Below are 115343 nucleotides of genomic sequence, written 5' to 3'. Positions count from 1 at the left end.
AGCGATCATCCACGTATTCTTAATGGCCTTGGAATTGCAATCGTTTCAACTTCTCACGGAGTGATGACAGGAAAGCAGGCTCAAAGAGAAAATGTTGGTGGCGAAGTATTGTGTTACGTTTACTAATTTTAAAGATTTAAGAAATGTCAAGAATAGGAAAAAACCCAGTAGCGATTCCAGAAGGAGTGAGCTTAGATATAACGGATAACCTTATTACGGTTAAAGGTAAACTAGGGGAGCTAACTCAAGAATTCTCTGCTATAAGTATTAAAATAGAAGAAGGACATGTTATTTTAGAACGTTCTTCTGAACATAAAGATCACAAAGCAAAACATGGTCTTTACAGAGCTTTAATTTTTAACATGATCCAAGGTGTTACTACTGGATGGTCAAAAGAATTAGAACTCGTAGGAGTTGGATATAGAGCATCTAATCAAGGAAATAAACTTGATTTAGCTTTAGGATTTTCTCATAATATTGTTTTGAACATCGCTCCTGAAGTAAAAGTAGAGACAGTTTCAGACAAAGGGAAAAACCCAATTATCAAATTAACGTCACACGACAAACAACTTGTTGGACAAGTTGCTGCTAAAATCCGTGGTTTCAGAGCGCCTGAGCCATACAAAGGAAAAGGAATTAAGTTCGTAGGCGAAGTATTAAGAAGAAAAGCAGGTAAATCAGCTTAATAAGTTAGTTATGGCATTATCAAAAAACGATAGAAGACAAAGAATTAAAAACAGAATACGTAAAATTGTAAATGGGACAGCGTCTCAACCTCGATTGGCTGTTTTTAGAAGTAATAAAGAAATTTATGCTCAATTAGTAGACGACGTCACTGGTGTAACCATTAGTGCGGCTTCTTCAAGAGATAAAGATATCAGCACTTCAAAAGGATCTAAAATTGAAATCGCAACATTAGTTGGGAAGTCAGTAGCAGCAAAAGCAATAAAGGCAGGTGTTGAAAGCATCACTTTTGATAGAGGTGGTTATTTATATCACGGTAGAGTAAAATCATTAGCGGAAGGCGCTAGAGAAGCAGGACTTAAATTCTAAAGAAATTATGTATCAAAAATACAAAAGTGCAGAACTAGTAAAACCAAGTGGGTTGGATTTAAAAGACCGTTTGGTAGGTGTGCAAAGAGTTACAAAAGTAACAAAAGGTGGTAGAGCATTCGGATTTTCAGCGATTGTAGTAGTCGGTGACGAAGCTGGTGTTGTAGGACACGGTTTAGGTAAATCTAAAGATGTAGCCAGTGCAATTGCGAAAGGAATTGAAGATGCTAAGAAAAACTTAGTTAGAATTCCTTTAATCAAAGGGACACTGCCTCACGAACAAAAAGGTAAATTTGGCGGAGCAAGAGTAAACATCATCCCTGCAGCACCTGGTACAGGGGTTATTGCTGGTGGAGCTGTAAGAACTGTTCTTGAAGCCGTTGGAGTACATGATGTTTTATCAAAATCCCAAGGATCTTCAAACGCTCACAATGTTGTAAAAGCTACTTTTGATGCTTTACTTCAATTAAGAGATGCGAAGTCAATAGCACGTGAGAGAGGAATTTCTCTTACACAAGTTTTTAACGGTTAATTTACGACAAGATGGCTAAGATAAAAGTAACAAAACAAAAAAGTGCGATCAATCGTACACAAAGACAAAAGCTAACATTATTAGCGCTTGGTCTTAAAAAGATTGGTCAAACGATAGAACATGAGGCGACACCTAACATTTTAGGAATGGTCAATAAAGTAAAACATTTAGTTTCTGTACAAGAAGCTTAAAATATACTGAAAAATGAATTTAAGTAATTTACGACCTGCTGCAGGTTCAGTTAAAAGTCAAGGTAAAAGAGTCGGTAGAGGACAAGGTTCTGGTAAAGGTGGTACGGCAACTCGTGGTCACAATGGTGCTAAATCTCGTTCTGGTTACTCTAGAAAAGTAGGTTTTGAAGGTGGTCAAATGCCATTACAAAGACGTGTGCCTAAGTTTGGTTTCACAAACATTAACCGTAAAGACTATCAAGGAATTAATCTTGATACCCTTCAACTGTTAGTTGACGAAAAGAAAATTAAATCTGAATTAGATTTTGAAACAATCGTTGAATTGCGTTTAGGACGTAAGCATGAATTGATTAAAATTTTAGGAAGAGGTGAGTTGAAAGCTAAGTTAAAAGTTTCAGCACATAAATTCACAGCAACAGCAAAAGCGGCTATTGAAGCTGCTGGAGGTGAAGTTGTAACCCTATAACACCCCAACAAATGAAATTTATAGAGACATTAAAAAACGTTTGGAAAATTACAGAACTTAAAGATAGAATTCTTCTAACTTTAGGTCTGTTGCTAGTATATCGTTTTGGAGCACAAGTTGTGCTTCCCGGAATTGACGCTTCACAGTTAGGATCTTTAGCATCCAAAACGGACTCAGGACTTCTTGGACTCTTAAATGCATTTACAGGTGGTGCCTTCGCAAAAGCTTCGGTTTTTGCATTAGGGATTATGCCTTACATTTCGGCTTCTATTGTCGTTCAGTTGATGGGAATTGCGATTCCTTATCTTCAGAAACTTCAGAAAGAAGGTGCTAGTGGTCAAAAGAAAATTACACAAATCACCCGTTGGTTAACAATTGGGATCTGTTTAGTACAGGCACCAGCCTACTTAACAAGTCTTCCTGCGCTTATGGGCGGTACACAAGCTTTCACTTTAGGTCAAGGTGGAGTGTTTTATTTCTCTTCTATAGTAATACTAGTAACCGGTTGTGTTTTTGCAATGTGGTTAGGAGAAAAGATTACGGACAAAGGTATTGGTAATGGAATCTCACTTTTGATTATGGTAGGTATTATTGCAAACATGCCATTATCATTCGCACAAGAATTTGACTCTGCTGTGAATCAATCTCAAGGAGGATTAATCAAAATTTTAATTGAACTTGTCATATGGTTTGTTATTATCTTAGCGTCGATCATGTTAGTCATGGCCGTAAGAAAAATAGCAGTTCAGTATGCAAGACGTACCGCTTCTGGTGGCTACGAAAAAAACATCATGGGGTCAAGACAATACATTCCTCTAAAGCTTAATGCTTCTGGAGTAATGCCAATAATCTTTGCACAAGCAATTATGTTTGTACCAGGTTTATTAGGAGGTCTTGATATCTTAAAAGATTCAACCGTCGGTCAATGGTTGGTTGCTAATTTTGCTGGAAATAGTATGTTTGGTTTATGGTACAACATTGCGTTTGCACTCTTAATCATTGTCTTTACTTATTTCTATACAGCAATTACAGTGCCTACCAATAAGATGGCTGATGATTTAAAACGAAGTGGAGGATTTATTCCTGGAATTCGACCTGGCTCGGAAACCTCAGAATACCTTGATAAAATAATGTCACAAATCACCCTACCGGGTTCTATGTTTCTAGCACTTATTGCTGTGTTTCCAGCAATCATTGTTCGCTTGATGGATATCCAACAAGGATGGGCATTATTCTTTGGAGGAACTTCATTATTAATTATGGTGGGAGTTGCAATCGACACCATGCAGCAAGTAAATTCATACTTGTTGAACAAACACTACGATGGCTTGATGAAAACAGGTAAAAATAGAAAAGCAGTTCAATAGGCTCAATATAACTACATGGCAAAACAAGCAGCAATAGAACAAGACGGAAGCATCATCGAAGCATTATCAAATGCGATGTTCCGAGTAGAATTAGAAAATGGTCACGTTGTGACCGCCCATATCTCTGGTAAGATGCGTATGCATTACATTAAATTACTACCAGGTGATAAAGTAAAACTGGAAATGAGTCCTTACGATTTATCTAAGGCAAGAATAACTTATAGATACTAACAAGAAGTAAAAAGATGAAAGTAAGAGCATCCATTAAAAAGAGAAGCGTAGATTGTAAGATCGTACGTAGAAAAGGAAGACTTTACGTTATAAACAAAAAGAATCCTAGGTTCAAACAAAGACAAGGTTAATTATGGCTAGAATTGCAGGGGTAGACATCCCAAAACAAAAAAGAGGAGTAATCTCTTTAACTTATATCTATGGAATAGGTAGAAGTAGAGCTAAAGAAATTTTAGCGGAAGCAAAAGTTGATGAAAGTACTAAAGTATCCGATTGGACCGATGAAGAAATCGGAAGACTTCGTGATGCTGTTGGAACTTTTAAAATTGAAGGAGAACTTCGTTCTGAGATTCAATTAAACATTAAACGTTTAATGGATATCGGTTGTTACAGAGGAATTCGCCATAGAGCGGGTCTTCCTTTACGTGGACAACGTACGAAGAACAATTCAAGAACTAGAAAAGGTAGAAGAAAAACAGTTGCGAACAAGAAAAAAGTAACTAAATAATAATTAGTAATATGGCAAAGTCAAGTACTAAAAAACGTAAAGTTATCGTAGAATCTACGGGGGAAGCACACGTAACAGCTTCTTTTAATAACATTATCATATCATTAACCAATAAAAAAGGCGACGTGATCTCATGGTCATCAGCTGGAAAAATGGGTTTTAGAGGTTCTAAAAAGAATACGCCTTACGCTGCACAATTAGCAGCAGAGGACGCTTCTGGCCCTGCAAAAGAAGCAGGTCTTAAGAAAGTGAAAGTATACGTTAAGGGCCCTGGAAATGGTAGAGAGTCAGCAATACGTTCTTTACACAACAGCGGAATTGAAGTTACTGAAATCATTGACGTAACTCCTACTCCTCACAACGGATGTAGACCTCCAAAGCGAAGAAGAGTTTAATTTATTTTAATAGTATAAACGAGAGATCAACGACTGTCGAAGGATAAGCTTAAGACCTTAATTCACAATCACTCTCAAAAACAAAACGAAATGGCAAGATATACTGGTCCTAAAACAAAAATCGCCCGTAAGTTTGGCGTAGCAATCTTCGGAGAAGATAAATCTTTTGAAAAAAGAAACTACCCTCCAGGACAACACGGAAATAACAGACGTCGTGGTAAAAAGTCTGAATATGCAATCCAGTTAATGGAGAAGCAAAAAGCTAAGTACACCTACGGTGTATTAGAAAAGCAATTTAGAAACATGTTTAAGAAAGCAACCGCTTCACGTGGTATTACTGGTGAGGTGCTTTTACAACTATGTGAATCTAGATTAGATAATGTTGTTTTCAGAATGGGATTATCTCGTTCTAGAAGTGGAGCTAGACAATTAGTATCGCACAGACACATTACAGTAAATGGCGGAATCGTAAACATTCCTTCTTACTCTTTGAAAGCTGGCGATATCGTTGCTGTCAGAGAAAAATCTAAATCATTAGAAACTATCGAATCTGCTTTATCAAACTCTTCAGTAGTTTATGAGTGGATTACTTGGAACAATGACACGAAATCTGGAACATATGTTTCTATTCCTGAGCGAATTCAAATACCAGAACAAATCAACGAGCAATTTATCGTTGAACTTTACTCTAAATAATAAATTAATTATATTGGTATTTAGCCAAAGGATTTATTAGTGGTCTTCAAACTTATAAATCGCGCAACTAATTAACAATTAAAACGAAGACAATTATGGCAATATTAAATTTTCAGAAGCCCGACAAAGTAATTATGATCGACTCTACTGATTTCGAAGGTAAATTCGAATTCAGACCTTTAGAGCCAGGATACGGATTAACAGTTGGAAATGCTTTACGTAGAGTGTTACTATCTTCATTAGAAGGTTTTGCAATTACTTCAGTTAAAATGGACAGTGTAGAACATGAGTTCTCTACCATACCTGGTGTTGTAGAAGACGTTACTGAAATTATTCTTAACTTGAAACAAGTACGTTTCAAGCGACAAATTGATGAAGTAGACAACGAGTCTGTTTCAATATCAATTTCTGGTCAAGATAAAATTACTGCTGGTGATTTTCAGAAATTTATTTCTGGATTCCAAGTTTTAAATTCAGATTTAGTAATCTGTAATTTAGATCCTAAAGTTACCATTAACATGGAACTGACTTTAGAAAAAGGACGTGGATATGTACCTGCTGAAGAAAATAAAAAAGCAGCTGCCTCTGTAGGAACAATCTTTACAGACTCTATTTATACACCAATCAAAAATGTTAAATACAGCGTTGAGAACTTTCGTGTAGAACAAAAAACAGATTACGAAAAATTAGTTTTCGAAATCCAGACAGACGGTTCTATTAGTCCTCAAGATGCATTAACACAAGCAGCTAAAATCTTAATTCACCACTTTATGTTATTCTCCGATGAGCGTATCACTTTAGAAGCGGATGAGATTGCACAAACTGAAACGTATGATGAAGAATCACTACACATGCGTCAGTTGCTTAAAACTAAATTAATTGACATGGACCTTTCAGTTCGTGCTCTTAACTGTTTAAAAGCTGCAGAAGTTGATACTCTAGGTGACCTAGTATCTTTCAACAAAAACGATTTAATGAAGTTTAGAAACTTTGGTAAAAAATCATTAACTGAACTCGAAGAGTTAGTCAATGTAAAAGGCCTTAGCTTTGGAATGGACTTAAGTAAATACAAATTAGATAAAGATTAATTACTTTATAATTTGCGCCTCTTAAACGAGTTGATGCAAGATAAGGTTTAAATAAAATGTCATGAGACACGGAAAAAAAATAAATCATTTAGGTAGAAAGACAGCGCACAGAAAGTCAATGTTAGCAAACATGGCGTGTTCTTTAATCGAACACAAGCGTATCAATACAACGGTTGCTAAAGCAAAAGCTTTAAAGCAATTTGTTGAGCCTTTAATTACAAAGTCTAAAACCGATACTACGCACAACAGACGTATTGTATTTAGCAGACTAAGACAAAAAGAAACGATCACTGAATTATTTGGTGGTGTTGCAACTAAAATAGGAGACCGTCCAGGTGGTTATACTCGAATTATCAAACTAGGAAATCGTCTTGGTGATAATGCGGATATGGCAATGATCGAATTGGTAGATTTCAATGAAATTTACAATGCCGACAAACAACCTAAGAAAAAGACGACTCGTAGAAGCCGTAGAGGAGGCGCTGCTAAACCAGTAGCTGCTGTTGAAACGACTACAACTTCAGAAGAGGAAGAGTAAACGTTAAGTTTGTGTTAAATTCATAAGGGTGAGCTTTTTAGTTCACCCTTTTTTCGTTACAATTGTATAACCCAAATTTTAACATTATGAATTTTTCTAAACTCCTTCTACTTTGTTTATTCACTACACTGTCTTATGCGCAGTATGATGTCACTACAGTTGGTAATGACCCTACGTCCCTTTATACCACTGGAATGTGGGTAATTGACAAAGGGACTTCTAATACAATTGAAGGCTCTTATTATTTATCGACTAACTGGTATTCCAAAGGCTATTTAACTGATAATGATGGAAAAGTTATTCCTGTGTCAGGATTGAATTATGACACCAAAGCCGACGCCTTTGTCGTTAAAGTTGAAATAGATTCAATTTTCATGTTCAACGATCTTGGAATAAAAGAAGTCCATTTAAATAATAAAAAATTCAAAAAATTCAAAAACATCAAAGATATCAAGCATTCATATTTTGAAGTTCTTGCGTATTCAAACGATATTAAAATTTTGAAACATCATGGAAAACAACTTATAAAGGGAATTAAGAATCCTATGACTCAGATAACTGCTCCTGATAAACTCGTTGATGTCAAGAGATTTTTTTTCATAAACGGCGATAAGATAACTGAAACAAAACTAACTAAAAATCAGTTTTGTAAATTTTTCGATTCCAAATCCAAACTTATTAGAGCTTATATTTCTGAAAATAACATCTCTTTAAAAGATGAAAAATATCTTCAAAAGATTTTAAATTACCATAATACACTATAATGTTAATAAGCATTTAAAATTTTAAGGATAAACTTTTTTAGTTTATCCTTTTTTTTGTGCAATTTTGCAAAACCTTACAAGACTTCAAAAAATAATGAAATACACAACACGAAAAAAAGCCGTCTTACTTCTTGCAGATGGAACCATTTTTTATGGAAAAGCGATAGGCAAAGAAGGAACTGCTTTTGGAGAAGTTTGCTTTAATACCGGAATGACAGGCTATCAAGAGATTTTTACCGATCCATCTTATTTTGGACAACTGATGGTGACAACCAACCCTCACATCGGAAATTACGGAGTTAATGAAACAGAAATGGAATCTGATTCCATTAAAATTGCGGGACTCATTTGTAAAAACTTTAGCTATAACTATTCTCGTGTCGATGCGAGTGGTTCGCTAGTAGACTTTTTAGACTCAAATAATTTATTCGCAATTTCAGATGTAGATACTAGAGCACTCGTCAGCTATATTCGCGAAAATGGTGCTATGAATGCTGTCATTTCTACCGTAGTGGATAACATAGAGGGTCTTAAAAAACAGCTAGCTGAAATTCCACAAATGGAAGGACTAGAGTTAGCCTCTAAAGTATCAACCAAACAACCTTACTTTTTTGGAGATGAAAACGCAACCTACAAAATCGCTACCCTCGATATTGGAGTTAAGAAAAATATTCTACGGAATTTTGCAAAACGCGATGTCTATATAAAAGTATTTCCATACAACTCAACCTTTGAAGAATTGAGTTCGTGGAACCCAGATGGCTATTTCTTATCAAATGGACCTGGAGATCCAGAACCTTTGGTGGAAGCACAAGCTTTAGCAAAAACCATCATCGATAAAAACTTACCCTTATTCGGAATTTGTTTAGGACACCAAGTGATTGCCTTGGCAAATGGCGTTTCTACCTATAAAATGCACAACGGACACAGAGGGATCAACCACCCTGTTAAAAACCTTGTGACAGGCAAAGGAGAAATTACCTCTCAAAACCATGGTTTTGCAGTCAATAGAGAAGAAGCTGAAGCGCACAGCGATTTAGAAGTGACGCATCTGCATTTAAATGACGACACCGTTGCAGGAATTGCAATGAAGTCTAAAAACTGTTTCTCTGTACAATACCATCCAGAAGCCAGTCCAGGACCTCACGATTCTTCTTATTTGTTTGACCAGTTCATTCAAAATCTAAAATAAAAAACGTTTCAAAAGGCATCTAATATTAAATTAGATGCCTTTTTTCAGCTACTACAACGTTTTAGCTAATAAATCGTATAAATCTACTCGAGAATAATTCTAAAAAAATTCATTTTCGTAAATTTGCAAACTATAAATAACTTAAATACAAGACTATGAGTATCATAATTAACATTCATGCACGTCAAATTTTAGACTCAAGGGGAAATCCTACAGTAGAAGTTGACGTTACCACAGAAAACGGATTTATTGGAAGAGCAGCAGTTCCCTCTGGTGCATCTACTGGAGAACATGAAGCGGTTGAATTACGCGATGGCGGATCTGCTTACATGGGTAAAGGCGTTTTGAAAGCGGTTGAAAATGTGAATGCGATTATTGCTCAAGAATTGTTGGGTGTTTCTGTATTTGAACAAAACCTAATCGATCAAATTATGATTGACTTGGACGGAACTCCAAACAAATCAAAGTTAGGTGCCAACGCAATTCTAGGGGTGTCTCTAGCAGCTTCAAAAGCGGCTGCGGCTGAACTCGGAATGCCATTATACCGTTACGTAGGTGGCGTGAGTGCAAACACATTGCCAGTCCCAATGATGAACATCATCAACGGAGGATCGCACAGTGACGCACCGATTGCATTTCAAGAATTTATGGTGATGCCAGTAAAAGCTAAAAACTTCACCCACGCTATGCAAATGGGAACAGAAATTTTCCATAACCTTAAAAAAGTATTACACGACAGAGGTCTAAGTACCGCTGTTGGTGATGAAGGTGGTTTTGCTCCAAACTTAGAAGGTGGAACAGAAGATGCTTTAGAAACGATTGCAATAGCAGTTAAGAATGCAGGATATACTTTAGGAGATGATGTTATGATCGCTTTGGATTGTGCTGCCGCAGAATTTTATGTAGATGGTCATTACGACTATACAAAATTTGAAGGTGAAAAAGGAAAAATACGTACAAGCCAACAACAAGCAGATTACTTAGCGGAATTAGCGGCAAACTACCCAATCATCTCTATTGAAGATGGAATGGATGAAAATGACTGGGAAGGATGGAAATACCTTACCGACAAAATAGGCGACAAAGTTCAACTTGTTGGAGATGATTTATTTGTAACCAATGTAGAACGTCTTTCTAGAGGAATTGAAAATAACATAGCCAATTCAATCTTGATTAAAGTGAATCAAATTGGAACACTAACCGAAACCATTGCAGCCGTGAATATGGCACACAATGCAGGCTTCACGTCTGTAATGTCGCACCGTTCAGGAGAAACTGAAGACAATACCATTGCCGATCTTGCAGTGGCTTTAAATACAGGTCAAATCAAAACAGGGTCTGCGTCACGAAGTGACCGTATGGCAAAATACAACCAACTCCTTCGTATTGAGGAAGAATTAGGTGAAACTGCTTATTTCCCACAAGAAAAAGCATTTAAAATAAAGTAAACAACTTACTTGTAGATAAATAAATAGGCTGCCCGAAAAGGCAGTCTTTTTTTGTGATATTTTTTAAAGTCCCAAACACAACAATAATTGCAGTAAAACACATTATTTTTAAAAACAGAACACCACTCAGATTTTTTCCCTCTTAGGCTTCTTCGATAAAACATTTTTTTTTTGTAAATTCGCTACTCATTATTCAAGCACAAATAATACATCTCAAAAAATGTCAAATAAAGCAATTTTAGAAATCAACGGTGAAAAACATGAGCTCCCCACATTTACGGGCTCTGAAAATGAAGTCGCTATTGATATCAGCTCCTTGAGAGCAGTCACCAAAGGAGTTACAACCATCGATCCAGGTTTTAAAAACACGGGTTCTTGTGTGAGTGAAATCACATTTTTGGATGGTGAAAAAGGAATCCTTAGATACAGAGGCTATTCCATTGAAGAATTAGCTGAAAAAGCTGATTTTTTAGAAGTTGCCTATTTATTGATTTTTGGCGAATTACCGACCAAAGAAGCCTTAGATAAATTTCATGCAGACATTAAATCGGAATCCATTGTAGATGACGATATCAGAAAAATAATAGATGCATTTCCAAAATCTGCACACCCAATGGGAGTCTTGTCGTCATTAACAAGTGCACTGACAGCTTTTAATCCTTCATCCGTCAATGTAGATTCTGAAAAGGACATGTACAATTCTGTGGTACGTATCTTAGGGAAGTTTCCTGTTTTAGTGGCTTGGGCCATGCGTAAAAAACAAGGGCTGCCATTAGATTACGGAGACAACTCTTTAGGCTATGTAGAAAACGTCCTGAAAATGATGTTCAAGCAACCGAATGAAGAATACGTCCAAAACGAAGTCTTGGTCAATGCCTTAAATAAACTACTCATCCTTCATGCCGATCATGAGCAAAACTGTTCGACCTCTACCGTTCGAATCGTTGGATCTTCGCATGCAGGTTTATTTGCCTCTATCTCAGCAGGAATTTCGGCGCTTTGGGGCCCTCTTCACGGAGGTGCTAATCAAGCCGTCTTAGAAATGTTGGAAGCCATTAAAGAAGATGGTGGAGATACTAAAAAATACATGGCAAAGGCCAAAGACAAAAGTGATCCTTTTAGATTGATGGGCTTTGGACATAGAGTCTATAAAAATTTCGATCCACGAGCTAAAATCATCAAAGTCACTGCCGACGAAGTCTTAAACGATTTAGGAGTCGAAGACCCTATTTTGGACATCGCCAAAGGACTGGAGCAAGAAGCATTAACTGATGCGTACTTTATTGATAGAAAATTATATCCAAACGTCGATTTTTACTCTGGAATCATCTATCGTGCGATGGGTATTCCCGTAGAAATGTTTACCGTGATGTTTGCCTTAGGACGCCTCCCAGGTTGGATTGGGCAATGGCGCGAAATGCGTTTGCGTAAAGAACCAATTGGTCGTCCACGTCAAATTTATACAGGTAGTACACTACGCCCGTTTAAGTCTGTAGCCAAAAAATAGACCTTACTAAAGGATCATAAACAATGCTGAAACTTCATGTAAATAACGAGTATGCACGTTTGAAAGCGGTTCTTTTTGGAACGGCACAAAACAATGGCTCTACACCCTCTGCTGAAAGTTGTTACGATCCCAACAGCTTATCACACGTCTTAGCAGGAACCTATCCAACTGAAGTAGATATGCAAAATGAAATGTCGGCCGTACTAGCCGTATTTCAAAAATATGATGTTGAAGTTTTTCGCCCAAACACCATCGAAAATTGCAATCAAATATTTGCGCGTGATATTGCCTTTGTCATCGATACGAAATTTATTAAATCCAATATACTTCCCGATCGTGCCGAAGAGTACAAAGCATTAGAAACGCTTTTAGAAAAAATCAATCCAGAGGATATCATAGAACTTCCAGAAGACTGCCATGTTGAAGGTGGTGATGTTATTATATCAAATGATTATATTTTTATTGGAGTCTATTCTGGACTCGATTATCCAGACCATATTACAGCCCGAACCAACCTTCAGGCAGCGGAAGCAATTCAAAAATTATTCCCACTAAAAACGGTTAAAACGTTTGAGCTTCGCAAATCAAATTCAAACCCGCTTGAAAACGCACTCCATTTAGATTGTTGTTTTCAGCCTTTAGGACACGGAAAAGCACTGATTCATGATCAAGGGTTTTTAAATAAAACAGACTACGAGTGGCTCCTTAATTTTTTCGGAAAAGACAATGTTTTTGTAGCAACTCAAGAGGAAATGTCTCAAATGAATTGCAACGTATTTTCTATATCCGAGGATGTTGTGATATCCGAACAAAATTTCACACGCTTAAATACTTGGCTTGTTGCTCAAGGATTTACAGTTGAAGAAGTGCCTTATGCCGAAATATCAAAACAAGGAGGTTTACTCCGTTGTTCAACCCTTCCTTTAAACAGAAACTAAAATGTCACAAATTACCAATACAGTTCTAATGATTCGCCCTGTCCAATTTCGTATGAACGAACAAACAGCCGTGAACAATTTCTATCAAAAATCCTTAGGAAACACCCTTCCTGAAACAGTCAACACAAAGGCTGCGAAAGAGTTTGATAGCATGGTTAAAAAACTTAAAAAAGCAGGTATCAATGTGATTGTTGTTGACGACACTAAAGACTTTGACACGCCCGATTCAATTTTTCCAAACAACTGGATTTCATTTCACGAAAATGGCACCATCGGATTGTATCCTATGTTTGCCGAAAACCGACGTCTGGAACGTAAGGACTCGATTTTAGAAGCTGTAGAAACTGAAGGTTTCAAGATTGAAACGGTTGTGGATTACACAGAAGCAGAAGCGGATGGTTTTTATTTAGAAGGCACCGGCAGTATTCTGTTGGATCGTGTGAATAGCAAAGCCTATTGTGCAATCTCAGCAAGAGCGGATGAAGAATTGTTTATCGAGTTTTGTGAAGATTTTGAATACACTCCCGTAGTATTTTCAGCCTATCAAACGGTCAATGACAAACGCGAACTCATCTACCATACCAACGTGATGATGTGTTTAGGAAACACCTTTGCAGTGGTTTGTTTGGCAAGTATTGATGATAAAAAAGAACGTAAGAACCTTCTTAAACACCTTCATGAAGATGGAAAGAAAGTCATTGAAATATCTGAGGACCAAGTCAATAATTTTGCAGGGAACATGCTGCAGCTCAAGGATGCCGATGACGCTAGCTATTTGGTAATGAGTCAGTCAGCTTTTGATTCGTTACGACCCGCTCAAGTTCAGTTGTTAGAAGCCCATGCAACCATTATATCAAGTTCTTTAGAGACGATAGAAGCTTGTGGTGGTGGCAGCGCACGTTGCATGATGGCTGAAGTGTTTTTGCCTAAAACAGCGTCAAATTAGGATTAAAAAAAATGTATCTTTGTGACTGAAATCAGATAGACAATGACACTTCAGGAATCCTTATCACAACATATAAAGCAAGCGTTTGTAACGCTCTACAATACCTCATTAGAAACGGTTGAATTTCAGGCAACTCGTAAAGATTTTGAGGGCGATATGACCGTCGTTACCTTTTCTATGCTTCGGACCATAAAAATGAACCCTGCCGAATTGGGAGAAAATTTAGGGACGTATCTGTGTGAACATGTCGATGAAGTGGTACGTTATAATGTGGTCAAAGGATTTTTAAATCTAGTACTTTCGGATGCCTATTTTATGTCGTTCTTTCAAACCGTACATGCGAATCCTACCTTTGGTTTTGTAACCCCTTCAACAGATCAGGCAATGATGGTTGAATATTCATCTCCAAACACCAATAAGCCCCTCCATTTAGGACACGTTAGAAACAATCTTTTAGGGTATAGTGTAGCCGAAATTTTGAAAGCGTCAGGCAAAAAGGTATATAAAACTCAAATCATCAACGACCGTGGTATTCATATTTGTAAAAGTATGGTGGCATGGCAGCGGTATGGCAATAATGAAACTCCAGAATCTACAGGATTGAAAGGGGACAAACTAGTCGGAAATTACTATGTAAAATTTGATCAAGTTTATAAAGAAGAAATTAAAGATTTAGAAGTAAAAGGACTTTCTGTTGACGACGCAAAAGCACAAGCCCCTATCTTATTAGAAGCAAAAGAAATGCTTTTAAAGTGGGAAGCCGGCGATACCGCTGTCGTATCACTTTGGGAACAAATGAATGCATGGGTCTATGCTGGATTTGAAGTCACTTATAAATCACTAGGTGTCAATTTTGATAGCTATTATTACGAGAGTCAAACCTATTTATTAGGAAAATCATTTATAAAGGGAGGACTTCAAAATGGTGTCTTTATTAAAAAAGAAGACGGTTCTGTTTGGTGTGATTTAACACCCGACGGATTGGACGAAAAAATAGTTTTAAGAGCCGATGGAACTGCGGTCTATATGACCCAAGATATCGGAACAGCAATCCAACGATTGAAAGATTTCCCGGATGTTGGAGGAATGGTTTACACTGTAGGGAATGAACAAGATTATCATTTTAAAGTCTTGTTTTTAATCTTAAAAAAATTAGGATTTGACTGGGCTAAAAACCTCACACATCTAAGCTATGGCATGGTTGATTTGCCAAGCGGTAAGATGAAAAGTCGTGAAGGTACTGTAGTGGATGCAGACGATCTAATCGTTGAAATGGCTTCTACCGCCAAAGATATTTCGCAAGAATTAGGAAAACTAGAAGGCTATTCAGACAGTGAAAAAGCCGAAACCTATGGAACGATTGGCTTGGGTGCGCTGAAGTATTTTATTTTGAAAGTTGATCCAAAAAAACGCATTTTATTCGACCCCCAAGCCTCGGTAGATTTTCAAGGGAATACAGGGCCGTTTATACAATATACCTATGCGCGAATTCAAGCCATTCTAAGAAAATCACCTGTAGAAACAGAGGGCGCGACTTCTTTAGAGTATGCGTTGCATGATAAAGAAAAATCACTTCTCAAGCAATTACAACTTTTTCCAGAAGTGATCCAGCAAGCAGCTGCTAATTACAGTCCTGCTTTAGTGGCGAATTACGCTTATGATTTGGTAAAAGAATTCAATTCTTTTTATCAAAATGTATCTATTTTGGGTGCCGAGAGTACTGCTGAAATTAGATTTAGAGTACAGCTTTCACAAGCCGTTGCTACGACCATCAAAAATGCGTTTAGTTTGTTGGGAATTCAAGTTCCGGAGCGTATGTAATTTTTAGGTTTTATGGTTCACGTTTTACAAAATTTTATTCCACAGGCTGCTTTTGACCAAGTAACACAGTTGTTGTCACACGATAACTTAGTGGTTAAAATTAAGCAAGAGCGCAAAACCCGTCATGGGGACTACCGACGTTTGCCCAATGGGAAACATCAAATCACCATCAATTCCAATTTGAATACCTATCGGTTTTTAATAACATTGATTCATGAAATCGCTCATTTTGAAGCGTACAAATCTTATGGTAAAATGATCAAGCCACATGGGCTCGAATGGAAATCGGTATTTCAACATTTAATGTTGCCTTTTTTAAGACCTGAGATTTTTCCAATGGATGTGTTACCGTTATTAGCAAGACATTTCAAAAACCCAAAAGCAAGTAGCGACTCGGATACTGTTTTAGCCTTGAAGCTCAAGCAATACGATGCCCCTAACGGAAAAACATTTATCTTTGAGGTGCCAGAAGGAACCACCTTTCGATTGTATAATGGTAAATTGTTCCAGAAAGGCCCTAAAAGAAGAACCCGTTTTGAATGTACAGAATTGGCCTCTGGTCGGTTGTATGTTTTTAACCCCAATGCAGAAGTTGAATTAGTAAATGAATAAATGAAGATGAATAAAAATTATTATGCAATTATAATGGCCGGCGGTGTTGGCTCTCGATTTTGGCCAGTGAGTAAGGAGTCGTTTCCAAAACAATTCCACGACATGCTTGGAACAGGTCAGACACTTTTACAGAAGACAGCCTCCCGTTTAGAAGGTTTGATTCCAAAAGAAAACATCCTTATTTTAACCAATGAACGCTATTGCGATTTGGTGCTTGAGCAATTGCCTCAAATTAATAAAAACCAAATAATTGCGGAGCCTGCCATGCGGAACACGGCTCCTTGTATTTTAATGGCATCGCTAAAAATTCACAAACAAAATCCAGAGGCTGTCATGGTTGTCGCACCGAGTGATCACTGGATTGAGGATGAATCGGCGTTTATTTCGAACCTTCAAAGTGCGTTTGATTTTTCTGAAAAATCAGATGTGTTGATGACTTTAGGAATCCAACCAACCTTTGCAAATACCGGTTATGGGTATATTGAATACGATAAATCAAACAACAACGCTGAAAAGAAAGTGCTTCAATTTCGAGAAAAACCAAATTACGAAACAGCCAAAGGCTTTTTGGAGCAAGGTAATTTTCTTTGGAATGGCGGAATTTTCATTTGGTCCACCGCCAGTGTGTTAAAAGCGTTTGAAACACATCAACCAAAATTATACACTCTTTTTGCAGATGGATTAAACGATTATAATACCGACTCCGAAGCCGCTTTTGTGTTGGAGAATTATAAGAATGCAGAAAACATTTCCGTGGATTATGCGATCATGGAACCCAGCGAAAATGTATATGTCATTCCTGCCACTTTTGATTGGAATGATTTAGGAACTTGGGGGAGTTTGTATGACAAGATATCTGAGACTCCAACCGAAAATGCGGTGGTCAATGCACGTTTATTGGCTGAGAATTCTTCAGGGAATATGGTTAAAACAGACACAAATAAAATAGTCGTGCTTGAAGGCTTAGATGATTTTATAGTAGTGGAAGAAAAAGAAATTTTACTTATCTTTCCGAAGAGTAAAGAACAAGACATTAAGCAATTACGCGAACGCGTGAAGCAAAAATTTGGAGACCAACACATTTAATTATGGACAACAATCTAAATCAAGAGTTAGAAGACGCTAAAACCGAGCAATCGAAAAAAGCGGTTAAAGAGGATGCCAAAGGACTTTGGGCATCGTTGAAAATATTCATTATTGAACTCTTAGATTTTAGACATGACACAGATCGTGAGGCCACAGTAGCGGCGATTAAAGCTGATATTCCTTTTAAAGGAGCAACAGCTTGGATTCTGATTTGTTCCATCTTTGTGGCGTCCGTTGGGTTGAATGCAAATTCGACCGCCGTGGTGATTGGAGCGATGTTAATTTCTCCCCTTATGGGCCCCATTCTTGGAATTGGAATGTCCATTGCCATTCATGATATAGACACCCTCAGAAAATCCTTGATTAATTTTGCGACCATGGTCGTTTTGAGTTTGTTAACCGCCTTTTTATTCTTTTACCTTTTTCCTTTAAGTCAAGATAATTCTGAATTATTGGGGCGTGTCAAACCCGACATTAGAGATGTGCTTATTGCATTTTTTGGTGGGCTTGCGCTCATCATTGCAAGAACCAAAAAGGGGACAGTTGCCTCTGTAATTTTTGGTGTGGCAATTGCCACCGCCCTAATGCCGCCTCTGTGTACAGCGGGGTATGGCTTGTCTCAAGGAAATTTTGATTACTTTTTTGGAGCCATGTATTTGTTTGCAATCAATACGATTTTCATTGCCCTAGCCACATTTATTGTTTTAAAAATTCTACGCTTTCCGATGTTGAGATATGTCAACTCTCAACGTCGAAAAAACATTGTTCGGATCACATCTATTCTTGCCTTAGCAGCGATGCTTCCTGCAGGTTGGACGTTTGTTGAGGTTCTAAGAGAAACACGCTATCAAGCGGATTATACATCCTATTTAGAAACTGAAATCACTTCGAATAACAACCTTTGGCTTCAACGCGAGAAAATAGATATGGATGAAAAAATAATCACGCTGAATTTTAATGGTGAAATTACAGAGGCTACTAAATCAGATTTGATAAATGAGTTGAAAGGTTATGAGTATCTTCAAGATTTTAGTTTGACCATCAACGGTAACAAAAATAGAAGTGTAGATAAAATTTTGGAGCTCTACGACAGGGCGATTGATAAAATCGAAAAACGAGACAGTATCATTGCTGCGCGTGAACTCCACATTGACAGTCTGAAACTCGTACTCAGTTCTCATAAAAGTGAAATGGATTCGAATGTGTTTTTAAACCTTTCTAAAGATGCGAAGATTCAGTTTTCTGATTTAGAATCTTTTGGCTATGCAAAAATGTTGGCGTCCTCAAACTTTAGGAATACAGATACGATTACGCTGGTAAAAACACAATGGAATTCTGTCTTATCAGACAGTCTAGTGATGCTCAGAAAACAAGCTTTAAAAACGTGGATTGAACAAGAGCTTAATGTTGAAGATGTTGAGGTAATTAGTAACTAAGAACTAGTGATCTTCTAAGTACATTTTACGGACTTTTTTGAATAAGTTAGAAGAGTACACAAAATCTGTTACAACCTCGTTATCCGTCTTAAAAATGGTGTCTTTACTGCCTTCCCAAGATTTAAGTCCGTCTTTTAAAAATAGAATGTTTTGACCAATTTCCATGACCGAATTCATGTCATGCGTATTGATTACTGTTACAATATTATTTTCGTGTGTAATTTCTTGAATCAGATTGTCAATGACAATGGCTGTCTTAGGGTCTAAGCCAGAGTTTGGCTCGTCACAAAACAAATATCTAGGATTGTTTACAATGGCTCTTGCGATTGCCACCCGTTTTTGCATTCCACCAGAAGCTTCACTGGGCATTTTGGTGTGTGCATCGTCCAAGTTTACGCGTTTCAAAGCAGAATTTACACGGTCTTCCATCTCGCTTCGCGATTGTTTTGTAAACATTCTCAAAGGAAACATAACGTTCTCAGCAATTGTTAGCGAGTCAAACAATGCTCCACCTTGAAAGACCATACCTATTTGTGAACGCAGTGTTCTTTTTTCATTATCGGAAAGACTTAAAAATAATTTTTCATCATATGCAATACTGCCTTTTTCATAATCAAAAAGCCCAAGCAAACACTTTAATAAAACCGTTTTTCCAGAACCACTTTGTCCAATGATGAGATTGGTTTTTCCTGATTCAAAGATGGTAGAAATCCCTTTTAAGACTTTAGTGTCTCCAAATGATTTATGTAGATTTTTGACTTCAATCATTAGCTTAGTAACATTTGAGTTAAAATATAATTTAAGAGTATGATGGACACGCTTGTCCAAACAAAAGCCGTGGTACTTGCTTTGCCTACCTCAAGTGCGCCACCTTTCATATAATAGCCATGAAATGATGGGATGGTAGCGAGTAAAAAGGCAAATACAAATGTTTTGATAAAAGCATACGCCATATGAAAAGGAATGAAATCCATTTGAACTCCAGTCACATAATCTTCAAAACTTGAGAACCCGCCATAAACGCAGGCAGCCATTCCGCCAATAATTCCTAAAAACATAGCGATCGAAATCACAAAAGGATAGAGTAGTAGCGCAATAACTTTTGGAAAGACTAAGTAATTCACAGAGTTGATTCCCATCACTTCTAAGGCATCGATTTGTTCGGTAACACGCATGGTTCCGATGCTAGAAGTGATAAAGGAGCCCATTTTCCCCGCCATAATAACAGAGATAAAGGTGGGAGCAAATTCTAAAATAACAGATTGTCGTGTTGCAAAACCGACAAGGTATTTTGGAATCAATGGGTTGTCAATGTTAAGTGCCGTTTGTATGGTGACAACTCCGCCAACAAAAAACGATATAAAGGCCACAATACCAATAGAGCCGACAATTAAATCTTCGACATCCTTAAGGATCAATTGTTTCATAACAGACCATTTGGTCGGCTTGCGAAACATTTCGCCAATCATTAAAAAATAAGACCCAATATTGTGGAGGTAGTTCATGAAATTATAATTGCTGCTAAAGTAAAAAAATCTAACCATTAATTTATCCTTATTAAAATGGAATCATTAAAAAAATGTATTTTTGATGCTTAATAAACCTTATTATGAAGTTTTCAAAATTTATTTTCCTGTTATTGTTTTTAGGTGTCTTTTCTTGTAAAAATAATTCTGATAATTCAATATCCAGTAATTCTGGTGAAATAGCATCGCAGCCAAAATTGGTGGTGGGTGTTGTGGTCGATCAAATGCGTTTTGATTATTTAAACCGTTTCAAAAATAAATATACCTCCAATGGGTTTTTAAGATTGATCAATCAAGGGTATAGTTGTAATAACCATCATTTCAATTTCATTCCAACTTATACAGGCCCAGGCCATGCTTCCATTTTTACAGGGGCCACTCCAAGTGTGCATGGAATCATTGGAAATAGTTGGTACGATAAAGAGAAAAATGCGACCGTCTATTGTACAACCGATCTAGATTATGTGCCTGTTGGTGCTACTACCAAATACGGGCAAGTGTCTCCCCGTAATATGAAAGTAACAACCCTTGCCGATCAGAATAGGTTGTTCACTCAAATGAAAGGAAAAACAATCGGCGTCTCTATCAAAGACCGTGGAGCTGTATTTCCTTCAGGACATACTGCCAATGGAGCCTATTGGTTTGAAGGTTTAAATGAAGGCAAGTGGATGACAAGCACCTATTATATGGATGCACTTCCACAGTGGGTTATAGACTTTAATGCACCTTCTAAAATAGCCAACTATGTAAAGACATGGAATACGCTTTATGACATTAATCTTTATGGAGAAAGTGGTCCCGATGCTTCAGATTATGAGCAAGGCTTTAAAGGGAAATTAACTCCTGAGTTTCCGTATGATTTAAATGCATTGATGGAATACAATGGCGGCTTTGATATTATTAAAAGCACCCCTTTTGGAAACACAATGATTACCGATTTTGCAATGTCTGCTATTGAAGCGGAAAACTTAGGAACTGACGATTATACTGATTTTTTAACGGTAAGTTATTCCTCTACAGATTATATTGGACATAATTTTGGAGTCAATTCGGTAGAGCTTCAAGACACCTATTTGCGTTTAGATTTAGAACTTGAACGTTTGCTCAACTATTTAGATGCTAAGGTTGGGGCTGGAAACTATACTGTATTTTTAACCTCCGATCACGGGGCTGCAGACGTGCCTTCTTTTCTGACCGATATACATATTCCTAGTGGCTATGTGCCTCAAAATAGTTTTGCGTCCTTATACACGAATCTTCAAAAGAAATATGGCGTTTCCGACCTAGTTAAGAAAATCAGTAACAATCAAGTGTTTTTAAATCAGGAACGCATTACTGCACTGAAACTCGATTTAGAAGCTGTGCAAAAATTTGTTGTCAATGAAATTATCGGTTACCCACATATTAAGAAGGCTTATACCGCCACTATGATGCAAACGCGTTATTTTAAAGAGGGTGTCGAAAAGATGCTTCAGAATGGCTATAACCAAAAACTTTCTGGAGATGTCCTATATACTCTTGAATCGGGGGTAATTTCTTATGGACCAAAAGGAACGACACACGGGTCTGGATTTAACTATGACACCCATGTACCCTTATTGTTTTATGGCAACGGAATTCAGCCCGGCAAAACCTATGAACGTACGAGTGTGACCGATATTTCTCCAACGATCTCGGCGCTTTTAGGAATAGCTTTTCCAAGCGGTGCTACAGGAGCTGTTATTGAAAAGGCAATCTATCCGTAGAATTATTGAGGTCTTCGTTAATCGTGTTGATGTAGTTTAACAGCGCATCTTTTCCAGCGTAATTTGTGGAAGAGGTGATGAAGTAATTAGGGAGCTCTTCCCAAGTTTCTAAAAGAATGTTTTTATAAGTGTCAATGTGGTCTTCAATCGCTTTAGGGCGTAGTTTGTCCGCTTTCGTAAATACAATTGAAAATGGGACGCTGTGTTCTCCTAGCCACTGCATAAATGCTAAATCTACGGGTTGAGGTTTGTGGCGTATGTCAACCAAAACAAATGCTGAAATCAGTTGTTTACGGTCTCTAAAATAAGCCGTAATAAATTTTTGAAATGTTTTTTTAGCAGACTTCGAAACACGTGCATACCCATACCCAGGTAAATCTACCAAAAACCATTCTTTATTAATTATGAAATGATTAATCAGTTGTGTTTTTCCAGGGCGTCCAGAGGTTTTTGCTAAGTTTTTTTGATTGGTAAGCATGTTTATAAGCGATGACTTGCCAACGTTACTGCGTCCAATAAAAGCGTATTCTGGGAGGTTGTTTGTGGGGCATTTCTCAACCATTTGGTTGCTTATCACAAACTCAGCAGTTTTAATTTGCATAATTATTTAATTTTAGATCCCTCTTTTGGTGAGCCATGCAAACACGATCTCATTAAATCGGTCGGGGTGTTCCATCATAGAAGCATGTCCACATTTATCGATCCAAAACAAATCTGAATCAGGAAGTAATTTATCAAACTCTTCAGCAACATTTGGAGGAGTTACAATATCATTTTTACCCCATACTATACACGTTGGAGTTGTGATTTTAGGTAGATCTTTAGCCATGTTGTGGCGTATGGCACTCTTAGCAATTGCTAGTATTTTGATGAGTTTGCTACGGTCATTTACAGTTTCATAAACTTCATCAACGATTGTTTTGGTGGCCACTGCAGGATCATAAAACACTTCTTGTGCTTTCGCTTTCATGACTTCGTAGTCGCTACGTTTTGTGTATCCACCACCCATAGCGCTTTCGTAGAGTCCAGAGCTTCCCGTGATTATAAGTGCTTTTACTTCTGTAGGATATAGTTTTGTGTAATACAATCCTACATGACCTCCCAACGAATTTCCAATTAGGATGACATCTTTATAGCCTTTAAACTCGATAAAGTCATTCAGGTAGTTTGAAAAACTTTTAACATTCGTTTTAAGTAAAGACAAAGAGTATAAAGGGAGTTCAGGCAGTACAACCATGTAGCCGTTTTTACTGAAAAATTCAGCAACGCCGTCAAAATTACTCAAGCCACCCATCAATCCGTGAAGAATTATAATTGGCCGTCCTTCACCGATTTCAACATAGTTGAACTTCCCCTCTTGTTTTAAACTATAATTCATATTGATACAAAAAATTGGTCTCTGGCAAATCTACACAATTTAATTTAAAATATTTTGAATATTTAAAGGGATCTATCAATTGATTTTAGCGTTTTTAAGACCGCTTTAAAACCCAATTTGATGCTAATAAAAGTAATGAACAGCCTATTGTTAATAGCGCTTCCCACTTTGTAAGTAATTGGTCTCCTTCGTTCTATAGTAAAATAAGCTGCAGTTTGTCGGTTTAATGTGCCGTTTATAGAAATTTATTAACATTGTGGTAAAATGTGGTAAAATGTGGTAAATATTTTTTAGCTTTGAATTCAAGAATTTATTAAATCATAACACTACAATTGAACACATTAATTGGAACATACGAATGTAAGGTAGATGCAAAAGGAAGGCTTATGCTGCCTGTTGCGTTTAAAAAGCAGCTTGCTTCCGTCACGGAAAAAGGGTTTGTGTTAAAGCGTGCTGTTTTTCAGCCGTGTTTGGAGTTGTATCCAATGCAGGAGTGGGAGTCCATGATGCAAAACGTTAATAAACTCAATCGATTCAAAAAGAAAAACAATGATTTCATCAGACGGTTCACGGCTGGAGTGAAATCAATAGATTTAGATGTGTCGGGACGATTATTAATCCCAAAAGACCTTGTAGGTTTTGCGGGGATCACTAAAGAAATCGTCGTGACTTCGGCAGTGAATATTATAGAAATTTGGGATAAAGATAAATACGAAAAAGCCATTGATGATGCTGCAGATGATTTTGCAGATTTAGCTGAAGATGTAATGGGACAAGACGATGCAGATGGAGTATCATAACCCCGTATTACTCAGCGAAACCGTTGAGGGTTTAAATATTAAAGAAGACGGTGTCTATGTAGATGTGACATTTGGAGGTGGAGGTCACAGCAGAAAAATACTCGAATCTTTAGGTTCTAAAGGAAGGCTCATCGCCTTCGATCAGGACAAAGACGCTCTTTTAAATACCATTGATGATTCTCGATTTTTATTAGTCAATGAGAATTTCAGATATGTGAAACGCTTTTTGAGATTTCACGGCATTAAATCGGTTGATGGAATTTTAGCTGATTTTGGAGTTTCCTCACATCAATTTGATGAGGCCGACAGAGGATTTTCAATCCGATTTGACGCTCAATTAGATATGCGGATGAATCAACAAGATGTGCTTTCGGCCTATTCGTTGGTGAATACCTACGAGGAAGAAGATTTAAAACGTGTGTTTTGGCAGTACGGAGAATTAAGAACGTCACCGGCCTTGGCAAAAACCATTGTTGCAGCAAGAACAGAAAAAGCAATTGAAACCACTTTTGAGTTGAAAGCTGTTTTAAGTAAACACTTGCCTCACGGAAGAGAAAATAAAATTTTAGCACAGATATACCAAGCGATTCGGATTGAAGTGAACCAGGAGATTGAGGTTCTAAAAGAGTTTTTATTGCAAACACCTGAGTTGTTGAATGATGGTGGACGGTTGAGTGTTATCTCTTATCATTCGTTAGAAGACCGTTTGGTAAAACGATTTATAAGAAGTGGTTTGTTTGAAGGAGAACCTGAAAAAGATGTTTTTGGAAATTTTGAAGTCCCCCTTAAAAAAGTAGGCGGTTTGATTGTTCCAGATGCCAAAGAAATAAAACTAAATAACAGAGCACGCAGTGCTAAATTAAGAATCGCTGAAAAGTTAAATTCAAAACAAGACTGATGAAAAACAGGATGTATAATATTTTAAAAGGAACCTTTCTCGTAAGTGATGGCGCTTTTAAAAATTGGCGTCTGATTTTCTTTTTTTTAGCCCTTGCACTTATAATGATTGCAAGTTCTCATAACGCAGACAGCAAAGTTTACAAAATAGCAAGACTCAATGAACAGGTGAAAGCCTACCGTTCTACGTATGTGGAAACCCGTGCGCAATTGATGGAGCTTAAAATGGAATCGGTGATACGAAAACGCTTGTCAGATCAAGGAATCAAGCCGTCGTCCAATCCTCCTTTTAAAATTATCATTAAATCTAAAACGAACTAATTCAATGCAATCAACTGAAAAGTCTATAATGAACAAACTGTACTTCACTAGTGGAGCTATGTTCATTTTTGCGCTTTTAGTAGTGTATAAATTAGTCACCATTCAGTTTGTGGAAGGGGAGCGGTACCGCAGTCTTGCGGATGACCGAACCATTAAAGATGTGACCATTCCTGCAAATCGTGGAAATGTATATTCTGTAGGAGGAAGCTTGTTGGCGACGTCCGTGCCTAAGTATGATATTCGTATTGATTTGGTAGCGCCAACCAATAAAAATTACGAAGCGTTTATAGAACCCTTATGTGATTCGTTGGCAAATTTCAATAATACATCGTCAGCGGAATATAAGCGTAAATTGCGTTTAGCACGCGAAAATAAAAACCGTTATTTTCTGTTAGCGAGAAACTTAGATTACTCTCAGTATTTACAATTCAGAGATTTCCCACTGTTGAATTTAGGTGCTTTCAAAGGCGGACTTATTGTGGAGCAAACCACTAAGCGCGATTATCCATTGGGAGCCATTGCACAACGATTGATCGGATATGAGCGTTTTGATGACCAAGGCAATGTGACACGTGTTGGGATTGATGGTGCATTTGGCGAAAAATATTTAAGAGGAGAAGACGGTCAGAGGCGCAAACAAAAAATTGGCAAAGGGCAGTGGAAACCCATTGAAGATTACAATCAGGTGGAACCACAAGATGGGTACGATATCTATACAACCATTGATGTCAACATTCAAGATATAGCCCACCATGCACTTTTGGAGCAATTGGAAAAATACAAAGCCGATCATGGAACTGTGGTGGTGATGGAAACGAAAACAGGCGAGATACGTGCCATTTCTAATTTGGGTCGAAATAAAGAAGGTCTCTATTATGAGCGTCTCAACTATGCAGTGGGTGAATCGCATGAGCCGGGCTCAACGTTTAAACTCATGGCCTTGGCAGTCGCTTTAGAAGACAAAGTGATTGATACCACGACTATGGTGGATACTAAAAAAGGCGTATTGACTTTTTATGGTAAAAAAGTAAAAGACTCTAAAAAAGGAGGGTATGGAAACATCTCCGTCGCCAAAGCTTTTGAGGTGTCTTCTAATACAGGAATCGTTAAAATGATTCACAACGCGTACAAGAAAAATCCCGAAAAATTTGTGGATGGATTGTACAGAATGAATCTGCAAGATTCTTTAGGGCTTCCGCTTACGGGAGAAGGCAAATCAATCATTCCAGATCCAAGAATTAAAAATGGTCGTTGGAGTGGTATTGCGCTGCAATGGATGGCGTATGGCTACGGCGTCTCTTTTACCCCGCTTCAAACCTTAACGTTTTACAATGCCATTGCAAATGATGGTGTCATGGTGCGTCCAAAATTTTTACGTGAAATTAAAGAGATTGAGACTTCAATAGAAACTTTCAACACCGAGGTTATCAATCCTCGAATTTGTTCAGAAGAAACCGTTTTAAAGCTACAGCAGCTGCTTAAAAATGTGGTAGAAAAAGAGCATGGGACAGGGCACGGCTTGTACTCAGACAAATTTTCGATGGCGGGCAAAACAGGCACCTGTCAAAAGGATTATGCAAACAAAGATCAATTAAACTATATTTCATCTTTTTCAGGATATTTCCCTGCAGATGATCCAAAATACTCTTGCATTGTTGTGATTCATGAACCCGATAAAAGTGTGGGCTATTATGGAGCCGATGTGTCGGGGCCCGTATTCAAAAAAATCGCACAAAAAATATTCACAGATGCCCCTGTGATTGATGAGGTGGAGGATGTCAATCAAAAGTCAGAGACGGTTGAAACCAATTATGACACCTATTATGCCGTAGCGCAAAAGTATAAAACGATCATGCCTAATTTAAAAGGGATGGCGGCTATGGATGCGATTGCTATTTTAGAAAACATGGGTCTTAAGGTGCAAACGGTAGGCAACGGGACTGTTTCAAAGCAATCGATAAAAAGTGGTCAAAAAATTAAACCCCAATCTACAATAACCCTCGTTTTATCATGAAAACTCTAAAAAACATATTAAAGAAAGTGGTTACTGAGTCGGTCGTTGGATCTATGAGCCGATCTGTTTCTAGCATACAATACGATTCTCGAAAAGTTGAGCAAGACAGTGTTTTTGTGGCAATTAAAGGCGGTGTCTTTGATGGTCATGAGTTTATTATTAAGGCAATTGATAAAGGTGCAGAGGTCATTGTTTGTGAGGATTTACCCGAACTATTAGAGACCGATATTACCTATATAAAAGTGAAGAGTACGGCGAGAGCCTTGACACTTATGGCTTCTAATTATTATGAAAATCCTTCTAAGGATATTAAGCTGATTGGAATTACAGGAACCAATGGCAAGACCACGGTTGCAACGCTTCTTTATGAATTGTTTAAACTAGCGGGTTATAAAGTGGGGCTCATCTCTACCGTAAAAATCATGGTAGATCGCGAGGAATTTCCAACAAGTCATACGACTCCCGATTCTTTAGTCATCAATTCGTATTTAAGTCAAATGAATGCCCAAGGGGTTGAGTTTTGTTTTATGGAAGTCAGTTCGCATGGAATTCATCAATATAGAACCGAAGGGTTGTTGTTTGATGGAGGTGTGTTTACCAATCTTTCGCATGATCATTTAGACTATCATGCTTCATTTGCGGAGTATAGAGATGTAAAAAAATCGTTCTTTGATCAATTGCCAGCAACGGCATTTGCCCTTGTGAACGCCGATGATAAAAACGGTTCGGTTATGGTTCAAAACACCAAATCCAAACAATCTACTTATGCTTTAAAAAGTTATGCAGATTTCCGTGTTCAAATCTTAGAAAATCAATTTAGCGGGCTGCTGTTGAAAATAAACGATCAAGAAGTAATGACTCGATTGATAGGGAGTTTTAATGCCTATAATTTAGTTGCTATTTACGGGGTTGCTGAACTTTTAGGGATGGAAAAATCCGAAATACTTCGGCATTTGAGTTTAGTCACCAATGTCAGTGGGCGATTTCAGCACTACACAACAACTTTCGAAATCACAGTGATCATTGATTATGCGCATACGCCAGACGCTTTGAAAAATGTGCTTGAAACCATCAATACGATTCGAACCAAAAAACAGACACTCATTACGGTGGTTGGATGCGGGGGCGATCGCGATAAAACTAAACGTCCAAAAATGGGGCACATCGCATCGGCATTGAGTTCAAAAGTGTTTTTCACAAGTGACAATCCGAGGTCTGAAAAACCACAGCAAATTATTTCTGAAATGGAAGCTGGGGTCAAGCCTGAGAATTTAGATAAAATTATATCCATTAAAGATCGAAAAGAAGCCATCACAGCCGCCTGTAAGCTTGCACGGCCTCATGATATTATTCTGATTGCAGGCAAAGGACATGAGGCGTACCAAGAAGTTAGAGGGGTCAGACATAAGTTTAATGACAACAAGCTATCTCAAACAATTTTAATAGGACTAGAACTATAATATGTTATACTATTTATTCAAATATTTAGAAGAATCCCACCAATTCCCTGGTGCCTCTCTTTTTGGGTTTCTAACCTTTAGAGCGGCAGTAGCGATTATTTTATCATTACTAATTTCAACGATTTTTGGAAAACGCATCATTCGTTTTCTCCAAAAACAACAGGTCGGAGAAACCATACGTGATTTAGGTTTAGAAGGACAAAAGGAAAAGGCAGGAACGCCAACAATGGGAGGGGTGATTATTATTTTAGCCACTCTAATCCCCGTTTTATTACTGGCCAAATTAGATAATATTTATATTATTTTATTGCTCATCACCACCATATGGATGGGAGTCATTGGGTTTATTGATGACTATATCAAAAAATTTAAAAATGATAAAGAAGGTTTAAAAGGACGGTTTAAGGTTTTGGGTCAAATAGGCTTGGGAATCATCGTCGGAACCACTTTGTTTTTTCACAGCGATGTGACTATTAAAGAAAAAATTCCAGCAAACTTACAGGTTGAAACGGTGGCGGGTCAGCAGTCGTCCATTCAGTTTTACCCTGAAGCAAAGTCGACCAAAACAACCATTCCTTTTGTAAAATCAAATGAATTTGACTATGCCGATTTGATCACTTGGATCCATCCTGGTTTAGAAAAATATGCATGGATTGTGTTTGTCTTAGTTGTTATTTTTATCATCACAGCCGTTTCTAATGGTGCTAATCTAACAGATGGAATAGATGGTTTGGCAGCAGGAACCTCCGCAATTATTGTATTGACCTTGGGTATTTTTGCTTGGGTGTCGGGTAACATTATTTTCTCTGATTATTTAAATATCATGTACATCCCTAGAGTGGAAGAAATCACTATTTATATCGCCGCGTTTGTGGGGGCATTGATTGGTTTTCTTTGGTACAACACCTATCCAGCGCAAGTGTTTATGGGCGATACAGGGAGTTTGACCATCGGTGGAATTATTGCAGTCATCGCCATTGCAGTGCGTAAAGAATGGTTGATTCCTGTATTGTGTGGAATCTTCTTAGCAGAAAATTTATCAGTGGTATTGCAAGTAGGTTACTTTAAATATACCCGAAAAAAATATGGCGAAGGCCGACGCATTTTTAAAATGTCGCCTTTGCATCATCATTATCAAAAATCAGGATATCACGAAAGCAAAATCGTAACACGCTTTTGGATTGTGGGAATTCTGTTGGCCATTTTAACTATCGTCACTTTGAAAATTCGATAGATGAAGCGATTGGTGATTCTTGGCGGGGGTGAAAGTGGTGTAGGTGCCGCGCTGTTGGGAAAAGAAAAAGAGTACAACGTATTTCTTTCTGATGCTGGAAAGATTGCAAAAAAATATAAAGACGTTCTTAGACATAATGAGATTGAATGGGAAGAAGAAGGGCATACCGAATCCAAAATTTTAAATGCGGATGTAGTGGTTAAAAGTCCTGGGATTCCAGATGGTGTTCCACTGATTCAAAAATTACACAAAGCCACTATTTCTGTGATTTCAGAAATTGAATTTGCAGCAGCATTTACCACGGCGAATATCATTGGAATTACGGGGAGTAACGGTAAAACCACGACCACTCTGATGGTTCATCAGATATTGAAGCAGGCAGGATTGGACGTAGCGATTGGAGGGAATATTGGTGAGAGCTTTGCCAAGCAAGTCCTAAATAGCAATGCCAACTACGTTTTGGAGTTGAGTAGTTTTCAGTTAGATGGGATTGAGAAATTCAGACCGCACATTGCGATTATTACCAACATCACACCGGATCATTTGGACCGCTACGATTATAAATTTGTAAACTATATCGCTTCAAAATTTAGAATCGCCATGAACCAAACATCGGATGATTATTTAATATATGATGCAGATGATGAGGTCATCGTATCCTATATAAATACCCATCCAATTCAATCGACATTAGTGCCTTTTTCGCTTCGCAGAAAAGTCACAAACGGAACCTATTTAGAACAAAATAATATAATAATAGAATTTAACAATAGAGACATAATTATGCCAACAACAAACTTAGCTTTAGAAGGAAAGCACAACATTAAAAATGCGATGGCTGCATCGACTGTTGCACATCTATTGAAAATTAGAAAAGCAACCATCCGAGAAAGTCTCGAAGGATTTCAGGGTGCAGAGCACCGCTTGGAACAAGTTTTGACAATCAACAAAGTTCAGTACATAAACGATTCCAAGGCCACCAATGTGAACGCAACTTATTATGCTTTAGAAAGCATGAATACGCCGACCGTTTGGATTGTAGGTGGGGTTGATAAAGGAAATGATTACAAAGCATTGTTTCCATTTATTAATGAAAAAGTCAAAGCAATTATTTGCTTAGGAAAAGACAACGAAGCATTGTTTGATGCTTTTGGAAATATGGTGGAAAACATCATAGAAACGCAGTATATGAGTGAGGCTGTGAAAATCGCTTATAAAATTGCCACTGCTGGGGAGTCAGTATTGTTATCTCCTGCTTGTGCAAGTTTTGATTTATTTGAAAATTATGAAGACCGTGGTCATCAATTTAAAGCCGCTGTAAGACAGTTATAATGAAGACAGTATTTGATAACATAAAAGGAGATCGTATCATTTGGGCCATAGCTGCTTTGTTGGCAGTATTCTCATTTCTACCGGTGTACAGTGCGGCCAGTAATTTAGCCTACATTGGAAACGGCAGCAATACCTTTAGTTATTTTATCAAACACTTTGTGCATCTATTTTTGGGGTTCTCAATTATATATGGCGTTCATAAAATTCCATACCGTTATTTTAGGGGGCTTTCCTTGGTGATGATTCCTGTGGTTTTAATATTATTGGTAGTCACCATGCTGCAAGGTTCAACCATAGGAGGGGCCAATGCAAGTCGATGGATTCGGGTTCCAATTGTTGGATTTACATTCCAACCATCTACCTTGGCTGCTTTGGTTTTAATGGTATATGTGGCGCGCTATTTATCAAAAATAAAAGATCAAGTCCTCTCTTTTAAAGACTCGATTCTTCCATTATGGATTCCTGTTTTTGTCGTATTAGCACTGATTCTTCCTGCCAATTTTTCAACGGCAGCACTTATTTTTTCAATGGTAATTTTACTAACTTTTTTAGGAGGCTACCCGTTAAAATATTTATCTGTTATTATAGGCTCAGGCGTTGTAGTGTTGATGCTATTTGTGTTAACTGCCAAAGCATTTCCAGATTTGATGCCAAATAGAGTGGATACATGGACGAGTCGTATTACAAGTTTTATGGATGCAGATGTCACTGTCGAAGATTATCAAATTGAGAAAGCCAAAATAGCCATTGCAACTGGAGGTATTCAAGGGCTAGGACCAGGGAAAAGTATTCAAAAAAACTTTTTGCCACAGTCCTCTTCTGATTTTATTTTTGCCATTATTATTGAAGAATACGGACTCATAGGCGGCATGTGTTTACTGTTTCTGTATCTGTGGTTATTATTTAGGATTGTGATTGTCGCCCAAAAATCAGAAACCATTTTCGGAAAATTATTAAGTATAGGCGTTGGAATTCCAATCATATTTCAAGCCTTAGTGAATATGGGCGTTGCTGTAGAATTATTTCCAGTAACGGGACAAACATTACCGCTCATAAGTAGCGGAGGAACCTCTATTTGGGTGACTTGCTTGGCACTGGGAATTGTGTTGAGTGTAAGCGCCAAACGAGATGCTGAAAAAGCACAAGAAAACGAAGAACAACACCCTTTAGAAATATTAAGCGAAGCACTATAATGAAAGCATATAAAATCATATTATCAGGTGGAGGAACAGGAGGTCATATCTACCCTGCGATTGCCGTTGCCAACGAATTAAAAGCACGGTTTCCAAAATCGGAGTTTTTATTTGTGGGTGCAAAGGATAAAATGGAAATGCAAAAAGTGCCGCAAGCCGGATATGCGATTAAAGGGTTGTGGATTTCGGGAATTCAAAGACGATTGACCTTAAAAAATCTATTATTCCCCCTGAAATTAGTAGTGAGTTTATTGAAGTCGATGGACATTGTCAATGCCTTTAAACCCGATGTTGTGATTGGAACCGGTGGTTTTGCCAGTGGTCCTTTATTGCTGGTCGCTGCAATGAAAGGCGTGCCTACATTGATACAAGAACAAAATTCGTTCCCAGGAATTACCAATAAATTATTATCCAAAAAAGTAAATAAAGTTTGTGTGGCCTATGAAGGTTTAGAACGCTTTTTTCCAAAAGATAAATTGATTTTAACAGGCAACCCTGTACGTCAAGACTTACTGGATTTAGATCAGAAATCAGCGGAAGCGCAAGCGTATTTCAATTTAGATCCCAACAAAAAAACACTGTTGGTGTTAGGGGGGAGTTTGGGATCGCGACGCATGAATGAACTTATAGAATCCAAATTGGATTTTTTAGATGGTTTAGAGGTTCAGACGATATGGCAATGTGGGGATTTATACTCCAAGGATTACCAACATTTTAGCATCTTTGAGGGAGTGCAAGTACATACGTTCTTGAATCGAATGGATTTGGCCTATGCCGCAGCGGATATTGTAATATCTAGAGCGGGTGCCAGTTCTGTATCGGAACTTTGTTTGGTTGGAAAACCCGTAATTTTCATTCCGTCGCCGAATGTATCAGATGACCACCAAACCAAAAATGCCTTGGCAGTTTCAGAAAAAAAGGCAGCAATACTCATAAGTGAAAAAGATTTAGAATCAAATTTTGAAATACAGTTTTCGGACCTCATGGCGTCTGACTCACAACAAATAGAATTGTCAACAAACATTAAAAAATTAGCCTTAAAACAAGCGACCCAAACCATCGCTGATGAAATTGAAAAGCTATTAAACAAATGAATTTAAAAACCATCCATAACATATATTTTATTGGCATCGGTGGTGTTGGTATGAGTGCACTTGCTAAATACTTTGTGGCGGATGGTAAAGTGGTTGGGGGTTATGATAAAACACCCACTTTGATCACGCAGTCTCTTGTAGATTTAGGGGTTGGTGTTCAATTTGAAACGCATACGAATCAGATTGATGAACGGTTTTTAAATCCAAAAGATACACTTATTGTGTTTACACCGGCAGTTTCTGAATCAAATGCGATTTTACAGTATTTTAAAACAAACGATTTTCAGGTTTTAAAACGTTCCGAAGTTTTAGGACTTGTGACAGAGCATACTCAATGTTTGGCAGTCGCAGGAACGCACGGCAAAACAACCACCAGCAGTATTTTAGGGCATTTGATGTATGCTTGTGATGAAAAAATCACCGCATTTATTGGGGGGATTTCAGAAAATTACCAATCCAATTTAATTCAAAACGGGACTGATATATCGGTCGTTGAAGCCGATGAATTTGACCGCTCGTTTTTAACGCTCAGTCCAGACTTTGCTTGCATTACTTCCATGGATGCAGATCATTTAGATATTTATAATTCTGAAGCCGATTTGGTGGAGACATTCAAGCAGTTTGCACAAAAAATTAAACCTTCAGGAAAATTATTTATTCGAAAAGGATTGCCTTTAGAGGGAATTACTTATGGTGTGAATGAGGATGCGGATTACAGTGCGATCAACGTCCGAATTGAAAATGGATCGTATCGGTTTGATCTTCAAACGTTGAATGGATTGATTCAAAATATAACCTATCATTTACCGGGAACGCACAACCTGTCCAATGCCGTTGCAGCACTAGCGATGGCACTTGAATTTGGTTGTGATGCGGAAGCTTTGAAAACCGCTTTAAATTTATATAAGGGCGTCAAAAGACGTTTTACGTATCAAATAAAAACAGATGATTTTGTGTTTATAGATGACTATGCACACCATCCAGTCGAAATAAATGCCGTGCATCAAGCTGTTCGTGAAATGTATCCAAACAAAAAACTAGCCGTAGTCTTTCAACCGCATCTGTTTAGCAGAACCAAAGATTTTGTAGATGAATTTGCCGCGAGCTTGTCTCAGTTTGATGCCGCTTTTTTATTAGAGATTTATCCCGCAAGAGAGCTTCCTATATCGGGAGTTACTTCAAGCTGGTTGTTAGAGAAAATTACGAGTCCGATTAAAAAATTAATATCGAAATCAGACATCGAAAGTGAAATTAAAAATTTAGGTTACCCTGTATTTATCACCCTTGGGGCAGGCGATATAGGTGTTGAAGTGTCAGAATTAAAAGAAAAATTAAGCTATGCGTATTAACTGGAATCTCATCAAAGGCGTGTTGTTGCTAGGATTAGTGGTGTTCCTGTATGCCTTTTCTTCCTTCACAAACAACAACCGTCCGGTGACGAAAGTGGACGTCCAATTTACCGGAAAAGAGAACGTTTATATTACCACAGAGATGGTTAATAAATTGTTAATACAAAATCAAGAACAACTGTATATTTTACCGAAAGATAATTTAGATTTGAAGGAAATGGAGTTTTTACTCGAGTCTGATGATATGATAAAATCGGCTCAAGTGTATCTTACTGTAAACGGAGAAGTTAGAACAAAAATCGAACAAAAACGACCGATTGCAAGAGTGTATTCTAAAGCAACATTTTACATTGATGAAGATGGTTTGTGGATGCCGTTGTCCCCGCAACACAGTGCGCGTGTGCCTTTGGTAACGGGCGATGTGGAAAAAGAAGATTTAGAAGTCGTTTACACGATGGCGTTAAAAGTCTATTCGGATTCGTTTTTAAAAACCTACGTGACCGAGATTCATCAAGGAGAAAATAAAGAAATAAGTTTAAAAATGAGACTCTTAAATTTTGAGGTTTTAGTAGGAAGCCTTGAGAATTTAGATGAAAAAATGAAGAATTTAAAAGCATTTTATCAAAAAGCAAAAAAAGATAAGGTGTTAGATTTATATAAAAGCGTGAATTTGCAATTTGATAATCAAGTTGTTTGCACAAAAAAATAAGTGTATGGAAGCTCAAAACATTTCAGTAGGATTAGATATTGGTACCACAAAAATTGTGGCGATGATTGGTCGTAAAAATGAGTATGACAAATTAGAGATACTCGGCATTGGAAAGTCCAAAAGTCTGGGTGTGCATAGAGGCGTTGTGAATAATATTACGCAAACGATTCAGTCCATCCAACAAGCTGTCTTGGAATCAGAAACCAATTCTGGTCTTAAGATTGGAGAGGTCACTGTAGGGATTGCTGGACAGCACATTCGCAGTCTTCAGCACAGTGATTATATTACTCGTGAGAATTCTGAATTGGTCATCAATGAAGAAGATATTGACCGTCTTATCAATCAAGTTCACAAGTTGGTCATGCTTCCGGGTGAAGAAATTATTCACGTGTTACCACAAGATTATAAAGTGGATGGTCAGGCAGAAGTTAAAGAACCCATCGGGATGTATGGCGAACGTCTTGAAGCGAATTTCCACGTCGTAGTAGGGCAGGTATCTTCCATTCGAAACATTGGACGTTGTGTTCAAACGGCAGGTTTGAATTTAGACGGGATCACTTTAGAGCCTTTAGCATCCGCCAATGCAGTGCTCAGTCAAGAAGAAAAAGAAGCGGGCGTTGCCCTGATTGATATAGGAGGTGGAACGACCGATTTAGCCGTTTTTAAAGATGGTATTATCAGACATACAGCGGTGATTCCCTTTGGAGGAAATGTGATTACTGAAGACATTAAAGAGGGCTGCTCGATTATAGAAAAGCAAGCCGAATTATTAAAAATAAAATTTGGATCTGCCTGGCCAGGCGAAAACAAGGAAAATGAAATCGTATCGATTCCCGGTTTGAGAGGACGCGATCCAAAAGAAATTACGCTTAAAAACTTGTCTAAAATAATTCATGCCAGAGTGGTGGAAATTATCGAACAAGTCTATGTAGAAATTAAAAATTACGGACACGAAGAGCAAAAGAAAAAACTCATCGCGGGTATTGTGTTAACAGGTGGTGGAAGCCAACTGAAGCACTTGAAACAATTGGTAGAATACATCACAGGAATGGATACCAGAGTTGGCTATCCAAACGAGCATTTGGCAGGGGACAGCGATAGCGATATTACAAGTCCAATGTATGCCACGGCGGTCGGACTCGTGATGGACAGTTTGATGCGACAAGAAAAACGAATTATTGAAACTCCAGAAGTAGAAGTTGAGGACGAAGATGCGCCAATAGTTCCGACGCCCATTGAATCGCCTCGCGACAACCGCAGCTTTTTGGATAAATTAACCGAAAGAGTAAAGGACTTTTTGGACAACGCAGAATAAAAATTATAACCAGTAAAATTAAGTATATGAGCAGCAATAATAATTTTGGAATCACATTCGATCTCCCAAAAAACCAATCGAACATCATCAAGGTGATAGGCGTTGGAGGGGGCGGAAGCAATGCGATTAACCACATGTTTAAACAAGGAATTAAAGGGGTCGATTTTGTGATCTGTAATACCGATTCACAAGCATTGAACAACAGTGGTGTTCCCAACAAAATTCAACTCGGAGTGCATTTAACCGAAGGTTTAGGTGCAGGTGCCAACCCAGAAATTGGGGAGCAATCTGCAGTTGAAAGTCTGGATGATATTCGTACCATGTTATCGTCAAATACCAAGATGGTATTTATCACGGCTGGTATGGGTGGTGGAACTGGAACAGGTGCTGCGCCCATCATTGCTAAGATGGCTAAAGAGATGGACATCCTTACTGTGGGAATTGTCACCATGCCCTTTGAGTTTGAAGGTAAAATAAGAAATGCGCAAGCCCACCAAGGGATTGAGAAATTTCGAAAAACCGTGGACTCTTTAGTGATTATAAACAACAACAAGTTAAGAGATGTATATGGTAATTTAGGGTTTAAAGCTGGTTTCTCTAAAGCCGACGAAGTACTTTCCACGGCTGCTCGTGGCATTGCTGAAGTCATCACACACCACTACTTACAAAATATTGATTTACGAGATGCTAAAACAGTGTTGAGTAATAGCGGAACTGCCATTATGGGGTCTTCGACTTCTTCTGGTCAAAACAGAGCCCAAGAAGCAATTACATCTGCTTTGGACTCTCCACTGCTTAATGATAATAAAATTACAGGTGCTAAAAACGTATTGTTGCTCATCGTTTCTGGAACACAAGAAATTACCATTGATGAAATAGGAGAAATAAATGATCATATTCAAGCCGAGGCTGGTTACGGTGCCAATATCATCATGGGAGTGGGGGAAGATGAAGGGTTAGGAGAATCTATTTCTGTCACCATTATTGCCACAGGATTTGATGTCGATCAACAAAATGACATCACCAATACAGAGGTTAAAAAGGTAGTTCATGCGTTGGAAGACGAACAAACTATGCAGCATGATTTAATGCCCTTAGATCCTTTAAATACGCCATCAGCATCCGTTGAGGTTGTTAGTGAAGAGGCTGTGGTTTATAATTTGGAAGAAGTGGATACAGACGAGCTTGCGGACATTTCTAGTGAATCTGATTTAATTCCAACTTCAGAATCGATTAAAAATATTGAAGTTGTTTTTGAAGAAGTGAATGTAGAGACCGGTGAGATTGAAGAGGAGGACTTTATTATCAATGAAGTCACCAGCATGCCATCCGAAGATAGCTTTGAAGCCATTCAAGAAGAAGATCAAACGATGCTCACTTTCGATCTTCCAATTTCGAATAAACAATCCCTGTCAGAATCTGAAGAAGTGGAAGTATTTACTTTAGAAGATACGGCTGTAAATAATATTGAAGTCAATGACTATATAGAATTAATTCCTGTAACGGAGGCGAATGAAGAAGGGGAGACGCGTTATGTATTGGACGATCATATTGTTTTAGAACAAACCGATCAAAAATATGAAGGTGCAAAACCAACGGTAGAAGTGGAAGTTGATGAAGAAATGACTTTTACTAAAGTGACGGTCAAAGAACGCTCGGTCACATCGGAAACAGAAGAAACCTCAGATCCTTATGACAGTCCTATTTCAATCACACTCAGAGAGAGAGCGGATGAAAGGCGTCAAAAAATGAAGGCTTTTAATTATAAATTTAACACCTCTAAAATTGAGGAAATTGAAAAAGAGCCTGCTTATAAACGTCAGGGCGTCAATTTGAAAGATGTGGAACATTCATCAGATGAACAGTCTTCCAGAACCACCATAGGTCTTGATGACAATGATGAGGTACAGTTGCGATCTAATAATTCGTATTTACACGATAACGTCGATTAATACCAATCGATATTAAAATTTAAATCCTGAGAGATGAATTCATTTCTCAGGTTTTTTTATTTTTTAAGAATAAGAATCGTTGTTTTTGTTATATTCGCATTCTAATTAAATGTCCATCTTATGAGCTTACAAGATTCAGTTATGACCGCGCTTAAGGCCGCTATGAAATCCAAGGATACCGTAGCCCTTACGGCATTAAGATCCATTAAATCCGCTATTTTATTAGCCCGTACGAGTGGTGCTGATGCGGAGATGAATGAAGAAGACGAGTTTAAATTATTACAAAAATTAGTCAAACAACGTAAGGACAGTGCGGCGATATTTACAGAGCAAAATCGTTTAGATTTGGCAGAACCTGAATTGGCAGAAGTCGAAGTCATCAGTCAATTTTTACCGCAAATGTTAGACGAATCTGAAGTTGAAAAAGTAGTGGTAGATACCATTGCATCTTTAGGCGCTTCTGGAATGAAAGACATGGGACGTGTGATGGGTGTGGTGAGTAAAACCCTCGCAGGTAAAACCGATGGCAAAACAATATCAACTTTAGTGAAAGCTAAGTTGTCTTAAATACAATGGCCCAGTAGTTCAACTGGATAGAATATCAGATTTCGGCTCTGACGGTTGGGGGTTCGAATCCCTTCTGGGTCACGAATAAATAGTACAATAAGAAAAAACGCCAAGCTTGCTTGAGCGTTTTTTTGTTTGTACTATTTTCAAAGCGGAGCTTTGTGGGATCAGCGCAGCTACTCCTTTTTAATTCGCTAATTAGTTGAAACAAAGAAGTTCTAAAAAAGCTTGCTTGAGCGTTTTTTTGTTTGTACTATTTTCAAAGCGGAGCTTTGTGGGATCAGCGCAGCTACTCCTTTTTAATTCGCTAATTAGTTGAAACAAAGAAGTTCTAAAAAAGCTTGCTTGAGCGTTTTTTTGTTTGTACTATTTTCAAAGCGGAGCTTTGTGGGATCAGCGCAGCTAATCCCCTCTAGATCACACTTTATTCTTGGTGTTTTTTTTGAGCTTATATCATTCAATCCATATAAAAAGTCCGAACTATCGAATGCCTGAGTCAAAAAACCTTACTAGAATCAGTAATGTTTTTAGGACAAGTAAGCTCTTTCCGATCGATTTCATACTTTATAAACAATTCACTAAATTTGCATTAACCAATTTAACAATGCGTCATTTTATTTTAGCTTTTTTGCTGATTAGTCTATCGGGATTCAGTCAAACCATTTCCATACAAGTTGTTGGCCCAGCTGGAGCAGCTACTTTTGAAAGGGGCTTGTCAACATCCTTATGTGAAGGATCCTCAGGAAATCAACTAGTTAACCCCTCTTTTGAAGTGCCTTCAGTAACTAATATTGGAAATAATTTCCTAACATGGCCAATAAATGGTTGGAATGGAGTTGGATCAGCTCCAAATTTTGTAAAAGTTAATGGCGTTGCAGGTCAAGGTGGTCCAATAAGTGCACAAGAGGGCGTTCAATATTTAGATATTGTTGCTGGGTCAGCAGATTTTTATCAAGAATTTGACTTTCAGTGCAATACACAAGTATTCTTTTCTGGTTATTTTTCCGTTCGTGATGGGCTGACTTCTACAGGGAGAATTGATATATTACGCGTTAATAGCGATAATACCACCGATATTGTTGCTAGTTCAAACCAGTTAAATATGCCATCTACTGCTAATATATGGTATTTAGCTTCAGGGGATGCTGTATTACCGGCAGGTAACTATAGATTTAATATTAGTATGGGAAACCACTCTAATTTTGACAGTGCTTGTTTTTCTTTTGACAATCCAAATACTGATACGGGTTCGTACGGTCCATTATGCGAAAGTAGTAGTATTACACTTACAGGAACCCCAACTGATAGTTTTGGTAGTTGGACTGGTAGTGGTATAGTTGATAATGGTGACGGAACAGCAAGTTTTAATCCGTCAGGATTAGGTGGAACTGCTGTCACTGTTACTTATTCTCATTTCGATGCTTCAGGTTTCGGTTGTTCTCAAAGCACTAATATTGAGGTGAATCCAAATATAACACCAACGTTCACGCAAGTTCCAGCGATTTGTTCTGGAGACACTTTAAGTGATTTACTAACCACATCGAACAATGGGATTACTGGAACTTGGTCACCGTCTTTGGATACTACAGCCACCACCACTTATGCTTTCACTCCAGATGCAGGCCAATGTGCTACGGCGGTAAATATGACTATTACCGTGAATCCAAATGTAACACCAACGTTCACGCAAGTTCCAGCGATTTGTTTTGGAGACACTTTAAGTGATTTACTAACCACATCGAACAATGGGATTACTGGAACTTGGTCACCGTCTTTGGATACTACAGCCACCACCAGTTATGCTTTCACTCCAGATGCAGGCCAATGTGCTGCGACTGTAAATATGACAATTGCCGTGAATCCAAATGTAACGCCAACGTTCACGCAAGTTCCAGCGATTTGTTCCGGAGACGCTTTAAGTGAACTGCTAACCACATCGAATAATGGCATTACTGGAACTTGGTCACCGTCTTTGGATACTACAGCCACCACCACTTATGCTTTCACTCCAGATGCAGGCCAATGTGCTGCGACTGTAAATATGACAATTGCCGTGAATCCAAATGTAATACCAACGTTCACGCAAGTAGCTGCTATTTTTAATGGGGAAACCTTAGGAGCATTGCCGACTACATCGAACAACGGAGTAACAGGAATCTGGTCTCCAGCAATCAACAATACGGAAACAACTACCTATACTTTTACACCAGATGATTCAGAGGCCTGTGCAATCAATCAAACCATGACGATCTCGGTGAATACGATTCCGTTTAGCGTTGCTGTAAATAGTGAAATTATATGCTCTAGTGGAATAGCGACACTAGTTGCAACACCATCACCTGCGGGTTTCTATTCTTATACTTGGATTGTTCCAGAAGGTGTAAGTAATCCTGGTAATGTTCAGAGTTTTTCTACATCTATTGAAGGGGATTATAGCGTATCTATCAGTAAGGATAATTACTTGTGTAATACGGATTTTGAAGAGAATCAATTAGGTATACTTGGAAGTTATAGTATTGTACATCAAGACACTGTTCCTTGTTGGGAAACTACCGCCAGTGATTCTCAAATTGAAGTTTGGGGTGATGAAATGAATGGAATTGCCGCCTATTCAGGAAATCAATTTATAGAATTAAATGCCAATATGCAATCTACATTATTTCAAAATTTTGAAATAATTCCAGGTTCTTCAGTAATACTTTCTTTTGCTCATAGAGGAAGAAATTCTAGCGCAGACGACATAATGGAGGTTGAAATTGGTCCCATTGGTGGTCCTTACACAAACTTAGGTGCGTTTTCAGATGGTATAGATTCTTGGGGGTATTACAGCTTAGAGTATGTTTTACCTGATGATTTAGGAATAAACTATACCATTCGTTTTAAGTCTATCCAACCAGCAGGGTCATTAGGTAATTTTTTAGATGACATAAGTGTCGTTTTTCCTTCCGATGTTTCAAGTGAAATAGCTACGGGTAATGTGAGTATAATTACTGAAATCACACCAACCTTCACTCAAATTCCAGAGATTTGTTCTGGAGACGCTTTAAGTGCATTGCTAACCACATCGAATAATGGGATTACTGGAGCTTGGTCTCCATCTTTGGATACTACGACCACCACTACGTATAGTTTTACTCCAGATGCTGACCAATGTGCTACGGTCGTAAATATGACAATTGCGGTGAATCCAAATATAACACCAACCTTCACTCAAATTCTAGAGATTTGTGATGGCGACGCTTTAAGTGAACTGCTAACCACATCGAATAATGGAATTACTGGAACTTGGTCTCCGGCTACGACCACCAATACGTATACTTTTACTCCGGATGTAGGCCAATGTGCTACGGTCGTAAATATGACAATTGCGGTGAATCCAAATGTAACACCAACCTTCACTCAAATTCCAGAGATTTGTTCCGGAGGCGCTTTAAGTGAACTGCTAACCACATCGAATAATGGGATTACTGGAACTTGGTCTCCGTCTTTGGATACTACAGCCACCACCACTTATGCTTTCACTCCAGATGCAGGCCAATGTGCTACGGCGGTAAATATGACTATTACCGTGAATACAAATGTAACACCAACGTTCACGCAAGTTCCAGCGATTTGTTTTGGAGACACTTTAAGTGATTTACTAACCACATCGAACAATGGGATTACTGGAACTTGGTCACCGTCTTTGGATACTACGACCACCACTACGTATAGTTTTACTCCAGATGCAGACCAATGTGCTACGGTCGTAAATATGACAATTGCGGTGAATCCAAATATAACACCAACGTTCACGCAAGTTCCAGCGATTTGTTCCGGAGACGCTTTAAGTGAACTGCTAACCACATCGAACAATGGGATTACTGGAACTTGGTCACCGTCTTTGGATACTACAGCCACCACCACTTATGCTTTCACTCCGGATGTAGGCCAATGTGCTACGGTCGTAAATATGACAATTGCGGTGAATCCAAATGTAACACCAACCTTCACTCAAATTCCAGAGATTTGTTCCGGAGGCGCTTTAAGTGAACTGCTAACCACATCGAATAATGGCATTACTGGAACTTGGTCACCGTCTTTGGATACTACAGCCACCACCACTTATGCTTTCACTCCAGATGCAGGCCAATGTGCTGCGACTGTAAATATGACAATTGCCGTGAATCCAAATGTAACACCAACCTTCACTCAAATTCCAGAGATTTGTTTTGGCGACGCTTTAGCGGTACTGCCAACCACCTCTAACAATGGTATTACAGGGACTTGGACACCAGCGCTTGACACTACAACAACGACGACTTATACGTTTACACCTACTGCAAGACTCTGTGCCAATCCAGCAACGCTCATCATTGTAGTGAACCCAATAGTGGATCCTGTTTTCGATGCAGTTGACGCTATTTGTGTCGGCGACGCTTTAGCGGTACTGCCAACCACCTCTAACGATGGTATTACAGGGGCTTGGACACCAGCGCTTGACACTACAACAACGACCACTTATACGTTTACACCTGATTTAGGGGAATGCGCCAATCCAGCAACGCTCACTATTGTAGTGAACCCAATAGTGGATCCTGTTTTCGATGCAGTTGACGCTATTTGTGACGGCGACTTTTTAGCAGCTCTACCAACCACTTCTAACAATGGAGTTTCAGGAACTTGGAGTCCGGCGCTTGACACTACAACAACGACCACTTATACGTTTACGCCTGATTTAGGGGAATGCGCCAATCCAGCAACGCTCACTATTGTAGTGAACCCAATAGTGGATCCTGTTTTCGATGCAGTTGACGCTATTTGTGATGGCGACTTTTTAGCAGCTCTACCAACCACTTCTAACAATGGAGTATCAGGGACTTGGACACCAGCGCTTGACACTACAACAACGACCACTTATACGTTTACACCTACTGCAAGACTCTGTGCCAATCCAGCAACGCTCATCATTGTAGTGAACCCAATAGTGGATCCTGTTTTCGATGCAGTTAACGCTATTTGTGTCGGCGACGCTTTAGCGGTACTGCCAACCACTTCTAACGGTGGTATTACAGGGACTTGGACACCAGCCCTTGACAATACAACAACGACGACTTATACGTTTACACCTGATTTAGGGGAATGCGCCAATCCAGCAACGCTCATCATTGTAGTGAACCCAATAGTGGATACTGTTTTCGGTGCTGTTGACGCTATTTGTGATGGCGACTTTTTAGCAGCTCTACCAACCACTTCTAACAATGGAGTATCAGGAACTTGGAGTCCGGCGCTTGACAATACAATAACGACGACTTATACGTTTACACCTGATTTAGGGGAATGCGCCAATCCAGCCACGCTCATCATTGTAGTGAACCCATTAGTGAATCCTGTTTTTGATGCAGTTGACGCTATTTGTGATGGCGACGCTTTAGCGGTACTGCCAACCACTTCTAACAATGGAGTATCGGGAACTTGGAGTCCAGTGCTTGACACAACAACAACGACCACTTATACGTTTACCCCTACTGCAAGACTCTGTGCCAATCCAGCAACGCTCACTATTGTAGTGAACCCAAAAGTGAATCCACTATTTACAGCTGTTGATGCTATTTGTGATGGCGACGCTTTAGCGGTACTGCCAACCACCTCTAACGATGGTATTACAGGGGCTTGGACACCAGCGCTTGACAATACAACAACGACGACTTATACGTTTACACCCAATGCAGACGAATGTGCAGACCCAACCATAATGACGGTGGTGGTCATCCCTGTGAATGTTTTAACGATTAGTGCTATTAACTTATCAGAAGAATTTGATACAAATCAAGTTATTTCAGTCACAGTATCTGGCGGAAGCGGTTCTTATGAATATAAGCTCGATAACGGACTTTGGCAGTTCAGCTCTGTTTTCGAATATGTGACTGGATGTGGTGAGCATACAGTGGTGGTAAGGGACGCTATAGATACGTGTAACACAGAGCCAGAAACAACGGTTTCGATTATGGAATATCCAAAATTCTTTACACCAAATGGCGATGGCTTTAATGATACTTGGAACATCAAATGTTTAAAGGATAATCTTTTAGCTAGGATCCGTATTTACGATCGTTATGGTAAATTATTATTGGATTTTAGGCCGAGTCAAAATGCATGGAATGGAACATTTAATGGACAGCGATTACCGGGAACTGATTATTGGTTCGTTGCAAACTATCTAAACAGTAACGGCTTAGAAGCTCAGCTTAAATCTCATTTCTCGCTACGTTATTAAATTCAGCTTAAAAGATAATTTATTATTTTATTTAAAAAACTTGTGTTTGTAGCAATCTTAGCTTTAGTAACACAGACTATTAATTCTCAGGAAGAATTGCCAATGTACTCGGACTAATTAACCGATAACTACTATGTTTTACACCCCTCTCTATGGCTGGTGTTTCTAATTGTAATAAATTAAGAACAACAGGGCGTCAACAATGGTTTGGAGATGAAGATGCTCCTAGTTTACAAACGGTTAGTATTAATGGTTGAATAGGAGAAACATCATATGGAATTGAACCAAAAATCACATGCACTCTTGGATATAAGCTTGGAGATTTGAGTTGTTATAGCCCAGACCAAAATGGAATGCTAAATTTTGAAGTTTTTGTTTTTATTTTATAGTCTCATTGGATTGGAAATAGATAAGCAAAAAAAAAGCTCCTAAATACAGGAGCTTTTCTAATTTTTAATTCAAATAATTAATTCACTATTATTTTCTTCGTGACTTTTTGTGAACCATCAGAAATTTGAAGTAAATAGACACCCGATTGTGCGTTATTTAAGTTAATGACTTCTTCAAATCGATTGACGCTGTTGTATGTGTTTGTATACATCAGTCTTCCTCTAATGTCATAAACCTGTACAGATATGTTTTGTCCAGACTTTGGATCAAACCCAACAGTGAATGAGCCATTATTCGGGTTTGGAAAAACACGTAAATCACTCAGTTTATTTTCTTCTATTGATAAAGGTGAAGATGAACAAATTTCTAAAGTATAATCGTTTAAGATTCCGGGATCTCCACTGTAATAGTCTAAAACAGCAATGTACCAGACTCCAGCAGTGTCTTTCCCATTAAAATTAGATAAAGAATTTAAATTTGACTTATAAGTGCCAATTGTAGGATTTGCACATGCTATTGCTGTTGATGCCTCATCATCAAAAGTAATATCTAAATCTATTTCGCTTCCACAATTTCTATTGTACACAACTGCCTGTGTTCCATCTGGATGTTGTACAACTATAACAAGATCGTCTAAGTAATCGTGTGAAATGTCAATATTAAAGTTTACATCTGAAATTGTAGCAACTTCAGTAACATTTACACCCACAACAAGAGGTTCGCCAGGAGCATTAGCAGCTATGCCATCTGGTATGGCTAAGTTTAAAGAGGTCTCAGAAGCGTAGGTATTACAGCTTTCTTGTAGGCCAATAGTGATGTTTTGCGTGTTGATGTTAAAGAAAATATTATCAGATGCTGCTACCATTATGCGGCAGCTATCTGAAGCCACATTTGGAACAGTAATGTTATGACTTCCATCGTTTGGGACATTAGCCGCCAAAACGGTATCGTAGTTGAGTCCGTCTGTAGATAATAAAATATCCACATTGGCTTCATTTACTCCATTTGCTGTAGTGCCAGCTACACTCCATGTGATTGTTTCTGTTGCACCAGCGACCAAAGATTGACCATTGACATTTTGAGAGGTCACCACAAATGGGCCAGCAGCTGAGACTACCGTAGCGGTCATCTGGGCTGTTGCTGTCTGCCCTCCACTGATGTCATTATCTCTGACGGTGAGTTTAAAATTTAGGTCACGATTTACAGAAGCCAATTTTTCCCACTCAGTAGATACGCCTCCATTTGCAAGGATGTCTGACATTCTTGGAATGTATCTGCTTGTGTCGTTTGTCCCTTCATATGAGCGAACCAGTGGTCCAGAGGTGTTTGATTCTACAGGCAAACCAGAAGGACCTAAGTCGTATTGTTCCCAAGTGTAGGTGTGTGTTGTAATTCCGTCCGTATCCGTCGAAGTACCCGTTAATTTGTAAGGAGTAGAGGCAGGAATGTTGTAATCGTTACCAGCATTAGACGTTGGTGCAGCATTTCCTGTAGCCGTTTGTGTCGCACAGTTGCTATTTCCAGTAGAGATATTATCCCACATCATTTGCAAACTTTTTTGATGAAAATAAGCATCGCTATTGGATTGAATATTTTGCGGTGCGCAAATCCCAGCATAAGCCATAATTGTTGATCCACTTCCTGGTTCATAAGCATTAGAAGCTGTTCTGTTTCCTGCACAGTTACCAGAATTTCCATTGAATGTGTGCGGCGCACCAAATTGATGTCCAATTTCATGAGCGACATAATCCACATCATAAGGATCTCCAACAGGGTTCGGAGATCCAGTAATTCCTCTTGCTTTGGATCCAGTACAAGGAGAGTTCAGAGAGGCCAGACCACCACCACCTGTAGAAAAGGTGTGGCCAATGTCATAGTTAGCAGAACCTATGTTAGCATCAATTACGGTTTGACTTTCACTTATTAATGCACCAGCACTGCTATTTGAAAAATTATCTGAATCAATGAAAATAACACTTTCGTTATTGGCAACAATGGTCATGGTGACTGATAAATCTCTTTCGTAAATAAAATTATTTCTGTTAATGGTAACTACCATAGCCGCCAGTACGGCCGCTTTTTTGTTAGCTTCAGTGTCTGATGCCAATAATCCGGCAGCAGTCCATTGAAATTGAGCGTATTCAACAGTACAGGCCAATGCCAATCTAAAATCACGCATCATCCCATCATTCGCATTGAAGTAACTCATATTAGCTGCATTTCGCTGTTGTGTATTTGTTGCTGTATCATCATCAAATTCACAAATCCATGGTTCATCCAAAACAGGTAAATCTTTTTTAGAATAAACAATATATGCCTCTGAATCTTTGGTGTATGGGTCAATAAACTCCGTGCCAGAACCCGCTTTGAAAGACATACTATGAAGCCCTTGTGCTGTGATACTGAACCGAATGGTATTCGAAGGGTTTGAAATACTTTTTCCGACATAAGTTTTTATGTTGGGGTATTTATCTTGTAGCGGCTTCTCTAAAACAGAAGCTTCCATAACACTAAAAGTTTCGAAAGAATCATTTGCAGTTGGAAAGTCCACAAGCTTTTCGGAGGTATTTTCCGTGCTATTTCTTTGTGGAGCATCTGTTAAATGGTTCTTTAATGCATCAATATTTAAATTGAAATACTGTGCTTTTTCAGGATTGGTTTTTCGGAGTTTAAGTTCCTTTTTAGAAGTGTTTTCTTTTGAAGTCTGAATCCAAAATGAACGATCTTTTTGCGCAAATGAATTTAATGAAAAGATAAAAAATAAAAGGATCGACAAACGAGTTGTGTAATTTGTTTTCATAAAAGTTAATTAATTGGTTCTTACAAAAATATCACTATATTTCCAGATTACAATTATAGTTTATGCTTAAAATGCTTTATTCACATAAAAAGTTGATGTTTGTTCTTTTATTATTAGTTGGTTGTAAATCAACAAATAAGCCCACTGACACATCAAACTCCTCGGTTCAATTTTTTAATAATTGTCCAGAAAACGGGGACTGTTCTTTAGAAATTTTAGACAATAAAAGTGCAAAAATTGAACACGATAAATTCAATAATTCATATATCACTTTGGAAGAAAGCAAATCAAGCTTATTAATGTTTAAGTATGAGCGCGACGAAATTCAAGGAACTGCAGATAGTGGTTATTATGAGGTGATTTATTTAAACATAGGTGAACTGGATCAAAACATGGTTTTAAAAGATGAATCTCTAGCAGAGGTGGATGCTATATTTGGTCGAATATGTTTCTGTTCAAGAGAAAGCACGGGCTATTTCCCAATTAGAAAAGGCGTTTTAAAGTTAAAAAAAATTAAAAAAAATCGTTTTAAAGTTGATTTTTATTTCACAGTTGAAGACGTCCCACAGTTTGTGAAATCAATAAGCGAAACGTTTGGTATCATTAATTAAGTTTTGAATATTCGAAGTTTTGGTCACAATTTACTCCCAAGATAATTAGTAATAATGTAACACTATTTCAGGACGTCACAATTTTCAAAGCGGAGTTTTGTGGGATCCCAACCTAATCCTACCATGCTGGATGTTCCTGTGCAGAACTTGTTTCAGTATTTCAGTGTCAACTTGACAAGAAAAAGACTTTTCAGATCGTCTCTTTTTTTTGCTCTACTCACAGGTTGCGATATGATTCATAAATAGTTCACTATATTTGTAGCATTAACCAATTTAACATATGCGCTATTTTATTTTAGCTTTTTTGCTGATCAGTCTATCGGCGTTCAATGAGAACACTTCCAAAGTTGTTTTAGCAAACCCCCATACGTATAGTTTTAATACCACTGATAGCCCTGCCGATGGTGGTTATTCTGTTACTGCAGCGAATACGGATCTAATTTCTGATTCAGAACTTGAAAATACTATTGATAGGTATGACAATCATAATGACTTTATTTCTACTTGGGAACTTACAAGTTCTGATTTAACATTTGAACTGCCTTTAAAAGATTACGACGATATTACTATTGATTGGGGAGATGGTACATCTACAACCCATACGGATGGTACCATGCAAAGCCATACTTACTCAGCCGCAGGTACTAAAACCATAACAGTTATGGTAAATGATCCTTTAACAAAAGATATTGGAGAAATGTATCTAAATGCTCATGCTTCTAGTACTTTAATTAGAACTATAGCAAACTGGGGAGAAGGAAAATGGGAGTCTTTTCATTACGCTTTTAAGGGAGCTACTCATTTAACTATTCCAGCGACTGATGAGCCAGATCTTTCTTTAGTAACTTCAATGTCTCATGCTTTTAATGAATGTCCAAGTTTAGTGGGCTTAACTTTAAACGATTGGAACACATCTGTAGTGACTTCTTTAGATGCTACGTTTCATGATGCTTCTCTTTTTAATGGAGACATATCTTCTTGGAATACAAGTAATGTGACTACTATGAGAAATATGTTCAAAAACACTGTTTTTAATCGAAACATTAATACTAGTGGTTCTTCTTGGAATACCGGTGCTGTGACTACCATGTCTGGGATGTTTATGAGCGCAGGAACATTCAATCAAGAAATTGGAGGTTGGGATACATCTAAAGTAACAAATATGTATTATATGTTTGGTTATAGTTCTGATTTTAATGGAGACATATCTTCGTGGAATACCACAACAGTGACTAATATGGAGGCTATGTTTTTTGATGCTGATGATTTTAATCAAGATTTAACTGGATGGTGTGTTTCTAATATTTCTTCAGAACCCAATTATTTTAGCAACTCGTCAGGTTTATTGAATACGAACAAGCCTGCATGGGGAACTTGTTCATATTTTATTTCTACTTGGGAACTTACAAGTTCTGATTTAACATTTGAATTGCCTTTAAAAGAGTACGCTAATATTACTATTGACTGGGGAGATGATAATACTGACTCCAATGTGACAGGAGGTGGTTTCCCAACACACACCTATGCCTCTGATGGAATCAAAACAATTACCGTACAGGTAAATGATTCGGCAAAAGACATTGGAAAAATATACATGAATGGTAATCATGCTTCTAGAACTCTTATTAGAACCATCACAAACTGGGGAGAGGGAAAATGGGAAACTTTTAATAGTGCTTTTAAGGGAGCTACGAATTTAACTATTCCGGCAACTGATGAGCCAGATCTTTCATTAACAACTAATATGAGCTCGGCATTTCGAGATTGTACAAGTTTAGTGGGAACTACTTTAAACGATTGGAATACTTCTACTGTTACTAATATGGAAGGTACGTTTATGGGTGCTTCTGCTTTTAACGGAACTATAGGTTCTTGGAATACTGCTGCTGTTACCAATATGAGAGAAATGTTTAGAAGTGCTACTGCTTTTAATGGAAATATAACGGGGTGGAATACTGTTGCAGTGACTTTTATGCCTGAAATGTTTCGTGAGGCTTCTGCTTTTAATCAAGATATCAACACTAGTGGAAATAGTTGGAATGTGAGTAATGTGACTGATATGAATGGTTTATTTAGAAGTGCTTCTGCTTTTAATGGAAATATATCTTCTTGGGATACATCTGCAGTTACCAAGATGACTTATATGTTTTTAAGTGCTACTGTTTTTAATCAAGATATAACCTTATGGAATACCGCTAATGTAACTAATATGACAAGTCTGTTTCATGATGCCTCTTCTTTTAATCAAGCAATTAATACAAGTGGAGACTCATGGAACACCGCTGCTGTTACCAATATGAGAGAAATGTTTAGTGGTGCTACTTCTTTTAACGGAACTATATCCTCTTGGAATACTGGCGCAGTGAATAATATGTACGGTATGTTTAATAATGCCCGAGTTTTTGATCAAGATATAACCTCATGGAATACCACTGCAGTTACCAATATGGGTTATATGTTTTGGCAAGCTCAAGCTTTTAATCAAGCAATTAATACTAGTGGTTCTTCTTGGAATACCGCTGCAGTAACTAATATGGCTGCTATGTTTGAAGGTTCAACTGCTTTTAATCAAAATATAGGTTCATGGAATACTGCTGCAGTGACTAATATGGTAAGTATGTTTAGGGCAGCTTATGCTTTTAATCAAAATATAGGTTCATGGAATACTGCTGCAGTGACTAATATGCAAGATATGTTTCAGCTGGCGAGTGCTTTTAATCAAAATATAGGTTCATGGAACACCGCTGTAGTGGCTAATATGCGAGGCATGTTTCATGCTGCTTCTGCTTTTAATCAACCGCTTGCCCACAATGGGAATTCTTGGAATCTAGCGAATGTGATTAATATGATAGATATGTTTTCCAATGCGGGATTATCTACAGAAAATTATGATGTTTTCCTTTACAGTCAAGCCAACAACAGTGCTATTAATTCAGATATTACGATTACTGTTTCTAGTAGATACATTGATGCTACCTCAAAAACGTATCTCACAGAAACAAAAAACTGGAATATTACAGATCTTGGTCAAGTGCCCACTATTGAAATAGCAAGTAATATTAGTGGAGTCGCTGATGGATTTTCCACAAACGATGCTACTATAACTTTAACTTTTACTGCGGGATTATCAACTTCTAATTTTGAGGAAAGCGATATTACTGTGACTAATGGCACTTTAAGCTCCTTTGTTGGAAGTGGAACAACTTACACAGTTATATTCACACCAACTGAACAGGGCGTTTGTACTATAAATGTTGCCGCAGGCACTTTTAGCGACAGTTCTAATAACAACAATAATATTGCTGCGAGTCAATTTAACTGGACGTTTGACAGTGTAGCTCCCACGGTAACTAATGTAACCTCTACCAAGACAGATGGTTCTTACACAATTGATGAGGTCATTCCAGTAGCCGTTACTTTTAGTGAAGTAGTCAACGTAATAGAAACTCCAACATTAACTTTAGAGACCGGAAGCAATGATGTGGTGGTCAACTATAGCTCTGGAACAGGTAGTAACACCTTAATTTTTAATTATACAGTAGCAGTTGGTCACAACTCTATTGATTTAGATTATGTAGATACGAGCGCACTTGCATTAAACTCAGGCACTATTAAAGATGCAGCTACAAATAATGCGACTTTAACCTTAGTGAGTCCTGGGAACGCCAATTCTCTTGGCGCAAACAAAGCGCTGGTTATAGATACAGCAGCTCCAACAATCAATTTGGTAGGAAATCCTACAGTGACGATAGAAGTAGGAGCAACATATACGGATCAAGGCGCTACAGCGACCGACAACTACGACCCCGCACTCACAGTTGTTGTAGGAGGTGATACAGTAGATACGTCTATAGTAGGGACTTACACAGTCACTTACAATGTATCAGATTCTAATAGCAATGCCGCCGTACAAGTTACAAGAATTGTCAGTGTTGTGGACACCACTGTTCCATTGATTACTTTAACAGGAGAACCTACAGTGACGACAGAAGTAGGAGCAACATATACGGATCAAGGCGCTACAGCGACCGACAACTACGACCCCGCACTCACAGTTGTTGTAGGAGGAGATACAGTAGATACGTCTATAGTAGGGACTTACACAGTCACTTATAATGTATCAGATTCTAATAGCAATGCCGCCGTACAAGTTACAAGAATTGTCAGTGTTGTGGACACCACTGTTCCAGTGATTACCTTAACAGGGGAGCCTACAGTGACGATAGAAGTAGGAGCAACATATACGGAGCAAGGCGCTACAGCGACCGACAACTACGACTCCGCACTCACGGTTGTTGTAGGAGGAGATGCAGTAAATACAGCTATAGTAGACACTTACACAGTCACTTACAATGTATCAGATTCTAATGGCAATGCCGCCGTACAAGTTACAATAACCGTGAGTGTTGTGGATACCACTGTTCCAGTGATTACTTTAACAGGGGAACCTACAGTGACGATAGAAGTAGGAGCAACATATACGGAGCAAGGCGCTACAGCGACCGACAACTACGACCCCGCACTCACGGTTGTTGTAGGAGGAGATACGGTAGATACTACAACTTTAGGCACATATACAGTCACTTATAATGTTAGCGATGCCTCTGGCAATGCAGCAGTTGAAGTAACACGTACGGTAACTGTCACAGAAGTTTTAGGATTAGATTCTACAGAAATTAACAGTGTGAGTATATATCCAAACCCAACAACTTCTAAGTGGACTGTTGAGTCTTCAAGGGTCATTAATACGCTCACACTTTTTAACTTATTAGGTCAAAAAGTATTAGAGCAAACGGTCAATGATAAGAAAGTAAACATTGACGCCAGCAACTTGAAAACAGGCGTTTATATGCTAAAAGTGAATAAAACGACACTAAAAAGAGTGATTAAAAGATAAGGATAAAAAAAAACTTGTTTAATTATTCTTGTAACGTCCTAAAATAAAGCGCAATTAATTGGGTTTTGTTTGTGCTATTTTCAAAGCGGCGCTTTTTGGGGTCCTGCAATAATCCTTCCTGGGTCACAAAGAGGTTGTCTAAAAACTGGAAAATCTTTTATTTTTAATTAATTTCAGGTTGACAAAGCAAAGTTTTTTATCTTTTTAATATGGTTTTTCAGACTATTTTTCACCCCTAAATAGTTTGATGACTTCGGATTTATGGTTCCAAACATCTGCTCTGAAACGTTTGTTTTTCACAAATAACTTCACACCTTCTAGACAGGTGATGAGCCCAATATTGACCTTCACAAGTCCTGTATAAATCCGTCGTACAATCCCGTTTTTGTTTAGGTGTTTATAAAAGTTTTTAACCACAGAACTATTTATGTTTTTGGAACCTTCTGCGAGTGGTTCAAAATAGGAATCTCTCAAAGTATAAAAAACACGATGGTATTTTGAAGTCGTGTGATTGTCTTTAGATGGGTTTATTTGCTGCTCTAAAACCAAACTGTCATAGCAAGATTTGAAATTTGTTGATTTTAACAAATAGCCAAAATCGTTGACCATATCGTTTAAAATAAGGATGTCTAAATTTGCATCAGCATTAGGAACATAAATCTGGTTGATGATAATTCTATCGTTCAGAATTTCTTCTGAGTTTAAGACTTTTGGGATGTTTTTTCTTAATAATTTAGAGTGAATTTCTACTGCTCCCAACATATCAGGATGCACCAGTCTTGGGAGGTGTCTGTGTCTTTTGTGTTTTCCAAATAGAGTCGGCTTCGCAGAAACATATTCTAGGTTTAAAAGCAATTGTTCGGCTTTGTATAGATTGGTGGGCTCAACCAACAAATCAATATCTCCGATCAAGCGTTCGCCAAAATCCTTAAAATATCCAGATGCCAATAGCGCACAGCCTTTTGTAAACACATGGTTAATTCCATGTGCATTAAAAAGCGCACTCAGTTCCTTGACCTGATTGAGTAAGGTTTGATTTCTATTTCGATTTATTTTTGTAATTCCACTCAAATAAGCATTCAAATCTTCAGAGACCAGATCAAGAAGTCCTTTTTGTTCCAAGCGACAATAGGCAGTTGTCATCACACCCAGTTGGCTACTTGCTTTTACAAACCACTCCCAATCCATGTTTTTGTGACCTAACTGCGTTCTTAACTCAGATTCATTCGGCTCAAAACTTAGGATGTTCGCGATACTCGCTTTGGATTTTTTCATCCTTGCGAATTAAAAAGTTTTGAAAACACTTCTAAGGCTTCAGGAGTGTCGGAGTAAGTCAATTCATAAAAGGACAAGCCCTCAATCCAGTCCATAAATTCTTTAGCATCGACTTCTTTGGGCGAGATCCATGAATCCGGCACAAAAATTTCCATGGCTTCAGAAAATGGAATTTCTTTAAGCTCCGTTTTTGATTCAGGCTTATAGTGAATACTCACCATTTTTTGACAGGGATAACTTTGTTGAGGTTTTGTGTTTTTATTTTGAAAGGGTACTACAAATTTTACCGAACCTTTTTCTTCACCTTTAAAAATAAGCGGCAATTCGTCAAAACCGGGGATCATTTTTGAAAGCGATTCAAAGGCGCCAGATTTGATAGAAATAGCAGCTGGGTATGTATAAACCTGTTTGTTTTTGGCTAAAATAGGCGAAAAGTCATCTGCCACTAAATTCATCCCTGCGGCCATCGCATGGGCTGTAAAGGTGCTTTTTCCCCTTCCAGATTTTCCAATCACTAAAATGGCTTCTTTGTCATTGGTAACCGTAGAGGCGTGGATGGTTCCTAACCAGTCATCTTCAGTTTTTCCATGAAGGACGCATAACAATTGCATGCAAAAATTACCTTGAAGGACATGATAATTCTTCGCCTCATAGGAATCAATTAAAACCGTGTTTTTATAAAAATACAATGTGTTGTTTGCATAGAAAATATCAAAAATAGTTTGAGGAACGTTGTTAGATTTTTCTGAAACTAAATGTGCTATTTGAGGGTGTAAAATTTCTTTAACACGCTTGTGGCTATAGTTTACTTGTAGGGCTGCGCCATTCACAATATAAGTTTCAGAATAGGCTCTAAAAGAGGCGTCAAAAGGAAGGTCTTTGCTTGTGTTTTTATTCTCAAAAGTATTGGTTGAAAAAAGTTGATTAATTTCATCATAAAAAATCTCAGACTGAGAATCGGTCACCCCAATGGTTTTAGAAGCAGCGCTGATGAAACTGGATTTTTCAGTATTTGTAACAAACAAATTTATAAGTTCGTTAATGTGCTCATCTACAATAACATAACTGTTAGAGGAACTGAACCACAGTAACTGTTGTTCTTTCATTTGTTTGCTAAGAGATGGGGCTTTTAACATGTGTTGTAATTTAGTGCAAAGATATATTTTTTTAATTTAGGAATTCATTATCACGAAATTTTCACTTTAGAATTATTTTTTTTAAGAAGGTAATTTCATTTTTTTTGATATTTCAAGTAAAAAATTTGTGTGATTTTAAAATAAGTTTTATAAATTGCACAACAATTCAACACTAAGTGTTTTTAACCAATGACACTTTTTGAGATATTAATTATGTGAAGCTTAAAGCAACTGAATGCTTTTTTCTTTATGATTAATATATGCTCGAAAATAAAAACAATTGGTTCGTTTTGGTGACAAAGCCAAGAAACGAAAAAAAAGTAGAATCCAGATTAAATGAGATCGGAATTGAAGCATACTGCCCTGTACGGACAGAGTTGCGTCAGTGGAGTGACCGTAAAAAGAAAATTAAAACCCCTCTTTTGCCATCCATGTTGCTTGTTAAAATTTCTAATAATTTAAGAGATATTGTGTTTGACATCCCTCACGTCCGACGGTATTTGTTCTGGAAAGGACAACCCGCAATAGTGAGAGAAGATGAAGTAGCCGTTTTGCGAAAAGTAGCCGATCAAGAATTTTCATCCGTCACGCTTCAAAAATTTGCCCCAGGCACTAAAATAGATTTAAAACCCTTTGGTATTTCGGAATCTACAGGGACTGTAAAGTACACTTCAGGGAACCAATGCTGTGTGGTTATAGACTCATTAGGCTATATGCTTAAATTCCAATTATCATAATTTTTAACCTGATAATATCAAAATATTAATATTTTATTTTGAAATAAAAAAATAATCAAGTAAATTTATTGCTTGAAATTAATAACTGAGACCCCATCTCTATTTAGTATCTATTTTGTTACAAATTCTATGGGAGTCACAGCGGCGAAGCCGTGCTAATCAATGACAATCTGGTCATTTCACCCCACTATTAGTCCCTTTTTTCAAACGTGTTAAAATCACTTATTACATCTCGTACCAGACTTCGCATGTTGGTGAAGTTTTTTATAAATGCAGCGAACAGCGGTTATTTAAATGGGCTTGCTGTTGAGTTTGGTGAATCGACAAATGCCATCCGTAGGGAATTAAATAATTTGTCCGATGCGGGCTATTTGATTCAATGGAAAAATAAAACAAAATCTTTTATTCTGCGAATACCGACCACACGCTTTTTAAAGTCCTTCAAAAAGTCATTCATAAGCACCTCGGCCTTGAACAAATTGTTGAATCAGTTCTAACCCAAATGGGCGATGTCAGTAAAATTATTTTGATTGGCGATTATGCCTTGGGTCACGATACGGGAACCATTGAAATAATTCTAATTGGAGATAAAATTGACACTGTTTATTTAAAAAAATTGCAACGAAAATTAAAAGACATTATAGAACGAACCGTATTGTTTTATATAAATTCTCCAGTTCAGGGCGATGGAATCGAGTTATACGACAAAAATAATTCTGAATCGTCCCCAAACCATTAGAATTCTAAATCACCCACAATTTAACCTATGAATTCCCCTAAAAAAATAGCAGTCATTGGACTGGGCTATGTCGGCCTCCCACTTGCTATCGAATTTGCTAAAAAGTATCCAACCGTTGGTTTTGATATTACCATGAGGCGCATCAAAGAATTAAAAAACGCGATTGATACTACTTTAGAGGTTGATGCTGAGGTATTGTCTTCGGTTTTAGTGCCAAATTTAATGGCTTTGCAAAAGCGTTCATTTGGGTTTTTACCCTCTTTGGATCGCATGGATATTTCGGATGCGAATGTTTATATTATTACAGTTCCAACGCCAACCGACAAAAATAACCGCCCCGTTTTAACGCCTTTACTAAAGGCATCTGAAACAGTGGGTAATGTGCTTAAAAAAGGCGATATAGTGATTTATGAAAGCACCGTCTATCCGGGTGTTACTGAAGATGAATGTGTACCTGTCTTAGAAAAAACAAGTGGTTTGAAATTTAATTCAGACTTTTTTGTAGGCTATTCCCCAGAACGAATCAACCCTGGGGATAAAAAGAGAACTGTTACCAAAATTTTAAAAGTAACTTCAGGTTCAACGCCAGAATCTGCAATAGTGATTGATGAGTTATACCAATCAATTATAACCGCAGGAACGCACATGGCACCCTGTATAAAAGTAGCCGAAGCGGCCAAAGTGATTGAAAACGCACAGCGTGATATCAACATCGCATTTGTTAATGAACTGGCAAAAATATTCAACCTTTTAGATATTGATACCGAGGCAGTTCTAAAAGCAGCTGGTACCAAATGGAATTTTTTGCCTTTCAAACCCGGTTTGGTTGGCGGGCATTGTATTGGCGTTGACCCGTATTATTTAGCGCAAAAAGCACAGGAAGTCGGGTACCATCCCGAAATTATTTTGGCAGGCCGTCGCTTAAACGACTCTATGGGCGAACATGTTGCCACACAGATTTTAAAATTATTAGTAAAAAAAGACATTAAAATTAAAGGATCAAAAGTGCTTATTTTAGGGATTACGTTCAAAGAAAATTGTCCTGATGTCAGAAATACAAAAGTGGTGGATGTGATTTCTCATCTCCATAATTATGGAATGAATGTCACCATTTACGATCCTTGGGCGACTCCATCAGAAGTTCAAGAGGTTTATCAACTTGACTCAACTCAACAAATACCTAAAGAACCGTTTGATGCCATTGTACTTGCGGTATCTCATAAAGAATTTATTCAATTGGATCTGAAACCTTTACTGAAAAAGAAATCAGTGGTGTATGACGTAAAAGGAGTATTAGGGCATAAAGCAGACGCAAAATTATAATGATGTTTAAAAATTTAAAAAATAAAACGGTTTTAGTCACTGGCGGCGCTGGGTTTATAGGATCAAACTTATGTGAAGCCTTATTGAAACTCGATGTAAAAGTTCGCTGTTTGGATAATTTAGCGACGGGTTTTATGCACAATATCCAACCCTTTTTAAACCACAAGAACTTTCAGTTTATAGAAGCAGATATTAGAAATTTAGAAGCCTGTCAAAAAGCCTGTCATCAAGTTGATTGTGTGCTCCATCAAGCAGCGTTGGGTTCTGTGCCACGTTCCATCAAAGATCCAATAACAACGAATGCCGTCAATGTTGATGGATTCCTAAATATGCTCATCGCCTCCAGAGATCAACAAGTGAAACGTTTTGTATATGCCGCTAGTAGTTCTACTTATGGGGATTCTATCAAACTTCCCAAAAAAGAAGATGAAATCGGCGCACCCTTATCGCCCTATGCCATTACGAAGTATGTCAACGAATTATATGCAACCATCTTTAAAAGTAGTTTTAATTTAGACACTATCGGATTGCGGTATTTTAATGTTTTTGGAAGAAAACAAGATCCAAATGGAGCCTATGCGGCGGTCATTCCAAAATTTGTTATTCAATTGATGAATCACGAAGCACCTGTCATCAATGGAGATGGTTCAAATTCTCGGGATTTTACTTATATTGACAACGTTATAAGAATGAATCTTTTAGCGTTAACAACCAAAACAGAGTCGGCATTAAATCAAATATACAACACTGCTGTGGGCGATCGGACGACTTTAGTCCAACTTGTGCATAGTTTAAAAAAATATTTATCTAAATTTGACCCAGCGATTGCAAACGTTAAAGAGATTCATGGTCCAAACCGGTTAGGAGACATTCCTCACTCTCAGGCCTCCATTGACAAAGCAGTCAAATTATTAAATTACAAACCAACCCATAACTTCGAAAGCGGACTTAAAAACGCTGTAGAATGGTATTGGGAACAGTTTAAAAGTTAACCAAAAATGAGTATAAGTACAATTTGTTGTATTGGAGCAGGCTATGTAGGTGGGCCAACAATGTCGGTCATTGCCCAAAAAAATCCTTCTATAAAAGTGATTGTAGTGGATATGAATCAAGCGCGTATTGATGCTTGGAATTCAGAAGATTTAGACAAACTTCCTATTTTTGAACCTGGACTAGACGCCGTAGTTGCAGAAGCGCGTGGTCGAAATTTGTTTTTCTCGACAGATGTTGAAGGGGCGATTCACGAAGCAGATATGATTTTTATATCGGTCAATACCCCCACAAAAACTTATGGTGCAGGAAAAGGTATGGCAGCAGATTTACAATATGTAGAGCTCTGTGCGCGTCAAATCGCTAAAATAGCAACCTCTGATAAAATTGTTGTTGAAAAATCGACCTTACCTGTAAAAACAGCCGAGGCGATTAAAGACATCTTAGAAAATACAGGAACGGGGGTTAATTTTGAAATACTCTCCAACCCAGAGTTTTTAGCGGAAGGCACCGCAGTTCAAGATTTGGAAGCACCGGACCGTGTTTTGATCGGAGGCGACCAAACGGAAAGTGGACTCAAAGCCATTGAGGCCTTGGTAAATATTTATGCGACTTGGGTTCCAAAAAATCAAATTATCACTACAAATCTATGGTCCTCAGAGTTGTCAAAATTGACGGCAAATGCATTTTTAGCACAGCGTGTCTCTTCTATTAATGCTTTGACGGAACTTTGTGAATCGACTGGCGCTAATATTGACGATGTTGCCAAAGCGATTGGAACGGATTCACGGATCGGTCCGAAATTCTTAAAAGCTTCTGTAGGATTTGGAGGCTCTTGTTTTCAAAAAGACATTTTAAATTTAGTATATATATGTAAATCCTTAGGGTTGGACGAAGCTGCTAATTATTGGGAGCAAGTCATCATCATGAACAACCATCAACGCAGTCGGTTTGCACAGCAAATAGTCACCTCTTTATACGGGACTGTTGCAGGGAAAAAAATCGGGTTTTTAGGATGGGCTTTTAAGAAAGACACCAATGATACCAGAGAATCTGCAGCGATTTATATTGCCGATAAGCTGATTGAAGAGCAAGCACACATACAAGTCTATGACCCGAAAGTAACTGCAGTTCAAATGCATTCTGATTTGAATGGATTAAACAGCAGAACAGAAACAGAAAACAGTCAGTTTTTAGATATTCATAACAATCCATATACAGCCTTAGAAGGTGCGCATGCACTGGCGGTGATTACAGAATGGGATGAATTTAAAACCTATGATTGGCAAAAAATTTACGATGGTATGCTCAAACCAGCTTTTATTTTTGATGGTCGTAATATTTTAGACCAAGCAGCGCTTGAAACAATTGGATTCACTTACAAAGCAATTGGAAGATAATATGAGTTCACAAACAATCTTAGTTACTGGTGCGGCGGGTTTTATTGGATTTCACCTCTGTGAACGCCTTCTGAAGCAAGGACACCGTGTGGTTGGATTGGATAATATAAATGATTATTACAACGTCGAACTGAAATATGGTCGACTCAAAGAATTGGGAATCCATCGGTCAGATGCTGAGCATTTTGACACCGTTGTTTCAAGCGCTGTTTATGGAGATCAATTTCAATTCATTCGTTTAAACCTTGAAGACCGAAAGGCTTTACCCAAGCTATTTAAAACCTATCAATTTGAGAGTGTTTGTAACTTGGCAGCTCAAGCAGGTGTGCGTTATTCGATTGAAAATCCAGAAGCCTATATTGACAGTAATGTATCTGGATTTCTTAATATTTTAGAATGTTGTCGACATCATAAAGTGCCTCGCTTAGTGTATGCGAGCAGCTCAAGTGTGTATGGAAATAGTGAGGCGGTTCCTTTTGAAGAAACTGCTGTGGTAGATCAGCCAATTAGTTTGTATGCGGCCACCAAAAAATCCAATGAGTTGATGGCACATACCTACAGCCATCTTTACAACATTGAAACGATTGGATTGCGATTTTTCACAGTCTATGGTCCTTGGGGACGTCCAGATATGGCCTTGTTCCTGTTCACAGAAGCCATTTTAAATAACCAACCGATTAAGGTTTTTAATGAGGGTAACCTCTCTCGAGATTTCACATACATCGATGATATTATTGAAGGGGTTGAAAATACACTTTTAAAGAGCTTTAAAGAAAAGGAGTTATACAAATTATATAATATTGGTAACAGTCAGCCCGTGCAGCTTTTAGATTTTATTGAAGCGATTGAAAAAAGCACAGGCAAAACAACGGAACGTATAATGATGCCAATGCAAGCGGGGGATGTAAATCAGACCTGGGCAAATGTAGAGCATCTAAAAACCGACTATGACTACCAACCTTCCACACCCTTAGAAACTGGCGTAGAAGCTTTCGTTGAGTGGTATAAGACTTATTATAATAAATGAAAAAGATATTAATCACAGGTGGTGCAGGATTTATAGGCTCTCATGTCGTAAGACAATTTGTGACCGCCTATCCGAATTACCATGTTTTTAATTTAGATGCATTAACCTACGCAGGGAATTTAGAAAACCTTGCAGATATTGAAGCCCAAAACAATTACACTTTTTTAAAAGGCGATATTTGTGATGAAGATTTCATTAATACGCTTTTTGAAACCCATCAATTTCAAGGAGTGATTCATTTGGCAGCAGAATCGCATGTAGACCGGTCTATAAAAGATCCGTTGGCATTTGCCAAAACAAATATTTTAGGAACGATGATTTTATTAAATGCGTTCAAAAATTTATGGCAATCCAACTGGGAAGGAAAGCGATTTTATCACATCAGTACCGATGAGGTTTATGGCAGCTTAGGAGCGACTGGCTTGTTTGAAGAGTCAACGGCTTACGATCCCAACTCCCCTTATTCGGCATCTAAAGCGAGCTCCGATCATTTTGTGAGAGCTTATGGCGAAACATACGGATTGCCGTATGTGATTTCCAATTGTTCTAACAATTATGGAGCGTATCAATTTCCAGAAAAATTGATTCCTTTATTTATAAATAATATCATTCAAAATCAAGCCTTGCCTGTGTATGGCGATGGGAATTATACCCGCGATTGGCTGTATGTCATCGATCATGCCTTGGCCATTGATTTGGTATTTCATAAAGGTAATAATCATGAAACTTACAATATTGGAGGGTTCAATGAATGGAAAAATATTGATTTAGTAAAACTCCTTTGTCAGCAAATGGATGTAAAACTAAATAGAACCAAAGGGAGTAGTGAAGCACTCATCTCTTATGTAAAAGACCGTCCCGGACATGATTTACGCTATGCGATTGATGCGACTAAAATTCAAAAAGAATTGGGATGGAATCCTTCGGTTACTTTTGAAGAAGGACTGTCTAAAACCATTGATTGGTATTTAGAAAATACGAAATGGCTCGATCATATTACTTCGGGAGATTATATAAATTATTACAAACAACAATACAGCTAAGATGAAGGGAATTATACTTGCAGGAGGCTCAGGAACACGTTTACATCCATTAACGTTAAGTGTTAGTAAACAATTGTTGCCTGTGTATGACAAGCCAATGATTTACTATCCGTTGTCTGTATTAATGATTGCAGGGATTAAGGAGATTCTGATTATTTCTACCCCACACGATTTACCTAATTTTAAGCAATTGCTTGGCGATGGTTCTAATTTTGGAATTTCACTTTCTTATGAAGAACAACCGTCCCCCGATGGATTGGCACAAGCCTTTATCATTGGTGAAAAATTTATTGGCACCGACGCTGTGTGTATGGTGTTAGGAGATAATATTTTTTACGGAGCTGGACTTCAAAACCTTTTAAATTCTGCAGTAGAAACCGTTAAAAAAGATCAAAAAGCAGTGGTGTTTGGAAGTTATGTCAAAGATCCAGAACGTTATGGTGTTGCTGAATTTGATGCCGACAATAATGTGGTGAGTATTGAAGAAAAGCCTTTAGAACCAAAATCCAATTATGCAGTAGTAGGATTGTATTTTTATCCGAATTCTGTGATTCAAATTGCCAAAAAAATTGAACCGTCCAAAAGAGGTGAGTTAGAAATTACCTCGGTGAATGAAGCTTATTTACAGCAAGAGAATTTAAAAATGGAGATTCTGAGCCGTGGTTTTGCATGGCTTGACACTGGTACACACGAAGCCTTGGCAGAAGCGACCGAGTTTGTAAAAACCATAGAAAAACGAACGGGTCAAAAAATAGCCTGCCCCGAAGAAATTGCCTTAAATAACGATTGGATCTCAAAGCCCGATTTATCCCAACGCATAGCCAATCTGAAAGGCGATTATTATGCGTATTTGAAGGGGTTTATTTAAACACTTTCATACTTAGGTTTAAATTTAATAATACAATATTTTTTTTCAATTGATTAAACTATTGTTTCAATCACATATAAATTGCTTTCACAAAGGATGAAAATAGTTTTTTCATCGAGTGTGGCATGGTATGTTTTTAATTTCAGATTAGAGCTACTTAAATCGTTGCAAAGCGATGGACATGAAATCTATACAGTTGCTACTTCTGATAATTATGCTCAAAAGCTTGTAGCATCAGGGGTTATGTTTGTTCCTTTAAAAGTTAATAATAATAAAACAAACCCACTCCAAGATATTTTATTGATTTTTAGGTATTATAAAATTTATAAATCAATCAAACCAGATTTAATCTGTCATAACACGATTAAACCTAATATTTATGGAACCTTAGCTGCTAAGATGCTCAGTATCCCAGTTGTAAATAATATATCAGGTTTAGGCACACTTTTTATCAAAAGGTCCTTTTTAACCACTATTGCAATTCAGTTGTATAAATTTTCTCAAAAATTCGCGAAAATAATTTTTTTTCAAAACAAACACGATCAAAAATTATTTATCGATCAGCAAATCGTTTCTGCTGATAAAGCTCGAATCATAAATGGTTGTGGAGTTGATATCTCTAAATTTAAAAATAGTCATAAATATCGCTCAAAAAATTTCACATTCCTCTTTGTAGGACGCCTTCTAAAGGACAAAGGGATTCTTGAATTTGTTGAAGCTGCAAAACTTATAAAACTAAAGCACCCTAAGGTAAGGTTTCAGGTATTGGGGGCTTTTTGCCCACAAAACACGTCGGCGATTCAAAAGGATGAAATGAATGGCTGGGTTGCTGATGAAATTATCAACTATTTAGGGTTTACAGATCAAGTGAAAACTGTCATGGAAAATTCTGATTGTTTGGTGCTTCCTTCTTACAGAGAAGGACTGTCTAAAGCACTTATTGAAGGTTCGAGTATGTCCTTGCCAATTATTACCACGGATACTCCAGGGTGCAAAGATGTTATCGTAGATGATGAAACCGGTTTTTTATGTCAGGTGAAGGATTCTAATGATTTGTTTCTGAAAATGGAAAAAATGTTAAGCTTAAGCCCTGAACAACGGATTAAAATGGGGGAGTCTGGTAGAAGAAGGGCCGAATCACTTTTTGATATTAAAGATATTATTAGCGCATATAAGAATGCTATAACGTCTATTTAAAATACCGAATCCACATTAATCAATTTTAAATTTCTTACCCAAATGAAACATGTTTTGATCGTTTTTGGCACCCGCCCAGAAGCCATAAAAATGGCACCCCTAGTTAAAGAGTTTTACAAATACCCTAGGTTTTTCAATACCAAAGTTTGTGTGACCGCTCAACATCGTGAAATGTTGGATCAAGTATTGAATTTTTTTAACATCACACCGGATTATGACCTTGACCTCATGAAAAAAGGTCAAAACTTATATGGTTTAACTGCGGACATCATTACAAATATGAAAGCTGTTCTGGATGATTTTAAACCTGATTATGTGTTTGTTCATGGAGATACCACGACGACTATGGCAGGGAGTCTCGCTTCGTTTTATAGTGGAGCCAAAGTTTGTCATGTGGAAGCTGGCCTTAGAACGCACAATAAATATGCTCCTTTCCCAGAAGAAATGAATCGGCAAATTACGGGACGTATATGTGATTATCATTTTGCACCTACTCCGACTTCTAAGTTAAATTTGTTGGCTGAAAATATACAAGAAAAAACAATTTTAGTGACAGGAAATACTGTGATTGATGCGTTATTGGAAAGTGTAGAGCGTGTTAAAGAAAATCCGAGTGCTTTGATTCAAAAACTATCAAAAACGATTGGACAAAAGGAACTGATTTTAGTAACCTGTCATAGAAGAGAGAATCATGGTGATGGATTTGTTAGAATTTGTGAAGCTTTAAAAGCAATTGCTAAAGATGATTCTGATAGAGTTATTGTTTACCCCGTTCACTTAAATCCAAATGTTCAAGAGCCTGTAAAACGAATTTTATCCCATGTTGATAATATTCTACTTATAGATCCACTCGCTTATGAAGATTTTATTTGGATGATGAATCGTTCTAAATTAATAATTACAGATAGTGGAGGAATACAAGAAGAAGCCCCCAGTCTTGGTAAGCCAGTGTTAGTGCTGCGAGATACAACTGAGCGTCCTGAAGCTGTTGAACAGGGTACGGTATGTTTGGTAGGAACAAATAAAAACCTTATAGTTAAAGAAACATTAGACCTTTTAAATAATATTACACGTTTTGAATCCATGAGCCGACTGCACAATCCTTATGGCGATGGAAAAACTAGTGAGCGAATTGTGAAATTTATTACGCAGTTACCAAATTAATTAATAAAACAATCCCTAAAGACAAATGAATAACCCAGAAGTTGTTATGATTGGATTAGGCTATATTGGCTTACCTACAGCAGCCTTAATAGCCTCAAACTCGGTATATGTGTACGGAGTAGATGTCAATCCAAAAGTAGTTGAAACCATTAACCAAGGAAAGGTCCATATTGTTGAACCAGAATTAGATTATGCCGTCGCCAAAGCTGTTGAAGGCGGTTATCTTAATGCATCTGAAACTCCAGTAGAAGCGTGCACTTATATTATTGTTGTGCCCACTCCTTTTAAAGCCAAAAATGAGCCAGACACTTCTTATGTTGAAGCAGCGACTAGAGGGTTAATACAATTATTCAAAGAAGGTGATTTGTATATTATTGAATCTACTTCACCTGTTGGGACTACCGAAAAAATGATGTCGCTTATTTATAGAGAACGTCCAGAATTAAAAGATAAATTGCACATTGCCTATTGCCCAGAGCGAGTGTTGCCAGGAAATGTAATGTATGAGTTGGTACACAATGATAGAGTAATCGGTGGTGTCAATGAAGCTTCTACACAAAAAGCAATCGCTTTTTATCAAAAGTATATAAAAGGGGCGTTACACCCTACGAATGCTCGAACCGCAGAAATGTGTAAGCTCGTCGAAAATTCTTCGAGAGATGTGCAAATTGCTTTTGCGAATGAGTTATCTCTTATTTGTGATAAAGCAGATATTGATGTTTGGGAGCTCATAACTTTAGCCAATAAACACCCCAGAGTTCAAATATTACAACCAGGTTGTGGAGTAGGGGGCCATTGCATAGCTGTAGATCCTTATTTTATTGTGTCTGATTTTCCAATGGAATCCAAGATTATAGGTGCTGCTCGAGAAATTAATAATTACAAGTCATTTTGGTGTGTCGAAAAAATAGAGAATGCTAAATTACAATTCGAACTACGATACAAACGAAAGCCAAAAACGGCTATTATGGGCCTAGCTTTTAAACCTAATATTGATGATCTCAGAGAATCACCTGCCAAATATATTGCACAAAAAATATTACAAAACGCACAGAATCAGGTTCATTTTATTGTAGAACCTAATATTGAATCTTACCCCAGTTTTAAATTAACAGACTATAAAATTGCAGTGGAACAAGCTGATATTATTGCGTTTTTGGTAGCTCACGATGCGTTTAAAACCATCACATTATCAGACGACAAAGTCGTTTTAGATTTCTGTGGGATATTAAAATAATTTATAAAATAAATGAAGGAACAATATACAATAGAAAGGCTTGATTGGGATTCTGAGTTTTTTGGATATAAAGTAGGGAAAATAACAATAAATGATTCATTGAGTTTTGATAACTCCAGTTTTATAGATGCTGCCAAAAATTACAAATTGGTCTATGTTATGTCTGAGAATGAAATTTTTGATGCTCCATTTAAATTTGTTGATAAAAAAATCACATTCAGTCAAACAATAGGAAACAGAGAATTAATTCAAAGAGACTTTGATTTCATAAGATCATTTAATCCGTTAACTGACAGTTTATCAGAATTAGTGCATTTAGCATACGAAAGTGGTGAGTATTCTAGGTTTAATATTGATAGTAATTTTTCTAACAATGAATTTAAGAGACTATATAAAGAATGGCTAATCAAATCTGTAAATAACTCTATCGATTATGATGTTTATGTCTACATAGGCGATTCAAATAAAATAATTGGTTTTATTTCATTAGCAGTACAGAGAAAAGGAGTGTCTGAAATAGTGTTGATAGCTGTAGCAGGTTCTGAAAGAGGCAAAGGGATTGCTCGAAAATTAGTAAATAAAGCAATCAATCAAACAAAACTAAACAACTTTAAAAAAATTGAAGTTGTTACTCAGGGAATTAACACGCCTGCGCTAAGCTTATACACTAACACCGGATTTAAAACAACAACAACAATATATATATATCATTACTGGACCCCATGATACCATTTAACAAACCCTACTTGACTGGCAAAGAAATAGAGTATATTTCTGATTTACTGAATTTAAATAAATTATCAGGAAACGGTTACTATACTCAAAAATGTCACGATTTTTTTGAAACTACTTATGGTTTTAATAAATGTTTATTGACAACTTCATGCACAGATGCATTGGAAATGGCTGCAATTTTAGTTGACATTCAACCTGGTGATGAGGTGATAATGCCTTCTTATACGTTTGTTTCTACAGCGAATGCATTTGTTCTTAGAGGTGCCAAAATAATATTTGTAGATAGTAGAAGTGATCATCCTGGAATGGATGAACACGCAATTGAAAAATTGATAACTCCTAGAACCAAAGTGATAGTGCCAGTTCATTATGCAGGTGTTGCCTGCAACATGGATAAGATTATGGAAATAGCGGATACGTATAACCTTTTTGTTATCGAAGATGCAGCCCAAGCTATTGATAGCTATTACATTGGCAATGATGGTAAGAAAAGAATTTTAGGAAGTATAGGTCATTTAAGCGCTTTTTCTTTTCATGAAACCAAAAATATAATTTCGGGCGAAGGAGGGATGTTGGTAATAAATGAAGACCGTTTTAAAACGAGAGCAGAAGTTATTTGGGAAAAAGGAACAAATAGAGCCTCTTTTTTTAGAGGAGAAGTAGATAAATATGGTTGGGTAGATTTAGGGAGTTCATTTCTTCCTTCGGAGATAATCGCTAGTTTTTTATTCGCTCAGTTGGAAAGTTTAGATGAAATTCAAAATAAAAGACTAGTAATATGGAATTATTATAATACCTCTTTAGAATCAGTGAATACATACGGTATCAAAACGCCTTTTTTTCCTTCCTATTCAACTAATAATGCTCATATGTATTATTTGGTGATGCCCGATATTAAAACTAGAACTAAATTTATTGATTATTTGAAACAAAATGGAGTTCATTCGGTATTTCATTATTTGTCATTACATAAAAGCCCTTTTTATCACAAGAAATATAAAGGGGAGAAACTGAAATTTACAGAAAATTACGCAAACAAATTAGTGAGATTACCTCTATACGCCTCTTTATCTGAGCAGGAATTAAATAAAATAACCCAAACTATTCTAACATTTTGTAATGAATTTTGTTAATTCTTCATTGTTTACTGGGATTTCTACTTTAATTCGAGTGATTAGTAATATTGTCATTACTAAAGTAATAGCCATATCTTTAGGGCCTTCAGGAATGGTTTTGTTAGGGCAAATCAATAATTTAGTTAGTTTTGTAAGAACACTTAGTACTGGAGGTGTACAACAAGGTATCGTTAAACTTGTTGCAGAAAGTGAAAACAATAATCAACAGATGCCAATTAATGCCTCTGTTCAGATTTCACTGTTTTCATCTTTTACTTGTGGACTTTTTCTTATTGTTTTTAGAGAACAATTAGGGATGTATATTTTCTTTACTCTTGACTATAACTATTTGTTTTTTATTATTGCGGCTGCAATTATTCCTTACGCAATTAATATAATTTTTGTATCCGTTTTAAATGGAATGCGGCAATTAAAGTTATTTGTAGTTGCTAATATTATTTCTAATATATTAGGTTTAATAATCAGTTTATTATTTATATATTTTTTCAAAGTGGAGGGGTTATTAATTGCCTTTTCCATAAACCAATCCATAGCTATCATTAGTACTTTATATTTAATTAGAAATCAAAACTGGTGGAAATCAATATTTCGGCTTGTCATAATAGATAAAATATATTTTAAAAAACTATTTAGCTATTCTGTGATGGCACTTGTAAGTGCCTCAACCGTCCCCGTTGCTTATATTATTATTCGTACACTAGTAATCACAGAAATCGGAGAAGTGCAAGCAGGGCACTGGGAAGCGTTAATCAGAGTGTCTTCTGTTCTTGTAATGGTTATGGCGACATCTTATAGTACCTATCTATTGCCTACCCTTTCATCAATTAAAAAAGAAGATTTACGAAAAGAATTATATAAAATATATAAGATAGTAATTCCAATAGCAATTATTTTCCCATTACTTATATTCATTCTCAAAGACTATGTGGTTTTGTTTTTATATTCTGAAGAGTTTATTAAAGTTGTTTCATTATTTAAGTATCAACTTATAGGAGATGGATTTAGAATAATCAGCTATGTTACCGGTTTTTTGATACTAGCTAAGTCACATGTAAAACTATATGTTATGAATGAATTAATTCAGTTTATACTTTATGTCGGATTGTCAACGATTCTGATAAAAAAAATCGGATTAGAAGGCGTTACTTTAGCTTATATGCTCACTGCGATGACTTGTTTACTATTTCAATTAATCGTTTTCAGAAAAATATTATGGGTAAAAAACTAAATATACTATTATTAGGAGAGTATAGTAACTATCATAACAATTTGGCAAAAGGATTAAAACATCTTAATCATAACGTTGTCTTAGCCAATGCTGGTGATCATTATAAAAATTTTTATAGAGACATTGATTTATCCTATCAATCCAACAACAAATTTCTAACAAATATAAAACGAATCTGGATAGAAAACACAAAAATCAATTCATTTAAAGATTTTGATATTATTCAGATTATAAACCCAAACGTATTCTCTAGGTTTGGAAATAATATTCAATTATTTAAAAAACTGATTTTTAATAATAAAAAAGTTTTTTTAAGTGCAGTTGGAGATGATTATTTTTGGTGGAAAGCTTACAGGGAAGGGAAATTTAATAAATCTCCTCATGGAGGTGCTTTAAAAGATGAGAAAAAGACAAAGTCTATATGGGAAACCTCAAATAGTTTTATTGATGCAAATCGGTTTTTAGCAGAAAACGTGCATGGAATTATCCCAGGAAGTTTATCATATGAAATACCTTACAAACATTTTTCTAATTGTAGGAAAGTTATATTACAACCAATTAATACGGAAGAGTACAACTCTTTGGAGAATACTCTAAAAGATAAGATAATCTTCTATCATGGAGCACAATTAGGTAGATATGGTTTTAAAGGAACAAATGCTATTGATAAGGCTATGAATACAATGGTATCAAAATATCCTTCAGACCTTACATATTTAAGAACGGATAGTTTGCCCTACAATAAATATATCCAGATAATAAACAAAACAAATATTTTAATTGATCAAACTAATTTTATTGAACCTACAATGAATGCTTTGATAAGTATGTTAATGGGTAAAGTAGTCATGGGCGGTTGTGAAGATGTGTTTTTAAAAACACACAAATTAAAACAGACTCCCTTAATAAACATCACCAATGATGCCAATCAAATATATAGTCAAGTAGAATGGATATTAGACAATAAAGAGGAAGTTATGAAGCTATCTATTACTGGGCGTGAGTATGTAAAAAATAATCATGACACCATTCATATTGCTCAGAAATTCTTACAGGAGTGGAGTTATTAATAACCTCATTTCTCAATCTATAATTTTAAACGAAAATAAGATAAATATTTGAAGTCGATGACATTTAAGAACCTGCCTTACTAATGGAGTATTTTTATGTTTTCACATTAATTTCTGTTTTTTTATTTTTTATAAATAAGAAGCGGGCTATTTATTTTATAATTATAGGATGTGTATTTTTCTTGTACTATTTGCCATCCATCGGTTATTTTGGACCTGATTATTTGGGATATCAAACCACCTACATTAACGCCTTTAAGATTGAGGCGTTTCCATGGGTAAACACTGCTGCTCAAATTGATTCCGAACCGTTTTATTTGTGGTATAGTTCTTTGGTTTCAGCCTATTCTAACTTGGATTTTTCATTTTACTTGATATTTAATTTTTTGCTCTGCGTGGCCATTTCTGTTTTCATGCTAAGAAGCTTTAACGTTGATTATAAATATTTTTTTTGGATCATGATTTTGCCAGTTATTTTCCCTACTATTTTTTATTTTTTATTAAGATCGTCACTGTCTTACTTTTTAGTAGCGCTAGGTTTTTTTAGTTTATTAAATCCAAATAAGAAAAAAGCTATTTTTTTTGCGGTACTATTCTCTTTCTTGGGCTTCAATTTACATTCACAGTATATTTTAATGACACTCTTGTTTTTAGGAATTTTTTCCGTGTTAAGATTTGAAACTTTTACAGATTATTATTTGGGATTAAAAATAATCATATCATCGGCATTTGTTTTAATTTTTGTGATGCTAGCACTTAGATCATATACTAATGAACTAGCCTCACTATTGAGTTTTTTACCTTCTAGCGATGTTATTTCAGTAAAAATTGAACACCTTATAAACGAGGACGAAAGAGCCGTGAGACTAACAGCCCTATTATCCATTTTGATATATCCTGTAATGGCATTTCAGGTCTTAAGGAAAACCTATAAGTCCCCTGTATTGTATTTTTTGAATGACAAATTAAAGGAACGTAAGTTTTTGTTGCTGATGCTCGCTATTATCCTTTATGGAGCTGCGATTAATATTGCTTATTTTGATACCTCATTAGTAGCAGGACGTTTAAGTCGATTTTCAGATTATTTAGGAATATGCTTACTCATGCCAATGTATTTAAAAACATGTATTGGATATAAAACAGAGTATTTGGCCCTTATGATAATTACGCTGTTAGCTCCAATTTTATATGCTGCAGTGTACATGGATATTGTATGGGGTGTTTTTTAATTTTAATTAAAGTTCAATGATATTTATAGCAGGAATTAATCTAAATAAAATAGCTAGAGGAGGTGAAGAAGCTAAAAACCAACAAATTGTAAATTACTTTTTCAGAAACAATATCAATGCCGATATTATTGACACCCACCAATGGAAAAAACGATTTTTAAGTATTGGTTTTCAGCTTATAAAATATGTTTTGTTTTCAAAAAATCAACAAATATATCTTTCCCTGTCCTATCAAAGTACTCTGAGTTTATTAAAAATTTTCAAGCTATTTAGGGTCTCTTCAAAAAACAACATTTATTTTTTTGTAGTTGGGGGGATCTTTCACAAATGGCTCGAAAAAAATCAAAATCAGTTAGCACTTTTTAGATCTCTTAAAGCTATTTATCCGGAATCTAACCAAATGGTCGATGGACTGGGGCGCTTGGGATTAAATAATGTGACTCAAATATCAAATATCAAATATATTCCAAAACTTGTTATTGATAAAAATTACAGTATTATAAAATTTGTATTTCTTTCTAGAATTACACCTACAAAAGGGATAAACTTAATTATTGAGGCTGTAAAACAGCTAAACTTGGAAGGGTTTCAAAAACGGTTTGAGGTTTCTTTTTATGGTAATTTTGATGATAGTGTTGAAACAGGATATGAAGCCATTTTTAAAACTCTAATTTCAAAAGTTGAAAATATCAAATATAAAGGATTCTTACAGTTGCAAAACCTAAATAATTATGAAATACTGTCTCAGTATAATGCTATGCTTTTTCCCACTTTTTGGAAAAGTGAAGGCTATGCTGGAGTGTTGATTGATGCATTTATTTCGGCTCTTCCTGTGATTGCTAGTGATTGGAATCATAACAAAGAAATTATACATCACAATATTAATGGAATTTTGATTTCTCCGAAAAACCATGAAAGTTTATCAGAAGCCATGAGGAAACTAATAGAAAACTTACCTTTTTTAAAACAACTTGAAAAGGGTGCTGTTAAAAGTGTAGGCTCGTATGATATTGATAAGGTTTTTGCGGATTTTTTTAAACTAAAATAATTTCACAAAGTTAGTTAGATTGGAAGCACCAGGTTTTATAATCGAGATGAACATAATAGGTGCAACTGCTAAAAGGTATATCGTTATACAAAAAGAGATGAGAGAAGATGTTTACATATTATGATTATAAACATACCTTTATTATTTCATACAGTTCGAAAATTAAGATTTATTCAGATCTATTATCAACTATGGTACCGCTTTAAATCTCTTTTTATCCAAAACAATAAAAAACCCAAACCGATAAGCGAATGGATGAAAATTAAATGGATAGACGGACTCTATAATCCTAAAACCTATCTAAGGAATAATACATTTAAGTTCATAAATATTGAACACTCTTTCGAGAATAAAATTAATTGGAACCTTTCAACCTATAAAAAATTATGGCTCTATAATCTCAACTATTTTGATTTTCTGAATCAAGAAGCCTTATCAAAAGAAGAGGGAGTAAAACTAATACACGAGTTTATTGATACTTATCCATCTGTAATTGATGGTAAAGAATCGTATCCAACAGCATTGAGGCTTATCAATTGGATAAAATTTATATCAAGACATCAAATAGAAGATCCGTGTATTTTTGGAGTGATTCAGGCAGACGCTCAAAGACTTTGCAATAACCTTGAATATCATCTGCTTGGAAACCATCTCTTAGAAAATGCTTTTGCACTTTGGTTTTCAGCACATTTGTTCAATAATTCTAGGTATTTCAAAATTGCTAAACATCTCCTAAAAAAAGAATTAGAGGAACAAATTTTAACAGATGGTGGGCACTTTGAATTATCTCCAATGTACCATCAATTAATGCTTTATAGAGTTTTAGATTGCATACACTTATCTAAACTCAACCCTAATAAATTTGCAATTGATTTGTACCCATTACTCATACAGAAAGCATCTCAAATGCTTAGTTGGCTTGAAAATATAACCTACACTAATGGAGAGATTCCCTTGGTAAACGATTCCGTTAATAAAATTTCCCCAGATTCTAATTCGCTTTTTAGCTATTGTGAAAAACTTCAAATATCGAGTGCTCATATGAAATTGTCAGCATCAGGGTATCGGATGGTTAAAGCATCAAATTTTGAATTATTAATGGATGTTGGTCAAATAGGAGCGTCCTATCAGCCAGGTCATGCCCATGCAGACACCTTTAATTTTGAATTATATATAAACAATACACCTGTTTTTGTTGATACAGGAATTTCAACTTATAATGTGGGAGATATTAGAGCTAAAGAGCGTTCAACAGAAGCACATAATTCGGTAGTGGTCAATAATATAAGTAGCAGTGTGGTTTGGAGTGGCTTTAGAGTAGCGAAACGAGCCAAGGTGACCATTGAAAATGAATTAGAGCAATCAATACAAGCATCCCACGATGGATACTTAAATTTGGGAGTTCTCCATAAAAGGGCTTGGGCTTGGAACCCTCATAAAATCTCAATCATTGATGATTTATCAGGAACCCCAAAAAATGCGAAAGCGTACTTTCATTTTCATCCCGAAGTTAATTTTAAGGCAACCGATAACGGCTTTAAAATTAACAACAAACACAGCATTTGTTTTGAAAATGCAATTTCCATAAACACTAAAATATTTGAATTTGCCCCTGAGTTTAATAAGCGCATTAATTCTACATGTATTGAGGTTATTTTTAACAAACAATTAAAAACATCGATCCTAATAGAATGAGAATTTTATTTTTAACAGATAACTTTCCTCCTGAGGTAAATGCCCCTGCAACACGAACTTATGAGCATTGTGCTGAATGGGTGAAACAAGGCGCTGAGGTCACCGTTATTACGTGTTTTCCTAATTTTCCAAAAGGAGAGATCTATAAAGGCTATCAAAATAAACTTTACCAAAAAGAAATTATTGATGGAATTCATGTGATTAGAGTATGGTCATATATGTGTCCGAATACAGGTTTTGTTAAGCGTATCTTTGATTTTATGAGCTATGCTTTTATGTCTTTTTGGTTGGGATGTTTTCAAAAATGTGATCTGATAATAGGGACAAGTCCTCAGTTTTTCACTGTGATTTCTGCTCGTTGTTTGTCCTTTGTAAAACGAAAGCCTTGGGTAATGGAAGTCCGTGATCTATGGCCTGAATCTATTGTAGCTGTTGGAGCCATGAAACGTCAAGATTTGGCATTTAAGTTTTTAAGGAAAATTGAAATAAAACTTTACCAGTCTTCAAGTTTAATTGTAGTAGTAACAGATCAATTTAAAAAGTATATCCAGTTTTTTAATGTAGATTCTTCAAAGATTTTTATTATTAAAAATGGTGTTATTCGCTCCAACTTTTCGCCTTCCAAAAAAGACACTCAATTACTTGAAAACCTCCGTCTAACCGGAAAGTTCATAGTTTCATACATAGGAACTCATGGCATGGCTCACGCCTTAGATTTCATTTTGAATTGTGCAAAAACGATTAAAGATCCTAAAATACATTTTATACTGCAAGGAGATGGTTCAGAAAAACAACATCTAATGGATGTTGCTGCGGGATTAAACCTCCAAAATGTCACTTTTTTACCATTCGTTTCTAAGAAAGAAATCTCAAAATACATCAATCTATCTGATGTTGCGTTAGTTAATTTAAAACGTTCTGACACATTCAAAACAGTAATTTCTTCTAAAATATTTGAAAACATAGCGTTGTACAAACCAATTCTTTTAGGGGTCGAGGGGGAAGCAAAAGAACTTATTGAACACTACAATGTTGGTGTGAGTTACATCCCAGAAAACCAGTCCTCTTTTCTTGAAGCTTTAGAGGAAATACAAGCCTATAAAACCCCAGACTTTGAATTAAACTGTAATGAGATGCTCCAACAATTTGACAGAAATAAATTAGCAAGAACCATGCTAGATGTAATTACTAAAACTTTACCAAAATAATCCCTAACACATAACATTATGAAATCCACATTTTTGAGACTATTGATTGCTTTTTTACTTATACAATCCTGTAGCAGTAAAAAAGACATTCTTTATGTCCAAGACATTGATCAAGCCAACCATACAGAATTACATTTTGAAACGCCTACAATTCAAGCCAATGACATTCTAAAAATTACAGTAAGTGCTTTAGAACCATCAGCGGCCATTCCTTATAATAAAGCGACTGCTTCTGAGGGAAGCGTCTCTAATTTGGAGTTAATGCGCCTTGAAGGGTATGAGGTTTCCGAAACCCTAACTATTGAATTCCCACAACTAGGGACTTTGTCGGTTCAAAATAAAACCCCTTTTCAATTGGCTACTACCATTAAACAACGTTTAGAAGTGGAAGGTCACCTTGTCAATCCTGTAGTAAATGTTCGTCTACTTAATGCTAAATTTACTGTTTTAGGCGAAGTGGGGCGTCCTGGGACTTATAGTTTCACCGAATCTAAATTAACCCTTCTTCAAGCCATTGGTTTGGCGGGAGATTTAACCATTAACGGTAAAAGAAACAACATTAAATTGATTAGAGAAATGGATCAAGAACGCACCATTTTTCATATTGATTTGACAGCATCAGATTGGATGAACTCCAATAGTTATTATATTTATCCTAATGATGTCATTATTATTGATCCCAATAACCCCAGGGTAAAATCAGCTGGATTTGTAGGCAATGTCGGAACCGCCATTACTGTAGTTTCGGTTCTTTTAAGTTCTATTATTCTTTTAACACGTTAATTATATGCAAGCTTCTCCTCAGACTTCCTTTGAAACGGAAGACACTTCCAAATTCAATATCAAATATGAGTTTTTTAAATATCTCCGCTATTGGCCATGGTTTATTTGTAGTTTAGTGACGCTCCTAATAGGTAGTTTTATCTATCTCAGGTATGCACCTAAAGTGTATAACACCCACGCTAAAATTAAAATTTTAGATGAAAACAGTGGCCTTGAACTTCCAACGAGTGCGTTAATCTTAAATAGATCCAGTATTAATCTAGAAAATGAAATTGAAATATTAACATCATATCCGCTCTTGAACCGTGTTGTAAATCGGTTGGAGTTATATGCTCAATTTTTCGAAAAAGGGCGTGTAAAATCGGTACCGTTGGCCAATTTACCATTTAATTTTGAACTCAGCCGTTCTCTTGATAGTATTACCGAACCAACTCAGTTTTTTATTTCTGTAGAAGAATTAGGGTTTAAAATTACGGACGAAAATAGGGGGCTCGAATTCAGTTTTCCAGAATTTGATACCACCAAGTCTGAGCACCAACTTCCGTTTGACTTAAAGTGGTCTTCTGAATTTAATAAAAGTCAACTAATGGAGAGAACTTTTGAAATTCTTTTGGTTCCAGAAAAATTGGCCATATTGAATTTGAAGAGTAAAATTAAAATTGATCCAATAGGGGAGCAAAGCGACCTCTTAAGTTTACGTATTGTAGGGCAAAATGTTTTAAATTCTGAGCGAATTTTAAATACCCTAATTGATGTATTCAATTTAGATGATATTTTGGACCGTCAATTGATTTGGAAACGAACCATTGATTTTGTTGATGAACGTTTTATCAATTTATCCATGGAATTAGACTCCATTGAAAGTTATAAAAAGAATTATAAGATTGATCATCGCTTGGTGGATGTGTCAACAGATGGAATTGAAAGTTTACAACAACGGGCACAATCGAATGAACAGCTGTTTCAAATTGAAAATCAAATCGCAACTTCAAACCTCGTAAAAGAATCACTTTCAAAATCTACGAATACTCATGAACTTTTACCCGCTAATATTGGAATTGAAAACGTAACGATCATTGCTTTGCTTAAAGATTATAATAAAATGGTCTTGGACCGTCAAAAACTAATTAGTAGTGCAGGAGTCAACAACCCTACAGTGCAGTTGCTAGAGGTGAACTTAAAGGATTTTAAAATGAATATTAATAACTCAATTTCTGCTTATGTAAATCAACTAAACCTTACAAAAGATCAATTGAGCCGCCGGAACCAAACTTTTCAAACCAAGGTATCTAGAATTCCAGAAAAAGAGCTACAATTACGAGCCATTGAACGCCAACAAAGCATTAAGGAAAAACTCTTTATTTTTTTATTACAAAAAAAAGAGGAAGCATCTGTTAATTTAGGAGTGACAGAACCTACCTTAAAGGTTGTTGAGTATAGTATTTCTGATGGATCTCCGATATCCCCTAAGCCTCAAATGATATATTTGGGAGCTCTATTGTTAGGTTTGTTGCTGCCTTTCGGAATTATTTATGTCATTTTTTTATTCGACACCAAAGTTCATAATAAACTTGATATTGACAATCTGGCCAGTGACGTTCCTGTCATTGCAGAAATTCCGCAAATTACAAGTGGGTCAAATACGGTATTCTCGAACCCAAATGACCGTTCTGTCTTAGCGGAATCCTTCCGAATTTTGACCACTAACATGAATTTCTTCCTACCTTCTGATGGGGGAGGAAAAGTGGTTTTTTGTACCTCTACCGTCAAAGGAGAAGGAAAGACATTTATTAGTTTAAACTTTTCCCTTGCAATGGCGAGTCTAAATAAAAAGGTCTTATTGATAGGGGCGGATTTAAGAAATCCCCAATTACATACCTACGCAAATATCAATAAAAACCAAACAGGCTTGTCCAATTATTTAATAGATCCAACACTAGACTGGAAACCGATGACCATGAAGGTATTTGAACAACAACCGAATCATGAAGTTTTGTTTTCTGGGGCGATTCCTCCCAATCCTGCTCATTTATTAGCCAATGGCAATTTTGAAACCCTCATTAAAGAAGCCAAGTTAGTTTATGATTATGTGATTGTCGATTTAGCGCCTACCATTTTAGTAACGGATACTTTATTGGTAGCTCACCTTGCCGATGCGACTATATGTGCCATTCGGGCGAATCATACCGACAGAAAGTTAATACCTTTCTCTGTAGATTTAAGTAAAACAAAACGTCTTATAAATATGAGTTACGTTATTAATGGTGTGAAAGAAAATAGATCGTACGGGTATAATTATAACTATGGATACAATTATGGATACGGGGATATAGACAGTTAACTGAAAACTATGAGGCTGTCAATACTTTTAACGCTTTAATGGTGTTTGCAGGTTCTGAGCTTTTAAATACAAAACTTCCAGCAACTAATACATCGGCGCCAGCGTCTTTAAGTGCTTTGGCATTCGCTGATGTCACGCCTCCATCAATTTCTATGAGGGTAGATGCCCCTTTTGCCTTAATAAGCGCTTTGAGTTGTTTTACTTTTTCGTATGTATTCTCTATAAAACTTTGACCACCAAAACCAGGGTTGACACTCATGATGCATACCAAGTCAATATCATTAATCGTGTCTTCCAAAACATTGATGTTCGTATGTGGATTTAATGCCACACCAGCTTTCATGCCTTCTGCTTTGATTGCCTGAAGGGTTCTGTGAAGATGCGTACAGGCTTCGTAATGCACGCTGAGGACATCACTTCCTAAGTCGGCAAAGGTTTTGATATAACGATCGGGATCCACAATCATCAAATGCACATCAACGGTTTTTTTAGCATGTTGTGTAATCGCTTTTAAAACGGGCATTCCAAAAGAAATGTTGGGCACAAATACCCCGTCCATAATATCAATATGAAACCAATCGGCTTCACTAGAATTAACCATTTCAATATCTCTTTGAAGGTTGGCGAAGTCGGCTGCTAAAATAGAAGGTGCAATTTTGGTTGTGCTCATGTGTTCGGTATTTGAATTACAAAAATAATATAAAAAATAAACCCCTACCAATTGGCAGGGGTTTTGTTATTAACCTAAATAGGTTTTTAAAATTTTACTTCTCGAGGTATGCTTCAAACGACGAATGGCTTTTTCTTTTATTTGACGAACACGTTCACGAGTCAGGTCAAATGTTTCGCCTATTTCTTCTAAAGTCATAGGGTGTTGATTTCCGAGTCCAAAATACAATCGAATGACATCCGCTTCTCTTGGAGTAAGCGTTTCTAAGGCACGTTCAATTTCCGTACGTAAAGATTCATGTAATAAGTCTCTGTCTGGATTTGGAGACTCCCCACTACGCAATACATCGTATAAGTTAGAATCCTCTCCTTCGACTAAAGGTGCATCCATGGATACGTGACGCCCAGAATTTTTCATAGACTCCTTAACATCGTTAATCGTCATGTCTAATTCCTTCGCAATTTCTTCAGCACTCGGTGGACGTTCATGAGATTGCTCAAGAAACGCATAGGTTTTATTTATTTTATTGATCGAACCAATTTTATTCAAAGGCAAACGAACAATACGAGACTGTTCTGCTAAAGCTTGTAAGATCGATTGACGAATCCACCAAACCGCATAAGAGATAAACTTAAATCCTCTCGTTTCATCAAAACGTTGAGCGGCTTTGATCAATCCTAAATTTCCTTCATTAATTAAATCGGGAAGCGTCAAACCTTGATTTTGATATTGCTTGGCAACCGATACAACGAAACGTAAGTTGGCTTTGGTTAATTTCTCCAAAGCAATTTGATCCCCCGCTTTAATACGCTGTGCCAATTCTACTTCTTCATCGGCTGTAATTAAATCAACTTTTCCAATTTCTTGAAGGTATTTATCTAGGGACGCAGTTTCTCTATTGGTAACCTGCTTGGTAATTTTTAGCTGTCTCATTTAAAAGGATTTGTTTTTAAATTGGTTAATGGGTGTATCATTAGGTTATACGTGCATTAGAGACTAAATGTTACAAAAAAAACCGTTTTTAAATTAAAAACGGTTTTTTGATTTGATTAAGTTAAAACTTAATGTGTATTAGCGTCTGTTATCACGTCCGCGATTGTCACGTCCACCAGAACGTTTATCATCTCTTGGTGGTCTTGCAACATACCCTTCTGGTTTTTCTAACAAAGCTTTACGCGATACTTTTTCTTTTCGTGTTCTTGGATCTTGTCCAAAATACTTCACATCAAAAATATCACCCATATTCACAACATCAGATACGTTTTCAGTACGTTCCCATGCCAACTCACTTACGTGAAGTAACACTTCGTTTCCTGGTGCATCCATATATTCTACAACCGCTCCAAAGTCAAGCATTTTAATCACTTTAACTTGGTACGATTCTCCTACAGTTGGTTTGAACATCAAGGAATCAATTTTTGTTAAAACAGCATCAATACCATCTTGATCTGTTCCAAGAATTTCAACAATTCCTTCTTCTGTTACAGGATCTTCATTGATTACAATGGTAGTTCCTGTTGTTTTTTGAAGTTCTTGTATTACTTTTCCACCAGGTCCAATAAGTGCTCCAATAAATTCATTTGGAATCACTCTTGTTACCATTTTTGGAGAGTGTGGTTTCACATCTTCCGCTGGAGTAGCAATTGTTTCTGTTATTTTATCAAGAATATGTAAACGACCTGCACGTGCTTGTTTCAAAGCATTTACAAGAATTTCGTAAGGCAATCCTTTGATTTTAATATCCATTTGACAGGCTGTAATTCCTTCGGAAGTACCAGTCACTTTAAAATCCATATCTCCTAAGTGATCTTCATCCCCTAAAATATCAGATAATACAGCATAGCGGTCGCCGTCAGAAATTAATCCCATCGCGATTCCAGATACTGGTCTTGCAATTTTAACCCCTGCATCCATCAATGCCATTGTACCTGCACAAACAGTTGCCATAGAAGACGATCCGTTTGATTCTAATACTTCAGAAACCACACGAACGGTATAAGGACAATCCGCAGGGATCATTCCTTTTAAGCCTCTTTGTGCAAGATTTCCATGTCCTACTTCACGACGCGAAGTTCCTCTTAAAGGTCTTGCTTCACCCGTACAGAAAGGAGGGAAGTTGTAGTGTAAATAAAAATTCTCTTCACCTTCATAAGAAGGCATATCAATTTTGTTTGAATCTCTGGAAGTTCCAAGAGTTACTGTTGCTAATGCTTGCGTTTCTCCACGTGTGAAGATTGCAGAACCGTGTGTAGAAGGTAAGTAATCGATCTCACACCAAATTGGTCTAATTTCATCTGTTTGACGTCCATCCAAACGAACACCTTCACTCAGTGTTAATTCACGTACGGCTTCTTTTTCAGCTTTACTGTAGTATCCGCTAACCAAGTGACCAAATTCTTCATTTTCTTCTTCAGTAAAAGAAGCTTTCACATCTTCTTTAACTTCAGCAAATGCAGTGCTACGTTCTGCTTTTGAAGTTCCTTTTTTAGCAATCGCATAACATTTGTCATACGCTAAAGCATGAATACGTTGCTCTAAGTCTTCATTGACTTCAGCAGTATCATATTCACGAACTTCTTTCTTTCCAAATGCTTCAGCAAGACGTACTTGCGCAGCAACTTGAATCTTAATAGCTTCATGTGCAAACTTAATAGCGTCTGCCATTTCTTCTTCAGAAACTTCATCCATTTCACCTTCTACCATCATCACAGAATCTGCAGAGGCACCGATCATCATTTCAAGATCAGAATCTACCAATTGTGCACGGCTTGGGTTGATTACGAATTCACCATTTACACGAGCAACACGTACTTCAGAAATTGGACATTCGAATGGGAAATCACTTAATTGAATGGCTGCAGATGCCGCTAAACCTGCAAGAGCATCGGGCATCACATCTTCGTCATGAGACATCAACTGAATCATTACTTGTGTTTCTGCGTGGTAATCTTTAGGGAATAATGGACGTAATACACGATCCACTAAACGCATCGTTAAAACTTCTCCATCACTAGGGCGTGCTTCTCTTTTGAAGAATCCACCTGGATAACGACCTGCTGCTGCAAATTTTTCGCGATAATCTACCGTTAAAGGTAAAAAGTTGACATCCGATTGTTTGTAGTTTGAGACCACAGTACATAACAACATGGCTTTCCCCATTTGTACGACTACGGATCCGTGGGCTTGCTTTGCGAGCTTGCCCGTTTCGATAGAGATTTCTCTTCCATCGCCGAGGTCAATGACCTCTTTAAATACTTTTGGTATCATAATTTTTTGTTCTAATTAAACATTGGTGTTGTGTTGTTGTCGTTGTGTGGTGTGACCAATGAAAAACTCTAATTAGCTTCTTCTATTATTTATGAACTATAAAAGTGTTAAAACTTAAAAAACCACGCATAAAGCGTGGTTTGTAATCTTATTTTCTTAATCCTAATTCTTTGACGATCGCACGATATCTCAAGATATCTGACTTCATTAAGTAGTCTAATAATGAGCGACGTTTTCCAACTAGTTTAACTAATGAGCGTTCTGTGTTGTAATCTTTACGATTTTGTTTTAAATGCTCAGTTAAGTGATTGATTCTTTCTGTGAATAGTGCAATTTGTCCTTCTGAAGATCCCGTGTCTTTGGCATCTTTTCCGTGTTTTTTAAAGAGTTTCTCTTTAGCTTCTTTCGTTAAATACATTCCAATATTATTTAAATAATTTTTATGCGTTAACTACGTCTATCGTAATTAAGTTGCAAATATAGTGATTTTCGCTTATTTAAGCCTTGTCGTTTTATTTTTTATTTCGGTGCATCAATGGACTTTAGTTAGTGACTTTAATCCAAAAAAAACGAACCCAAAGGCTCGTTTTTTATGCTTGTGATAAAACGTCTAATTACAAGACATCAATAGTGGTCGTCACATCTAGAGATATGAAAACATCAAATTGTACGGGTGTACTTGTCACAGTACCGCTTACCGTTGCTGAAATTTGAGTCGCGTTTTTTAAATCGTTTGCAATTGCATTTAGTTCTGAAGAACTTCCAATAGAGTAAATAGTCGTACTGTCTTCAAGGGTGATGTCAGCAACTGCAATTACAGTATCGCCAAAGCTTATAGAAGCTTCTGTCGCAATCGCACCTTCTACGCCTGTGAAATTAATAACTTTAAACGTTAAAGAGTTAAGCTTAACATCTTGAATCAAATCTAAATTTGATTGAATTTCATCATTTGTTGCTAGGTTGATTGTTGAGGACTGCGACCAAGTTTGAGCAGCTCCAGCGGAATCTTCAACAACATTCACATTAACAGCTGTGGAAAAATCTTGGGTAATATCAAACTCTGTTAATTCATCTAATTTGTTGCAAGAGAAAATTGTAATCATTGCAAGCAGTAACATACTAATTTTTGTAAAAGTTTTCATCGTATTGGTTATTTTGGTTAATAATATTTAAAGTAATGATGCAACAAAGGTATTATAATTATTGCATCTATGATTTTTATACTTTGTTTACTTAAGCTCTAAGGGGTTGATTTGAAATTAAATCAATGTACTGGTTCACTTTATTTTTTAGTTCACTACGCGGAGTGATGAAATCTAAAAATCCATGTTCCTTTACAAATTCGGCCGTTTGAAATCCATCTGGCAATTCTTTACCAGTAGTGTCTCTAACCACACGAGGGCCTGCAAAACCAATGAGCGCTCCAGGTTCGCTAATATTAATATCGCCTAACATTGCAAATGAAGCCGTCGTTCCACCAGTAGTGGGGTCGGTACATAGAGAAATATAAGGAATATTCGCATCGGCGAGTTGTGCGAGTTTCGCAGAAGTTTTAGCCAGTTGCATTAACGATAAAGCAGCTTCCATCATTCGAGCACCTCCAGATTTAGAAATAATCATGAAAGGTAAATTGTTGTGAAGCGCATGATCCGCAGCACGAGCAATTTTTTCTCCAACAACAGATCCCATTGAGCCTCCAATAAAACTAAAGTCCATACAAGCGATGACCAGCTCTTTCCCTTTGGATTTTCCAACAGCCGTTCGTACAGCATCTTTAAGGTTTGTTTTTGCTTGCGCAGCCTTCAGGCGATCTGTATAAGCCTTGTTATCTACAAACTTTAAAGGGTCTTTGGAAGTAATATTCGGATCCAACTCTTTGAATGTATTATCATCAAAAAGCATCTCAAAGTATTCATTACTTCCTATGCGTACGTGGTAACCATCTTCTGGACTGATGTAGAAATTTCTTTCTAATTCGTCCGTCTCAATGACTTTACCAGTAGGGGATTTGTACCAAAGCCCTTTGGGTGTGTCACGTTTTGCCTCTGTAGGTGTTTGAATTCCTTTGTCTTTTCTTTTGAACCAAGCCATATATTAGTGTCTAAACGGTAAAATTAAAGTACAAAACTACACAAATTTTATAATGTATCGACATTATTTAAATCCTCAAATGCTTTTTTAAGTCTAGCGATGAATGCTTTTTCACCTTCACGTAACCAACGTCTCGGGTCATAATATTTTTTATTTGGAACATCACTACCGTCAGGATTTCCGATTTGTGCTGCTAAATAAGCTTCGTTTGCTTTGAAATCGTCACGAATTCCAGTCATAAATGCGTATTGCATATCTGTATCGATATTCATTTTGATCACACCATACGAAATTCCTTCTCTGATTTCTTCGACAGTTGATCCAGATCCACCATGAAATACGAAGTCAATATGGTTTTCTGAAACACCATACTTTTCAGTAATGTGCTCTTGAGAATTCTTAAGAATTTTCGGAGTTAATTTTACATTACCGGGCTTGTACACACCGTGCACATTTCCAAAAGCAGCCGCAATCGTAAACTGATCACTCACTTTACTAAGCTCTTCATAAGCATAAGCAACTTCTTCGGGTTGAGTATATAATTTTGAAACATCAACATCACTGTTGTCAACTCCATCCTCTTCACCACCTGTAATTCCTAATTCAATTTCAAGTGTCATCCCCATTTTGGACATGCGCTCTAAATAAGTTTTACAGATTTCGATATTTTCTTCAATCGGCTCTTCAGATAAATCAATCATGTGAGAGCTGTATAATGATTTGCCAGTTTGTGCAAAATGAACTTCACTCGCATCTAATAAACCATCAATCCAAGGTAATAATTTTTTCGAACAGTGATCCGTGTGTAAAATGACAGGAACGCCATAAGCTAACGCCATTTCATGGATGTGTTTAGCACCTGCAATGGATCCTGCAATTGCTGCTTTTTGACCTTCGTTAGAAAGACCTTTTCCGGCATTAAATTGTCCACCGCCATTAGAAAACTGAATAATTACGGGAGCATTTAATTCTTTTGCAGTTTCAAGAACACCGTTAATTGTGTTTGAGCCAATAACATTCACCGCTGGAAGGGCGAATCCTTTTTCTTTAGCAAGTTTAAAAATCTCTTGAACTTCGCGTCCTGTAGCAACGCCTGGTTTAATGTTGTGACTCATTTTGATTGTTTTTGTTGTAGCCGTAAAAGTAGTGATTTTAAATAATTTCGGAAAGTTTATTGGATGTGATTAGCCGATTATTATACGAAAACGATATAGCTAATCTGGAATTTCTAAAACGGATAATTGATCCCAATGTTGTAAACGGCATTGCTAAAATTGAAGTTATTTAACCAACGATTTTGATCTCCAAAAGTAGGTTCATAGGCTTTAAAGCCGGTATCAAACCTTAGTATGAAAAAACTAAAATCGTAACGCAATCCGATTCCTGCACCTATCGCAATATCTTCTAAAGATTTAAGGTTGTCAAAAGTAGCCTTGGTGTCTGTGACATCATCTAAGACATTCCAAATGTTTCCAGCATCCATAAAAAAGGCACCATTCAGATTTCCAAATAAGTTGTAACGGTACTCCAAGCTAAAAGCAAGTTTCATATTTGCTTCGTTAAACTCATTGTTATTGTCAGAACTTCCAGGGCCCAAATTATAAGCCGTCCATGCTCTGTTGTCGTTGGAACCTCCTGCAAAAAAACTTTTAGAAAACGGGATGCTTGTCGCATTTCCTAAGGGGATTGCGATTCCAAAAAAGCTGCGTAAAGCCAACACATTACTACGGCCTAAATCCCAAAGTTTAATATGGTCTATTTCGGATTTAATATACTGAGAAAAAGGAACACCACTTACTTTATATGCACCTTCCGAATTGTTTTCAAGATTCAATAATTTTGATGCGGTATAAAGCAAATTTCCAGCGAGTTCAAATTTTACTCTAAAAATTGAGAAATCAGTATCGAAAGGGTTTTCTCGGCTGTTTCGAACATAATTAAAATTACTTGCCAGAATAAAGTTGTCTTGAACCAATCGGCTTTTTCGTTCCTGAATGTTCCGAACCGTTTGATATTCATTAGGGTTGGAGGTTTTATATGCAAGATCAGAATTCACTAAATTGATAAATTCATCCGCGCGCGATTCAATTAAAGATTGTTGTCCATTGCTGTTAGTACTCAAAAATTCGTTTGGGGTTGTATAGGATTCAAGAGCAATGGATTGAAGCCGATTGAAGGAGTTTTGATACACGCTAAAATAGTTGGTTGGATTCAGGTTTCTCACGTATTGTAAGTTGACTAAATCAAGTGTGTTTGTGACTTTTTCCGACGGAAACCACTTATAACTAAAAACACTATTAAAAGTTTGTTTGTCCAAACCAATATTTGTTTGTCCTGTAAATCCTGTACTAATTTGTGTACTAGGAGACATATATTTTGGAATAATTTTGTCGGTATTCAGCGGAAAAAACAAACGAGGAATATTTATTTTGATGTCAGCTCCAAGCTCATTTATATCAAAAAAACCATCCTCTGCACTTGCACCATCTTTTGATGCTCCAATAGCTCCCAATGCCGAAATTTGAAGGGTTTCTGCTCCTTTAAAAATATTGCGAATGACAACGCCCGTCGTAAAGGATAGTCCTACTTTTTGTATGTTACTTTGTGAAACACTCACATCAAACCCTAAACCGTACTTTTCCTTTGGGGTTAAATAAATATTAGCAGTCAGCGTGGTATCTTGTGGGTTTTCTACATATTCAATGTTAGGGTATTTAAACGTTCTTAGTTCGTTCAGGTAGCGATAGGTGCGTGCGCGGTCCAAGTCTTTAAACACACTCCCTTTTGTGATCAGTACGGCATCGGTTAACGCTTCAGGTTTGTACTTTAATTTTTTATAAGCATACACATTATAGTTGTTGTAACTTACAGAATCTGAAACAGTTTTTGAACGGTTTTCAAAAGTAGCATCCGTATAAATATTCACAGCTTTAATTCGGTAGGTTTGAAACGGCACACGTACAATGGAATCGTCATTTCGAATAATCCGATCCTGAATTTTCATCTTAACATTTACCTTATTTTTTATTCCAATCGTGTCATTTTCGTAGCGGATATATTCTTCTGCAAAATGGTAAGCTCCTGAGTTTCTAAATGCCGTGGTCAGACGGCTTCGTTCGTTGTCAAAATTTGATATTTTAAATTGCTCACCTGTTTTTAGATAAGAACCTGATTTTAAATTCGCATATAAAGTATCGATTACTGGGGAGTCAATCCGTTCCGAAATTTCTCCAATTTCATAAGGGGTTCCAGTCTCGATCTCAAACCTTAATGCAGCTCTTTTTAATCCGACAGTATCCACTTTGAAATCAACAGTTCTGTCAAACCACCCATTTGCAAAATAATAGCGTTCTAAGTTTAGTTTCGTTTTATTTATTTTTAAAGAATCTAAAAGTATAGGTGCTTCCCCCGTATTTTTCAACCATCGATTTAACCCTAGCGATGAGGTTTTTAACTGATTGAGTTGTTTTTCTGAAAGTTTAGAAATTAAACGTTGTTTTCGTTTGGGATTTTTTTGAAGCCAAGCCTCAAAGAGCGAATCTTTGTGGGGGCGTGCTAAATTATAAATATGCAATCGCAAGGGAATTCCAAGCAGTGCAGCATTCTTTTTCTGAAAAGATAAATTGTTGAGTTCCTCTGATTTTTTCTTCTGACCGTTGATGTAGAAACTGTTTTCAGTCAACAAATAATCGGTAGCCTCAACCCGTTTTACAACATTACATGCCGTAAAAAAACAAGTCATTACAAATACAACGATTATTTTTATCAGAGTTTTCTTCAACAATCAATAAATAAAATTTAGCTTTACTGTCTAAATTAATAATAATCAAAAGTACGTTTTTTAGATGTTAACGAAAAGCCAAATAAAGTTAATCACGAGTTTGAAGCAAAAAAAGTTTCGAACCCAACACCAGTTGTTTGTTGTGGAAGGGATCAAAGTTGTTGAAGAGTTTTTAAACTCCGACTACGAATTAGATGCTATTTTTTCTATAGACGATCGTTTTTCTCAATACAATCAGAAGCTCACCAAAGTAGATTCCAAAGAACTTGCAAAAATTAGTGGATTCAGTACTCCCAACAAAGTACTGGCGACTTTCAAAATTCCAACCCCAATTGCTGTAGATTGGTCAGGCCTTGTCGTAGCACTTGATGATATTAATGATCCTGGAAATCTAGGAACGATTATTCGCCTTTGTGATTGGTTTGGGATTGAAAATTTAGTCTGTAGTGAAGCCACTGTTGACTGCTATAATCCTAAAGTTGTACAAGCAAGTATGGGATCTCACACACGGGTTAATATTACGTATGTGGATTTAAAAAAGACCCTGTCTGCCGCTTCAAACTGTATGGGAACGTTTATGGATGGAGATTCGATTTATGAACAACATTTACCCAACACAGGAGTGATTGTTCTTGGAAATGAAGCCAATGGCATTTCTGAGGATGTAGAAGCTTTGGTGAAAACGCGTCTTTCCATTCCAAGATTTGGAACAGTAAAGCAGACAGAAAGTCTCAATGTTGCGAATGCTGCGGCTATTATTTTGAGTGAATTTAAAAGAAAATCTACTGAAAGGTAAAATTGATAAATAAGCCACGTGTTTGCATTTGTGCGATATTACGCGTCCAGCGGCTGTTAGGGTCGATATCTTTTACTAATTCATCTTGCATAGAAAAGACACCTCGTATGGAGGGCGTAAATTTGAACCAAGTTAGGTAGAGATCGATGCCAATACCAAGTTCATAATACATATTATTTTTGGTCACTCTAAAAACGTTTTTACTGTTGTCATCGGGATTGTCTTGCTGACTTGATAAGTTCAAAGCCGTTGAAACTCCAGCAACCACAAATGGTTTGACATTGTTGATTCTTTTGGAGGAAAATTTTACTAACAACGGAACGTGAATAAAGGTAGATTGAATTTCACGAATGAGGTCTTTATCTTCGAATGCAATCCCAGTAAAATAGGTTTGGCTGTAGTTTAATTCGCGCCTCGAAATCACCAATCCCGGTTCAAGTCGAATGTCGATATAATCATTGATTCGGACGTTTCCAACAAGTCCCACATTAAATCCTGTCGATTTAAGCACTTGAATATCTTTGACATCTGTGTGGTAATCAAAATTATAATCATACACATTAAACCCTAAATAGTAACCATAAGACAAGCGGGCTTTGTCAAAATTCTCGTTATTCAGAACACGTTCTTTACTAAAAAGTTGAGCGTTTGCAAATTGAATTGAACATAAAATAAAGAAGAGTGATAAAACGTGCTTCATGCTTATTGTTTTGTTGCAGTATAAATGGTAGCAACTCCAAATGTTTGTGGGAGGGCTTTCGAGTTTATAAACCCTGTTTTCTTCAAAATATTGTTAAAAGCAGTTCCATAAGGAAATTTAGAAGCTGATTTACTCAAGTAAGTATAGGCCGATTTGTCCTTAGAAAAAAGTTTCCCAACAAGTGGCAACAAAACGTTTGAATGCAAATAGTAGCCTTGTTTAAAAGGAAACTTTGTAGGAACGGATGTTTCTAAAACTACAAAGATGCCACCAGGTTTCAAAACCCTCAAAATTTCAGCCAATCCAATTTCTAAGTTTTCAAAATTCCGAACACCAAAGGCAACAGTAATGGCGTCAAAAGAGCTGTCGTCAAAAGGTAGATTTTCAGAATCGCCAACCACCATATCAATGGTTTTATGAAGTTTTTTGTTTAATATTTTTTTTCGACCCACGTCTAGCATGCCTTCACTAATATCCAACCCGATAATTTGAGTTGCATTTGTTCTGGTTAAATTAATCGCTAAATCCCCTGTGCCCGTTGCAATATCAAGAATATTTTTTGGCTGGGTTTCAGCAACAAGTTGAACCACTTTATTTCGCCATTTAATATCAATTCCAAAAGAGATGACCCTATTTAAGCCATCATATTCGTTAGAAATTGTGTCAAACATTTTAGCGATTTGCTGTTTTTTGCCAAGTGCGCTATCTTTATAAGGAGTAATTTTTTCAGACATATGTGGTGAGACCTTTCTTAATAATTTCACTGCAAAGAAATACAATTCATAAACAAATCCCTAAAAATAACGTATATTTGCGCATCTTTTTAATTGATAATTAATGAAAATTATTATAGCCGGCGCAGGTGAAGTCGGGTTTCATTTAGCGAAGCTTTTATCTTACGAATCACAAGAAATCACGCTTATAGATCTGAATAAAGACAGTCTCGCTTATGCAGACACTCATTTGGATATAAAAGTAATTAAAGGCGATGCAACTTCAATTTCTGTATTGAAAGATGCTCGAATTCTAAATTCAGATTTATTTATATCCGTAACTTCTTCCGAAACGTCTAATATCACAGCTTGTGTATTGGCAAAACAGTTGGGTGCCAAACGGACCATTGCACGAATTTCGAATCCAGAATTTATAAACCATAAGGATGAGGTTGGTTTTACCAAATTTGGTATTGACGAGCTTATTTCTCCTGAATCTCTCGCAGCTGCTGAAATTGAGTTATTGTTAAGTCAGTCTGTGTTTAATGACACCTATGAGTTTGAAAAAGGGGCTTTGACCATGCTTGGGTTGTCTCTTTCAAAAGATGCCAAAATCATAAATAAATCAGTTAAGGTTGCAGCACAATTGCTTTCAGATATCCATTTTATACCCATCGCCATTCAGCGATTTGGATCTCATTCAACTATTATTCCTAGAGGAGATACTGTTTTTAAGGATGGAGATCGTGTTGTTTTTATCACCTCAAAAGGAGGAGATGAAGAGTTGTGTAAACTGACAGGAAAGAAAAAAACAGAAATTAAAGATATAATGATTTTAGGAGGGGGTAAGATTGGCTTTAAAACGGCTTGTGATCTCTCTAAAAATTTCAATATTAAACTCGTTGAAAAACTAAAAGACAGGGCTTTTGATTTGGCGGAACAGCTTCCAAATACCTTAGTGATTAATGGCGATGGACGCAATGTTGCGCTTTTAGAGGAAGAAAACATTAAAGATATGGATGCTTTTATTTCCGTGACTGGAAATTCTGAGACCAATATCATGTCGTGTTTGGTTGCCAAATCTAAGGGCATCAAAAAAACCATTGCATTGGTTGAGAATATGGACTATTATGAGCTTTCGCACTCTATTGGAGTCGATACCTTGATTAATAAAAAACTCCTTGCAGCGAATAGTATTTTTAGATATATCCGTCGGGGCGAAGTGGTTGCGATGACCAAATTGAGCAATATGGAAGCCGAGCTGCTCGAATTTGTTGTGAATCCAACGTCAAAAATATGTGATAAATATATTAAAGAAATCGAATTTCCTTTATCCGCTATTATTGGTGGCGTGATCCGAAATGAAGAAGGGTTTATCGCCTTAGGAGATTTCAAAATCGTTTCTGGCGACCGCGTTGTGGTCTGTTGCTTGCCTCAGTCTATTAAAAAAATAGAGAGTTACTTTTATTAACCTGCACTGATGAAACTCAATTATAAAATTATATTTCACTTCTTTGGACTCTTGTTATTGTTCAATGGTGGCTTTATGTTGTTAGCAGCGCTCTTAAGTTTTTGTTACAAAGATGGTGCAACTTTTAATTTATTTCTAGCAGGTATTTCTGTGTTGCTGTTTGGAGTATTATCCATGCTTTGTACTAAGAATCACACCAAAGAAATGAACAAACGTGAGGGGTATTTGGTAGTCGCTTTCGGATGGATTGTGATGACCTTGTCCGGAACACTTCCATACCTGTTTACAGGCGCAATTCCAGATTTCACAAATGCTATTTTCGAAACGATTTCGGGGTATACCACTACGGGTTCTACCATATTAAATGATATAGAATCACTTCCAAAAGGCGTGTTGTTCTGGAGAAGTTTAACCCATTGGATCGGGGGGATGGGAATTATTGTATTAGCCATTGCAATTTTACCACTTTTAGGAATCGGAGGGATGCAGCTTTTTGCAGCAGAAGCTCCTGGGCCGAGTGCCGATAAATTGCACCCTAGAATCACGGATACTGCCAAACGATTGTGGCTTATTTATTTTGGATATACAGCCGCCGAAACCTTGTTTCTGTCGCTAGCAGGCATGTCCTTTTTTGATGCGCTTAACCATTCTATGAGTACGCTCTCTACAGGAGGGTTTTCAACCAAAAATGCAAGTATGGCGTATTGGAATGATTCGCCGATGATACAGTATATCATTATCCTATTCATGTTTTTGGCGGGAACCAATTTCGTGCTGAGTTATTTCGCATTCAAAGGAAATGTAAGCAAAGTTGTAAGGGACGAAGAATTCAAATTATATTTTAAATTTATAGTAATTTTCACACTAATTGTTGGTGGAATTATTTATTACAATTCTTTCTTAGATAGCACTTCAGTATTCGACCATCCCATGGTTTGGGGCATTGGTGAAGGCTCTTTTAGACACGCACTTTTTCAAGTGGTAGCGATTGTCACCACTACGGGATTTGTAACAGCAGATTACACCTTATGGGCACCGTTTTTGCTTGTATTCTTCTTTGGTTTGATGTTTTTAGGAGGTTCCGCCGGAAGTACTTCTGGGGGGGTAAAATTAGTTCGACACCTTATTCTTCTGAAAAATGGTTTTTTAGAGTTTAAACGCTCTCTGCATCCAAGTGCAATTTTGCCTGTTCGCTACAATAACAAATCTGTTTCAGGAGAAATCGTGTTTAATGTGCTTGGGTTTTTTATACTCTATATGTTATCCTTTATTGTGGGATCTTTAGGGTTTGCGCTTTTGGGTCTCGACTTTCAATCCGCTATTGGTGTTGCTGCCTCCAGTTTAGGGAACGTTGGACCCGCTCTCGGAGAGTTTGGCCCATCTCATAACTTTTTTGAAATGCCTGCTGCTGGAAAATGGTGGGCTGCTTTCTTAATGCTTATAGGTCGATTGGAATTATTTACAGTCCTTATTCTATTCACCCCTTTCTTCTGGAGAAACAGATAAAACTAACACCACCTTGTCATTCTGAACTTGATTCAGAATCTATACAATAGGTAACGATGATGGACGTATCGGATCACGGTATGGCTAGGTCAGTAAAAAAGGTAATGTCCAAATTAGTATATCAACAATAAAATAGCAGCGATTTAATCCTTAACTCAATAATAAATTTAGCTCACTGCTTTTTTAATACGATTGACCGCTTCAATAATTTGATCTTGAGACGCAGCATACGAAATACGGATACAGTTTGGGTTTCCAAATGCATCTCCTGTGACGGTCGCAACCAAGGCAGCTTCTAATAAATACAATGAAAAGTCAGTGGCATTTTTAATAAGCGTACCATTAAATGTTTTACCAAAAAAGGCAGTTACATCTGGAAATACATAAAAAGCACCTTCTGGTGTGTTGCATGTAAACCCATCAATATCTTTTAATAATCCAAGAATTAAATCACGACGTACTTTAAATTCGTCAATCATATACTGAACTTTCGTAGGCGATGCTTCTAAGGCCGTAATTACGGCACGTTGTGCAATACAATTGGCACCACTTGTAATTTGTCCTTGCATTTTGTTACACGCACGTGCAATTGCTTCTGGAGCTCCAAGAAATCCAATACGCCATCCCGTCATTGCAAAGGCTTTTGAAACCCCGTTAATGGTAATAGTTCTGTCGTACATATCTTCAAATTCAGCCATACTTGCATGGCCTCCAACAAAATTGATATGCTCATATATTTCATCTGAAACGATGTAAATATTTGGATAATTTTTCAACACATCTGCCAGTGCTCGCAATTCAGATTTGCTGTAAACAGATCCACTAGGATTGCAAGGGGAACTAAACCAAATCATTTTTGTTTTTGGCGTAATGGCAGCTTCTAATTGTTGAGGTGTCATTTTAAAGTCGTTCTCAATAGAGGTTACAACTTCTACGGGCACCCCATCGGATAATTTCACGATATCCGCATAGCTTACCCAGTAAGGGCAGGGTAAAATCACCTCGTCTCCTTCGTTGAGCATGACCAATGCTACATTGGCCAAACATTGTTTTGCCCCCGTTGAAACCACGATTTGAGAAGGTTGGTAACTAATATTATTGTCACGCTTGAACTTGGTGATAATGGCTTGCTTCAATTCCGCATATCCATCTACAGGCGTGTAGGAGTTATAGTCTTCATCAATCGCTGTTTTGGCAGCGTCTTTAATGAATTCTGGCGTATTAAAGTCGGGTTCTCCCAAACTTAATCCTATAATGTCTTTGCCTTCGGCTTTTAGTTCTCTTGCTTTGGCCGCCATCGCTAGGGTCGCAGACGTGGCCATGTTTAAAATTCTTTCAGAAAGTAATTGGTTCATTGTGATTCTATTATGCTTGTAATACGGGTTTTACACCCATTTCTTTTAAATATTTAAAATGAGCTATGATTGCTTTTCTAGTTGTTTCAAACTCGTTGTAGGGTAAATTAAATTCTTTTGCTGTTTTCTTTACAATTTCAGCGATTTTACCATAATGAACATGTGAGATATTTGGAAAAATATGGTGCTCAACTTGGTGATTTAATCCGCCTGTAAACCAGTTTACCAATTTGTTTTTTGGTGAAAAATTCACTGTCGTTTTTAGCTGATGAATCGCCCAAGTGTTTTTCATTGTACCATTCGTTTCTGGCATTGGCATTTCTGCCTCGTCCATAATATGTGCCAGTTGGAAAACCATACTAAGAATCAGTCCAGCCGTGTAATGCATGACGAAGAATCCTAATAAAACCTTGTACCAAGCCATGTCTAAAATCAGCATTGGAAGTACAATCCATAAACTTAAATAAATCACTTTAGAAACCACTAAGGTACTCCAGTTTAAGAATGGGTTTGGAAATTTACCATAAGAAAGTTTGCGTTTCATATAGCGTTTCATCTGTAAAAAATCAGTGGTGATTGCCCAGTTGATGGTTAATAAACCGTAGAGCAAAACAGAGTAAATATGTTGAAATTTATGGTGGCGTTTCCACTCGGTGCTTTTGGTAAATCGCAGTACACGACCCGCATCTAAATCTTCGTCATGTCCAGGAATGTTGGTATAAGTATGGTGCAGTACATTGTGTTGCACTTTCCAATTGTAAACATTTCCTGCAAGGATATAAATACTACCTCCCATAATGTTGTTAATCCATGATTTATTTGAAAACGAACCATGATTCCCATCATGCATCACATTCATGCCAACGCCAGCCATGCCAACGCCCATCACAACCGTAAACAAGATTTGTAACCATCCCGGCATATCGATTGTAAGTATCAAAAAATAAGGCACTAAAAAAATCGAAAACATAACGATCGTTTTAATCCAAAGTTTCCAATTGCCTGAGCGATTAATTTTATTTTCTTTAAAATAATTATTGACTCTACTGTTCAAAGTCTTAAAAAACTTAGCAGAATCTGTTCTTGAAAATGTGATTGTTGATTTTGTCATGAGTTGTATTTGTTGTCTCTGATGAAAATATTTTTCAAATATAAATAATAAAAAAGTTTAGAACGTGAGGTTTTACAATATTTAACAGATTAATGGCTATTTTTGCTGAAAATATACCAAGTCATGCTTTTAATTCAGAAATATTTCCCCAATCTCTCCGATATTCAACTCAAGCAGTTTGAAGCATTGCAAGGGCTTTATGAAGATTGGAATTCACAAATTAATGTTATCTCAAGGAAAGATATTGAAGCCTTGTATCTGCGTCATGTCCTTCATTCTCTATCGATTGCTAAGTTAATCCAGTTCAAAGCGGGCACTAAAATTTTAGACATTGGTACCGGTGGTGGATTTCCTGGAGTACCATTGGCAATCTTGTTCCCAGATGTTAAATTTCATTTGGTGGACAGTATCAATAAAAAGTTAAAGGTGGTAAATGGCGTTGCAGAAAGTTTAGGTCTTGAAAATATCTACACCACTCATGCCCGTGCCGAATCGATTCAAGGGCAGTATGATTTTATCATTAGCCGTGCCGTCACCACCATGCCTGATTTTGTAGGCTGGATCAAAAATAGAGTTGCCAAAAAAAGTGTACACCCTATTAAGAATGGTATTCTGTATCTTAAAGGTGGCGATTTAACCGAAGAGCTTAAGCTCTATGCCAAAGCCACACTCTACGATTTAAATGCTTATTTTGAAGAAGATTTTTTTGAAACTAAAAAAATAGTGCATCTCCCACTTAAGTATAAAGGTTAAGATTAAAAAGTAGTCACAAAATTAAGAGTTACCCCTGTGTTTTTACTAACCGGTCTACAGACACCACCTACGCAAAGTAATCCCCCTCGTTGCCGTCCGTAGTTGATCCCCACACGGGTGGAGCCTTTCGTGAAACTTCCTCCAAAATTAAAGAAATGAATTTCAGTGTTTTCGGTAATCTTACTCTCCTCATAGTTATAAGAATCATTTAAATAGATTCCAAACTTTGAATTAAAAAAATACTCTATTGTGCCTCCTGCCCAGTTTCGGGCATCATCGTTTGTAGAAAGGTGTTGTAACTCCAATCGAACGGATTTACCTCCTTGAAATTTATAGGTGCTTTCTGCAATTCCAATCCAAGCATTTACAAAATCATCAGCTCCTTTAGATTCTAAAAACCCTTTGTTGTAATTGAGGTTTATATAGGTGAAAATGGATTTTAATTTTGGAGACCATTTCTTGCGTATTTCTGCATTGATTTCTGAATACAGCTTGTCATCAAAATTCAATAGTTCTGTTTCATAAGTTAAATCATCTCCAGTAAAATAAAGTGTTCCAGAAGGATCGGAATAACTCGTTGTGAGATTTGCCCAATAAGACCAATTTACATTCAGTTTTGTACCGTATTTACCTCCTAAAAGAGTTCCTTTTTTTATTTTATAAAACACATCTACGGAATGTCCAATTTCCCCAGATTTGATTAATGGAGTGCCATAATTTTCAATAACTAACCCTGGTTGGGCTTGATATATATAGATGTTTGCAAGTGTATAATCATGTTGTTTGGTCAATGCAGGTAAGTAGTTCATACTCAGCTGAGTTGTTGGATTGTTGTTAAGATTTAGAGCACTTCTCTCGGAAAAGAAGCGCATATTTTCAAGTCGTCTAAAGGTATAACCAATTCCAAAACCTTTTTGAGAATAGCCAGCATTCCATGTAATTGCATTCCCATCAAATAAGGCTTCTTCTGAAAATGATACTATATTTGGAATCACGTTATTAAGACGCGCATCTTTACTTTTATATATATATTCAAAGTTGGAGTATAAATTTTTGTATTCTAAATCTAGATACGCTCCAAATGCATTCACAAGTTCGGGTATCTCAATTGTGGGTTGAGAACCTCCAATAAGACTCTCTTTATTATAGCGTTCTTGTTTTCCTACATAACTTAGTCCTAGTTTGAGGCTGTTAAGGTTTTCTAGCTGAAAAGCATCCGCAATGTCAAATTGAGTCTCAAATCCAAAAACTTCAGAGTCCGAGACGTCAAATCCTTTTCGTTGTTTGCCATAAAGTGCTGTTAATCGTAAGGAATTCGTTGGGTCATAAACAATCTTCCCACCTCTCAGTGCATTATTGACTCCCAGAGCGCGGTCTTCCCAAGTACGTAAAATAAGTCCACTTCCAAACTGGACATAATAATGTCCAAGCGTAATGTCCAATTTTTTCGTACTGTAATTTAGATAGAAGGTTCCTAAGCCTATCTCTTTATCAAATATTTTACTGTAATTCAGTAAAGGTTCTGGAACATAACTTTCTAATTGAAATCCACTAGAAAAACGATCTGAAATTTGATAATCGATTCTTAAATAACTATTAGCCCTTAATCTTTCCTCTTCATCAAAATCTTCAAACTTTTCATCATTCAAATACCATTGCCCATTAGACTCTATGCTAACATTGAGACGTTCACTAATTTCATCAAACCTACTTTTTTCTTCCGTTTCCTGTGAGTGGATCGCTACTGAAATAAAAAAAACAAGGATTGTGTATATATGTTTATTCATTTTAATACGTTTTATAAATTTAGATAGAATATGATATTAATTTTGAAAGGCTATCAAAGCATTTTTTCGTTTTGTAGCGTATTCGGGTAAATTCTAAAAATTAATTTTTAAAAGCTACGATTTGATCGTAAAGTTCATCTTCATAGCCTGGGGTATAACCAGTGTGTTTGTAAACAATTTCACCTGACTTAACGATAATTGTGTAAGGAACTGTACTGACTCCAAAGGCACGTTTTAAATCACTGTTTTCATCAAGTAAAATTTCAAACTCCCAACCTTTACCATTAATCATTGGTTTTACCCGTTTGGCAGTTCTGGAATCGTCAATAGAAACTGCGTAGTATTTTACGCCTGTTTCTGAAACCCAATCATCATAAACATCTGCAACGGCATCTAATTCGTTTTTACAGGGAACACACCATGTGGCCCATAGAGAAACAACGATAAGGTCATTGTCTTCTGCAATTTCAGTGAGGGTTGTGTTGGAGCCTGAAAGTGTTTTAAGAGTTGTGTTGGGTAATTGTTCTTGTGCGAAAAGAGCGAAGTTTAAACTAAATACTAAAATATATATAATTTTTTTCATAACAATTTTTTTATATTCAGCACAAACTTATCATTATTTTGTTAAAACTCCTTAGTTTTAATGATTTTTTTCATAATATTGTGTTAACAAAAAAATCTATTTAATTATTAATTTAACATAACGTTATGAAAAAACTTATTTTTTTAAAATTTATCCTCATCGGATTTTTAGTATTTAGTTGTTCTAAAAGCGATGATAAGGGCGGCGACAATGGCGGCGGCGGCGGAACTGGTGTCGATCCAGTAACTTCCATCACTTTATCAACGGTTGTTACCGATGTCAACACGGGCTCTCAGGTCGTATTTGTCGTTAAAGGCAATTCAGATGAAGATTTGTCCAGTCAATCCACTTTTAAACTAGACGGCGTTGCTGCTACGAATCCTATCTTACTTAGTTCAGAAGGAACGTTCAAAGTGGTAGCTAATTATAAAGACTTAACTTCTAATGAAATAACAGTTACAGTGGTGGATGAAGCTCCGACGAGTATTGTTCTAAGTTTTGATCAGAACTATTATCTTAACGGAGAATCAGCAACTTTTGTGGTCAAAGACAACTTTAATAATACAGTTACATCAGAGGCAGAAGTGACAGTAAATGGAACGGTTACGACCACCAATCCGTACCCATTTACGGTAAACGGTACATACGATTTTATAGCAACTTTTGAAGGGTTAACGTCTAATGCGGTAAGTTTTGTTATTCAACCTTCATCTCCTTATAGTGATACGAATTCTTTTTCTGCTACCGGAGCTCCTACTACATTTACTAAAAAAGCACTTTTAGAAGATTTTACAGGAACATGGTGTTCACAATGTCCACCTGCGGGTGCGGCAGTCACAAACGCTGTAAATGGAAATTCAAATATATTCGGAGTTGGCTATCACGCAAGTAGTTCAAGTACTCAAGAACCCATGGAAATTCCAGAAACAGCTTACTGGTCAGACTACTATAATGTCACTGGATTTCCAACGCTTTATGTTAATGGGCCGGATACGAGATGGAATTTCCCAAATATGGCACAAGTCAATGCAGAATTGGCGGAGGATGCAACTGTTGGTTTGGCAGTGCAGGCAGTTATTGTAGGAGGTAGATTAGATTTAGAGGTCAAAGTTGGGTTCAAATCGACTCCCTCTGAAGAAATTAAATTAATGATCTATTTAGCGGAAGACAACGTCACAACTTCTACTCCGCAAGAGGGTTCTTCTGATGGAGCTAACTATGTGCACAGAGATGTTTTACGAGAAGTTTTTACGGGTCAATTAGGAGACGTTATTGTGAGTTCTAGCACAACAGCAGGCGGCGTTTTTACACGAACCATTACAGGACTTGATTTGCCAACTAATATAGATGATACCAATGAACTCAAGGTTATTGTGTATGTAAGAAACACCTACACTAAAACCTTTACTGATTACTTTGGGGCAACCCATACAGATTCTCCACACTACGATATTTACAACGTGCAAGAAGTACATGTAGGAGGAACTCAAGCTTTTGATTAATTAGTGCAATCAAAATCTAAAAGTATTAAATGCTAAAAAGGGGCTGTCTTAAAAGACAGCCCCTTTTTATGTTTTATTTTAAAGTACAATTTCTGTCATTCTGAACCTGCCTGACGGTAGGCTGGTCTGCCGAGAGGCAGGACTTCCAGACGGTAGTCAGGTTCAGATTGACAAAGCAACGTCTTTTTAGACAGCCTCTTTAATTGAAATTAATTAATTATTCTCCTAAAAAAGGATAACGATAGTCGGTTGGTGTCACAAATGTTTCTTTGATCATTCGTGGTGAAATCCAACGTAATAAATTCTGAGCAGATCCTGCTTTGTCGTTGGTTCCAGAAGCACGAGCGCCTCCAAAAGGTTGTTGTCCAACAACAGCACCCGAAGGCTTGTCATTTATATAAAAGTTTCCTGCGGCATTTTCTAGCAGCTTAGTTGCTAAAGTAGCTGCGTATCGGTCAGTTGAAAAGATCGCACCGGTGAGGGCATATTCGCTAGTTTCATCCACTAATTTTAAAGTCGCTTCAAAAGCGTCGTCTTCATACACATAAACCGTCATTACAGGACCAAATAATTCGGTACTCATGGTGGCATACTTAGGGTTGGTCGTTTCAATAAGCGTTGGTTCAATAAAGTACCCTTTACTCTTGTCGTAGTTTCCTCCAGCAATTATAGTGGCATCAGAATCTTCTTTTGCACGGTCAATAAAACCTGCAAGTTTGTCAAATGAACCTTCGTGAATCACCGCCGTAATAAAATTGCTTAAATCATCAGGAGATCCCATTTTAAAGGTTTTCATTTCGGCAATCATAAAGGCTTTAATTTCCGGCCACAAACTCTGTGGAATATAAGATCTAGAAGCAGCACTGCATTTTTGCCCTTGAAATTCAAAAGCGCCTCGCAGCATTCCAGTGGCAACCTGCTTAGCATTCGCCGAAGGGTGGGCAACGATAAAATCTTTACCACCTGTTTCCCCAACAATACGCGGATAGGTTTTATAATTATTAATATTATTCCCAATTTGTTTCCAAAGTTCTTTAAATATATGAGTCGAACCCGTAAAGTGAAGTCCAGAAAAATCAGGACTTGCCAAAACAGTATCAGTAATCATAACCGGATCTCCAAAAACCACATTAATAACTCCTGGAGGCACACCAGCTTCTTCAAAAACATCCATAATAACCTTTGCAGAATAGGCTTGGCTATCACTCGGTTTCCAAACCACTACATTCCCCATCAGAGCCATACACGCTGGAAGATTCCCTGCGATGGATGTAAAGTTAAATGGCGATACAGCATACGTAAATCCTTCTAAAGGACGGTACTCGATGCGGTTCCATGCGTCACTTGTACTTTGTGGTTGGTCCTTATAAATATCGATCATAAACTGAACGTTGAATCTTAAAAAATCGATAAATTCACAAGCGGCATCAATCTCTGCTTGAAAAACTGTTTTCGACTGCCCAATCATTGTGGACGCGTTGATTTTTGCTCGGTAAGGCCCTGCAATCAATTCAGCAGCACGAAGAAAAATCCCTGCACGTTGTTCCCAAGGCAATTGCGACCAAGACTTTCGCGCTTCCAAAGCGGTCGCGATTGCTGTTTCTACATGTGCTTTTTCAGCAGTATGATACGACCCTAAAATGTGTTGGTGATCGTGTGGAGGACTCATGGTCTGGGTATTTCCAGATTTGACATCTTTCCCGTTTATATACATAGGCACTTCTAAAGTTTCCTTTAGCATTGCTTTATAAGTTGCGAGTACTTCTTCACGTTCAGGAGAACCTGGTTTGTATGATTTGACGGGTTCGTTTATTGCAACTGGAGCCTTAAAAAATCCTTTTCCCATGATGTTTGTTTTTTTAGTGTGTGTTTTCTTGTGTGTATTTAAAGTGTAAAACTACACTTTATAGTCGGTGTTTGAGTTTTAAATACAGTTTAATTTTGTGCAAATGAGGCACTTAATTTAAAAGTTGGAATGGTCACTTTGAACTGTTTTGAGTTGGAAGGGTTCACCATTAAATAGCTGCCTTTCATAGCACCAAAGGGCGATTTTAAAACACATCCAGAAGTGTAGTTATGGCGATCGCCAGGAAGAAGAATGGGTTTTTCGCCAACAACGCCTTCGCCGGTGACGACTTCATTTTCATTCAGGGCTTCCATGATAGTCCATTTTCTTGCGATCAGTTGGGCGATCTCATGACTCTGATTTTCAATCATGATTTCATAGCTAAACGCATAATGAATACATTCCTCTTTGTAGAAGGTTCCTTCAAACTCAGTTTCAATCGAAATTTTTATGCCTTTGGTGATTTGTTCTATCATAGCGTATAAAAATACTAAATTTAGTCAAACTAAAAAATTATTTCATCAAAAGCTGTGATATATTTTCTAAGCCCGATAAAAGTTGATGTCAACTTATAAAAGTTAAAAACGCCCTAGTTGCCAATTTGTGTGGAGCTGCCTTCTCCAAAACCTACAATGCGGTCGTAACGTGCGCCCAAATCTCTATAATAAACGAGTACTTTATAATTGTTTTCGGTTTCATAAAAATCACCGCTAATCACGCCTTCCTCTAATTCTCCTTGCGCATTTACAAGAACGTATTTATAGTTATAAAATCCTTGTTTGAGTTTTATATCGATTTCATAAACCCCGCTGTCTGGGTTGAAAACCATCTCATTTGAGGCGTTTATGGTATAATTGTTATAGGCTCCATACACGTAGATGGATTCATTTGACAATTCTGGATTTAGCAGCGAAAAATGAACCACCGTATAATCGGCCTCAATAGATGGGTTGTCACGATCTAAAATAGTAATTTGAAAATTTCCATTGATGTCAGGATTGTAGGTATAACCTCTGTTATAACGATTGCCGTCTAAATATAAAAAACTGTGATATAAGTCTTCCAAATCGGTAAACTGCACGCCTAAATTAGTCCCTCTGACATCTTTAGTTTCAAAATATAAATACTCATTTCCGCCCCAAAAAGAGGATTCAGTCGTGTAGCGGTATATCAATTCATTGCCTAGAATATATTGAGGTTTCAGACCTGAAATTGCTGTTTTTAAATTGTTGTTTTGAAGTATGACGGTGTTGACGGTTTGTTTGGGGTTGTTAAAACTGAAGTTGGTCGTATTTATCACAAAATCAACCGATTGTTTCGTATTTACGTCCCTAACATCTCGAGAGCGTTTAAGCTGTACGCCCACATTGGCCAGATTTTCATAAACCATAAACTTACGACTAAAAACAATTTCATCATCTTCATCAAAAATTTTAATCAAATAATTTCCGGTTACTTTGAGTCGCGTTTGTTTGTTGGGAATTTGGAGCCAGTAATTAGAATAAATCTGATAGGTATTAAAAGAATTTTCATAATTGACAATCCGTAAATTATCGAGACCCTTAAGATACTCGGACTTCATTAGGTTGGATTTAGTCCAATCGTAATTATAATGTTCAATGACATAATAATAATCGTCCTCATCTGGGCTAAGCACGTCAAATTCTAAATACAGACGCTCATTAAGGGTCAAAATCGGCAACTCCGATTGATTCGTATTGCTTTTAAAAGTAATCGTTTTGATAAGGTCATCAGGCTCAACTTCTTCTACTTGAGAAAAGCCAGTAAATGATACTAGTAAAATAAATGGAATGTATAGATGTTTAAGCATGTGAATTTTATAAAATAGTAGGTAAATATAAACAAATTTTATGCCTAAAATAAATTGCAGACTTTTATTAAAAAAATGTCAGTAAATATTATGGAAACTGCGCATTAAATTTGTAATTTTGCAGCGTTTTTTAGATAATAATTCAACAGAAAATACCTATGTCAAACGACATCCGAATTAAAAAAGGGTTAGATATTAAGTTAGTAGGGGAGGCAGCCTTGACAAAAAGTGACGCCATCAAAAGTAACTTTTACAGTATCAAACCTGAAGATTTTCACGGACTCACACCTAAATTATTAGTAAAAGCGGGCGCTAAAGTCCAAGCTGGTGAGCCTATTTTTTATGACAAATCCAACGAGTCTATTCAATTTGTTTCGCCTGTTTCAGGAGAAATTGTTGAGATATTAAGAGGAGAAAAACGTCGTATTTTAGAAATCAAAATACAAGCAGATAAAGCCCAAACGTTTTTGGACCACCAAAAACTAGAAGTTGAAAGTGCCAAGGCTGATGAGGTCAAGGCTAAATTATTGGCTTCTGGATGCTGGCCATTTATCATGCAACGTCCCTATGACGTGATTGCAAATCCAGAGAACACACCGAAAGGAATTTTTGTTTCTGCTTATGCCTCTGCGCCTTTAGCAGCGGATTATGATTTTGTATTAACGGGCAAGCAAGCAGAATTACAAGCGGCGGTTACTGCGTTATCAAAATTAACAACTGGCAGTATTCATGTCAGTGTTTCAAAAGATTCACATTCACCGTTCACGAATTTAGAAGATGTTGTGACACACAATGTTTCTGGGCCACATCCTTCTGGAAATGTCGGAACGCTTATCAATAAAATTGATCCTATTAATAAAGGAGAAGTGGTTTGGACCGTGACACCTCAAGATTTAGTTATTATTGGCGAATTGCTTTTAACAGGTAAATTTAATGCCGAACGTATTGTGGCACTTGCTGGATCGGGCATCAAAGAGCCTCGCTATTTAGTCACCAAAATCGGGAGTGAAATTGCAACGATGGTTTATGACCGTGGGATTGAAAAAGATGCGAATGTTCGAATTATATCGGGCAACGTTTTAAGTGGAAAAGAAATAAAACCAGATGGTTATTTAGGATACTACTCAAACGTAGTGACCGTCATTCCTGAAGGAGATGATTATGAGTTTTTTGGATGGAACAAGCCTGTATTTGACAAAGTATCTACATCAAGAGCTTTGACCTTTTCATGGATGACTCCAAATAAAAAATTCGATTTAAATACCAATACCAACGGAGAGCACAGGGCTTTTGTTCTGACAGGAACTTATGAAGAAGTATTCCCGTTAGATATTTTTCCAATGCAAATTTTAAAAGCGTGTATGTACCAAGATCTAGACGAAATGGAAGCCCTTGGAATGTATGAAGTCGCTCCGGAAGATTTTGCGTTGACTGAATTTGTATGTGTGTCTAAACAACCACATCAAAAAATTATTAGAGAAGGATTGGACTTAATGCTTAAAGAAATAGGATAAAGATGAGTTTTAAAAATAAATTACACACTATTAAAGAAAAGTATAGAGGCACAAAAATGGCTCCCGCCTTTAATGCCTTGCATACTTTTTTATATTTACCAAACGAAACCACGCACAACGGAACACACATTAAAGCTGCCGATGATTTAAAGCGTACCATGAATACCGTTATTATGGCCATGGTGCCTTGTTTGATTTTCGGAATGTTCAACGCAGGCTACCAACACCATTTGGCGTTGGGAACTATTGAGTCCGCTCAAGGGTTTTTAGGCGGATCGTTTTGGACTTGGAGCAATTTAGTCATTGGAATGTGGAAAGTATTGCCTTTAGTGGTCGTGTCTTACGGCGTTGGATTGGCTATTGAATTCGTGTTTGCCATTGTTAAAGGACATGAAGTGGAAGAAGGCTACCTAGTTACAGGTATGTTAGTGCCACTTATTGTCCCTATTGATTTACCACTTTGGATGCTTGCCGTTGCTGTCGCTTTTGGTGTGGTCATTGGAAAAGAAGTCTTTGGAGGAACAGGAATGAATATTCTGAATCCTGCACTGACCATTCGTGCCTTTTTATTCTTTGCTTATCCAACTTGGATGAGTGGTGATAAAGTTTGGGTACACGGCGCTGTTGAACGTTCTGGTACAGCAGATGCCATTTCAGGAGAAACCATCTTAGGAAGCTATGCTCAAAACAACACGGTAATCTATGATTATTGGGATATGTTCTGGGGAATCATTCCGGGCTCTGTCGGAGAAACGTCTAAATTATTGATTATTCTTGGCGCACTATTCTTGATATTTACAAAAATTGGAAGTTGGAGAATCATCGTAAGTACGCTTATTGGAGCGCTTTCAATGGGACTTATATTTAACGGTGTCGTGGATGCGGGTTGGATTGGTTCTTCAAGCAAATTTTATGGACTAATGAATGTGCCTTTCTGGCAACATTTAATTATCGGAAGTATCTTATTTGGAGCTGTGTTTATGGCAACAGATCCTGTAACAGCTGCACAAACCAACAAAGGAAAATGGATTTACGGATTTTTAATTGGATTCATCTCCATCATGATTCGTGTGTTTAATCCAGCCTATCCAGAAGGGGTCTTTTTAGCGATTCTTCTGATGAATGTATTTGCACCAACCATTGATCATTATGTGGTTCAAGGAAATGTCAAAAAACGAATGAAACGTCTTAAAGTTAAAACTGCATAATTATGAGTACTAATACAGACACAAACAAATACACGATCTTATTTGCCATCGCAATGGTGGTGATCGTAGGATCCTTGCTTGCATTTACAGCCTCTTCATTGAAACCAAACATTCAAGAGAACCAGCGTATGGAAACACAGCAAAACATCCTGTATGCAATGGGAATCAATGAAAATGGTGCCACAGACATCAAATTTATTGGAACCGATAAAGTTGCAGGAGAATTTTCAAAATACATCTCCAAACAATTGACAATTAATGCAGATGGTACAGCTGAAGAAAACAATAAAGCTTACCTTATTAATGTCAAAAAAGAACAAGCCAAAGCCAAAAACGGAGGCACTCGATTATTGCCTTTATTTTTAGGTAAAAAAGATGGAGCGTCATTTTACATTATTCCTATTAGAGGAAAAGGATTGTGGGATGCCATCTGGGGTTATGTGGCATTGGATGAAGACATGGTTGTTCAAGGCGCATTTTTTGATCACGCTGCGGAAACACCAGGTTTAGGAGCCAACATCAAACAACGCTATTTTATGGACGATTTTGTTGGAGAAAAATTACTTTCAGAAAGTGGGGCTTTTAAAGGCATTACGGTAGCGAAAGGAAATAACGACCCTAAAAACTTGACTAAAGACGACTATGAAGTGGACGCTTTAGCAGGAGCAACAATTACAGGAGATGGTGTATCTGCAATGATAAAAAAGGATTTAAAATTGTATTTACCATACTTTAAAAATTTAAAAAATCAATTGAACTAACATGGGACTACTTTCAAAAAAAGATGCCAAATTAATAACGGATCCGTTAGCAGATAACAACCCAATTACGATTCAAGTCTTAGGGATTTGTTCCGCTTTAGCAATTACGGCAGAACTCAAAGCCTCTCTAGTGATGGGAATTGCAGTACTGTTTGTTTTAGGAATAGGAAACGTTGTCATTTCGCTGATGCGTAACATCATTCCTTCTAAAATTAGAATTATCGTCCAACTCATCGTTGTGGCGTCCTTAGTAATTATTGTCGATCAGGTACTTAAAGCCTATGCTTATGAACTCAGTAAAACGCTCTCTGTATTTGTAGGATTGATTATTACCAACTGTATTATTATGGGGCGTTTTGAAGCCTTTGCGCTTGGAAATGGTCCTTGGAAATCCTTTTTAGACGGGATTGGAAATGCACTTGGATACGCTGTGATACTTATAGCCGTAGGATTTTTTAGAGAGCTCTTAGGATCTGGAACCCTTTTCGGAGTTCCTGTATTAGGAGACCCAATTGAGAAAACAGGACTCTATTCCATAGGTTATGAAAACAATGGATTCATGCTCATGCCTCCAATGGCCTTGATTATTGTAGGTCTTATTATATGGGTACAACGTAGCAGAAACACAACATTAATTGAAGATTAATTTCTTTAGTAAGAATTTAAATAAAAGACAATGATAGAACACATCGAATTATTTTTCAAATCAATTTTTATTGATAATATGGTGTTTGCGGTTTTCTTGGGCATGTGCTCATATTTAGCCGTCTCTAAAAAAGTAGCAACTGCCGTTGGACTTGGTGCCGCAGTCATTTTTGTACTCGCCATCACAGTGCCTTTAAACTGGTTGTTAGACCAATATTTATTACAACCCGGTGCACTCGTTTGGCTAGGTCCAGAATTTGCAGACTACGACCTTAGTTTCCTTTCGTTTATTATGTTTATTGCAACGATCGCAACCATGGTTCAGCTCGTAGAAATTGTAGTTGAAAAATTTTCACCTTCACTCTACAATTCACTTGGAATTTTCTTACCCTTAATTGCGGTAAACTGTGCGATATTAGGAGGCTCTTTATTCATGCAAGCCCGTGAAATAGAAACTTTAGGATTGGCAGTCAATTACGGAATATCCTCTGGAATCGGTTGGTTCTTGGCTATTTTAGCCATTGCCGCTATTCGTGAAAAAATTAGATATTCAAATGTCCCTGCACCGCTAAGAGGTTTAGGAATTACATTCATTGTCACTGGACTCATGGGTATTGGGTTTTTGAGCTTTGGAGGGATGCTAACAGGTGGTGATGAAGAAGTAGAAGAAGCACCAAAAGAAGTAGTTGTAGAAGCTACAGAGATCGAAAAAGAAGTACTAAACCAATTAAAAATAGTTAACTAATATGATGATTTTAGCCGCTGGAACAACCGGAACCATTTTAGCTACCGTCGTAGCATTTTTAGTGACTTCGTTACTATTAATTAGTGTGCTCCTTTTTGTAAAACAAAAACTATCACCCTCAGGACCTGTAAAGATTCTGATCAATGGTGAACGCGAAATTGAAGTAGCCTCAGGCGCTACTTTGTTATCCACTTTAAGTGGGAATAAAATATTTTTACCATCTGCTTGTGGTGGTGGTGGAACGTGTATTCAATGCGAGTGTCACGTGCTGTCTGGTGGAGGTGAAGCCTTGCCAACAGAAACACCTCACTTCTCAAGAAAAGAGTTGAAACATGGTGCCCGTTTATCCTGTCAAGTAAAGGTAAAACAAGACATGGAAATCACCATTCCAGAAGAAGTCTTTGGAATTAAAAAATGGGAAGCAACCGTTGTGCGTAACTACAACGTCGCCTCTTTTATTAAAGAATTCGTAGTGGAAATCCCAGAAGATATGGGGTATAAAGCAGGTGGATATATCCAGATTGAGATTCCAGAATGTGAAATCAATTTTAAGGATATCGACATCACAGCGCATCCAGAAGAACACGAAACTCCAGATAAGTTTCAAGCGGAATGGGATAAGTTTGGTCTCTGGCCACTTACCATGAAAAACAATGAAACTGTAGAACGTGCTTATTCAATGGCATCCTATCCTGCAGAAGGTCGCGAAATCATGTTAAATGTGCGTATTGCTACGCCACCATGGGACCGTGCTAAGAACGGTTGGATGGACGTAAATCCAGGGATTGCATCTTCGTATATCTTTGCTCAAAAACCAGGTGATAAAGTAACCATTTCCGGACCTTATGGAGAGTTCTTTATCAATGAGAGTGAGTCAGAAATGTTATATGTTGGTGGAGGAGCTGGAATGGCGCCCATGCGTTCGCATTTATACCATCTATTCAGAACCCTTAAAACAGGTCGTAAAGTATCTTACTGGTACGGAGGACGTTCTAAGCGTGAGTTGTTTTACTTAGAACATTTTGAAGCCTTAGAAAGAGATTTTCCTAACTTCAAATTCCATTTAGCACTCTCTGAACCAATGGAAGAAGACAACTGGAAAGTAAAAGAAAATATTGATGCCGAAGGCGATGGTTTTGTTGGATTTATCCACAACTGTGTGATCGATAATTATTTAAATCATCACGAATCTCCAGAAGATATCGAACTCTATTTCTGTGGCCCACCATTAATGAACCAAGCGGTTCAGAAAATGGGTGAAGATTTTGGAATTGCAGATGAGCACATTCGATTTGATGACTTTGGAGGGTAATCACTTCTAAATTTTTTATAATCTGAGGTCGTCTAAAAAGTAGGAAACCTGTCATTCTGAATTTATTTCAGAATCTTCAAATGTTGAAAACCAATAATTATGAGAAGCTGAAATAAATTCAGCTTGACAAGAAAAAAACTTTTCAGACAACCTCTTTTGTATTTTTGTAGTATGAGTCAACCACTTTCAAAACAAGAGATGCACAATTTGGCAATGAACCATGTCGGGAAGGATTTAGAGTCCCGTGGGTTTGAATTTGTAGCCATCAATAGCAAACTCAAAAAACACCCGCAATTTGTGTGTATTGATAAAAACAGTCAGTACTTTTTTGTGATCGTACGTGTGGTAAAATTGCCAGACAATCCTAATAATTACGATGTCGTTTGGATGGAAACCTTTAAAAATCACGCGCAAGATAAAGATGCCAAAGTCTTGTATGCTGGGGTTGGAATTGGAAATCCTAAAGGCGATGAACTCCCCGTCTATCTTAATGAAGAATACCTTATTGAATACAATGGCATTCAGGTGATCGAAACGAATTTTAATTAGATATAAAATGATTAAAAATTATTTATTATTTATTTTTTTAGCACTTGTATCTTGTTCGAATCAATCAGAACAATTACGGGCGGCTGGTTCTGTTTTTGGAACGACCTACTCAATTCTTTATGAGAGTAGCGAAAATCATGAAACTGCATTTGACAGTCTGTTTTTTGAAGTTAATCGTTCTATGTCTACATACATTTCTAGTTCTGATATTTCAAAAGTAAATGCAAATGACCCGGTGGTTATCGACCATCATTTTGAGAAAGTTTTCAATACATCAAAAGAAATTCACACCGCGACACGAGGCAAATTTGATCCTACGATTGGCGCTGTAGTCAATGCATGGGATTTTGGACCTGAAGGAAAAATAGAAGCCTTAGACAGTCTTAAAATCCACGAACTCATGCTGTCTGTAGGAATGGATAAAGTTACGCTTAGTAAGGGCGTTATTTCGAAACCAAAAGCAACTCGATTAGATTTTAATGCCATTGCCAAAGGATACGGCGTCGATGTAATCGGACGCTATTTAGAAGCTAAAAACATTCAAAATTATTTAATTGAAATAGGGGGTGAAATTCGTACCAAAGGCATTAACTCCGTTAAGAATACACAATGGAAAGTTGGCGTTCAACACCCCAATCTAGAGAGCGATAAACGCTATATAACGACTTTAGCCCTCGAAAATGAATCCATGGCAACCTCTGGAACTTATCGTAAAATTAAATTTGATGCAGAAGGCAATCGCTATACACATATAATTGATACCCAAACAGGCTATCCAATCCGTTCTAATATATTGACCGTATCGGTCATTGCTCAATCTTGTATGATTGCAGATGCCTATGCTACTGCAATTCAAGCCATGGAAGTAGAAGAAATCAGCGTATTTCTTAAGATGCACACGGAATTAAAAGTCTTTATTGCTTTTGTTACCGAAGATAATCAACTCGAAACAGAGGTGTTTAATGGGTTTCCAGAAAATTAGTATAATTTTAAAAACGTTAAGTTTTAATACTGCTTGGTTTTACTTCTTTCAAACCAACTATAATATATAAATTTTACAATTCTTCTGTCCTTTGCCTGTTTTAAACAGTGTTAGTTACTAGGATAACAGCTTATATCTTCTTAAAACAACTATTTTTTTGAATAAACAGTTCCTACAATTATTAAACAAAAAATCCAAAAATAGTTACTATTTTAAATTTATTTTTCACACTAATATTCAATTGACTAGCTGGGTAAAAAATATAAAATACACACTATTTATTTTGTTTAAACAATTTTCACAATAATTGAACCAAATTAATAAAAATAAATTCACAATATATTGATATACAGGTTTTTATGTGTTAATTTTTTGTTTTTTAAATTTTAGTTTATAGATTTGGTACGTCTAATAGTTGGATAGTTGCCCCAAATCATGAAGGCAACATTTTATAACTTAATTTATATATTATGAAAACATTAAAATTAAATCAAATGGAAAATTTACAAGGTGGTGATGTTTCTTGTGGTATAGCAGTTGGATCTTATGCTGCTACTATAATAATAGGCGCACTAGCTGGTCCCATTGGTTGGGCTTTTA

General features: G+C 37.0%; 102 protein-coding genes and 1 tRNA gene (2 of these 103 running past the window's edge). 79 read left to right on the top strand and 24 right to left on the bottom strand.

From position 1 onward, the window contains the following. From rpsH to FORMB_RS03345, 24 genes are all read left to right on the top strand, one after another. Window positions 1-126 carry the 3' portion of a 30S ribosomal protein S8 gene (gene rpsH, locus FORMB_RS03455; protein WP_069676124.1) on the top strand. The gene continues 273 nt to the left of window position 1, outside the view, so only the last 126 of its 399 coding nucleotides appear in the window; its start codon lies beyond the left edge, outside the window; it ends in the stop codon at window positions 124-126. 17 nt (window positions 127-143) lie between these two features. Then, window positions 144-686 carry a 50S ribosomal protein L6 gene (gene rplF / locus FORMB_RS03450; RefSeq protein ID WP_069676123.1) on the top strand — a complete coding sequence of 181 codons (543 nt, stop codon included), beginning with the start codon at window positions 144-146 and terminating at the stop codon, window positions 684-686. Between the two features lie 10 nt (window positions 687-696). Next, complete coding sequence (gene rplR / locus FORMB_RS03445) at window positions 697-1053, top strand: 50S ribosomal protein L18 (RefSeq protein WP_069676122.1); 357 nt, start codon at window positions 697-699, stop codon at window positions 1051-1053. Between the two features lie 7 nt (window positions 1054-1060). Further along, window positions 1061-1585, top strand: a complete 525-nt coding sequence (gene rpsE, locus FORMB_RS03440) for a 30S ribosomal protein S5 (RefSeq protein ID WP_069676121.1) — start codon at window positions 1061-1063, stop codon at window positions 1583-1585. Window positions 1586-1596: 11 nt separating this feature from the next. Beyond that, window positions 1597-1776: a 50S ribosomal protein L30 gene (gene rpmD / locus FORMB_RS03435; RefSeq protein WP_069676120.1), complete on the top strand. Its 180-nt coding sequence runs from the start codon at window positions 1597-1599 to the stop codon at window positions 1774-1776. 13 nt (window positions 1777-1789) lie between these two features. Beyond that, the gene (rplO, locus tag FORMB_RS03430; RefSeq protein WP_069676119.1) at window positions 1790-2242 is read left to right on the top strand and encodes a 50S ribosomal protein L15; all 453 of its coding nucleotides are present in this window, start codon (window positions 1790-1792) and stop codon (window positions 2240-2242) included. Window positions 2243-2253: 11 nt separating this feature from the next. Further along, the gene (gene secY / locus FORMB_RS03425; RefSeq protein WP_069676118.1) at window positions 2254-3609 is read left to right on the top strand and encodes a preprotein translocase subunit SecY; all 1356 of its coding nucleotides are present in this window, start codon (window positions 2254-2256) and stop codon (window positions 3607-3609) included. Window positions 3610-3624: 15 nt separating this feature from the next. Continuing rightward, entirely contained in the window at window positions 3625-3840 is a 216-nt protein-coding gene (gene infA, locus FORMB_RS03420) for a translation initiation factor IF-1 (protein ID WP_013751343.1), read from the top strand. Between the two features lie 14 nt (window positions 3841-3854). Then, a complete protein-coding gene (gene ykgO / locus FORMB_RS12795) occupies window positions 3855-3971 on the top strand; it encodes a type B 50S ribosomal protein L36 (RefSeq protein ID WP_083243899.1) in 117 nt (38 codons plus the stop codon). 2 nt (window positions 3972-3973) lie between these two features. Beyond that, window positions 3974-4348 (top strand): 30S ribosomal protein S13, encoded by a 375-nt coding sequence (rpsM, locus tag FORMB_RS03415; RefSeq protein WP_069676117.1) that lies wholly within the window; start codon window positions 3974-3976, stop codon window positions 4346-4348. 11 nt (window positions 4349-4359) lie between these two features. After that, window positions 4360-4743 carry a 30S ribosomal protein S11 gene (gene rpsK, locus FORMB_RS03410; RefSeq protein WP_069676116.1) on the top strand — a complete coding sequence of 128 codons (384 nt, stop codon included), beginning with the start codon at window positions 4360-4362 and terminating at the stop codon, window positions 4741-4743. Window positions 4744-4833: 90 nt separating this feature from the next. Continuing rightward, entirely contained in the window at window positions 4834-5439 is a 606-nt protein-coding gene (gene rpsD, locus FORMB_RS03405; RefSeq protein ID WP_069676115.1) for a 30S ribosomal protein S4, read from the top strand. A 95-nt stretch (window positions 5440-5534) separates the two neighbouring features. After that, window positions 5535-6527 carry a DNA-directed RNA polymerase subunit alpha gene (locus tag FORMB_RS03400; RefSeq protein WP_069676114.1) on the top strand — a complete coding sequence of 331 codons (993 nt, stop codon included), beginning with the start codon at window positions 5535-5537 and terminating at the stop codon, window positions 6525-6527. Between the two features lie 61 nt (window positions 6528-6588). Beyond that, a complete protein-coding gene (gene rplQ, locus FORMB_RS03395; protein ID WP_069676113.1) occupies window positions 6589-7065 on the top strand; it encodes a 50S ribosomal protein L17 in 477 nt (158 codons plus the stop codon). Window positions 7066-7151: 86 nt separating this feature from the next. Then, window positions 7152-7829, top strand: coding sequence for a hypothetical protein (locus FORMB_RS03390; protein WP_069676112.1), 678 nt, complete (start codon window positions 7152-7154; stop codon window positions 7827-7829). 94 nt (window positions 7830-7923) lie between these two features. Next, window positions 7924-9021, top strand: a complete 1098-nt coding sequence (gene carA, locus FORMB_RS03385; RefSeq protein WP_069676111.1) for a glutamine-hydrolyzing carbamoyl-phosphate synthase small subunit — start codon at window positions 7924-7926, stop codon at window positions 9019-9021. A 155-nt stretch (window positions 9022-9176) separates the two neighbouring features. After that, the gene (gene eno / locus FORMB_RS03380; protein WP_069676110.1) at window positions 9177-10469 is read left to right on the top strand and encodes a phosphopyruvate hydratase; all 1293 of its coding nucleotides are present in this window, start codon (window positions 9177-9179) and stop codon (window positions 10467-10469) included. A 220-nt stretch (window positions 10470-10689) separates the two neighbouring features. Then, on the top strand, window positions 10690-11976 hold the full coding sequence (locus FORMB_RS03375; protein WP_069676109.1) for a citrate synthase: 1287 nt from the start codon (window positions 10690-10692) through the stop codon (window positions 11974-11976). A 23-nt stretch (window positions 11977-11999) separates the two neighbouring features. Continuing rightward, window positions 12000-12914, top strand: a complete 915-nt coding sequence (locus FORMB_RS03370) for a dimethylarginine dimethylaminohydrolase family protein (protein WP_069676108.1) — start codon at window positions 12000-12002, stop codon at window positions 12912-12914. Between the two features lies 1 nt (window position 12915). Next, on the top strand, window positions 12916-13860 hold the full coding sequence (gene ctlX / locus FORMB_RS03365) for a citrulline utilization hydrolase CtlX (protein WP_069676107.1): 945 nt from the start codon (window positions 12916-12918) through the stop codon (window positions 13858-13860). Window positions 13861-13902: 42 nt separating this feature from the next. Beyond that, window positions 13903-15681 (top strand): arginine--tRNA ligase, encoded by a 1779-nt coding sequence (gene argS, locus FORMB_RS03360; protein ID WP_069676106.1) that lies wholly within the window; start codon window positions 13903-13905, stop codon window positions 15679-15681. 12 nt (window positions 15682-15693) lie between these two features. Next, window positions 15694-16293 carry a SprT-like domain-containing protein gene (locus tag FORMB_RS03355; protein ID WP_069676105.1) on the top strand — a complete coding sequence of 200 codons (600 nt, stop codon included), beginning with the start codon at window positions 15694-15696 and terminating at the stop codon, window positions 16291-16293. A 6-nt stretch (window positions 16294-16299) separates the two neighbouring features. Further along, on the top strand, window positions 16300-17379 hold the full coding sequence (locus FORMB_RS03350) for a mannose-1-phosphate guanylyltransferase (protein ID WP_069677882.1): 1080 nt from the start codon (window positions 16300-16302) through the stop codon (window positions 17377-17379). Window positions 17380-17381: 2 nt separating this feature from the next. After that, the gene (locus FORMB_RS03345; RefSeq protein ID WP_069676104.1) at window positions 17382-18815 is read left to right on the top strand and encodes a DUF389 domain-containing protein; all 1434 of its coding nucleotides are present in this window, start codon (window positions 17382-17384) and stop codon (window positions 18813-18815) included. A 3-nt stretch (window positions 18816-18818) separates the two neighbouring features. Here the strand turns inward: FORMB_RS03345 and FORMB_RS03340 are convergent, their stop codons facing one another. Further along, window positions 18819-19583, bottom strand: a complete 765-nt coding sequence (locus tag FORMB_RS03340; RefSeq protein WP_069676103.1) for an ABC transporter ATP-binding protein — start codon at window positions 19581-19583, stop codon at window positions 18819-18821. Further along, window positions 19583-20320, bottom strand: a complete 738-nt coding sequence (locus FORMB_RS03335; protein ID WP_069676102.1) for an MlaE family ABC transporter permease — start codon at window positions 20318-20320, stop codon at window positions 19583-19585. Before FORMB_RS03335 ends, FORMB_RS03340 begins: the two co-directional genes overlap by 1 nt. Before the next feature lie 104 nt (window positions 20321-20424). Between FORMB_RS03335 and pafA the strand changes: the two genes are divergently transcribed. Then, complete coding sequence (gene pafA, locus FORMB_RS03330) at window positions 20425-22086, top strand: alkaline phosphatase PafA (protein WP_069676101.1); 1662 nt, start codon at window positions 20425-20427, stop codon at window positions 22084-22086. On the opposite strand, the gene yihA is transcribed toward pafA, so the two are convergent. Together yihA and FORMB_RS03320 are read right to left on the bottom strand one after the other, a co-directional pair. Continuing rightward, window positions 22061-22687, bottom strand: a complete 627-nt coding sequence (yihA, locus tag FORMB_RS03325; protein ID WP_069676100.1) for a ribosome biogenesis GTP-binding protein YihA/YsxC — start codon at window positions 22685-22687, stop codon at window positions 22061-22063. The genes pafA and yihA overlap by 26 nt on opposite strands. A 12-nt stretch (window positions 22688-22699) precedes the next feature. Then, the gene (locus FORMB_RS03320) at window positions 22700-23464 is read right to left on the bottom strand and encodes an alpha/beta fold hydrolase (RefSeq protein WP_069676099.1); all 765 of its coding nucleotides are present in this window, start codon (window positions 23462-23464) and stop codon (window positions 22700-22702) included. Window positions 23465-23796: 332 nt separating this feature from the next. Here FORMB_RS03320 and mraZ point away from each other — a divergent pair, with 332 nt between their 5' ends. From mraZ to FORMB_RS12965, 17 genes are all read left to right on the top strand, one after another. Beyond that, complete coding sequence (gene mraZ / locus FORMB_RS03315; protein WP_083243898.1) at window positions 23797-24264, top strand: division/cell wall cluster transcriptional repressor MraZ; 468 nt, start codon at window positions 23797-23799, stop codon at window positions 24262-24264. Next, the gene (gene rsmH / locus FORMB_RS03310) at window positions 24251-25162 is read left to right on the top strand and encodes a 16S rRNA (cytosine(1402)-N(4))-methyltransferase RsmH (protein ID WP_069677881.1); all 912 of its coding nucleotides are present in this window, start codon (window positions 24251-24253) and stop codon (window positions 25160-25162) included. The genes mraZ and rsmH overlap by 14 nt, the downstream gene beginning before the upstream one ends. After that, complete coding sequence (locus FORMB_RS03305; protein WP_069676098.1) at window positions 25162-25482, top strand: FtsL-like putative cell division protein; 321 nt, start codon at window positions 25162-25164, stop codon at window positions 25480-25482. The genes rsmH and FORMB_RS03305 overlap by 1 nt, the downstream gene beginning before the upstream one ends. Window positions 25483-25486: 4 nt before the next feature. Continuing rightward, window positions 25487-27496: a penicillin-binding protein gene (locus tag FORMB_RS03300; protein ID WP_069676097.1), complete on the top strand. Its 2010-nt coding sequence runs from the start codon at window positions 25487-25489 to the stop codon at window positions 27494-27496. After that, a complete protein-coding gene (locus tag FORMB_RS03295) occupies window positions 27493-28956 on the top strand; it encodes a UDP-N-acetylmuramoyl-L-alanyl-D-glutamate--2,6-diaminopimelate ligase (protein WP_069676096.1) in 1464 nt (487 codons plus the stop codon). The genes FORMB_RS03300 and FORMB_RS03295 overlap by 4 nt, the downstream gene beginning before the upstream one ends. Before the next feature lies 1 nt (window position 28957). Next, window positions 28958-30190 (top strand): phospho-N-acetylmuramoyl-pentapeptide-transferase, encoded by a 1233-nt coding sequence (mraY, locus tag FORMB_RS03290; RefSeq protein WP_069676095.1) that lies wholly within the window; start codon window positions 28958-28960, stop codon window positions 30188-30190. Next, window positions 30191-31522 (top strand): UDP-N-acetylmuramoyl-L-alanine--D-glutamate ligase, encoded by a 1332-nt coding sequence (murD, locus tag FORMB_RS03285; RefSeq protein ID WP_069676094.1) that lies wholly within the window; start codon window positions 30191-30193, stop codon window positions 31520-31522. After that, on the top strand, window positions 31522-32715 hold the full coding sequence (locus FORMB_RS03280; RefSeq protein WP_069676093.1) for an FtsW/RodA/SpoVE family cell cycle protein: 1194 nt from the start codon (window positions 31522-31524) through the stop codon (window positions 32713-32715). Before murD ends, FORMB_RS03280 begins: the two co-directional genes overlap by 1 nt. Continuing rightward, the gene (gene murG, locus FORMB_RS03275) at window positions 32715-33809 is read left to right on the top strand and encodes an undecaprenyldiphospho-muramoylpentapeptide beta-N-acetylglucosaminyltransferase (protein ID WP_069676092.1); all 1095 of its coding nucleotides are present in this window, start codon (window positions 32715-32717) and stop codon (window positions 33807-33809) included. The genes FORMB_RS03280 and murG overlap by 1 nt, the downstream gene beginning before the upstream one ends. After that, window positions 33806-35158 (top strand): UDP-N-acetylmuramate--L-alanine ligase, encoded by a 1353-nt coding sequence (gene murC, locus FORMB_RS03270; protein WP_069676091.1) that lies wholly within the window; start codon window positions 33806-33808, stop codon window positions 35156-35158. Before murG ends, murC begins: the two co-directional genes overlap by 4 nt. Further along, window positions 35148-35867: a cell division protein FtsQ/DivIB gene (locus tag FORMB_RS03265; protein WP_069676090.1), complete on the top strand. Its 720-nt coding sequence runs from the start codon at window positions 35148-35150 to the stop codon at window positions 35865-35867. The genes murC and FORMB_RS03265 overlap by 11 nt, the downstream gene beginning before the upstream one ends. A gap of 4 nt (window positions 35868-35871) precedes the next feature. After that, a complete protein-coding gene (ftsA, locus tag FORMB_RS03260; RefSeq protein ID WP_069677879.1) occupies window positions 35872-37182 on the top strand; it encodes a cell division protein FtsA in 1311 nt (436 codons plus the stop codon). A 26-nt stretch (window positions 37183-37208) separates the two neighbouring features. Then, on the top strand, window positions 37209-39134 hold the full coding sequence (gene ftsZ / locus FORMB_RS03255) for a cell division protein FtsZ (RefSeq protein ID WP_069676089.1): 1926 nt from the start codon (window positions 37209-37211) through the stop codon (window positions 39132-39134). Between the two features lie 120 nt (window positions 39135-39254). Continuing rightward, window positions 39255-39701: a GatB/YqeY domain-containing protein gene (locus FORMB_RS03250; protein WP_069676088.1), complete on the top strand. Its 447-nt coding sequence runs from the start codon at window positions 39255-39257 to the stop codon at window positions 39699-39701. A 7-nt stretch (window positions 39702-39708) separates the two neighbouring features. Then, a tRNA-Arg gene (locus tag FORMB_RS03245) sits at window positions 39709-39782 on the top strand. 523 nt (window positions 39783-40305) lie between these two features. Further along, window positions 40306-45957 (top strand): T9SS type B sorting domain-containing protein, encoded by a 5652-nt coding sequence (locus tag FORMB_RS03240; RefSeq protein WP_069676087.1) that lies wholly within the window; start codon window positions 40306-40308, stop codon window positions 45955-45957. A gap of 152 nt (window positions 45958-46109) precedes the next feature. Beyond that, window positions 46110-46214, top strand: a complete 105-nt coding sequence (locus FORMB_RS12965) for a type IX secretion system membrane protein PorP/SprF (RefSeq protein ID WP_335583326.1) — start codon at window positions 46110-46112, stop codon at window positions 46212-46214. A gap of 209 nt (window positions 46215-46423) precedes the next feature. Here the strand turns inward: FORMB_RS12965 and FORMB_RS03235 are convergent, their stop codons facing one another. After that, the gene (locus tag FORMB_RS03235) at window positions 46424-49147 is read right to left on the bottom strand and encodes a zinc-dependent metalloprotease (RefSeq protein WP_069676086.1); all 2724 of its coding nucleotides are present in this window, start codon (window positions 49145-49147) and stop codon (window positions 46424-46426) included. Between the two features lie 95 nt (window positions 49148-49242). Here FORMB_RS03235 and FORMB_RS03230 point away from each other — a divergent pair, with 95 nt between their 5' ends. Together FORMB_RS03230 and FORMB_RS03225 are read left to right on the top strand one after the other, a co-directional pair. Next, window positions 49243-49758 (top strand): hypothetical protein, encoded by a 516-nt coding sequence (locus tag FORMB_RS03230; RefSeq protein ID WP_069676085.1) that lies wholly within the window; start codon window positions 49243-49245, stop codon window positions 49756-49758. 280 nt (window positions 49759-50038) lie between these two features. Further along, complete coding sequence (locus tag FORMB_RS03225) at window positions 50039-54655, top strand: BspA family leucine-rich repeat surface protein (RefSeq protein ID WP_069676084.1); 4617 nt, start codon at window positions 50039-50041, stop codon at window positions 54653-54655. Window positions 54656-54877: 222 nt separating this feature from the next. On the opposite strand, the gene FORMB_RS03220 is transcribed toward FORMB_RS03225, so the two are convergent. Together FORMB_RS03220 and FORMB_RS03215 are read right to left on the bottom strand one after the other, a co-directional pair. Next, window positions 54878-55930, bottom strand: a complete 1053-nt coding sequence (locus FORMB_RS03220) for a nucleotidyltransferase family protein (RefSeq protein WP_069676083.1) — start codon at window positions 55928-55930, stop codon at window positions 54878-54880. Continuing rightward, a complete protein-coding gene (locus FORMB_RS03215) occupies window positions 55927-57066 on the bottom strand; it encodes a hypothetical protein (protein WP_069676082.1) in 1140 nt (379 codons plus the stop codon). Before FORMB_RS03215 ends, FORMB_RS03220 begins: the two co-directional genes overlap by 4 nt. Before the next feature lie 260 nt (window positions 57067-57326). Here FORMB_RS03215 and FORMB_RS03210 point away from each other — a divergent pair, with 260 nt between their 5' ends. The 21 genes from FORMB_RS03210 to FORMB_RS03110 all read left to right on the top strand — a co-directional run bounded on the left by FORMB_RS03210 (window position 57327) and on the right by FORMB_RS03110 (window position 81264). Then, complete coding sequence (locus FORMB_RS03210) at window positions 57327-57803, top strand: UpxY family transcription antiterminator (protein WP_069676081.1); 477 nt, start codon at window positions 57327-57329, stop codon at window positions 57801-57803. Between the two features lie 502 nt (window positions 57804-58305). Continuing rightward, complete coding sequence (locus FORMB_RS13100; protein ID WP_197493491.1) at window positions 58306-58542, top strand: hypothetical protein; 237 nt, start codon at window positions 58306-58308, stop codon at window positions 58540-58542. Window positions 58543-58569: 27 nt separating this feature from the next. Further along, window positions 58570-59865, top strand: coding sequence for a nucleotide sugar dehydrogenase (locus tag FORMB_RS03200; protein ID WP_069676080.1), 1296 nt, complete (start codon window positions 58570-58572; stop codon window positions 59863-59865). Beyond that, window positions 59865-60857 carry an SDR family oxidoreductase gene (locus FORMB_RS03195; protein ID WP_069676079.1) on the top strand — a complete coding sequence of 331 codons (993 nt, stop codon included), beginning with the start codon at window positions 59865-59867 and terminating at the stop codon, window positions 60855-60857. Before FORMB_RS03200 ends, FORMB_RS03195 begins: the two co-directional genes overlap by 1 nt. 6 nt (window positions 60858-60863) lie before the next feature. Then, window positions 60864-62255, top strand: a complete 1392-nt coding sequence (locus FORMB_RS03190) for a nucleotide sugar dehydrogenase (RefSeq protein ID WP_069676078.1) — start codon at window positions 60864-60866, stop codon at window positions 62253-62255. A 1-nt stretch (window position 62256) separates the two neighbouring features. Then, a complete protein-coding gene (locus FORMB_RS03185) occupies window positions 62257-63282 on the top strand; it encodes an NAD-dependent epimerase (RefSeq protein ID WP_069677878.1) in 1026 nt (341 codons plus the stop codon). Further along, on the top strand, window positions 63279-64325 hold the full coding sequence (rfbB, locus tag FORMB_RS03180) for a dTDP-glucose 4,6-dehydratase (protein ID WP_069676077.1): 1047 nt from the start codon (window positions 63279-63281) through the stop codon (window positions 64323-64325). The genes FORMB_RS03185 and rfbB overlap by 4 nt, the downstream gene beginning before the upstream one ends. Before the next feature lies 1 nt (window position 64326). Next, window positions 64327-65193, top strand: a complete 867-nt coding sequence (rfbA, locus tag FORMB_RS03175; RefSeq protein ID WP_069676076.1) for a glucose-1-phosphate thymidylyltransferase RfbA — start codon at window positions 64327-64329, stop codon at window positions 65191-65193. A gap of 96 nt (window positions 65194-65289) precedes the next feature. After that, window positions 65290-66390 carry a glycosyltransferase family 4 protein gene (locus FORMB_RS03170; protein WP_069676075.1) on the top strand — a complete coding sequence of 367 codons (1101 nt, stop codon included), beginning with the start codon at window positions 65290-65292 and terminating at the stop codon, window positions 66388-66390. A 42-nt stretch (window positions 66391-66432) separates the two neighbouring features. Beyond that, window positions 66433-67554, top strand: coding sequence for a non-hydrolyzing UDP-N-acetylglucosamine 2-epimerase (gene wecB / locus FORMB_RS03165; RefSeq protein ID WP_069676074.1), 1122 nt, complete (start codon window positions 66433-66435; stop codon window positions 67552-67554). A 25-nt stretch (window positions 67555-67579) separates the two neighbouring features. Next, window positions 67580-68791 (top strand): UDP-N-acetyl-D-mannosamine dehydrogenase, encoded by a 1212-nt coding sequence (gene wecC / locus FORMB_RS03160; RefSeq protein ID WP_069676073.1) that lies wholly within the window; start codon window positions 67580-67582, stop codon window positions 68789-68791. A gap of 12 nt (window positions 68792-68803) precedes the next feature. Continuing rightward, entirely contained in the window at window positions 68804-69517 is a 714-nt protein-coding gene (locus tag FORMB_RS03155; RefSeq protein WP_069676072.1) for a GNAT family N-acetyltransferase, read from the top strand. 20 nt (window positions 69518-69537) lie between these two features. After that, window positions 69538-70659, top strand: a complete 1122-nt coding sequence (rffA, locus tag FORMB_RS03150) for a dTDP-4-amino-4,6-dideoxygalactose transaminase (protein WP_442856527.1) — start codon at window positions 69538-69540, stop codon at window positions 70657-70659. Next, on the top strand, window positions 70646-71890 hold the full coding sequence (locus FORMB_RS03145) for an O-antigen translocase (RefSeq protein ID WP_069676070.1): 1245 nt from the start codon (window positions 70646-70648) through the stop codon (window positions 71888-71890). Before rffA ends, FORMB_RS03145 begins: the two co-directional genes overlap by 14 nt. Further along, window positions 71875-72960 carry a glycosyltransferase gene (locus FORMB_RS03140; RefSeq protein ID WP_069676069.1) on the top strand — a complete coding sequence of 362 codons (1086 nt, stop codon included), beginning with the start codon at window positions 71875-71877 and terminating at the stop codon, window positions 72958-72960. Before FORMB_RS03145 ends, FORMB_RS03140 begins: the two co-directional genes overlap by 16 nt. 83 nt (window positions 72961-73043) lie before the next feature. After that, window positions 73044-74189, top strand: coding sequence for an EpsG family protein (locus tag FORMB_RS13320; protein WP_069676068.1), 1146 nt, complete (start codon window positions 73044-73046; stop codon window positions 74187-74189). A 16-nt stretch (window positions 74190-74205) separates the two neighbouring features. Next, window positions 74206-75237, top strand: coding sequence for a glycosyltransferase (locus tag FORMB_RS03130; RefSeq protein ID WP_069676067.1), 1032 nt, complete (start codon window positions 74206-74208; stop codon window positions 75235-75237). Window positions 75238-75492: 255 nt separating this feature from the next. Beyond that, window positions 75493-76932: an alginate lyase family protein gene (locus FORMB_RS03125; protein ID WP_197493490.1), complete on the top strand. Its 1440-nt coding sequence runs from the start codon at window positions 75493-75495 to the stop codon at window positions 76930-76932. Then, window positions 76929-78140, top strand: coding sequence for a glycosyltransferase family 4 protein (locus tag FORMB_RS03120; RefSeq protein WP_069676066.1), 1212 nt, complete (start codon window positions 76929-76931; stop codon window positions 78138-78140). Before FORMB_RS03125 ends, FORMB_RS03120 begins: the two co-directional genes overlap by 4 nt. Before the next feature lie 18 nt (window positions 78141-78158). Continuing rightward, complete coding sequence (locus FORMB_RS03115; protein ID WP_069676065.1) at window positions 78159-78923, top strand: polysaccharide biosynthesis/export family protein; 765 nt, start codon at window positions 78159-78161, stop codon at window positions 78921-78923. A gap of 4 nt (window positions 78924-78927) precedes the next feature. Next, the gene (locus FORMB_RS03110) at window positions 78928-81264 is read left to right on the top strand and encodes a GumC family protein (protein WP_069676064.1); all 2337 of its coding nucleotides are present in this window, start codon (window positions 78928-78930) and stop codon (window positions 81262-81264) included. 7 nt (window positions 81265-81271) lie between these two features. Here the strand turns inward: FORMB_RS03110 and rpe are convergent, their stop codons facing one another. The 8 genes from rpe to tamL all read right to left on the bottom strand — a co-directional run bounded on the left by rpe (window position 81272) and on the right by tamL (window position 91034). After that, window positions 81272-81934: a ribulose-phosphate 3-epimerase gene (gene rpe / locus FORMB_RS03105; protein WP_069676063.1), complete on the bottom strand. Its 663-nt coding sequence runs from the start codon at window positions 81932-81934 to the stop codon at window positions 81272-81274. A 69-nt stretch (window positions 81935-82003) separates the two neighbouring features. After that, a complete protein-coding gene (locus tag FORMB_RS03100; RefSeq protein ID WP_069676062.1) occupies window positions 82004-82867 on the bottom strand; it encodes a sigma-70 family RNA polymerase sigma factor in 864 nt (287 codons plus the stop codon). Between the two features lie 138 nt (window positions 82868-83005). Further along, on the bottom strand, window positions 83006-85201 hold the full coding sequence (locus tag FORMB_RS03095) for a polyribonucleotide nucleotidyltransferase (RefSeq protein ID WP_069676061.1): 2196 nt from the start codon (window positions 85199-85201) through the stop codon (window positions 83006-83008). A 148-nt stretch (window positions 85202-85349) separates the two neighbouring features. After that, complete coding sequence (gene rpsO, locus FORMB_RS03090) at window positions 85350-85619, bottom strand: 30S ribosomal protein S15 (protein ID WP_069676060.1); 270 nt, start codon at window positions 85617-85619, stop codon at window positions 85350-85352. Window positions 85620-85815: 196 nt separating this feature from the next. Continuing rightward, window positions 85816-86343 (bottom strand): hypothetical protein, encoded by a 528-nt coding sequence (locus FORMB_RS03085; RefSeq protein ID WP_069676059.1) that lies wholly within the window; start codon window positions 86341-86343, stop codon window positions 85816-85818. A 91-nt stretch (window positions 86344-86434) separates the two neighbouring features. Further along, the gene (gene accD, locus FORMB_RS03080) at window positions 86435-87292 is read right to left on the bottom strand and encodes an acetyl-CoA carboxylase, carboxyltransferase subunit beta (RefSeq protein WP_069676058.1); all 858 of its coding nucleotides are present in this window, start codon (window positions 87290-87292) and stop codon (window positions 86435-86437) included. A 47-nt stretch (window positions 87293-87339) separates the two neighbouring features. Beyond that, entirely contained in the window at window positions 87340-88407 is a 1068-nt protein-coding gene (gene fbaA / locus FORMB_RS03075) for a class II fructose-bisphosphate aldolase (RefSeq protein WP_069676057.1), read from the bottom strand. Window positions 88408-88520: 113 nt separating this feature from the next. Then, a complete protein-coding gene (gene tamL, locus FORMB_RS03070) occupies window positions 88521-91034 on the bottom strand; it encodes a translocation and assembly module lipoprotein TamL (RefSeq protein ID WP_083243895.1) in 2514 nt (837 codons plus the stop codon). 103 nt (window positions 91035-91137) lie between these two features. Between tamL and FORMB_RS03065 the strand changes: the two genes are divergently transcribed. Further along, the gene (locus tag FORMB_RS03065; RefSeq protein ID WP_069676056.1) at window positions 91138-91869 is read left to right on the top strand and encodes a TrmH family RNA methyltransferase; all 732 of its coding nucleotides are present in this window, start codon (window positions 91138-91140) and stop codon (window positions 91867-91869) included. Here the strand turns inward: FORMB_RS03065 and porT are convergent. Next, a complete protein-coding gene (porT, locus tag FORMB_RS03060; RefSeq protein ID WP_069676055.1) occupies window positions 91856-92569 on the bottom strand; it encodes a type IX secretion/gliding motility protein PorT/SprT in 714 nt (237 codons plus the stop codon). The two genes, FORMB_RS03065 and porT, sit on opposite strands and share 14 nt — an antisense overlap. 2 nt (window positions 92570-92571) lie before the next feature. Beyond that, window positions 92572-93303 carry a bifunctional demethylmenaquinone methyltransferase/2-methoxy-6-polyprenyl-1,4-benzoquinol methylase UbiE gene (gene ubiE / locus FORMB_RS03055; protein ID WP_069676054.1) on the bottom strand — a complete coding sequence of 244 codons (732 nt, stop codon included), beginning with the start codon at window positions 93301-93303 and terminating at the stop codon, window positions 92572-92574. A 103-nt stretch (window positions 93304-93406) separates the two neighbouring features. On the opposite strand from ubiE, the gene trkA reads away from it, so the two are divergent. Both trkA and FORMB_RS03045 read left to right on the top strand, forming a co-directional pair. Further along, a complete protein-coding gene (trkA, locus tag FORMB_RS03050) occupies window positions 93407-94753 on the top strand; it encodes a Trk system potassium transporter TrkA (protein WP_069676053.1) in 1347 nt (448 codons plus the stop codon). Window positions 94754-94762: 9 nt separating this feature from the next. Then, window positions 94763-96259 carry a TrkH family potassium uptake protein gene (locus FORMB_RS03045; protein ID WP_069676052.1) on the top strand — a complete coding sequence of 499 codons (1497 nt, stop codon included), beginning with the start codon at window positions 94763-94765 and terminating at the stop codon, window positions 96257-96259. Between the two features lie 167 nt (window positions 96260-96426). Here the strand turns inward: FORMB_RS03045 and FORMB_RS03040 are convergent, their stop codons facing one another. Further along, window positions 96427-97614, bottom strand: a complete 1188-nt coding sequence (locus FORMB_RS03040; RefSeq protein ID WP_069676051.1) for a pyridoxal phosphate-dependent aminotransferase — start codon at window positions 97612-97614, stop codon at window positions 96427-96429. 10 nt (window positions 97615-97624) lie between these two features. Then, a complete protein-coding gene (locus tag FORMB_RS03035; protein WP_069676050.1) occupies window positions 97625-98725 on the bottom strand; it encodes a fatty acid desaturase family protein in 1101 nt (366 codons plus the stop codon). 123 nt (window positions 98726-98848) lie between these two features. Here FORMB_RS03035 and rsmG point away from each other — a divergent pair, with 123 nt between their 5' ends. After that, window positions 98849-99478 (top strand): 16S rRNA (guanine(527)-N(7))-methyltransferase RsmG, encoded by a 630-nt coding sequence (gene rsmG, locus FORMB_RS03030; protein ID WP_069676049.1) that lies wholly within the window; start codon window positions 98849-98851, stop codon window positions 99476-99478. A 2-nt stretch (window positions 99479-99480) separates the two neighbouring features. On the opposite strand, the gene FORMB_RS03025 is transcribed toward rsmG, so the two are convergent. Both FORMB_RS03025 and FORMB_RS03020 read right to left on the bottom strand, forming a co-directional pair. Beyond that, window positions 99481-101265 (bottom strand): DUF6029 family protein, encoded by a 1785-nt coding sequence (locus tag FORMB_RS03025; RefSeq protein WP_069676048.1) that lies wholly within the window; start codon window positions 101263-101265, stop codon window positions 99481-99483. Between the two features lie 100 nt (window positions 101266-101365). After that, entirely contained in the window at window positions 101366-101848 is a 483-nt protein-coding gene (locus FORMB_RS03020) for a TlpA family protein disulfide reductase (protein WP_069676047.1), read from the bottom strand. Between the two features lie 125 nt (window positions 101849-101973). On the opposite strand from FORMB_RS03020, the gene FORMB_RS03015 reads away from it, so the two are divergent. Then, entirely contained in the window at window positions 101974-103350 is a 1377-nt protein-coding gene (locus tag FORMB_RS03015) for an Omp28-related outer membrane protein (RefSeq protein WP_069676046.1), read from the top strand. 217 nt (window positions 103351-103567) lie between these two features. Here the strand turns inward: FORMB_RS03015 and pruA are convergent, their stop codons facing one another. The 3 genes from pruA to FORMB_RS03000 form a co-directional block, all read right to left on the bottom strand. Beyond that, window positions 103568-105196 (bottom strand): L-glutamate gamma-semialdehyde dehydrogenase, encoded by a 1629-nt coding sequence (gene pruA / locus FORMB_RS03010; RefSeq protein ID WP_069676045.1) that lies wholly within the window; start codon window positions 105194-105196, stop codon window positions 103568-103570. A gap of 89 nt (window positions 105197-105285) precedes the next feature. Further along, on the bottom strand, window positions 105286-105672 hold the full coding sequence (gene apaG, locus FORMB_RS03005) for a Co2+/Mg2+ efflux protein ApaG (protein ID WP_069676044.1): 387 nt from the start codon (window positions 105670-105672) through the stop codon (window positions 105286-105288). Between the two features lie 113 nt (window positions 105673-105785). Then, window positions 105786-107027, bottom strand: coding sequence for a type IX secretion system plug protein (locus tag FORMB_RS03000; RefSeq protein ID WP_069676043.1), 1242 nt, complete (start codon window positions 107025-107027; stop codon window positions 105786-105788). A 158-nt stretch (window positions 107028-107185) separates the two neighbouring features. On the opposite strand from FORMB_RS03000, the gene FORMB_RS02995 reads away from it, so the two are divergent. The 9 genes from FORMB_RS02995 to FORMB_RS02955 all read left to right on the top strand — a co-directional run. Continuing rightward, entirely contained in the window at window positions 107186-108541 is a 1356-nt protein-coding gene (locus tag FORMB_RS02995; protein ID WP_069676042.1) for a Na(+)-translocating NADH-quinone reductase subunit A, read from the top strand. A gap of 2 nt (window positions 108542-108543) precedes the next feature. Then, entirely contained in the window at window positions 108544-109749 is a 1206-nt protein-coding gene (locus FORMB_RS02990; RefSeq protein WP_069676041.1) for an NADH:ubiquinone reductase (Na(+)-transporting) subunit B, read from the top strand. Between the two features lie 2 nt (window positions 109750-109751). Continuing rightward, window positions 109752-110510 (top strand): Na(+)-translocating NADH-quinone reductase subunit C, encoded by a 759-nt coding sequence (locus FORMB_RS02985; RefSeq protein WP_069676040.1) that lies wholly within the window; start codon window positions 109752-109754, stop codon window positions 110508-110510. 1 nt (window position 110511) lies between these two features. Continuing rightward, complete coding sequence (locus FORMB_RS02980; RefSeq protein ID WP_069676039.1) at window positions 110512-111156, top strand: NADH:ubiquinone reductase (Na(+)-transporting) subunit D; 645 nt, start codon at window positions 110512-110514, stop codon at window positions 111154-111156. Between the two features lie 30 nt (window positions 111157-111186). Beyond that, the gene (gene nqrE / locus FORMB_RS02975; RefSeq protein WP_069676038.1) at window positions 111187-111900 is read left to right on the top strand and encodes an NADH:ubiquinone reductase (Na(+)-transporting) subunit E; all 714 of its coding nucleotides are present in this window, start codon (window positions 111187-111189) and stop codon (window positions 111898-111900) included. A gap of 4 nt (window positions 111901-111904) precedes the next feature. Then, window positions 111905-113212 carry an NADH:ubiquinone reductase (Na(+)-transporting) subunit F gene (gene nqrF / locus FORMB_RS02970; protein ID WP_069677875.1) on the top strand — a complete coding sequence of 436 codons (1308 nt, stop codon included), beginning with the start codon at window positions 111905-111907 and terminating at the stop codon, window positions 113210-113212. A 171-nt stretch (window positions 113213-113383) separates the two neighbouring features. Continuing rightward, the gene (locus FORMB_RS02965; protein ID WP_069676037.1) at window positions 113384-113761 is read left to right on the top strand and encodes a Na(+)-translocating NADH-quinone reductase subunit F; all 378 of its coding nucleotides are present in this window, start codon (window positions 113384-113386) and stop codon (window positions 113759-113761) included. A 7-nt stretch (window positions 113762-113768) separates the two neighbouring features. Continuing rightward, complete coding sequence (locus FORMB_RS02960) at window positions 113769-114743, top strand: FAD:protein FMN transferase (RefSeq protein ID WP_069676036.1); 975 nt, start codon at window positions 113769-113771, stop codon at window positions 114741-114743. A gap of 470 nt (window positions 114744-115213) precedes the next feature. Beyond that, window positions 115214-115343, top strand: the 5' portion of a protein-coding gene (locus tag FORMB_RS02955) for a hypothetical protein (RefSeq protein ID WP_069676035.1). 56 nt of this gene lie beyond the right edge of the window; 130 of the gene's 186 nt are visible here — the first part of the coding sequence; its start codon is at window positions 115214-115216; its stop codon lies beyond the right edge, outside the window.

This window comes from Formosa sp. Hel1_33_131, from assembly GCF_001735745.1.
Taxonomy (GTDB): domain Bacteria; phylum Bacteroidota; class Bacteroidia; order Flavobacteriales; family Flavobacteriaceae; genus Hel1-33-131.
Note: the sequence above shows the minus strand (reverse complement) of the source record. Positions and strands in the feature narration are given on the sequence as shown.

Excerpts from the sequence above, each read along its gene's own strand:
- rplF (WP_069676123.1), top strand. The coding sequence starts at position 144 with ATGTCAAGAATAGGAAAAAACCCAGTAGCGATTCCAGAAGGAGTGAGC.
- rplR (WP_069676122.1), top strand. The coding sequence starts at position 697 with ATGGCATTATCAAAAAACGATAGAAGACAAAGAATTAAAAACAGAATA.
- rpsE (WP_069676121.1), top strand. The coding sequence starts at position 1,061 with ATGTATCAAAAATACAAAAGTGCAGAACTAGTAAAACCAAGTGGGTTG.
- rpmD (WP_069676120.1), top strand. The coding sequence starts at position 1,597 with ATGGCTAAGATAAAAGTAACAAAACAAAAAAGTGCGATCAATCGTACA.
- rplO (WP_069676119.1), top strand. The coding sequence starts at position 1,790 with ATGAATTTAAGTAATTTACGACCTGCTGCAGGTTCAGTTAAAAGTCAA.
- secY (WP_069676118.1), top strand. The coding sequence starts at position 2,254 with ATGAAATTTATAGAGACATTAAAAAACGTTTGGAAAATTACAGAACTT.
- infA (WP_013751343.1), top strand. The coding sequence starts at position 3,625 with ATGGCAAAACAAGCAGCAATAGAACAAGACGGAAGCATCATCGAAGCA.
- ykgO (WP_083243899.1), top strand. The coding sequence starts at position 3,855 with ATGAAAGTAAGAGCATCCATTAAAAAGAGAAGCGTAGATTGTAAGATC.
- rpsM (WP_069676117.1), top strand. The coding sequence starts at position 3,974 with ATGGCTAGAATTGCAGGGGTAGACATCCCAAAACAAAAAAGAGGAGTA.
- rpsK (WP_069676116.1), top strand. The coding sequence starts at position 4,360 with ATGGCAAAGTCAAGTACTAAAAAACGTAAAGTTATCGTAGAATCTACG.
- rpsD (WP_069676115.1), top strand. The coding sequence starts at position 4,834 with ATGGCAAGATATACTGGTCCTAAAACAAAAATCGCCCGTAAGTTTGGC.
- FORMB_RS03400 (WP_069676114.1), top strand. The coding sequence starts at position 5,535 with ATGGCAATATTAAATTTTCAGAAGCCCGACAAAGTAATTATGATCGAC.
- rplQ (WP_069676113.1), top strand. The coding sequence starts at position 6,589 with ATGAGACACGGAAAAAAAATAAATCATTTAGGTAGAAAGACAGCGCAC.
- FORMB_RS03390 (WP_069676112.1), top strand. The coding sequence starts at position 7,152 with ATGAATTTTTCTAAACTCCTTCTACTTTGTTTATTCACTACACTGTCT.
- carA (WP_069676111.1), top strand. The coding sequence starts at position 7,924 with ATGAAATACACAACACGAAAAAAAGCCGTCTTACTTCTTGCAGATGGA.
- eno (WP_069676110.1), top strand. The coding sequence starts at position 9,177 with ATGAGTATCATAATTAACATTCATGCACGTCAAATTTTAGACTCAAGG.
- FORMB_RS03375 (WP_069676109.1), top strand. The coding sequence starts at position 10,690 with ATGTCAAATAAAGCAATTTTAGAAATCAACGGTGAAAAACATGAGCTC.
- FORMB_RS03370 (WP_069676108.1), top strand. The coding sequence starts at position 12,000 with ATGCTGAAACTTCATGTAAATAACGAGTATGCACGTTTGAAAGCGGTT.
- ctlX (WP_069676107.1), top strand. The coding sequence starts at position 12,916 with ATGTCACAAATTACCAATACAGTTCTAATGATTCGCCCTGTCCAATTT.
- argS (WP_069676106.1), top strand. The coding sequence starts at position 13,903 with ATGACACTTCAGGAATCCTTATCACAACATATAAAGCAAGCGTTTGTA.
- FORMB_RS03355 (WP_069676105.1), top strand. The coding sequence starts at position 15,694 with ATGGTTCACGTTTTACAAAATTTTATTCCACAGGCTGCTTTTGACCAA.
- FORMB_RS03350 (WP_069677882.1), top strand. The coding sequence starts at position 16,300 with ATGAATAAAAATTATTATGCAATTATAATGGCCGGCGGTGTTGGCTCT.
- FORMB_RS03345 (WP_069676104.1), top strand. The coding sequence starts at position 17,382 with ATGGACAACAATCTAAATCAAGAGTTAGAAGACGCTAAAACCGAGCAA.
- FORMB_RS03340 (WP_069676103.1), bottom strand. The coding sequence starts at position 19,583 with ATGATTGAAGTCAAAAATCTACATAAATCATTTGGAGACACTAAAGTC.
- FORMB_RS03335 (WP_069676102.1), bottom strand. The coding sequence starts at position 20,320 with ATGAACTACCTCCACAATATTGGGTCTTATTTTTTAATGATTGGCGAA.
- pafA (WP_069676101.1), top strand. The coding sequence starts at position 20,425 with ATGAAGTTTTCAAAATTTATTTTCCTGTTATTGTTTTTAGGTGTCTTT.
- yihA (WP_069676100.1), bottom strand. The coding sequence starts at position 22,687 with ATGCAAATTAAAACTGCTGAGTTTGTGATAAGCAACCAAATGGTTGAG.
- FORMB_RS03320 (WP_069676099.1), bottom strand. The coding sequence starts at position 23,464 with ATGAATTATAGTTTAAAACAAGAGGGGAAGTTCAACTATGTTGAAATC.
- rsmH (WP_069677881.1), top strand. The coding sequence starts at position 24,251 with ATGGAGTATCATAACCCCGTATTACTCAGCGAAACCGTTGAGGGTTTA.
- FORMB_RS03305 (WP_069676098.1), top strand. The coding sequence starts at position 25,162 with ATGAAAAACAGGATGTATAATATTTTAAAAGGAACCTTTCTCGTAAGT.
- FORMB_RS03300 (WP_069676097.1), top strand. The coding sequence starts at position 25,487 with ATGCAATCAACTGAAAAGTCTATAATGAACAAACTGTACTTCACTAGT.
- FORMB_RS03295 (WP_069676096.1), top strand. The coding sequence starts at position 27,493 with ATGAAAACTCTAAAAAACATATTAAAGAAAGTGGTTACTGAGTCGGTC.
- mraY (WP_069676095.1), top strand. The coding sequence starts at position 28,958 with ATGTTATACTATTTATTCAAATATTTAGAAGAATCCCACCAATTCCCT.
- murD (WP_069676094.1), top strand. The coding sequence starts at position 30,191 with ATGAAGCGATTGGTGATTCTTGGCGGGGGTGAAAGTGGTGTAGGTGCC.
- FORMB_RS03280 (WP_069676093.1), top strand. The coding sequence starts at position 31,522 with ATGAAGACAGTATTTGATAACATAAAAGGAGATCGTATCATTTGGGCC.
- murG (WP_069676092.1), top strand. The coding sequence starts at position 32,715 with ATGAAAGCATATAAAATCATATTATCAGGTGGAGGAACAGGAGGTCAT.
- murC (WP_069676091.1), top strand. The coding sequence starts at position 33,806 with ATGAATTTAAAAACCATCCATAACATATATTTTATTGGCATCGGTGGT.
- FORMB_RS03265 (WP_069676090.1), top strand. The coding sequence starts at position 35,148 with ATGCGTATTAACTGGAATCTCATCAAAGGCGTGTTGTTGCTAGGATTA.
- ftsA (WP_069677879.1), top strand. The coding sequence starts at position 35,872 with ATGGAAGCTCAAAACATTTCAGTAGGATTAGATATTGGTACCACAAAA.
- ftsZ (WP_069676089.1), top strand. The coding sequence starts at position 37,209 with ATGAGCAGCAATAATAATTTTGGAATCACATTCGATCTCCCAAAAAAC.
- FORMB_RS03250 (WP_069676088.1), top strand. The coding sequence starts at position 39,255 with ATGAGCTTACAAGATTCAGTTATGACCGCGCTTAAGGCCGCTATGAAA.
- FORMB_RS03240 (WP_069676087.1), top strand. The coding sequence starts at position 40,306 with ATGCGTCATTTTATTTTAGCTTTTTTGCTGATTAGTCTATCGGGATTC.
- FORMB_RS12965 (WP_335583326.1), top strand. The coding sequence starts at position 46,110 with ATGGCTGGTGTTTCTAATTGTAATAAATTAAGAACAACAGGGCGTCAA.
- FORMB_RS03235 (WP_069676086.1), bottom strand. The coding sequence starts at position 49,147 with ATGAAAACAAATTACACAACTCGTTTGTCGATCCTTTTATTTTTTATC.
- FORMB_RS03230 (WP_069676085.1), top strand. The coding sequence starts at position 49,243 with ATGTTTGTTCTTTTATTATTAGTTGGTTGTAAATCAACAAATAAGCCC.
- FORMB_RS03225 (WP_069676084.1), top strand. The coding sequence starts at position 50,039 with ATGCGCTATTTTATTTTAGCTTTTTTGCTGATCAGTCTATCGGCGTTC.
- FORMB_RS03220 (WP_069676083.1), bottom strand. The coding sequence starts at position 55,930 with ATGAAAAAATCCAAAGCGAGTATCGCGAACATCCTAAGTTTTGAGCCG.
- FORMB_RS03215 (WP_069676082.1), bottom strand. The coding sequence starts at position 57,066 with ATGTTAAAAGCCCCATCTCTTAGCAAACAAATGAAAGAACAACAGTTA.
- FORMB_RS03210 (WP_069676081.1), top strand. The coding sequence starts at position 57,327 with ATGCTCGAAAATAAAAACAATTGGTTCGTTTTGGTGACAAAGCCAAGA.
- FORMB_RS13100 (WP_197493491.1), top strand. The coding sequence starts at position 58,306 with ATGGGCGATGTCAGTAAAATTATTTTGATTGGCGATTATGCCTTGGGT.
- FORMB_RS03200 (WP_069676080.1), top strand. The coding sequence starts at position 58,570 with ATGAATTCCCCTAAAAAAATAGCAGTCATTGGACTGGGCTATGTCGGC.
- FORMB_RS03195 (WP_069676079.1), top strand. The coding sequence starts at position 59,865 with ATGATGTTTAAAAATTTAAAAAATAAAACGGTTTTAGTCACTGGCGGC.
- FORMB_RS03190 (WP_069676078.1), top strand. The coding sequence starts at position 60,864 with ATGAGTATAAGTACAATTTGTTGTATTGGAGCAGGCTATGTAGGTGGG.
- FORMB_RS03185 (WP_069677878.1), top strand. The coding sequence starts at position 62,257 with ATGAGTTCACAAACAATCTTAGTTACTGGTGCGGCGGGTTTTATTGGA.
- rfbB (WP_069676077.1), top strand. The coding sequence starts at position 63,279 with ATGAAAAAGATATTAATCACAGGTGGTGCAGGATTTATAGGCTCTCAT.
- rfbA (WP_069676076.1), top strand. The coding sequence starts at position 64,327 with ATGAAGGGAATTATACTTGCAGGAGGCTCAGGAACACGTTTACATCCA.
- FORMB_RS03170 (WP_069676075.1), top strand. The coding sequence starts at position 65,290 with ATGAAAATAGTTTTTTCATCGAGTGTGGCATGGTATGTTTTTAATTTC.
- wecB (WP_069676074.1), top strand. The coding sequence starts at position 66,433 with ATGAAACATGTTTTGATCGTTTTTGGCACCCGCCCAGAAGCCATAAAA.
- wecC (WP_069676073.1), top strand. The coding sequence starts at position 67,580 with ATGAATAACCCAGAAGTTGTTATGATTGGATTAGGCTATATTGGCTTA.
- FORMB_RS03155 (WP_069676072.1), top strand. The coding sequence starts at position 68,804 with ATGAAGGAACAATATACAATAGAAAGGCTTGATTGGGATTCTGAGTTT.
- FORMB_RS03145 (WP_069676070.1), top strand. The coding sequence starts at position 70,646 with ATGAATTTTGTTAATTCTTCATTGTTTACTGGGATTTCTACTTTAATT.
- FORMB_RS03140 (WP_069676069.1), top strand. The coding sequence starts at position 71,875 with ATGGGTAAAAAACTAAATATACTATTATTAGGAGAGTATAGTAACTAT.
- FORMB_RS13320 (WP_069676068.1), top strand. The coding sequence starts at position 73,044 with ATGGAGTATTTTTATGTTTTCACATTAATTTCTGTTTTTTTATTTTTT.
- FORMB_RS03130 (WP_069676067.1), top strand. The coding sequence starts at position 74,206 with ATGATATTTATAGCAGGAATTAATCTAAATAAAATAGCTAGAGGAGGT.
- FORMB_RS03125 (WP_197493490.1), top strand. The coding sequence starts at position 75,493 with ATGAAAATTAAATGGATAGACGGACTCTATAATCCTAAAACCTATCTA.
- FORMB_RS03120 (WP_069676066.1), top strand. The coding sequence starts at position 76,929 with ATGAGAATTTTATTTTTAACAGATAACTTTCCTCCTGAGGTAAATGCC.
- FORMB_RS03115 (WP_069676065.1), top strand. The coding sequence starts at position 78,159 with ATGAAATCCACATTTTTGAGACTATTGATTGCTTTTTTACTTATACAA.
- FORMB_RS03110 (WP_069676064.1), top strand. The coding sequence starts at position 78,928 with ATGCAAGCTTCTCCTCAGACTTCCTTTGAAACGGAAGACACTTCCAAA.
- rpe (WP_069676063.1), bottom strand. The coding sequence starts at position 81,934 with ATGAGCACAACCAAAATTGCACCTTCTATTTTAGCAGCCGACTTCGCC.
- FORMB_RS03100 (WP_069676062.1), bottom strand. The coding sequence starts at position 82,867 with ATGAGACAGCTAAAAATTACCAAGCAGGTTACCAATAGAGAAACTGCG.
- FORMB_RS03095 (WP_069676061.1), bottom strand. The coding sequence starts at position 85,201 with ATGATACCAAAAGTATTTAAAGAGGTCATTGACCTCGGCGATGGAAGA.
- rpsO (WP_069676060.1), bottom strand. The coding sequence starts at position 85,619 with ATGTATTTAACGAAAGAAGCTAAAGAGAAACTCTTTAAAAAACACGGA.
- FORMB_RS03085 (WP_069676059.1), bottom strand. The coding sequence starts at position 86,343 with ATGAAAACTTTTACAAAAATTAGTATGTTACTGCTTGCAATGATTACA.
- accD (WP_069676058.1), bottom strand. The coding sequence starts at position 87,292 with ATGGCTTGGTTCAAAAGAAAAGACAAAGGAATTCAAACACCTACAGAG.
- fbaA (WP_069676057.1), bottom strand. The coding sequence starts at position 88,407 with ATGAGTCACAACATTAAACCAGGCGTTGCTACAGGACGCGAAGTTCAA.
- tamL (WP_083243895.1), bottom strand. The coding sequence starts at position 91,034 with ATGACTTGTTTTTTTACGGCATGTAATGTTGTAAAACGGGTTGAGGCT.
- FORMB_RS03065 (WP_069676056.1), top strand. The coding sequence starts at position 91,138 with ATGTTAACGAAAAGCCAAATAAAGTTAATCACGAGTTTGAAGCAAAAA.
- porT (WP_069676055.1), bottom strand. The coding sequence starts at position 92,569 with ATGAAGCACGTTTTATCACTCTTCTTTATTTTATGTTCAATTCAATTT.
- ubiE (WP_069676054.1), bottom strand. The coding sequence starts at position 93,303 with ATGTCTGAAAAAATTACTCCTTATAAAGATAGCGCACTTGGCAAAAAA.
- trkA (WP_069676053.1), top strand. The coding sequence starts at position 93,407 with ATGAAAATTATTATAGCCGGCGCAGGTGAAGTCGGGTTTCATTTAGCG.
- FORMB_RS03045 (WP_069676052.1), top strand. The coding sequence starts at position 94,763 with ATGAAACTCAATTATAAAATTATATTTCACTTCTTTGGACTCTTGTTA.
- FORMB_RS03040 (WP_069676051.1), bottom strand. The coding sequence starts at position 97,614 with ATGAACCAATTACTTTCTGAAAGAATTTTAAACATGGCCACGTCTGCG.
- FORMB_RS03035 (WP_069676050.1), bottom strand. The coding sequence starts at position 98,725 with ATGACAAAATCAACAATCACATTTTCAAGAACAGATTCTGCTAAGTTT.
- rsmG (WP_069676049.1), top strand. The coding sequence starts at position 98,849 with ATGCTTTTAATTCAGAAATATTTCCCCAATCTCTCCGATATTCAACTC.
- FORMB_RS03025 (WP_069676048.1), bottom strand. The coding sequence starts at position 101,265 with ATGAATAAACATATATACACAATCCTTGTTTTTTTTATTTCAGTAGCG.
- FORMB_RS03020 (WP_069676047.1), bottom strand. The coding sequence starts at position 101,848 with ATGAAAAAAATTATATATATTTTAGTATTTAGTTTAAACTTCGCTCTT.
- FORMB_RS03015 (WP_069676046.1), top strand. The coding sequence starts at position 101,974 with ATGAAAAAACTTATTTTTTTAAAATTTATCCTCATCGGATTTTTAGTA.
- pruA (WP_069676045.1), bottom strand. The coding sequence starts at position 105,196 with ATGGGAAAAGGATTTTTTAAGGCTCCAGTTGCAATAAACGAACCCGTC.
- apaG (WP_069676044.1), bottom strand. The coding sequence starts at position 105,672 with ATGATAGAACAAATCACCAAAGGCATAAAAATTTCGATTGAAACTGAG.
- FORMB_RS03000 (WP_069676043.1), bottom strand. The coding sequence starts at position 107,027 with ATGCTTAAACATCTATACATTCCATTTATTTTACTAGTATCATTTACT.
- FORMB_RS02995 (WP_069676042.1), top strand. The coding sequence starts at position 107,186 with ATGTCAAACGACATCCGAATTAAAAAAGGGTTAGATATTAAGTTAGTA.
- FORMB_RS02990 (WP_069676041.1), top strand. The coding sequence starts at position 108,544 with ATGAGTTTTAAAAATAAATTACACACTATTAAAGAAAAGTATAGAGGC.
- FORMB_RS02985 (WP_069676040.1), top strand. The coding sequence starts at position 109,752 with ATGAGTACTAATACAGACACAAACAAATACACGATCTTATTTGCCATC.
- FORMB_RS02980 (WP_069676039.1), top strand. The coding sequence starts at position 110,512 with ATGGGACTACTTTCAAAAAAAGATGCCAAATTAATAACGGATCCGTTA.
- nqrE (WP_069676038.1), top strand. The coding sequence starts at position 111,187 with ATGATAGAACACATCGAATTATTTTTCAAATCAATTTTTATTGATAAT.
- nqrF (WP_069677875.1), top strand. The coding sequence starts at position 111,905 with ATGATTTTAGCCGCTGGAACAACCGGAACCATTTTAGCTACCGTCGTA.
- FORMB_RS02965 (WP_069676037.1), top strand. The coding sequence starts at position 113,384 with ATGAGTCAACCACTTTCAAAACAAGAGATGCACAATTTGGCAATGAAC.
- FORMB_RS02960 (WP_069676036.1), top strand. The coding sequence starts at position 113,769 with ATGATTAAAAATTATTTATTATTTATTTTTTTAGCACTTGTATCTTGT.